Origin of the sequence: Clostridium sp. Marseille-P3244 (assembly GCF_900120155.1) — a bacterium.
In the GTDB taxonomy this organism is placed as follows: Bacteria; Bacillota; Clostridia; order Lachnospirales; family Lachnospiraceae; genus Mediterraneibacter.
Genome location: NZ_LT635549.1, coordinates 1,640,359 through 1,755,701 on the forward strand (window position 1 = coordinate 1,640,359; position 115,343 = coordinate 1,755,701).

Here is a 115,343-nt window from a genome sequence, read left to right on the forward strand (position 1 = left end):
AAAATGAAAATATGCTTTAAAGGAGACTGAGAATGAGAATTTTGCTAGTCGAAGACGATGCTCAGATGAATGAAGCACTAAAAATATTTTTCTGTAAAGCAGGATATACAGTACTGCAGGCGTATAACGCAATAGAGGCAGAGAGGTGTTTGAATAAAAATCCGGATGTCATAATTGCAGATATCGGACTGCCAGGAACCTCAGGAATTGATTTATGCAAGAAATTTTTGAAATATAAATCAATACCTGTAATCTTTCTGACAGCGAAAGATGACGAGGAAGATATATTGGAGGGATATGAAGCCGGATGCCAGGAATATGTAACCAAGCCTGTTTCACCGAAAGTTTTATTAAAGAAGGTTGAAGTGATCTTAAAACGCAACAGATCAGGTAATATCATGGATTATAAGGATTTGCGGATTGATTTTGACAAGCGAAAAGTATGGAACTGTGACAAGGAAATTAAACTTACGATAAAGGAATGGAAAGTTTTGGCTATTTTAGCAGCAAGTCGGGGAAATATTGTAACCAAAGAAATGTTGCTGGAGAAAATATGGGATGCTGACAATAATTTTGTAGATGACCATGCTCTGACGGTAGTTATCAATAGATTGAGAAAAAAAATAGAATCTGCTCCATCCAGTCCGGTTTACGTTAAAAATGTTTTTGGGGTTGGATATACATTCGGAGAATAAGAGGCAGGTAATGATGAAAAGAAGCATATTGGGAATTAATGCAGTTATAATTGTATGTTTTACGATAATTTTGGTCTGTCAAAAGAATTGGATACTATTATTTTTATTGGCATTACTATTGGCGGGATTATACTTTTTATGGATTGACCGGCAGAAAGAATATCAGAGTGAGTTGGGAGAAATATCGGGTTATCTGGATGATTTGCTGCAGAAAAAAGATATTTCTTATTATTCTGTTCAGAATGATACTCTTACATCCAAGATCTTTTCGCAGATACAGAGAGTGCAGAAAATGTATGGAGGGATCACTGCACTTGTGGAGAGTGAACGTGATGGCATTAAGAAATTATTGGCGGAAATTGCTCATCAATTACGAACGCCGTTATCCAATATGGAAACATATCTGACACTGCTTGAAGATAACAGAATTGAAGAGTCAGAAAAAGAGACATATATTAAAGCTGTGGAGAAATCAGAGAATAAGCTTCATTTTCTGATTGAAAAATTCATTGTAGCGGCACGATTGGAAAATCAGATCATCCAGATTCACAAATGTGACAGCAATCTGAAAGAAACGGTAGCACAGGCTGTATTTCAGGTGCGGAAAAAGGCAGAAGAGAAAAACATCAACATCATTGTACAAGGGGAAGATGTGGATAAAAAAGTAATACATGACAGAAATTGGCTCTGTGAAGCGATATACAATTTGCTGGACAACAGCATAAAATACTCCCCGGTATCCACCGATATTGTAGTGACGTTGATTTCCAATGAGATGTTTTCGGAAATTCGTATTGAAGACAGCGGAACAGGGATTGAAAAGGGAGAGGAAAATAAAATATTTCAGCTTTACTATCGGGGAAAGAATGTTTCTAATGAAGAAGGTTATGGCATAGGGCTGTTTATAACAAGAGAAATTGTGCAGAAACATGATGGATTTATGAAAGTAAAACGAAAGGACTCTGGTTTAATTATGTCGATTATATTGCCAAAAGCGGGAACTTGAAAATGGTTCCCGCTTTGTTACTAATTTGAGAGATTTATCTGTTATTCTGTGCGTAAAGGAGGAATTACGTGATGAATATTATTATAACGAAGAACGTACGGAAGATATACCGTATGGGGGAAAATAATGTTTATGCCTTGAATGGAGTGGATTTCACTGTAAAAGAAGGTGAGTTTGTTGCCATTGTAGGGGCGTCAGGCAGCGGAAAATCAACATTACTTAATTTACTTGGGGCGATGGATTCGCCCACAGAAGGAGAAATATTTGTGCGAGGAATACCACTGGCGCAGATGTCACAGAATGAGCAGACAATATTCAGACGTCGCAATATCGGATTTATTTTTCAGGATTTTAAATTACTTCCTGTTTTGAATGTCTATGACAACATGGTCCTGCCGCTGAAATTAGATGGACGTAAAATAGATCGGGAATTCGCTGAGATGCTCCTAAAGTCACTGGGGTTGCAGAATAAAAGAGAGCAGACCCCATATACTCTGTCCGGGGGCGAACAACAGCGGGTGGCTATAGCCAGAGCGCTGATTACCCGTCCTGCTGTCGTACTGGCTGATGAACCTACAGGAAATCTTGATTCCCGTACCGGCATGGAGGTAATTGGATTAATGAAAATACTTGCACAGAAATTCTACCAGACATTAGTAGTTGTCACACATGATGAAGAAGTCGCACAGACGGCAGACCGTATCGTACACATAGAAGACGGAAAAATCTGCCAAGAGGGAGAAAGCATATGAGTACACGTAACAATAATCAGTTGGTTATTAAAGAACTGGCACAGGCTTATTATAAAGATAATAAAAGGCAGAACAAAGTTTTAATTATTGCGATTGCTATGTCAGTGCTTCTACTCTATTCTGCTTTTTCCATTGCATATGGTAAAATTCGTTCTGATTATCTGATTGATATACGGGGAATGGGAACAGTTGCTACGGTATCATTGGAAAATGGGAGTGAGGCACAATATGAGCAAATGAAAAGTCTCCCATATATTATAGATACCGGGATTCAAAAGACTGTAGGATCAGCCACATTCCAAGATTATTGGGAAGGCCAACTTATTTATCTCGATGATAGCGCATATGAAAAAATGATGATGCCGGCATATACAGATATAATTGGAAGTTATCCTCAAAAAGCCGATGAGATCATGTTATCGGCTTCCAGCCTGCAGCAAATGGAGATCGATCATCCGGTAATTGGAATGGAGATTGAGCTTAGAACAATACTGTCTGAAGGAGCAGAAGAAACAGATTTATTTTCATTAAGCGGATATTACACAGATTATGTTGATTTCTCGGTAACGGAGCCAGAAGCATATGTTTCAAAAGCCTTTCTGGATCAACAGGAAATCTCCGCCTTTCCAGCAGATAAGATCATGGCAGTAACAGGTTCCTTACAGGATGAAAGAGGCATTGAAACAAAACTGTATTCAGATCTGACAATGGAATATGCCGCACAGCAGGTATTCGCTGAAAATCCAATGGTAAAACAAAGTGTGGAAGGTGTATTCGGGAGTGTCTCTATTGCAGTTGGATGCGGAATCGTGGTAATCCTCTGTGCTTTCATGCTGATCTTTAATGTAGTGTCTATTACAATGGGGAAAGAAATCCGTCAGTATGGAATGCTGAAAGTACTTGGCACGACAGAGCAGCAGTTAAAAAGAATCGTATATTATCAAAACATATGGAATATCCTCAAAGGGATCGGTATAGGAGCTGTGGCGGGTATTGTTATCGTAAAACTATTTCTTCCGACCGTTTTACAGAAATTGTTCATGCAGGGTCTGGGTGAGAGCGATGTTACAGGTTTCTATCCAGTATTTATGGCAGGAGCCGGAATCCTAATGTTTGTAACGTCATTTTTTGCAACAGGACTTGCACTTCGACAGGTTATAAAATGGAATGCAATTGATTCCATCCGTTATATCGAAACAGGGAATAGAACAAAAAAGAAACAAAATTTAGCAACCAGATTTCTGATATTAGAAATGGCCTGGCGGAATATTACAAGATCCAAAAAGAGATTGCTTATTAGTGTGGGATCACTGTTAATCGGATGTATTACTGCTTTAGGTGCAGAAGTTATTATGATAGGAACAGATATTACGAATCAGATCGAACAAAATCCTGATTTCAGGATTGGGATACTAACCGGGATATTCCGGTTCCCTGAAATGGTGCCTGATCAAATAAACGATGATACGCCGGTACTTTCATCGGAAATGCTGGATACGATTTACAAGATGGAAGGAATAAATGAGACTACGATAAAAACTGCTAAAGGCAGTTACGCAGTTATTGACTTCCTTGCTGATAAAGCCCTGCAGCCCCGCAGACAGTCGTTGGATGATCCGGAGAAGACACTGGCGTTTGCAACACTTCAGATCGTGGACAAGTCATATGTTACTGAATTGGAACGCTATGTTGCTGACAATAATTTGACTGTTGATATGAATCGGTTTGCATCAGGGGAAGGATGTATTTTACTGCATCATAATGAAATGTCGCAGGAGTTGGAATTGCGGGCGGAAAAGACATTGGGCGAACCTATAACATTCTACTCGCTTGACGCTTATAGGGCTCAGGAGAGCAATGCAGCAAATTATGGAAAAGGCAGTCTTGCTTGTGCAGGATACATGGATATGACCGAGAAATACTTTCCTGAACTGCAGACTACTTCCTTTGGAAATAGCATCAACTATTTCATTATGACGGAAAAAGCGTTTGAAGAACTGGGATTCCCGGAAAAGACATTTGACATCTCTTTCGATATTGAGGAGAGCGAAGATGATGCGGTGATCAATCAAAAATTAGTACAGCTTATACAAAAAGAAAATCAAAAAGTTGGGATAATGGACACATTTTATCTGGAGGCAAATTATACATTGCTGGAATCCGAACAGAACAGGATTGATACGGCAAACATTATTTTAGGCGGATTATCCCTGGTTATTTTAGTTATTGGAATCATGAATTATGGAAATATGCTGTCTGCAGTACTATCGGTCAGGAGAAAAGAGATTGCTGTAATGCAGAGCCTTGGGTTGACCAAAAGCCAACTGTGGAGAATGATTTTCTATGAGGGAATAGGATATTGGGTAATTCTTATATTGGCGACGCTAATAGCAGGCAGTCCGGTTATATGGCTTTTAGGGAAAGCAATAAAGAGTAAATTATTGTATTTTAAGTTTATATATCCATGGAAGTTACTTTTTATAATATCAGTGGTTATGTTTATAATATGTTTTATGTTTTCAAGTGCAACATATTTGAAAAATAGAAATCTTACAGACGAATTAAGAAGAACTGATGACTAAATATGAAAGTATAATAAGGAGATTTATGGGGAGACTGATCATTGCAGAATTCAAGGATAATGAAACACATCCTTTTGATGAAATCATGAAAGTGTTTCGTAAATATCCGGATTTTCAAAAATATGAAATATACTACGCACCCGCAATATCCCTTCACGATCTTGAAATACTTCCAGATCGAAGAAAGGTATATTGTGGGAAACAGGAAGTATCTTTAACTACAAAAGAATTTAACCTATTGTGTTATTTCGTTGCTAACGCAGGCCGGGTTCTTACATACGAACAAATATATCAAAACGTATGGGGCAATTATGTACAGGATATAGAGAACAACACGATTGGCTCTCATGTATGCAAATTGAGAGAAAAACTATACAAAGCCTGCCCGGATCGGCAATTTAAAATCCGGTGTGTGCGTGAAGTAGGATATTGTTTAGAGGGTAAGTAGAAAAAACAGTCTGATCTTGACGGTCAGGCTGCTTTTTGTTGTCGTTGGCTCTTTTCTAAAATATTTATTTCAATGGAAAGGAAACTGTAAATGTTGCTCCCCCGCCAGCAGTATCGCTCACTTGTATATCTCCATTCAACATTCCAGTTAATTCTTGTGCTATGCTAAGACCCAAACCAAAATTTGCTTTATTTGTATGCGATTTATCCCCGCTGAAAAAACGGTCAAAGATGTATTTCTTATCTTCATCAGCAATGCCCTGTCCGTGGTCGATAACAGAGAACGCTATTTGGTGTTTTGCATGGACTGCCTGTATTTCCAATAAAGAGTTATCCTTTGCGTGCTGAATGGCATTATCCATAAAGATACATAAAATCTGAAACAGTCTGTCCTTATCGGTATTCAGCACAGGGTAAGTATCTTCTGATAAGTTTACTTTTAACTGTATTCCGTTTTTGATACAGGTCTGTTCATACGTTTCATACAGTAAGATAAGCAGTGTATCAATATTAACTTGGCTCTGGTGTAATGTCCATGTTTTAGCGTCAGAGGAAGCAAGCAACAACATATCTTTTACCAGACGTGATAATCTCATACATTCTGTTTCTATCACGCTGACCGCCTGCTTTGCAGGTTCATCTAATGATTGGTTATCAGTGAGAATGTCTGTATTTGCTACCATGACCGCCAATGGTGATTTTAATTCATGGGAAGCCGTAGCTACAAAATCTTTTTGACTTTTTAGAACACGTTCTGTCGGCACAAACGCCTTTTTTAGCAGGAAGTGTGTTAAAACAAGGACATCTGCAAAAGCCAATATCCATATGAGTAAATAGTGCGGAAGCAACTGACTTAAAACAGTGCTAAAGTCTTTGACATGACAGATAAATACAGCATTGTACTCGCCGTTCTCTGTTGTGGCAATCGTAGCAGGAATGGCATAATATTCATCTTGTCCTTTTCCAGCCAGTGAATAAATGCCACCCTGCGAAGTAAAGGAATAACTGTTTCCCTCTGGGGTCATTTGTTGACCTTTTGTTTGTTCTAAAACCTCTTGGAGCAGAATATCCGTTTCTGTAGGGAAAGAAAGATTGCTCTGATATATTTCCTGCCCTTTGCTGTTTTCAAGTCTTACAAATAAATCATACTTATCCTCATAAGACCCGATGGTACTTTCCATATCAGACTGTGAATTTTCAAGCTGATAAATCAGCAGGGTTGTCATTCTCTGAAACATGGTACTTTCATTCTCTCTGTCTGAATGAACAGCAGTTGTCACAGCAAAAGCAATCACCAGACTGATAATCAACATGATAGATACGGAAAAAAGGATATAAAGTTTTCGATATAGGTTATTTAACATGGCTTTTCTCCAATTTGTACCCTGCTCCATAGACCGTTGTAATTTTGCAGGCACTTTGTAACTCTTTCAATCTTTTCCTTATGAATGAAATATAGTTGTCTACATTTCCTGCTTCGACCTCGGCTGATGAACCCCAGATTTTTGCCACAAGCTGTTCCCGATTAAACAAAATTTCGGGATTTTGAATGAGGATAGAAAGCAGTTCCGCTTCTTTGGCTGTTAGTTGCAGAGACTTCACAGGGGAAGATAAAATGCGATTTTCCTTATCAAAGGTCAAATCTTCATAACTCATTTTCTCAGATAATTGTAAATTCGCAGGTCGTCTTGTCAAAGCCCTTACTCTGGCTAGAAGCTCTTTGATATGAAATGGCTTGACTAAATAGTCATCTGCTCCGCCGTCCAGACCCTCAATTTTGTTGTCCAGCGTACTCATGCCGGTAATGATGATAACAGGAATACGAATTCCTTTTTCTCTCATGGCTTTAATGATTGTCAATCCGTCTATAATGGGAAGCATACGGTCAACAATCGCAATATCATAGGCGTACTCTGTGTTAAGTGCATAAAGCATAGCTGTTTCACCGTCGTTACAGCAATCGACAATGTGATTTTCTTGTTCCAGTGCCTTTTGTATGGAAGAACAAAGCTCCACATCATCTTCCAAAAGAAGTATTTTCATTTTTATCAAATCCTTTATTTCAAATTTGTTACCTATTATATCAGAAAAAGTCTGTAAAAATCCTCTAAAAAATCCTTGAAATATTCTTAGGATTTACAGGATTTTTAGAGGGGTTCTGTCCTAGAATGAGCGCATAACAAAACGAAAGGTGGAATACAGAAATGAAACGAAAAACAATCAGCAAATTTATGTTAGTAGGGTTATGTGTTTTTGCTTTGGCAGGGTGTGGAAAGCAGGCAACAGATGTCCCGCAGACACCAGCACAAACAACAAATGAAAATAGCAGTTCTGACACAGCAGGCAATACCGACGAAATGCTTGACTCGGCGACTTTAAGCGGAAGCGTGCTTGATTTCACGGACAACAGTTGTTCTGTCAGTCCCGATGAATTGATTGATAATGGAGCGGGTATGAAAAGCTCCGCTGACGGATATGAAAACGAAGATACCGCTGTTACCGTAAATTATAACTCTGACTGTACATTCGTTATCGCCACATTAAATGGCGAAACAAATTCGATTACAAATACGACTGACGGCTCTGCTTCTGATGTAAAGAAGCAGTCTCAGATTTTTGTGTACGGCGATTATGAGGACACCTATACATTAAATGCAGATAAAGTCATTATCGCTCGCTACGAATAGAGGTGGTTGCTATGAGATTTTATCAGCTTGCTTTGAAGTATCTGTCAAGAAAAAAAGCGAAAACATTTCTTTTGTTTTTCGTATTGGTACTGGTAAATACCATGATTTTGAGCACCAGCATGATACTAAGAGCTACCAATGAGTCTATGGACTCCATGCAGGCAAAAACAAATTCTAAAGTGGTTGCTGAGATAACAGATACAGAAAACATGATTACAGACGCAGAGGTCAGTCAGATAGAAAATATGAAAAATATAACTGCTGTCAACCGTGTTGGACAGTATGATATATTTCCGTCAAATTTCATGCCGATTACGGGAAATACTTCGTCTGGGGAAGATAATTCCAAGGTTGTGCTTTTATCCTATGATGATTTGGAAAATGACAGCCCTTTCTCTGATTTACAGTATAAATTGACTGCGGGAGACTATATTCAGCAGGATAAAAAAGGTGCGGTTATCCATACCAGTCTGGCTAATCAAAACGGATTGGAAATCGGAGATACTCTGGAGCTTGATACGGGAAGCGGTCAAACAGTGTCCGTACCCATTATAGGATTATTCAAATCATCTGGAAATATGGAAGATAAACAGCCTGCGGAAACAACGGCTGTCAATCGTATGGAAAACCAGATTTTTATTGATAACGGGTCTTGTTCTGATTTGTTCAAGGATACGGGTTTTTATAAACTTGTTGTCTATACCGATAAACCAGAAAATATGAGTGCTTTATCCTCTGATATTCAGAATGTATTAGGAAATCATGCGGAAGTGAGTACATCAGATACCCTTTACGAGCAAATGTCTGCTCCGTTAGAGCAGATCAGTCGAGTGGCTACGTTCATGCTGGTTTTTACCTTACTGGCAGGAACAATCGTAGTATCATTGCTTCTCTGTATGTGGACGAGAACAAGGCAAAAGGAAATGGCAATCTTTATGAGCTTAGGAAAAACAAAGGGTGAACTTGTGTTACAGGTTCTATGCGAGTCGGGGATTGTTTTGTTCCTGTCTGTACTTGTTTCCTCATTGATAGGTGGCAGTATTCATACCGTCTTACAGAGTATGATTTTCAGTTCTGGCATATCAAATACCGATTTGACAGTATTGCTTGGAATAAAAGATATAGGTGCTTTGGTTGGTTTGGGAAGCATACTGGTTTCGATTGCTTTATGCGTTTCCATTTTCCCGACCCTAAAGGCAAATCCAAAAGATATTTTGGCAAAAATGGAGGGATAATCAGATGAATTTTTTAGGATTGGCAAGACGCTCTGTACTAAGAAAACCTGTAAAAAGTATCCTGCTTTTGATTGTAGTATTTGTTATCAGTACTTTGCTTTTAGCGGGTATGTCCAGCAGGAACGCAAGTATTGAAGTGCAGGATAAGACCAGACAGGCAATAGGAGCTGGATTTCTGCTGGAAAAAAACGACGAATACCGAGCAAAACGTATCGAAGAATTATCAAAAGAGATTGGTGACAAGGACGGTGAGCTGGACGGGTACTATCAGAAAAAAATCGTTGTCAATGGCAGTGTAAATTGGAATACAGGGACGACAAATGTTTTTGAAACACTGGATTTAAAAGATATTGAAAAAATCTCTGAAACAAAAGGAATAAGCGATTATAATATCACAACGGCTGTTACTGCTGTAAATCCAGTCGGTTTTAGCAGAATTGAGGATAAAGATACCGACCAGAGTTCAGATATCGGTGGTGTGAGCCTGATTGGAAACCGAGATATGAAAATGGATAGTAATGTCCTGTCTGGTAATCTCACCATAAAAGAGGGACGAATGGTACAACAAGGCGATACAGATGTATGCGTGATTTCTGAAGAACTGGCACAGGAAAACCATTTATCCGTTGGAGATACCCTTTCTTTTAATGACTATCACGATAAAGAAAATTCAACGGTTGCAAAGGCAACGATTATTGGTATCTATCAAGTCGGACAAAAAATGTCGCCGTATATGCAGGGGGACACATATCGTTCAGAAAATGTGATTTTTACGGATTTATACTTTCCACAAAAAGCTGAGGGAGAGTCCAGCCCATTGTTTCAGCGTGCTTACTTCAAGGTTGGAGATGTAAATGATTACGATAAGGTAAAAGAAGAAATCAAGAACGTAGATATACAGTGGGAACAATACGATTTGATTGATAATAACGGCAATTCGGAAACCATGTCCTCAAATTTTAATGATTTAGGAAAAATCAGCAATGTAATGATTTTAGTGATTTCCATTGCCAGTCTCTTTATACTGGTACTTATCTTCCTGTTCTGGCTGAAAAACCGAGTACATGAAATCGGTGTGTTTCTTTCGTTAGGAATATCTAAGTTTTCAATTTTAGGTCAGATTTGGAGTGAAGCTGTGATAATAGCGATTTTATCTATCGGATTATCCTTTGTGGTTGCTCCTGCCGTATCACAAATGACAACAGAATACTTAGTCGAAGGGCAAGTACAACAGGCACAGGAAAAAGAGAAAAATGAAAGTGGAATGGTGGCTACCGATTATGTCGCACCAGAACAAAACGTACAGAATGTAAATGTAAGTATTACCCCTACTCTTTATCTGCTTGACGGGACAGGCGTATTATTCTTGATTACTGCTTCTGTCATGGTATCTGGAATTGTGATATTGAAAAGAAATCCAAAAGATATTTTATCTGAAATGAGTTAATACAGGAGGATATGACAATGCTTGAAATAAAAAACATATATTACGCTTATAAATCTAAAAAAGATAAAACGATTTTGAATGATATTTCTGCTACTTTTAAAGACGGCGTTTTCTACTCTATTGTCGGTTCAAGCGGAGCAGGAAAAACAACACTGTTATCTTTACTGGCTGGATTAGATATTCCCGTAAAAGGAGCGGTTCTCTGTAATGGAGAGGATATTCAGAAAAAAGGTCTGAATTACCATAGAAAGCACAATATCTCACTTGTCTTTCAGAATTACAATTTAATTGATTATCTTACTGCTGTGGAAAATGTGAAATTAGGCGGGAAGAAAAATCCAGAAACACTTCTGAAAGAAGTGGGGATTGAGCAAGAGGATTGGAAAAGAAATGTTCTTCAATTATCTGGCGGACAGCAACAAAGGGTTGCAATCGCCAGGGCTTTAGCCAGTGACGCAAATATACTGCTGGCTGATGAACCGACAGGAAATCTTGACGAAACCACCGCAGATGAAATCATAGCTCTTTTAAAAAAGACGGCACATGAACTTGGAAAATGTGTGATTGTCGTTACCCACAGTAAACATTTGGCAGAAGAAGCCGACGTGGTTCTGAAAATAGATAATGGAAGTATCTCTGTTATGAACAAAGCAGAATAAATATCACTGTAAAAATAATTAAAAGCGCAGGCAATATGATAGTTTGGTAATTGCATTTTAGAAAAAACTGAGAGTAAAAATGGAAAGAAGGAAGATAATATAGGACGTTTATTAGTTGCAGAATTCAAGGATAATGACACATGTCCGTTTGATGAAATTATGGAAGTGTTTCGTAAATATCCAGATTTTCAAAAATATGAAGTAGATTACACACCGACAATCTCTTTTCCCGATCTTGAAATACTTCCGGATCAAAGAAAGGTATATTGCGGGAAACGGGAAGTATCTTTAACTACAAAAGAATTTAACCTATTATATTATTTTGCTGCCAACGAAGGGAGGGTTCTTACATACGAGCAGATTTATCAAAAAATATGGGGCAATTATGTACAGGATATAGAGAACAACACGATTGGCTCCCATGTATGCAAATTAAGAGAAAAACTATACAAAGCCTGCCCGGATCGGAAATTTGAAATCCGGTGTGTGCGTGAGATAGGATACTGTTTCGAGACTAAGTAGGATGAAAAACAGTCTGATCATGTTGGTTAGACTGTTTTTATTGTCAAAACCAACTAAAAATCGGATTGTCCGCTAAAACACTGTATCTATCAGCAATTTCAAAGGTTGAAATACTTCAAATTACTACGATTTTACGGCTGACGGCAACAACGTGAAAGTGAGCGTTGCAGTGAAATTCATTGACAATCAGACAAAAGCGACACAGGTATCACAATATGAGCTGACGCTTCATAAGGATAGCAACTGGAAGATTATTCAGTAAAATCCTACTCTCATAATATGCTAAAACTCATATTATGAGGGATTTTCTTAAAAATGAACGGTATACAAGTTTTGATTTTTAATAATGAACATCTATTGCAAACAATCTTTATATCTTCTATGATAAGCCTAGGGAGGTGATATGGTGCAAGTGAAAAAAGCTGAAATGCGACAAACTATAATAGACGTGGCAACAGATGAATTTATGAAAAAAGGATATGAAAATGCTTCACTACGAGTAATTGCTCAAAAATCTCACACTACTCTTGGAAATATATATCACTATTTCAAAAACAAAGAAATTCTTCTGGAAACTATTGTACTCCCTGTTCTGGACAATATAGACGCTTTAATGGACGAGCACATTCAAAATTATAAAGCTAATGTGCTATCAAAAGAGGAACTTTTGTATTACACAGAACATTTGGAAGAATATGTTGAAAAATTTGAATTTAGATGTTTGTTTGATAAAAGAGTTGTTATTATCCTTGAGTTAAAAAGCTCACATTTACTAAAAAGAAAAGAAGAAATCATTGACAAAATACAAAAACACTTGCAGGAACATTATCACTTAAATGATGATGCTCATTATGCAAAAATTGTGCTTGATGTATTAACTGATTGTTTAAAACACGTCTTAATTGAACATGAAAATATGGACGACGCTAAAAGGGAATTTATTAAATTATTCCAATTATTCTGTACAGGTGTAATGGGACAAATGATATAAAATTCTTGCAAAAATTATGTTCTTTTAGGGACGTGTTTTTCTTATACCCATTTTTAAGAAAGGAATGAATTTTATGGGAATGATACTTGCAAAAAATGTTTCAAAAATTTATGAAACTGGCTCAAAAAAAACTTATGCTTTGAGTGATGTTTCCTTTGAAATTGACAAAGGAGAATTTGTGGTGATTTTAGGGCAGTCGGGAGCTGGAAAAAGCACCTTATTAAATATCTTAGGTGGAATTGACTCTTTAAGCACTGGAGAAGTAATCGTTAATGACAGTCCCCTTTCAAAAATGAAAGAAAATGAATTAGCTGAATATAGAGCAAAAGAAATTGGATTTATCTTTCAGTTCTATAATCTTATTCCTACTTTAACAGTATATGAAAATGTTGCATTGATGAAAGATATTAAAGATGACATTCTCAATCCAATAACTATATTAGAACGTGTTGGGCTGAAAAATCATGTAAAGAAATTTCCTAATCAGCTATCTGGCGGTGAACAGCAAAGAGTATCTATTGCTAGAGCTATTACAAAAAATCCAGAAATATTATTGTGTGATGAGCCAACAGGTGCTTTGGATAGCGAAACAGGTTGTAAGGTTTTACAGCTTATTCAAGATGTTTGCCGAGAATTTCAAAAAACAGTAATTATCGTAACTCATAATTCCAATATAGCAAAAGTGGCTGATAAGGTAATTCGATTAAAAAATGGAAAAATTTTGGAAATATCACTTAATGATAGTCCCGCAGATATAAAGGAAGTGGAATGGTAAAATGCTGATTAGAAAAATGCTCCGTGATGTTTGGAAAAATAAAGTTCCTTTTGTTGCTATATTTTTGATGATGTTCGCTGGAAATTTTATTTTCTCTGGAATTACTAGCGAATATAATGGAATGAATAAATCTTTTCATTCTTTTATTGAGGAAACTAATCTTGCTGACGTATGGGTAACTTCAAATGGATTTAATAGCACCGATATACAAACTTTGAAAGATGATAAGAATATCTCGAATGTTGAACAGCGTCTATTGCTCAATGCTACTCTGAGTAACAACTCTGAAAAATCTGTTGATTTGTATGTTTTAGACAATACAAATGATATTTCAAAAATGAAAGTTGTGGCTGGGAAAAACTATTCTGCTGATATAGATGGTTTGTGGCTAGATTACACCTTTGCTAATGAAAATGACTATAAACTTAACGATACTCTAACAGTAGATGTAAATGGACATGAAATAAAAAAAGTAATAGTAGGATTTTGTTATTCCCCAGAATATATCTATAATACAAAAAATGGAGAAATGCTTCCCGATCACAAAAACAACGGGTTTGCGTTTGTTAATGAACAATTTGTCAGTGGCTTACTTCCCGTATCATATAATCAATTATTGATAACAGGAAACGGAGACATAGAAAAATCCGTAAAAGATATTTTAGGCTCTAACAATATCACGATTGTAGAGAAGAATAATCACCCTAGTTATTCAATGATAAGTGATGAAATCACACAACATAAGGAAATTGGCTTGATTTTTGTAGCCGTATTTTTCTTTATTGCTATGCTCATTACTATTACAACGGTACATCGTTTGCTTAATTCACAACGTATGCAGATTGGGATTTTAAAATCGTTGGGATTTCGTAAACGAAAACTCTACATACACTATATTTCGCATAGTACATTTGTATGTGCGGTAGGGTCTTTTATCGGCTGGTGTATTGGTTATATTATTCTACCTAAGACACTTTATCCAGTTATGGAAGAAATATATACTTTGCCAAAATTATCTCCCTCCATGTTAAGTGGTAGTTGGTTAATGCCTATTATATGCACTCTGATATGTCTGTTAATTTCTATGCTGGTATGCAGAAAATATCTAAGAGGTAATGCGTCAATTATACTCTATTCTAATTCGACGGGAAAAAATTATAAAGATTTACCTCTTTATTCATTACGAAAACATTTATCATTTTATGGTCAATGGAATGTACGAGATATTTTTCGCAATAAGCTGAGAAGTTTTATGACAATATTTGGTGTAATTGGTTGTGTATCTTTATTATTTGCTTCATTGGGATTGTATACATCAATGAATAATATGTCGGATTGGACATTTGATAAGATACAGACCTATAACACAAAGGTAACAGGTGATTTCACTGATGAAGAATATAAAAGTCAGTTAATAAAAGATATGTTTGGTGAGGAACTAATGGAAACATCTGTTGAAATTGAGCATGAAGGTCAAGAACAGACCGTTGCCTTTACAGGATTGGAAAGTCAAGATTTTATTCGATTATACGATACTGACAATCATAATGTGAATTTAAAATCTGGTATTGCTGTTTCAAAAAATACGGCAAAAGAAATGAACATCAAAGTAGGTGACCGCATTAAATGGAGATTTTCTGGAAACTCTACATGGTATTTAAGTGTTGTAAAAGTAATTATCCGTACACCTATGACACAGGGAATTACTATGATGAAAACGGAAATGGAAAAAGAAAACATACCGTTTATTACAACATCTATTATTGGTGAGGAAATCGAAAATGCAAAAATAAATACTGATTATATCAGCAGTATACAAAACAGGGCTGATTTAGAAGAAAGTTTGAGTACCATGCTAAATGCGTCAATTATGTTAAGTACTTTATTCTTAATCATGGCGGTATTGCTTGGAAGTGTTATTCTATATAATTTAGGAACTTTATCTTATATGGAAAGATATAGGGATATGGCTACATTAAAAGTGTTAGGGTTTAATAACAAAAGAATTAGAAAACTTATGATACAGCAAAATATATGGCTTACAATAGTGGGAATTATTATCGGACTTCCTATCGGATATGGATTGTTGGGTATTATGGTAAGTACAGTACAGACATCAATAGATATGGAAACATACGCTCCTGTATATGTATATGGTGTCAGTATTTTAGGTACATTTATTCTTTCGTGGATAATCAATAAGGTGTTATCTCTGAAAGTGAAATCTATTGATATGGTATCAGCATTAAAGATAAATGAGTAGATATGAAAGAAGGCGTAGGTGATAATATGGGGAAAATTAGTTTGGTAATTGCATATTAGAAAACTGAGAGTAAAAATGGAAAGAAGGAAGATAATATAGGACGTTTATTAGTTGCAGAGTTTAAAGGAAATGAAACACGTCTTTTCGATGAAATCATAGAAGTGTTCCGTAAATATCCAGATTTTCAAAAATATGAAGTAGACTACACACAGACAATCTCTTTTCCCAATCTTGAAATATTTCCAGATCAAAGAAAGGTATATTGCGGGAAACGGGAAGTATCTTTGACTACAAAAGAATTTAACCTATTGTGTTATTTTGCAGCCAACGAAGGGAGGGTTCTTACATACGAACAGATTTATCAAAAAATATGGGGGAATTATGTGCAGGATATAGAGAATAATACGATTGGCTCCCATGTATGCAAACTGAGAGAAAAATTATACAAAGCCTGCCCGGATCGGCAATTTGAGATCCGGTGTGTGCGTGAAATTGGATACTGTTTCGAGGGTAAGTAGAAAAAACAGTCTGATCTTGACGGTTATTGATTTATAATTAAAACTGACCCAGGTTTTACGAGGAAAACTGACCCACCCTAATGGCGGGGCGTGAGTAAGTAACACCGAATTCTGATACACTGCATCTTGAAAATTTAACACTTAGAATTGACCCACCCAATCAGACAATGTAGAATCCTTTCCGTGTGCAATCAGTCACGGAAAGGAGGCGAAAGAAGGTGTACGGATTGCAAGATTGGGCAGCTGTCCAACGGGTCTATAAGCAGACCCATTCAAAACGTAAAACAGCAAAGATCCTGGGGATCTCCCGGAATACGGTCAGAAAGCTGCTGGAGTTGAAGGAAGAGCCGACGTACAGACGGACAGTCTATAAATCCTGTCTGGATGATTATAAAGAACTCATTATTGAGTGGAGATGCGAACCGTATGAATTTAACGGTACGCGGATCTTCAAAGAACTAAAGAAAAAAGGCTATTCCGGCAGCATCGGTCCTGTTTACAGGTTCCTGCAGAGAGTGGACGAAGATGTGGGGCTCATCAGTTCCAAGGCTACCGTGCGGATCGAAACACCACCCGGAGACCAGGCACAGTTCGACTGGTCAGAGTACTCCATGGTGATCGGAGGACGTGAACAGAAAGTGTATTGCTTCGCAATGATCCTTGCCGCATCCAGGAAGAAGGCGGTCTGTTTTTCCCTGAAAGCGGATGCTCCCGCGATTTATGAGGCCATACAGGAGCTGTTCGATGATCTGGGCGGTGTAACACTGGAATTGTTGATCGATAACCCCAAAGCACTGGTCATTGAAAACAATCCGAAGAGTCAGGACGAGATCCAATATAATCCCCAGGCTCTGATGATGGCGAAGCATCTGGGGACTGAACTGAATGCATGTCCCTGTTACTGGCCCCGTAAAAAAGGCAAGATCGAAGCTCCATTTCACTATATCGAAGAACAGTTCATAAAAGGGAACCAGTTCGCTACAATGGAAGAATTGAACCGGCGCGGCAAGGAGTTTGTGAACGGATGGTGCGATGAAGTCCACGGGACAACAAAGCGGATCCCTAACCAGCACTATCTGATTGAGGAGAAAGCTGCGCTTCTCCCACTCCCCAAAACACACTACCGGACCAAACGGCTCCAGAAGCGCATCATCAGTCCCGACAGCTACATCAATGTTGGCGGCAGTAAGTACAGCGTACCCGTGAAATATGTGGATAAAACACTGCAGTTTCGGATGATCTACGGATTCCGGATTGAGATCTATGACATGAAAGAGAACCGGATACTGACGGTGGAGGCTTCAGAAGAGAAGCATGCTGTGCGGACGGACCCTTCACACTATGACGCGATCGCAACACCGGTCAGCACTTCTATTCCACAGATCCGGCGGGACTTTGCCAGACGTTTCTCAAACGGCCAGCGTTACCTTGACGCTGCCGGCAGGAAATTTGACCAGCCTACGCATTACGCAAGAAAGATCATGCTTCTGGGAGAACTGTATGATGACTCCACGCTTGACCGCTTTATCGGTTACTGTATCACTTTAGACAAGATGGATATCACGTCATTTAAGGGACTACTGAAAGAATACAATGCGGGGAATCTGACGCTGCCGGAAGTATCTTTGGAAGACGTGGGGGCTGTTTGTAGTAAGGGCTATCGGGATGATGACCCTGCCCTGATGCGCGACTGCAGTTATTATGAGACCAATGCGATGTTATCGGAGGTACAAAGATGAAGCAGAAGGGATATCAGACGAATGCGGAATACATCGAATCCATGATGAAACAGTTTAAACTGGTGGATATGCGCGAGCAATACCGGGACCTGATCCTGGAGGCGGAATCTTCTGCTATGGATTATGAATCCTTTCTTGTCAGGCTTCTTTCTGTGGAGGAAGAAGGAAAACGTGACCGCCGAACGGAAAAGCTTCGCAGGGAAGCATGCTTTGAGGCCGAAAAACGGCTTGAGGACATTGACTACGGATTTAACCAGTCACTGGACCGGGATAAGATCACGGAACTTGGAGGGCTGGATTTCATTGATGCTGGTGAAAATGTTATCATTATCGGTCCGCCCGGTGTTGGAAAAAGCATGATCGCCACAGGGATCGGCATGAATGCGATCAGCGCAGGATATAGAGTGCTTTTTGCCAATGCCAAGGATCTGGTTGACCGACTCTATGAAAAAATGCAGGAAGGGACGCTGCGGGAAACATTGGAAGAATTGAATCGGATCCCGCTGCTTATCATTGATGAACTTTCGTATTTAAAAATGGACAGAGAAAGAGAGAGCCTTTTCTTTCAGGTGATCCGCCATCGGTATGAAAAGAACTCCCTCATTATCACGACCAACCTGCCCATGGGCAGATGGGACGAGCTGTTTACTGGCAAACTTGCGGCCACAGCGATCCTGGATCGCCTGGTGCATCACTGCCATATCCTTAGTATAACGGGTGACAGCTACCGTGTCAAAGGGTCAAAACAGAGTGCGAAATGAAAGGAATAAGTGAAATGAAGATAAACAAAGAAAAAAGGCAGTTGCTTAAGCAGGAACTCAGGGAATACGAAAAAGTCACACCCATGACGGAAGAAGAAAGGGAAGCCTTGCATGAATGGGTGGCTGCAGGCAACAGTGTACATGAAAATGCTTCTATGGCTTCCTATGAAAGCGGAAGTCCGGCAGATTTTCTGGATGTATACCGTGAGGAGGAAGAAATCCGGCGTGCGCTTGATTCCATGAGTTATGAGGAAGGGAGCAAATATCTTCTTGAAGAATACGGTATTGACCGTGATGGTATTACGACACCAGAGCCGCCTACATATGAGGAATTGAAGGAGAAGGCAAACCGGCTTTACAGGACATGTTTCCTGTATTGGGAGTTTCTGGCCGCCAACAATCTGTGCGAGGAAGCATACGAATACGTGCGTAAACATATCAATGAGGAATGGCCGTTTGATCCGTTCGACTGGGACATCGCACAATAGGAGGCGCAGCATGGGCAAGACAATCATTGGGGAAGAAACATTCCCTAAAATCATTGAACAATACAACAGCGGAGGTAAAACAGCAGCATATGACTATCTTAGGAGCGAGTACGGGATCAAGCATCCTTACTTTGTGATAAACCGGATCAAGGAATGCGGAAAGTATTTATACGATGCCGATACGGATCATTTCTCCGGAATTGACACAAGTGTGGCTGACGGTGTTTTTATGGATCTTGATGAGTTATGCGGAACAACCGCAGTTGCAGCGGTCCGTCAGCCCGATCCGGCTTCAGACTCCCGGCCTGTGGCGATGGAAAAACTGGTTCACGAGCTGATCAGTGACCGTCTTCTGACACTAAGCCGCTACATTACCCTGGATTCATCCACGAGAACGATCCTGATAGATCAGACGTCATTGTCAGCAGACGGATATCAGGTGGTAACCCATTAACAGGGTGGGTCAATTCACAGTGTAAAAATCAGGATTGACAGATAGAATTGACCCACCTTAGTACTCCGCTTTATCGGCTACTAAGGTGGGTCAAGATTCAACGAAAAAGTGGGTCAATTTTACTTGACAATCAACAACGGTCAGGCTGCTTTTTGTTGTCATTGGCTCTTTTCAAAAATATTTATTTCAACGGAAAAGAAACTGTAAATGTTGCTCCCCCGCCAGCAGTATCGCTCACTTGTATTACTCCATTTAACATTCCAGTTAATTCTTGTGCTATGCTAAGACCCAAACCAAAATTTGTTTTATTTGTATGAGATTTATCCCCGCTGAAAAAACGGTCAAAGATATATTTCTTATCTTCATCAGTAATGCCCTGTCCGTGGTCGATAACAGAGAACGCTATTTGGTGTTTGGTATGGACTGCTTGTACTTCCAATAAAGAGTTAGAAGATATTTCCCCGGCGCAATGGGACAAGCTCTGTACACTGGATGAATACCCCAGCGATAGTTTTATGTTCTCGGCCTTTGGCTATGACCTACATATCCGGGACGAACTGGTGGCCGGGGCCTTTGCCAGCCTGCCGGAGCAGGAGCAGCAGATTTTAATTCTGCATTGTGTCGCGGCTATGGCGGACGGCGAGATCGGCGGCCTTGTGGGGATGTCCCGCAGCGCCGTCCAGCGCCTCCGCACAAAGACTTTGAACGAACTGCGGCAGAGGTTAGAGGATAACGGAGGGAGGAACGCGAAATGAAGCAGCCCACATTCCACGGCAGGGTGCTTCTGCCCCTGTCAGTCTTTGCTGACGCCCGCACCGGTGATCCGCTGGCAATGGAGCGCATCTTGCGGTACTATGACGGCTACATAAACAAGTTGTGTACCCGGACGCTCTACGAGCTGGACGGTACGCCCCATGTGCGGGTGGACGAGTACATGAAACACCGATTGCAAAACAAGCTGATCCGTGCCATCCTAAAGGACAGCCTGTGAGAAAACGCCGGGCGCAGGGCCAGCAGGCCGCCGCGTCCGGCGCTTTCTCATGGGCTGTTTTCTACGCATTTAGAAGCCTGTTCTGGCGGGGATTGGATAATCTGTCCTACCTGCCCGCCGACCGTGCAAGGAGAGCCTTGCTATGATTGGTGTTTCAGTATTTTAAATGCGTATATTGTAGGGAGTATTTTTGCTTATGTGCATTTTTCTTCCAGAATGATTGCCGGGTTAAAATACTGTTCCACGGGCAGACCGCAATTTCTGATTAGCTGTATGATAACCGGAAAGCTGGGTATCGTTCCGTCGTTTTCGATATTCGCCATATAGCATCACCCATTTACATTGTATAATTCATATTTGCCCAATGGAATGTTGCTATATGCAGGTAAGTTAAACTTTATAATTCATATTCTGGTGTCTAAAGTTTCTATTTATCTTGCAAATTTTCATCGCCCCATGACTTCATAAAATTTAATACGGAAATAAAACTTTCTCCTAATTCTGTGAGAGTATATTCCACACGGGGAGGGACTTCATGATAGTCATGTCTTATTAAAAATCCATCAGCCTCTAATTCGCGGAGCTGCTTAGTTAATGAGGACTCTGTAATTTCACCAATGTGTCGTCGTAGTTCCCCAAATCTATGAATATCCCGAATAGCAATGTAATATAGAATTTCGATTTTCCACTTTCCGCCTAATATTTTTTGGAGCGTGGACATCGTTTTGCATCTTTCAATCGCAAGTTCCGTTTTTCTCATCTCTGCGCTACTCCTTTCTTATACAATTATATATCTTGTTCAATCGTAAAGCAAGGTACTACAAAAAAGTACAGTACTTTTCAAATTGGCGTACAATGATATAATGAGCGTAAAGGAGGAAAACAATATGCACTATACAGGAACAATTTGGAGGCCACCCTATGAGGCTTCTTCTTTATTACTGGAAGTTACCGCTGGATGTACACACCATAAATGCAAATTCTGTACGCTTTATAATGATTTGCCTTTCAAGTTCAGAATGTCCCCGATGGAGGATATTGAAGCTGATTTACAGGAAGCAGCAAGCGCGATTAAGCGATGGAAAGGGTTTGGATTTGACCGTACCTTTCTCACGGGGGCCAATCCCTTTGTTTTGAAGTTTGAGCGGCTAATGGAAATTGCCGATTTGGTTCACAAATATATTCCAAGCTGTAAAACAATCGGAAGTTTTGCCCGTATTACCGACGTTACATTAAAAACAGACGATGAACTGGCCTCACTTCATAAAGCGGGTTATGATGGCCTGACGATTGGAATTGAAACTGGAGACGATGTAGCTTTGCGCTTTATGAACAAAGGGTATCTTGCTGCCGATATTGTAACACAATGCAAACGTCTTGACCGTGCCGGTATTCATTATAGCTTTTTCTATCTTACAAGTATATCAGGTGCGGGGCGAGGCGAAATTGGTGCTAAAGCAACGGCGGAAGTATGCAACCAGCTTCACCCTACCGAAGTTGGCGCAAATATGCTTACAATTTATCCTGACTCGGAACTTTATCAGGAAATCCAAAAAGGAAATTGGACAGAAGAAAGCGAGTTAGAAAAGTATAAAGAAGTAAGAACCTTGATTGAACATTTGACAATTCCTACGATGTTTGGCGCTTTGGGGGCATCCAATGCTTTCCAGCTTATGGGTGAGTTGCCTCGTGACAAACAAAAGCTGCTGGATACTTTGGATAAAATCATTGCAAATGTTAGTGAAGAAGAACTGCGCCATTACCGCAAAAACTTAAAACATTTATGATAGGAGGATCGCTTTGCATTTTACAGGAAGAACATGGCGTCCACCTTATGAAGCTCACTCTGTTATCATACAGGCAACATCTGGCTGTACTTATCGGAAGTGTCGATTTTGCAATCTTTATAACCATGAGTGCTTTCGGATGTCTCCAATGGAGGAGTTTGAGGAGGATTTAGCCGAAATTAAAACATATCAGCCTAACGCCAGAAGAATTTTTTGGACAGGTGCAAACCCATTTGCTATGAGTTACGAAAATTTAAGGCTTAGAGCATGGACGGTTAGGGACTACTTGATTAAGTGCCAGACGATGGCCATGTTTTCGAGTATTCGGGATATAAAAAATAAAGAGGTCTGGCAGCTTAGGAAACTTCGTGCTGCGGGGATCAACGGTTTAAGTATTGGGACTGAAAGTGGCGATGATCAAACCCTGTTACTTGCCAATAAAGGATATAATTCTGATGATATTGTTGAACAGTGCCGGAAATTGGACGAGGCAGGCATTGAGTATTACTTTGTTTATATGACCGGTCTTGCAGGTAAAGGAAACGGGTATCGTAACGCTGTCAATAGTGCAAGGCTGTTTAGTCAGCTCAATCCCTATTTTATATCCGTGGACTCCTTGACACTATTCCCTGATACCGAGCTTTATGAAATGGCAAAGAGAGGCGAATTTGTACCCGCTGGGGAAAAAGAAAGAATTGAAGAATTGCAGGTATTCATCCAAAATCTTCAAATCAGAACACATCTACTTGCGAATACATCATCCAATTTTTATCCTGTAACAGCATTTCTGCCAAAGGAGCGTGAAAAAGTAATTAGTGAATTACAACATATCCTTGACACGGTAGACGAAGCAGAAATGCTTGAGTATAGAAACAACCTGAAATCTTTGGGATAAGCAAAATCTTCATAAACAATAACCTGCCGGACGACGGCAAAAGAAAAAAGCCGTCGTTCAGCAGTCATTTTTCCATGCCTGATTAAATTATGGCGGCTTTGAACAAATCAAGGCCGCCGTTCTTTTTGCCCTCATACCGACGACGCCCTGACGCTGGCGGGATCGGCGGCCCACGGAGGGAGCCGCCATGAAGCAAAGAGCGTTTCGACAGAATACGACAGGCTATGTACTGTCAAAAAAAGCCCGTTCCCGGCAACGGGGACAAGCGGCCATGAGTATGAACTATACTATGTAAAACATATTCATATTGCTTTCACTTTCGCCCGGTGGGTCTGCGACCTGCCGGGCGAAATTTGTTGTTTTCTGCGGTTTTTCGGTGCGGGCCGGGGCCGTTGTACTGCCACCGATGAAAGGAGCGGTGGAAACAGCTTAATCTTCTCATTCTCCCGCAGATCGGGGGTGAGAAGATGAACGAATACACCCCTGACTATGTGGAACGCTGCCAACTCGACCATTACTGCAAGCTGGTTCTATACCATGAAGCCATTGACTACCTGCGGGAAATGCAGCGATACCGTAACCGGCAAACATCCTTAGAGGATATTTCCCCGGCCCAATGGGACAAGCTCTCCACGCTGGACGAGTACCCCAGCGACAGCTTTGTGTTCTCGGCCTTTAGTTGTTAATATTATATAAATGTTTTTTGGGAGGTAATGGTAAATGATAAATGGAAATTGGATTCGTTGCCCTGTCTGTGGAAATAAAACTAGATTGCAGATTCGGCAAGATACAGAACTGAAAAATTTTCCTCTTTATTGCCCAAAGTGCAAACAGGTAACCTTAATTAAAGTAAAAAATTTACAAGTAAAAAGAGCGTTCGGATAAGGAGGCATTACATGGGCTGGGACATTGATGTACGCGAAAAAGTGTATCAGCGCCTTGCCAATGAGATTTTCTTTCGTATTTTGCATGGCGAGTATGCGTTGGGAGCCAAGCTGCCCTCATACATAGACCTTGCAAAAGAGGCCGGGAGCAGCCCGGAAACTGTCAGAAAGTCATTCCGTGAACTACAACAGCATGGCGTGATTGAAAAAACACGGCGAGGATATTTTGTGGCTTCGGATAATGCTGCGATAGCGGCGTTTCGGGAACGATACCTTGCTTCCGTTGAAGAAGAATATCACAACGCAATAGCAAAAGTAGAAATCTGAAAATCACATAAGAAACGATCTGCCCCACCCAATGGGTAAAAACCGTTGCAGGGCAGGTTATTTTCGCGCTTTCAATATACGTATCCCTACGATGGTTTTGAGTAATCAAGATCGCCGTTTCTTTGTGGATGTTACAAATAAAAGATGTCTTATTGAGATTATAACGGTAGTTTGGTAATTGCATACTAGAAAAATTGAGAGCAAAAATGGAAAGAAGGGAAACGATATAGGACGTTTATTAGTTGCAGAGTTTAAAGAAAATGAAACCCGTCTTTTTAATGAAATTATGGAAGTGTTTCGCAAATATCCAGATTTTCAAAAATATGAGGTAAACTACGCCCCGACAATATCTTTTCCAAATCTTAAAATACTTCCGGATCAAAGAAAGGTATATTGCGGGAAACGGGAAGTATCTTTAACTACAAAAGAATTTAACCTATTATATTATTTTGCTGCCAACGAAGGGAGGGTTCTTACATACGAACAGATTTATCAAAAGATATGGGGAAATTATGTACAGGATATAGAGAACAACACGATTGGCTCCCATGTATGCAAATTAAGAGAAAAACTATACAAAGCCTGCCCGGATCGGAAATTTGAGATCCGGTGTGTGCGTGAAATAGGATACTGCTTCGAGGCTAAGTAGGATGAAAAACAGTCTGATCTTGTCGGTTAGGCTGTTTTTTTGTTGTCATAATTTGCGATTCTTTTAACAGAAATGTAGGCATATCATAGTTAAACCATCGTTTTTCTACAGTATACTTCTCCTATTGTCAAAATAAGAGGAGAATAATGTATCGATATGTCGTATTCCTTCCTCTTTTGGAAAGGGGAAGTACTGCATAAGAGTAGGGCAGAATACATACCGATCAAAAAATAAATTATTTTCTTGTCAGTTCGTCGTAATTCCTATAAGAGTTGCGGCGTTTTTTTATTCGACAAAGTTCTGCTTAATCTCACCATTTTTTACAAATGATTACATAAATCTGCGAGAGGGTGTATCTGGAAGAAAACAGGTACGCCTTTTTTGTAATGATTTAAAGAGTCTTTTCCTTTCTTACAGGGAGCGGGGGCCACCGCTTCGATCTGAACTTTCAAAAAATTTCAGATCGGAGGAAAAGAAAATGAAGGGAAACCACCCCAAAAGAAGAAAGGACAAATATAATCCTTATAGTATATTTGAGTCAGATGGAAAATATTACATAGAGTTTGCAGATGGACAAAGAAAAGAGCATTGCATGGAAATCAGCAGAGAATTATATGAGGCGTTTGACAGTTTTGAACTGGATGATCTGAGACATCTCAATATCGTTGACCGGCATATCGAACAGTCAGAGATCTATGATATCACTTTACACAGGCGCTCCGGACAGACGGGAGAATCTGCAGAGAATGAGGCAATCCGGAAGATTGCGTTGGAAGAACTTTATACTGCCATATCCATGCTGCCTGCAATTCAGAAACGCCGGTTAGTCCTTTACTACTTTGTCGGACTGACCTATGAGCAGATCGCAGAGATGGAAAGTTGTTCTTTCCAGGCCATAGCAAAGTCTGTGACAGCAGCAGAGAAAAAACTGAAAAAACTTTTAGAATAGCGGGTAGAAAAATCGCTTGAGACTGAGGAAACAGGTGGAAGAGCTAATCTTTCGCCTGTTTTTTCGTAAGGGAAGAGCGGGCAAGGACCTTGAAAAGTTCATACCCATTCATCAAGTACGTTCCTGTTGCTATCGTGATGAGCGTAAGCCACGTTAGCGGGTACGCCATGATCCGGACGGATAAAGGCAGCGAAATCCCACCTAATATAGAAGAATCGGTTTGCGGCTGTTTTATCTGTCCGGGGAGCGGGAAATACCCGGCTATAATTGTCAGATTGCTACTGATAAGGCGATAACAGGCAACAGGTATCATGATACTCCTGTCCGGTCATAAAGTCGAGCGTTAAGAGCGTCGCAACAAGTGAGGGCAGCTTTGGGAGAACCTCAGAGGGGTACAGGCCCGTGGAGCTGATCAGCAGTCAGCCGCTTGATGATTTCCCTGCATGAAATATATGCGATAACAGCCGGGGCGTCGAGGACAAATAGGCTGAAACAGGCATTTATGGTAGCCGGATACAGAGAAATGCTTTGCGTCCGGCTGATACATATCCGTTCTAAGTGATTGTTTCCAATGAGCGGGAGAACGCCTTACGGACAGAGAAAGTTTTAAGGCGTATAGCGGAAGGAGATGCGATTGTGGAAGAACAAGTAATGAAGCGTGGAGAGATCTATCACGCAGATCTGAATCCTGTTTTCGGGAGTGAGCAGGGCGGATACCGCCCCGTGCTGATCATCCAGAACAACCGGGGAAATCAGCACAGTCCAACGGTTATTGTTGCGGCCATTACGAGCCAGCCAAAGACAAAGCTGCCGACACATGTGCCGATAAACGGAATCAGTGGTCTGGAGAAAGAGTCCTTTGTGCTGTTGGAGCAGATCAGGACAGTGGATAAAAGGCGGTTGGATGATTATGTTGGCAGATTAAACCGGGATCAGATGAACAGAGTAGAGAAAGCGCTGCGCACAAGCATGGAAATCAAAAAACTGGACAAGCCGGTTCTGATGTGTTTATGCCCGGTGTGTGCAAAACCATTTTACAATTCAAAGGAACATTTTATCATCCGGGCAGATCAGAACCAAACAATAAAGGAAACGTGTATGTTTTGTAATGTGCGGCAGGGATACGATTATTTAATAAGGAAGAAATATTATTGAGAACAGGAAAAATCAGTTTGTCAAGTATGCGATTGAAGAAAATCGCACATTGGACGGTAAGAGGACTATGCGTTATTTTATAGGCGTACAGTCCTTTTATTGCCTGATCAGCGAAGGGAGGTGCAGTCATGACAGATTCTACTGATATATCAAAGAAAGTATATGAGGCGGAGGACATCCAGAAACTGCTTGGACTGGGGAGATCAAAAACCTACGAATTTCTGGATGAGGTTTTTCAAAAGCAGGAACCGTTCCGTGTCATCAAGATTGGGAAATTATATAGAATTCCATGTGCCCTGTTTGACAGATGGCTATACGGGGAATAGGAAAAGCAAGGTGTGAAATCAATGAATCAAAACAATCAGTTGACAAAAGCTGAAAAGAAAGAAGTACAGGAAGAAAAAAGGGTTGTCTTTTTTGAAGGAAATTCCTGGTATCACAGGACGAAAGAACTGATGGATGATCTGACCACCAAATACAGCAAAAAGGGTGGTTTTAAGACTCCGGAAGAGGCAGAGAAAAGCTACTGGGAATATGAGGAGCGCTACCGGGAAAAACAGAGAGAATTTCAAGTTGCGTTTTTAAAGAGCAAAGAAGTTATGTTTGGAGAATATCTTCAGTATTGGTTTGAACATATTTATTCTCTGCGGATTGAGACAACGACAAGAATGTTGGGATCGTATACACTGTATGAATTGATCCTGCCCAGTATGGAGACAGACATAAAGTTGAAATTTGTTACGGTGGAATATCTGGATCAGCTACTGGAGCAGGTGTCAAAAATTTGTTCTTCGGCAGGTAATAAAGGAAGAGAACTGCTGAGTCTGGCATTCAAAGACGCTCTGTTTGACGGATTTATCAATTATAATCCGGTTCCGGAGACAAAGCTTTATCCGAGGACAAAGCCTAAGATCAGAATATTCAGTAAAGCGAAGCTGAAAGTGTTCCTGCAGGCGGCCAGTAAGAATCCATGGTATCTGGAAATTCTAATGGGATTGTTCTGCGGCCTGAGAAAAGGAGAAATCCTTGGATTGAAATTCAGTGATTTTGACTTTGAAAAACATACCGTCAGGATCAGCCGTCAGTTAGTGGCAAACCCTAAAGTAAAAGAAGGATTTGAAATTGAAGAATATACGGTTGTCGAGCGTGATCCTAAAACAGAGAACAGTTTCCGGATACTGAAAGTTCCAAAGGCGATCATGAAAGAAGTGGAGCGCAGGCTCCATTATGTAGAGATGAAGAAAGAATGGTACGCCGGAAATTATGAAGATCATGGGTATGTCAGCAGCCGGGAGGACGGAAAGCCGAGAGGGTTAAGCTCCATGAATCAGGCGCTGACAAAACTCTGCGAGAGAAACGGACTTCCCGTTATCACTGTCCACGGGCTGCGCCATATGTTTGCGACCATTTTGATCGAGAGGGGCGTTCCGTTGGTAAAGATCTCCGGATTGTTAGGTCATAATTCCATTCATACCACCTACGAATACTACTGTGAGGTCATGGATGAGAAAGATAAGATCATCGCATTTATGAATGATACGTTTGTTCCGGAGCGGACAGGGACGGAGGGATAACCGATGAAGAAATTCGACTTTAAAAAATATGTGGAATTTAAAGTGTATTCTGTTACGACCATAAAGAAAGGCTACGGGTTCCGTGTCCTGCTGAAATTTGCAGATGGTTCCGATACTACCCAGCAGCACGCCGGGTTCTGCAGCAAGCGGGAGGCAAATGCACAGAGAGATGAGATCATCGGGCAGCTTCATGCAGGAACTTACATTGTATATGGAAAGATTAAAGTTGCGGACTTCATGGAGTTCTGGCTGGAAGAGATTATGCGTCCCCGGATAGCGGATAACAGCTACAATGGCTATAAAAATGTGGTTTACAACTACGTGAATCCGCAACTGGGAAAAATGTATATGGCAACGCTGAACCAGGGATATATCAGAAAGCTGTATAATTCGATTGCGGAGAAATACGAGTCTATTGCACGGCTGGCGAAAACCGTTATGAATACTGCACTGGATTATGCGAAGTCGAAGAATGTAATAGCGGTAAATCCTGCGGAGGGTGTTCCGCTGCCAAAGAAGATAAAGAAAAAACCATACCGTGAATTAAAGATAGATGTAAGCAAGACTCTGACGCTCCCGCAGGTATTTCAGTTGGTAGAGGCGAGCAAAGCGACGCCGATCCATATGCAGATCTTATTTGCAGTTCTGATGGGCCTGCGGCGTGGAGAGATCAACGGACTGAAATACAGTGATGTGGACTATATCAACCGCACGTTGAAAATACAGCGGCAGTTAGGGAAAAAGCCAAATTCCAAAGCAGAGGATGTGCCGCCTAAAATGCTGACAAAACAGGAGATCAAGCCTAAAACTCCGTCCAGTATCAGAGAGATACCGATCCCGGATTATGTGTTTGAGGCAATTCTGGAACAGCGCCGGATTTACGAGAAGAACCGCAGACGGCGGAGCAAAGAGTTCCGTGACTGGGATTACATCTGTTGTTCCACTTATGGAAATCCGAGAAGTAAAAGCTATCACCACAAATATTTTAAAGAGCTGCTTGCTTCACTGGGCCTTCCGGATATTCATTTCCATCAGCTAAGAAATACATATACGACCATTCTTTTGAAGCATGACTTTAATATCAAAGGAATCTCGCATATGTTAGGACATTCAAAAGAGATTATATCGGCAGACGTTTATGGGGATACTGCAGAGATCATTGAAGATTGCTTATATGCGATTGAACCATTTATGGAAGAAGTCCTTCCGGAAAGCCGGGAAGAGAAATACTACGATTACTCCGATCTGAAGGAAATAGACGAGGCGGCCGAGGAATATTTAATAGCGGCATGACAACAATATAAAGAAGAAATGATAAAAAAGTACAGATGTACACTCGAACATTTGTGCTTTTTTTAATTTTCATCCTATATACTTTTATCGTTATCTTTGCTATAATGTGCGAAAAGGGCAGAAAAAGGCCGGAGGTTTTTCGAGGTGCTCTGTCCGTTAAGGTTATCTTGTGCTATTTAGTCCTCAAAAAAGCGTTTTGTGACTTTTGCCTTTCTGGATTCGTAATGGTGTCCTATAAGGCTATTATTTTGACATTTTCGTTACGAATGAATTTTTTGAGGATGGCTGATATTGAACATATCAAAAGTCACAAAGGAGAGATTTCGCTATGGATAAATTCGTTTTAAAGGCCCCGTATCAGCCTACCGGCGACCAGCCGCAGGCAATCGAGGCGCTTGTAAAAGGGTTCAAAGAAGGCAATCAATGCCAGACTTTACTGGGGGTTACGGGTTCTGGTAAGACTTTCACCATGGCCAATGTGATCCAGGCATTGAACAAGCCAACGCTGGTCATTGCCCACAATAAAACACTGGCTGCTCAGTTGTACGGAGAATTCAAGGAGATGTTCCCTGATAACGCGGTGGAATATTTTGTCTCCTACTACGATTACTACCAGCCCGAGGCCTATGTCCCGTCCTCAGACACATACATTGCCAAGGACTCTTCTATCAATGATGAGATCGATAAACTCCGGCTTTCTGCTACAATGGCGCTGACCGAGCGGCGGGACGTGATCATCGTTGCCAGTGTGTCCTGCATCTATGGACTGGGAAACCCTGTGGATTACCAGAACATGGTAATCTCCCTGCGTCCCGGCATGATCAAAGACAGGGACGAGGTGATGGCCAAACTGATCGAGATTCAGTATGACCGCAACGACATGGATTTTCACCGTGGAACTTTCCGGGTACGGGGGGACGTTCTGGAGATCATTCCGGCTTACGAGAGCGAGACAGCGGTGCGTGTCGAATTCTTCGGCGACGAGGTGGACCGGATTACAGAAATTGATATTCTGACAGGGGAGATTAAGGATGAGTTAAAACACGTGGCGATTTTCCCGGCCTCCCACTATGTGGTCGACAAAGAGAATATAAAGCGGGCAGTACATGACATAGAGGAAGAGCTGGAAGAACGGGTGGCAGAGTTCAAGCGCCAGGACAAGCTTCTGGAGGCGCAGCGCATTGCGGAGCGGACAAACTTTGACATCGAGATGCTCAAGGAGACCGGATTCTGTTCCGGGATCGAGAACTATTCCCGGCATCTGGCAGGGCTGGCTCCGGGACAGCCGCCCTATACATTAATCGACTACTTTCCGGATGATTTCATCATGATGATCGATGAATCCCACAAGACGATCCCTCAGATCGGCGGGATGTATCACGGCGACCAGTCCAGAAAGACAACGCTGGTGGACTACGGTTTTCGTCTGCCCTCAGCAAAGGACAACCGTCCCTTGAATTTTGGAGAATTTGAGAGTAAGATAAATCAGGTCATGTTTGTCTCGGCGACGCCGGGACCCTACGAGGAGGAGCATGAGCTTCTGAGAGCAGAACAGGTGATCCGTCCGACAGGGCTTCTTGATCCGGAAGTGTCCGTGCGTCCGGTAGAGGGACAGATCGATGACCTTCTCAGTGAGATCCGGAAAGAGACAGCGAAGAAAAACAAGGTGCTGGTGACGACTCTGACGAAGCGGATGGCAGAGGACCTTACAGACTATATGCGAGAAGTGGGGATCCGGGTGAAGTATCTTCATTCAGATGTGGATACACTGGAGCGCACCGAGATCATCCGGGACATGCGTCTGGATGTGTTTGACGTGCTTGTGGGGATCAATCTGCTCCGTGAAGGGCTGGATATCCCGGAGATTACTCTTGTGGCGATCCTGGACGCGGACAAGGAAGGGTTCCTTCGTTCTGAAACATCCCTGATCCAGACCATCGGAAGAGCGGCACGAAATGCCGAGGGACATGTTATCATGTACGCGGACACGGTGACCGAGTCCATGCAGATGGCCATCGATGAGACGCGGCGCCGCCGTGAGATCCAGATGAAATATAATGAAGAACATGGGATCACACCTCAGACGATCCAGAAGTCAGTCCGCGATCTGATCAGTATCTCCAGGAAAGTGGCGGCAGAAGAGCTGCGCATGGAGAAGGATCCGGAGTCCATGAGCGCGAAAGAACTGGAGAAGCTGATCGGGGATCTGACAAAACAGATGAAGAAGGCGGCGGCAGAACTGAATTTCGAGGCGGCGGCAGAGCTGCGGGATAAGCTGATCGATCTGAAGAAGATCCTGAACGATCTGGAATGACATGCTTTCGATGATGGAGATATTTTACAGGAGGAATAAAATAGATACATGGGAACAAAAATGGACGCCCGGCAGTATATCAGGATCCGGGGCGCGAATGAGAATAATCTGAAAAATATAGATGTGGACATTCCCCGCAATGAGCTGGTGGTCCTGACCGGCTTAAGCGGTTCCGGGAAGTCTTCCCTGGCCTTCGACACGATCTACGCCGAGGGGCAGCGGAGATATATGGAATCACTGTCTTCCTACGCAAGGCAGTTCCTGGGACAGATGGAGAAACCGGACGTGGAGAGCATCGAGGGACTTTCCCCGGCCATCTCCATCGATCAGAAGTCTACCAACCACAATCCCCGTTCTACGGTGGGGACGGTGACGGAGATCTATGATTATTTCCGTCTCCTCTACGCGAGAGTGGGTATTCCGCATTGCCCAAAATGTGGCCGGGAGATCGTGAAGCAGACAGTGGATCAGATGGTGGACCAGATCATGGCCCTGCCGGAAGGGACAAGGCTTCAGCTGTTAGCACCGGTAGTAAGAGGACGAAAAGGTACCCACGCAAAGCTTCTGGAACGGGCAAAACGCAGTGGCTATGTCAGAGTACGGATAGACGGGAATCTGTATGAGCTGTCCGAGGAGATTTCGCTGGACAAAAATATCAAACATAATATCGAAATTATCGTGGACCGCCTTATCGTCAGGCAGGGGATCGAAAAAAGGCTGACAGACTCTGTGGAAAATGTGCTCCATCTGGCAGAAGGACTGCTGATAGTGGATGTGATCGGCGGGGAACCGATGAATTTCAGCCAGAGTTTTTCCTGCCCGGACTGCGGGATCAGTATCGAGGAGATCGAGCCCAGGAGTTTTTCTTTCAATAATCCTTTCGGCGCCTGCCCGGAATGTTTCGGGCTGGGTTATAAGATGGAATTTGCGGAAGAACTGATGATCCCGGATCCGTCTCTCTCTATCAATGAAGGCGCCATTGCGGTTATGGGATGGCAGTCCTGTACGGACCGGTCCAGCTTTACTCACGCGATCCTGGAGGCCCTTTCCAGAGAGTACGGATTTGATCTGGATACACCTTTTGAAAAGTATCCCAAAAAGATCCACGATGTTCTTATCCACGGGACAAACGGGAAAAAGGTGAAAGTTTTTTATAAAGGCCAGCGGGGAGAAGGCGTCTATGACGTGGCTTTTGAAGGACTGATCAAAAATGTGGAGCGCAGATACCGGGAGACCGGTTCCGAGTCCGTCAAAGCGGAGTATGAGACCTTTATGAATATCACTCCCTGCCATGCCTGCGGCGGCCAGAGGCTGAAGCCGGGCGCATTGGCTGTGACAGTGGGGGAGAAAAATATAGCGGAAGTGACAGCGCTTTCTATTGAAAAACTCCAGAGATTCCTGGAAAACCTGGAACTGACAGAGACCCAGATGATGATCGGCGGGCAGATCTTAAAGGAAATACGGGCAAGGATCCAGTTTCTCATGGATGTGGGACTTGATTATCTGACGCTGGCCCGTGCCACCGGAACCCTTTCCGGCGGAGAGGCTCAGAGGATCCGTCTGGCAACTCAGATTGGATCCGGTCTGGTGGGCGTGGCATATATTCTGGATGAGCCCAGTATCGGTCTGCATCAGCGGGACAATGACAAGCTCCTGGCTACACTGAAACATCTCCGCGATCTGGGGAATACCCTGATCGTGGTAGAGCATGACGAAGACACCATGCTTGCCGCGGATTATATCGTAGATATCGGTCCCGGAGCCGGAGAGCACGGCGGAGAAGTGGTGGCAGTGGGGAACGCCCGGGAGATCATGAAAAATAAAAAATCCATCACAGGGGCATACTTGTCAGGAAAGATCAGGATTCCGGTCCCGGAGAAGAGAAAAGAGCCGGCCGGATGGCTGAAAGTGATCGGCGCGAAAGAGAACAATCTGAAAGATATCGATGTGGCGTTTCCTCTGGGTGTAATGACCTGTGTGACCGGGGTGTCCGGTTCCGGAAAAAGTTCGCTGGTGAATGAAATTTTATATAAAAGGCTGGCGCGGGATTTAAATCATGCCCGTACCATACCGGGAAAACATAAGAAAATAGAGGGACTTGATCAGGTGGATAAGGTAATTGCCATAGATCAGTCGCCTATCGGCCGGACTCCCCGGTCGAATCCGGCCACTTATACCGGTGTATTCGATCTGATCCGGGATCTGTTTGCGGCTACGCCGGATGCGAAGGCAAGAGGGTATAAAAAGGGACGGTTCAGCTTTAATGTAAAGGGCGGACGATGTGAAGCGTGCGCCGGAGACGGGATCCTGAAGATCGAAATGCATTTCCTGCCGGATGTATATGTGCCGTGTGAGGTCTGCGGAGGGAAACGGTATAACAGGGAAACGCTGGAAGTAAAATATAAAGGCAAAACGATCTATGATGTACTGAATATGACGGTAGAAGAAGCACTGGAATTTTTCGCACATGTCCCCAGCATCCGGAGAAAAATGGAGACTCTCAACGATGTGGGACTTTCCTATATCCGGCTTGGGCAGCCCTCCACAGAATTGTCCGGAGGGGAGGCTCAGAGGATCAAGCTGGCAGCAGAACTGAGCAAGCGGAGTACTGGGAAAACGGTTTATATTCTGGATGAGCCTACTACGGGTCTGCATTTCGCGGATGTCCATAAACTGACCGATATTCTGCGGAGGCTGTCCGGGGACGGGAATACCGTGATCGTGATCGAACATAATCTGGATGTGATCAAAACAGCGGATTATATAATTGATATCGGCCCCGAGGGAGGTGACCGGGGAGGAACCGTAGTGGCCTGTGGAACACCGGAAGAAGTGGCCGCGAATGAAAAGTCATATACCGGGAAATATATAGATATGATGCTGAAAAAGTAAGGAAAGGGGTTCCCATTTTTTGCAAAGTCGATTATACTAGTGATGCGGACTGGCAGAAGCGGGGAAATCTGGCGGTATCCGCCCTACAATGAACAGAGAAAGGCCTATAAAAGGGAAGAAATACAGAGTTTACGGGAAAGAGTATAAAGATTTAGAAGGGAGAATTGAATATGTCGGTAGATATCGGGATAGATCTGGGAACCGCCAGTGTATTAGTGTATGTCCGAGGAAAAGGTGTTGTCCTGAAAGAACCGTCTGTCGTGGCATTTGACAGGGATACAAATGTGATCAAGGCGATCGGGGAAGAGGCGCGTATGATGCTTGGAAGGACTCCGGGCAATATCGTAGCGGTCCGCCCGCTGCGTCAGGGCGTGATCTCAGATTATACAGTGACGGAGAAGATGATCAAGTATTTTGTTCAGAAGGCACTTGGAAAACGGACATTCAAGAAACCTCGGATCAGTATCTGTGTGCCAAGCGGAGTGACCGAGGTAGAGAAAAAAGCCGTAGAGGAAGCGACCTTTGCCGCGGGAGCAAGAGAGGTGCACCTGATCGAAGAGCCGGTGGCCGCTGCCATAGGGGCGGGGATCGATATCGCCAAGCCCTGCGGGAATATGATCGTAGATATTGGCGGAGGTACTGCGGACATCGCGGTGATCTCGCTGGGTGGTACAGTGGTGAACACTTCGATCAAAGTGGCGGGAGATGATTTTGACGAGGCCATCGTCCGGTATATGCGCAAGAAACATAATCTTCTCATCGGAGAAAGAACCGCGGAGGACATTAAGATCAAGATCGGGACAACATATCCTCTTGTGGAAGAAGAGACGATGGAGGTACGGGGGAGAAATCTTGTGACCGGTCTGCCGAAAACGGTCACAGTGACATCTTCTGAGACGGAGGAGGCCTTGAGGGAGGCCACAAGCCAGATCGTGGAAGCTGTCATTTCTGTACTCGAACAGACCCCCCCGGAACTGTCTGCGGATATCCTTGACCGGGGGATCGTCCTGACAGGCGGCGGAGCAATGCTCAGAGGACTGGAGGAGCTGATCGAAGAGAAGACCGGGATCAATACGATGACCGCGGAAGATCCCATGAAGGTAGTCGCCATCGGCACCGGGCAGTTTGTAGAGTTCATGAGCGGAAGACGGGATCTTTAAGTTAAGACGTTAAGCAGGGATGTGAGAACCGGGGCACATCCCTGTTCTGCGTTCATGCGGGAAAGGATAAAGAGTTGGAAACAGTTACAGGATATGTGGGGCACATTGTGTTCCGGAATGAGGACAACGGGTATACAGTATTTCATCTGGAAAATGATGATGGAGAGGTAACCTGTGTAGGGAATTTTAACTATATCAGCGACGGTGAGATGTTGGAACTGACCGGGGAATATGTTCATCATAATGTATACGGGACGCAGCTGAAGGTTACCTCATACACAGAGAAAGAGCCGGAAGACCTGGTGTCGATCGAGAGGTATCTTGGATCAGGAGCCATTAAAGGAGTGGGTGCTGCTCTGGCCGGCAGGATCGTGAAAAAGTTCCGGGAGTATACGTTCCGTATTATAGAGGAGGAGCCGGAGAGGCTGGCTGAAGTAAAGGGCATCAGCGAGCGGAAGGCGAGAGAGATCGCGGTGCAGGTTGAAAGCAAGAAGGATATGCGCAAAGCCATGATCTTTCTGCAGAAATACGGAATATCCACAAAGCTGGCGGCCAGGATATACCAGTATTATGGTATGCGCGTATATAGAGTCCTGGAAGAGAACCCCTATGAGCTGGCCGACAATATAGACGGTGTCGGTTTCAGGACAGCGGATGAGATCGCTTCCCGTATTGGTATACATACGGATTCAGATTACCGGATCAAAAGCGGGCTGTTCTATACGCTGCAGCAGGCTGTAAATGAAGGACATGTGTATCTGCCCCAGGATGTTCTGACGCAAAGAGCGGGGGCTTTGCTTGAAGTGGAGATATCGGACATCGGAAAGCATGTCATGGACCTCTGCATCGAGAAAAAGACAGTGATGAAGGAAGCTGACGGAGAGATACGGATCTATCCGGCTCACTATTATTATCTGGAACTGAATACTGCGAAGATGCTCCATGAGCTTAATATCGACTGTGAGATATCAGAAGCCGCGGTGGAAGGCCGTCTGAAAAAAGTGGAGGGGGAGGAACAGATCGAACCGGATATTATGCAGCACCGGGCAGTCATTGAAGCGATCAGACATGGCCTGCTTATCCTGACAGGAGGCCCGGGTACCGGAAAAACGACCACGATCAATACAATGATCCGTTTTTTTGAAAGTGAAGGTATGAGCATCCTGTTGGCCGCGCCTACAGGCCGGGCCGCCAAACGGATGACAGAAGCTACGGGGTATGAGGCCCAGACCATCCACCGGCTTCTGGAGGTGAATGTGAATCCGGAAGAGGAGAACAGTGTGGGAGGCTTCTTAAGAAACCGGCAGAATCCACTGGAAGCAGACGTGATCATTATCGATGAGATGTCTATGGTAGATCTGCCGCTGATGCATGCTCTGCTGTCAGCGGTCGTGCCGGGGACGAGGCTGATCCTTGTAGGTGACGTGGATCAGCTTCCGTCAGTGGGGCCCGGAAGCGTACTTCGGGATATGATCCGGTCCGCATGTTTTCCGGTGGTAACGCTGACCCGGATCTTCCGACAGGCAGGCGAGAGCGATATTGTGGTAAACGCTCATAAGATCAACGCGGGAGAGCCGGTGGTGCTGGATAACAAGAGCCGGGATTTTTTCTTCCTGAAGCGGCACGACGCAGACACCATTATCGGTGTAACAATTACGCTGATCCAGAAAAAGCTGCCCGGTTATGTGCATGCCCGTCCGAGTGAGATCCAGGTTATGACTCCGACGAGAAAAGGGATGCTGGGTGTGGAGCGGCTGAATGGAATCCTCCAGCGGTACCTGAATCCGGAAGATCCCCGGAAAGCAGAGTGCGAGATCGGCGGACGGCTGTTCCGGGAGGGGGATAAGGTCATGCAGATCAAGAACAACTACCAGCTGGAGTGGGAAGTGAAGACAAAGTTCGGACTCACAGTGGACAGTGGTACCGGAGTCTTTAATGGAGATATGGGCGTGATTACGGAGATCAGTCAATATACAGAGACTATAGAGGTAGAGTTTGATGAATGTCGGAAAGTGACATATGGTTTTGAAATGGCAGAAGAACTTGAGCTGGCGTACGCGATCACAGTACACAAATCCCAGGGGAGCGAGTATCCGGCGGTGATCCTTCCTCTTCTTCCGGGCCCGAGGCTTTTGTATAACCGGAACCTGTTATATACGGCAGTGACGAGGGCAAAGAAGTGCCTGACCATTGTAGGGAGTGATACAGTATTTCAGGAAATGATACAGAACAAAAACGAGCAGTCAAGATATACCAGTCTGGCAGAACACATCGTCGAATTTCAGGGAGATTTTTAGAGAAGGTTTCAGAGCGGACTTTAGACTTGCTTTATCCGCCGGTATGCCCTTTCTGCGGAGCAATTTCTCCGCCGGGGATCTGCGCAAAATGCAGGGAGAAAATCATATATGTGCAGGAACCCCGCTGCATGCGCTGCGGAAAGCCTTTACAGGATGAATCAGAGGAATACTGCCGGGACTGCGGCAAAGAAAAATCCTGGTTTGTTCAGGGACGGAGCCTGTGGCTGCACCGGGACCCTGTCCCGTCTGCAATTTACCGTTTTAAATATCAGAACAGAAGGCATTTTGGAAAAATTTTTGCCGGGGAACTGAAGGAAAATTATGGATGTCAGATCAGAAAATGGAAGATCCATGAGATCATCCCCATCCCACTGCATACTTCGAGGAGACGCAAACGGGGATTTAATCAATCGGAAATCATAGCAGGAGAGCTGGCTCGCCTTACGGGGATTCCGTGCCGTTCGGATGTGCTTTTCCGGATCAGGAAGACAGTGCCGCTGAAAGAGCTTGACAGAAGGGGAAGGGCCCGGGAGCTGTCGGGAGCTTTTGCTGTTGCAAAGAACTGGAATGCTCCCGAAAACGTACTTCTTATCGATGATATTTACACGACCGGGGCGACGCTCCAGACAGCTGCCAGAATGCTACGGGCGGCGGGAGTTCAAAATGTCTACTTTTTGACCGTAAGCATTGGACAAGGTATCTGAGTATATGATATACTAATTCATAATGACTAAAATAATAGATAAAAGTAATACACAGAAGGGACGTGCAGGACGTTATGCTGGACAAAAAGAAGATACGTCTGATGACCAGAGCCGCGATCTATGAGAAAGAATGTGGAGATGAAGATATAAAGATCAACAGTTATTACAGGAAAGATTACTCTACACTGAATACGTGGATCACACTGATCTGGGTGACAGTAGGGTTCGCGCTTTTGGCAGGGCTGTTGTTCATCGGCTATGGCGAGCCTCTGATGGAAGATCTTACTTTCGTGAAACTGTTCATTCTGCTGGCTGTGGCTGTGGGAGCGTATCTGGCCCTGCTGATCATATATGGTATCGGGGCAGGCAGTTTTTATAAGAAAAAACATATCCGCGCGAAACAGAGAGTGAAAAAGTACATAAGAGATCTCTCGCGGATCGAGAAGATGAATGATAAAAAGGAGATAAACAGGTCATGAGTACATTACTTGTCTGGAGAGAAAGGCTGCAGAAAATATATGCGGCATATTCCATTTATATTCTTAAGGGAACACAGTTCGTGATGGGGCTGATCCTTTTTGGACTGATCAATTCAAACATCGGTTTTATGGAAATGGCTTCCTCCATTTTCTGCACAGTCGGTCTTGCGGTGATCTGCACGTTTCTTCCTGTGATCGTGACGGTCTTCGCGGCGACAGCTCTGATTCTTGTGCATTTTTACGCACTTTCCCTGCCGATTGCCATAGTATCACTGGTGATCTTTCTGCTGATGTATATTTTTTATTTCCGCTTTACTCCGAAAAAGGCATGGCTGGTCCTTATATCCGCGATCGCTTTCGGACTGAAGATCCCTTTTGTCGTTCCGGTGGCGTTTGGCCTTCTCGGAACTCCTGTCTGGATCGTTCCGGCAGCCTGCGGAATCATTTCTTTCTATATGGTAGATATCGTAAAGGCCTCCGCGGCAGCGCTGAAAAGCGCGGACGCGGACGGGATGATATCGAGCCTGACAAGCTTTACGAGACAGATGCTGACAGGAAAAGAAATGTGGCTTATGATCGCGGCTGTCCTGATCGGGATTCTGACTGTCAATCTTGTACGAACACGCGCTATCGATCACGCGTGGAAGATAGCGTCCGCGTCCGGGGCAGCGGCCTGTGTGATCGTCGCGTCTGCAGGAAATATTGTTTTAAATGGAAGCATATCATATGTGGTGATAATCGTGAGCGCGGTGCTGGGCGTGGCTGTGGGACTGGTACTGGAATTTCTTTTCTTTTCTGTTGACTATTCCAGAACAGAAACCGTTCAGTTTGAAGATGATGAGTACTACTATTATGTAAAAGCAGTACCGAAAATCGGTGTTTCTGTCCCCAAAAAGAGAGTAAAGCGCATTACAGGCGGACAGTCTCAGATGACCACAGTCATTGACAGGGGGACGCCGGACTCGTTGAAAGAACACACGGGTGATACCGATGATATTCTGCTTACAAGAAGTCTCAGCAAGGAATTGGGGCTGGATGAGGATAAGACAGAACAATAAAAGGTCTGGATACATAACAGAAAGCTCCGGCAGCAGGGAGTGTACCGGGCAATAAGGTGGTGAGACACAGCATGATAGACTGGATCAAAAGTTTTTTAGACAATTATACAAACGGCATGTACTTTCCGAATCTACAGATCATGGATGCGATTGAAATCCTGATCCTGACAGTGATCGTATATGAGATCATGCTGTGGATCAAAAATACAAAAGCATGGATGCTCTTGAGAGGGATTATCATGCTGGGAGTCTTTATACTTCTGGCATGGATCTTCCAAATGCATACGATCCTGTATCTGGCGGCACAATCTATCAATGTACTTGCTGTAGCGGCTGTTGTCGTATTCCAGCCTGAACTTCGCCGGGCTCTGGAAAAACTGGGAGAGAAGAATCTTCTCAGTAATATTAATCCTTTTGACAGAAGCAGAGAGAATCAGAGATTTTCTGATCAGACCGCGGACAGTATCGTGGAAGCCTGCTATGAGATGGGAAGTGTCTGTACAGGCGCTCTTATTGTTGTAGAGCAGGCTATCCAGTTAAATGAGTATGAAATGACGGGTATCGAATTGGATTGTAAAGTGTCCTCTCAGATCCTGATCAATATTTTCGAGCATAATACTCCGCTTCATGACGGAGCTGTTATCATCCGAGGCAACAGGATCACATCTGCCACCTGTTATCTCCCTCTTTCGGACAATATGACTATCAGTAAAGATCTGGGAACAAGACACAGAGCGGCTCTTGGCATGAGTGAAGTGTGTGATGCTCTCGTGATCGCTGTGTCAGAGGAGACCGGACTGGTGTCGGTCGCGATGGGAGGAATCCTTACCCGGGGAGTGAAGCGGGAAGAACTGCGGGAAAGGCTGAGCCGGATTCAGTATAGGAGTTCTGAACCTAAGAAATTCACTATACGGAAAGGATGGCGCAGAAGATGAAGAAGTACAGAATCACAAACAATCTGGGCCTGAAGATTATAGCGCTAATCTTTTCCGCGTTTCTGTGGCTGATCGTAGTCAATTTTGACAATCCGGTTACAGGAGAGACATATAGTAATATTCCTGTGACAATCGTGAACGACGACATCATAACATCCGCGGGCGACGTATATCAGGTCGTAGGCGAGCAGACAGTAAGCGTAGTAGTCTACGCAAGCAGACAGGTACAGCAGGAGATACACAGAGAAGATATCGTGGCGACGGCGGATATCCGGGATATGGATACCAGTACAGGGCTTGTGCCCGTTAAGATACAGATCCCTGATTATGCCGGTGACTATGAATCGGCCGAGTCTATTCCGCCCAATATTCAGATACAGCGGGAAAAATCAGGAAAGAAAGTACTTTCTTTGATCGTGGATACGGATGATACTACACCGGCGGAAGGGTATATGCTGGGGAATATGACAGTCAGACCTGAGACTGTTACCATAACGGGAGCGGAATCAACGCTCGAACAGATAGACAGGGCAGTGGCTCAGATCGATATAGGGGATATAACAGAAGATACTCAGGTAACAGCCGATCTGATCCTCTATGACGTGTATGGAAATGTGGTGAGCCAGGGACAGCTTGAGAACAATCTGGGGGAGGACGGGATCACGGTTTCTGTGGAAGTTCTGGAGATGAAAACAGTGCCTGTCGAAGTAGAGGTCTCGGGAACGCCGGCGGAAGGATATGAATATACCGGAAGCAGGATTGAACCGGAGAGTGTCCAGATCTGCGGGAAAAGTGACGCGTTGAAAGAGGTGGAGTCGATCAGAATTCCGGCTTCTGTGATTGATATCAGTGATGCGTCAGAACCATTGGAAAGAACGATAGATATTACCCAGTATCTTCCGGATGGTGTCAGCCTGACGGATGACAACGCGAAAAATATTACGATCACTGCGATGATCGAAGAATCAGGAACCCGGACCATAGATTTCCTTGTAAGTTCCATAAAGATCAACAATCTGGCGGAAAATCTCCAGGTCAGCTACGAGCCGGACGCGGAGATCAGATTCCGTTTCAGCGGAGAACAGAATGTTTTAGAGACACTGGATATCAGCAATGCAGTGTCTGTGGATATGTCGGAATGTACTACGCCGGGCACCTATACGCTTCCTGTGAAGGTAGATGTGCCTGACGGAATCACTCTGACGGAAAATGTGACGGTCCGGCTGACAGTGGAGGAAAAGCAGGAAGAAGAACAGAACGGCGCGGAGAATACCGGCTAGTCTTGAACAAGAAAATACAAGGAGTGGATACAGAATGGTTAATGGCAAAGTGAAGATCAAGAATCCAACTGGCCTTCACCTGAGGCCGGCTGGTCTGTTCTGCAAAACAGCCATGCAGTTTGAGAGCAAGATCACGGTGTGTAAGAAAACACGTCATGAAGATGTGACAGCGAATGCGAAGAGCGTCCTGAGTATACTTGGAGCATGTATTAAAAGTGGAGATGAGATCGAGATCATCTGCGAAGGAAAAGACGAAGAAACGGCGCTGGAAGAGATGGTCCGTCTGGTGGAAGACGGACTGGGGGAATAGCAGGAAAGCAGAAAATACTCAATTGAATTTAGGAGGAAGTAATCCATGAGCAAAGCGGCACTTGTGATCATGGCGGCCGGGATCGGGAGCAGATTTGGCGGAGGACTTAAGCAGCTTGCACCTGTTGGGCCTAATGGTGAGATCATAATGGACTATTCTGTGTATGACGCAGTGGAGGCCGGATTTGACAAAGTCGTATTTGTTATCCGAAGAGAGATGGAGAAAGAATTCAGAGAAGTCATCGGCAGTCGGATCGAAAAACGGGTTGAAACCTGCTATGCATATCAGGAACTGGATGATATTCCGACAGAATATGCCGGAAAATTTGCAGGCAGGACAAAGCCCTGGGGGACCGGACAGGCCGTTCTTTGCTGCCGGGATATCGTAGATACTCCGTTTTTGGTGATCAATGCGGATGATTATTACGGGAAAAGTGCGTTTCATGAGGCGTATTCTTATTTGACAAGCATTCCTGATACTGGTAAAATACAGATCTGCATGATCAGCTTTGTGCTGAAAAATACTCTTAGTGCCAATGGCGGGGTGACCCGCGGAGTGTGTCAGGTAGACTCCGACGGTATGTTGACTAGTATCAGAGAGACACATAATATTGAAAAGGACGGATGCCGCGCGGTGATCCGGACAGAGGGTAATATGAAAGAACTGGATGCAGACGCTCCGGTCTCCATGAATATGTGGGGACTGACGCCGGAATTTTTCGGGATCCTAAAAGAAGGGTTTGATACCTTTTTGAAGGAAACACATCCTGAGGACGTAAAGGCTGAGTATCTGTTGCCGACGATCATCGGGAGCCTTTTGCAAAAAGGTGATCTGGAAGTAAAAGTCCTGAAATCAGAGGATCAATGGTTTGGTGTAACCTACAGAGAAGACCGTGAGGCCGTGGAGGAAGCGGTGGCACGGCTGATACAAAAAGGAGTTTATCCTTCTCCGCTGTATGTCTGATGTAGTGGATAACAGGAGTAAGATAAGTAAGAAAAGGGTTTTGGCATGGCAAAGAAGCACAAGCCGGCGGAATCAGCCGGACGAAAGAATAAAACTGCAGGAACGCATTCAAGGCGGTCCAGGCGTAACCGATTCGGAAATTTTTGTCTGATCCTTCAGGCTCTCATCAGTGTAGCGTTTATGGGAGTGGTGATACTGCTCAACATGCTTCCGATGAGATATCTTGTGCTGGTGGGACTTGTGCTGCTTTTTCTGTGGTGTATTACTCTTACATCACAGGCTCTCCGGCGAAGGAGAGGCGTAATAGGAAAGGCATACAGTCTGCTGGCGATCCTGATTCTTTCCATAGGAACTTATTATATTGCGAAAGCGAATGATGTGCTTGGAATCATCACAAGCGGAGGATTTAAGACAGACCGTATGGTAGTCGCTGTACTTGAAAATGATCCGGCAGAGACACTGGAGGATGCCGCGGATTATTCCTTCGGAGTCCAGTTTGAACAAGGTACAGAAAACATGCAGGCGGCCGTGACGGAAATCCAGAATCAGCTGGAGACGGACATAGCCATGACAGAGTACAATTCTGTACAGGAACAGGCTCAGGCACTGTTGTCCGGGGAGGTTCAGGCAATCCTATACAATCAATCCTATACGGAATTAATGGATCAGTCTGTGGAAGGCTACAGCAGTCAGATCAAGATCATATACCGGCACGAAATCCAGACGGAGCTGAATCTGGGGGGCTCTGCCGAGGATGACAGCCTGACGAAGGAACCGTTTACTGTATATATAAGTGGACTTGATGTATACGGTGACGAAAGAGATGGGGAGAACAGAGATTCTGAGCGCAGCGACGTGAATATTATCGCGGTTGTCAATCCTACAACCTATCAGATCCTGCTTGTTACGACCCCAAGGGATTATTTTGTGCCGATACCGGGCGTGTCAGGTGGAATGAATGATAAGCTGACTCACGCGGGAACCTATGGAATTGACGTTTCAATGGCAACTTTGGGCGAACTGTATCAGACAGACATTAATTATTATGTGAGACTGAATTTTTCTTCTCTGATAGAAATTGTGGATATCCTGGGCGGTGTAGATGTATATTCTGAATATGCATTTACTACAGGATGGGAATCCGGTTATGAGATGGAAGTAGCACAGGGATACAACCACTTCAACGGCGAACAGGCCCTGGCGTTCTGCCGTGAAAGGCACAATCTGGCAGACGGAGACAATCAGCGAGGCAAGAACCAGCAGGCGGTCATCACTGCAATGCTGAAAAAAGCGCTCTCACCGACGATGTTGCTGAAAGCGAACAGCATCATTAATGAAGTCAGTCGGGATATAGAGACCAATATAACGCAGGGACAGTTGACTTCTCTGGTGAAATATCAGCTTGATACAGGCGCCGAGTGGACGATCCAGTCTGTCGCGGCCACGGGATATGACGGGCAGGATTATTCATACTCCATGCCGGATACTCCGGTATATGTGATGTATCCGGATGAAGAGGTGGTAAATAATATTATCCATCTTGCAAATGTAGTGGAAGAGGGAAGGACGCTTACAGAAGGAGAATTGTTGAATTAAAAAAGGTGTTTATAACCTGATAAACATAGAAAATTTGTAGAAGAATAACTACGTGAAACCGGGACGCTCCCTTTTAAGCAGACAAGTGAAACAAGAAAACTTGTTACTTAGAAGGGAGTTTTTCATAAACAAATTTTTTATAAAACGGCTTGCAAAACGCAGCGAGGCGTGTTAGTATACATGTAAGTTCATAAAAAGGAGAAAATAGAAGTACATGAACATACAAGAATTGGATTTGATAAAAATCCTTTCAGACATACAGTATTCCACACAGAGAGAACTGGCAGAGAGTACGGGGTATTCGCTGGGTAAGATAAACAGTTCTCTCAGAAGGCTGGAAGAGCTCGGATATTTGAACAGGGATAAGCAGCTAACGCAGAAAGCGAAGGATGAGATCCGGGACAAAAAGCCTCAAAACGCGATCATTCTGGCTGCCGGATTCGGCATGCGTATGATCCCGGTAAATCTGGAGGTTCCCAAGGGACTGCTGGAGGTCCATAAAGAACGCCTGATCGAAAGAGTGATCAGGCAGCTTCATGAAGCAGGGATCCGGGAGATCTACATTGTTGTGGGATTTATGAAGGAGCAGTACGAATATCTGATAGATAAATATGGCGTCCGGTTAGTTTTCAATGAGGATTATAAGACAAAGAATAATCTGTTTTCCCTGAATAAAGTGGCAGATAAGATCGGAAATACTTATATCATTCCATGTGATATATGGTGTATGGAAAATCCGTTCTCAGAAAAAGAAATGTATTCCTGGTACATGGTCACAGACGCGGAAAGCGCGGAGAGCACCGTGAGAGTAAACAGAAAAAAAGAACTGGTGTGTATCAGAGGTGATGAGACAGGTAATCAGATGATCGGTATTTCATATATTCTCAAAAGTGACGCGGAATATCTCAGGGAGAAAATGAAGGATCTTATCCGACAGAGAAGGAGCAAGGAGATGTTCTGGGAAGAAGCTCTGCTGGATGAGACAAAAATGTTTATAAGGCCCAGGGAAGTGTCGAAAGACAAAGTGCGGGAGATCAATACTCTGGAGGAACTAAAAGATCTGGATCACGATTCCCTGCACCTGGAAGCCGGTATCCTGAAAATTATTCAGGAGGAACTGGACTGTGGGCTGGATGACATCCAGGAGATCACACTTTTAAAAAAGGGTATGACCAACCGGTCTTTCCTGTTTTCCTGCAAAGGGAAAAGATATATCATGAGGATCCCGGGCGAGGGAACAGATCAGATGATCAACCGGAAAAATGAGTATAAGACTTATCAGGAACTGAAAGGAAAGGGAATATGCGATCCGGTCATTTATATGGATCCGGCTGCCGGTTATAAAATGACCGCTTATCTGGAGAACGCCAGAGTCTGTGATCCTCAGAACGAAAAAGACGTAAAAAGAGCAATGGATTATCTGAGGGGCTTCCATGAACGGAAGCTGCAGGTGGAGCACACTTTTGATCTGTTCAGACAGATGGAATGGTATGAATCCCTGTGGAATGGAGCGAAATCCGTGTATGTGGATCATGAGGAGACAAAGAAGAATGTATATCTTCTAAAAGAATATGTGGATAGGCAGCCTAAGACCTGGGCGCTGACCCATATCGACGCAGTCCCGGACAATTTCCTGTATGCAGGGGAAGATACGTATCTGATCGACTGGGAATACGCCGGAATGCAGGATGTCCATGTGGATATCGCGATGTTCGCGGTTTATGCACTGTATGATAAAGAATGGGTGGATAAACTGATCGGATTCTATTTTGAGAACGGCTGCTGTAAGGCAGTAAAAGCAAAAATATACTGTTATATTGCCATCTGCGGGCTGCTGTGGAGCAACTGGTGCGAGTACAAAAGAATGCTGGGCGTTGAATTTGGAGAGTATTCTCTGAGACAGTACAGATACGCAAAAGAATACTTCCGGTACGCGCGGCAGGAGATAAAAGAGATGGGAGGAAGAGAGCAATGAAATATCAGGCAGACAACGCGATCATAATGGCGGCCGGTATGTCCAGCAGATTTGCTCCTCTTTCCTATGAAAAGCCAAAAGGACTGATGACCGTAAAAGGGGAGGTGCTGATCGAGCGGCAGATCAGGCAGCTGAGGGAGGCCGGTATCGATGAGATCGTTATTGTTGCAGGATATAAAAAGGAATGTTTTTACTATCTGAAAGAAAAATCCGGCGTGATCCTGATCGACAATGACGATTATCTGACAAGAAATAATAATGGCAGTCTGTATGTGGCCAGAGATTATCTCAAGAATTCATATATTTGTTCTTCGGATAATTATTTCATAATAAATCCATTTGAAAAAGAAGTGGATAACTGCTATTATGCTTCGGTCTATGTCCATGGCAGCACAGAGGAGTGGTGTATGGATACAGATGAGAAGGGGCGTATCACAGATGTCAGGATCGGAGGGAAAGACGCCTGGGTGATGCTGGGGCATACCTTCTGGACAGAAGAATTCAGCAGAAAATTTACGGAGATCCTGCTGGATGAATATGACAGGCCGGAGACAAAAGGCAAGCTCTGGGAAAAAATTTATATGGAACACATCAAAGAACTGGAAATGTATATAAAAAAATATGGCGATAACCAGATTTTTGAGTTTGACTCTCTGGACGAACTGAGAAATTTTGATGAAAGTTACCGGGAAGACACAAGATCACCCATATTGAAAGACGTGGCAGAACGGCTGAACTTAAAAGAACAGGATCTGACAGATCTGGCTCCTCTTTCCGGGGAGAGGGGAGAACCTGAAGGATTTACTTTCCGGACGCCGGATGGAGAGTATATCTATTTTTACAAAAACGGCAGGATAGAATATAAAAAATAAGGAGAGAACAGAGATGGAAAACAGGCCGGTTTTAAAAGAAGATCAGGCAACGATAAAAGAATTGACTGAAAAGTATTTCGCAGACCAGGAGATCCGGGAAATCAGACGTCTGGGGGGCCTGACCAATCATACGTACTGTGTTATGCTTACTTCCGGGAGATATGTTTTTCGTCTTCCCGGAGAGGGTACCGAAAAAATGATCGACAGACAGGATGAGAGAGTCAGTACGGAACTGGCCTGTCGGTTAAAGATTGACGCACCTCTTATTATGTTCGATGAAAAGACAGGAATTAAGATCGCAGAATATATTGAGGATTCAGAAACGATGTCTCCGAAGACACTCCGGAGCCGGGAAAATATAAAAAAAGCGGCGGAACTGTTAAGAGAGCTGCATTCCTGCGGAGGAGACACGAAAGTAGAGTTTGATGTATTCGGGATGGCAGAAGAGTATGAACAGCTTATCCGCTCTTATGAAGTTGCGCTATTTGAGGATTATGAGGATATCAAAGAGAAGGTGGCAGTTATAAGGAAAAAGATGCAGGGACAGTATCCACTTGTTCCGTGCCATAACGACCCTTTATGCGAAAACTGGATCAGGACAAAAGACAGGATGTATCTGATCGATTGGGAATATGCAGGAATGAATGAAGGAATGTGGGACGTGGCAGATGTAGCGATCGAGGCCCATATGGATGAAAAAGCAGCGGATTTTCTTTTGGATACATATCTGGGGCATAAAGCGGACAGAGATGAAAAAATGAATTTTATCGCAAATGAGATCTATCTCGATTTTCTCTGGTCACTGTGGGGAAAGACGCGTGTGCCGTTCGATAAAGAGATGATGGAGGAGTATGCCAAGGAACGTTACGTACGGTTGAAAGAGAATATAAAAAGGTTTGAAGCATATTGTAATTTGTAATAGGTTCATAGAAAGGTTTTGGAGGATTAATATGATTACAGGATTAACAGCAGGTATCTTATGGGCACTTGATACGGTTATTCTGGGGATTGCACTGGCGATGACACCTTTCGTATCAACAGAGCAGGCGGTTTTTCTGGCCCCTTTTGTGAGTACGTTTATTCATGACTTTTGTTCTTCCCTGTGGATGCTCCTTTATATGGGCATTAAAAAGCAATTAAAAAATGTAATACGTGCATTAAAGACCAGAAGCGGCAAGTTTATCGTTTTGGGAGCTCTTCTGGGAGGCCCCATCGGCATGTCCGGATATGTGGCGGCTATCAATTATATAGGCCCTGCATATACAGCAATCATTTCCTCCATGTTTCCGGCACTCGGCGCATTGCTCTCCTACATATTTTTGAAGGAAAAGATGACCCCGATCCAGCTTGTTGGTCTGGCATGCAGCATCGGAGGCGTGATCGTACTGGGCTATACTCCGGGGGAGAGTGTGGTGACGAATTTTACTCTGGGAATATTCTGCGCACTGCTCTGCTGCGTGGGATGGGCTTCTGAAGCGGTCATATGTGCCTACGGACTGAAGGATCCCAATATCAGTGATGAGCACGCACTGCAGATCAGGCAGATTACCTCAGCAGTGTTTTATGGAGTGGTCATCCTTACGGTGCTGGGAGGATGGGACTTTACCCTTGATATCGCATTTACGCCGACTTCCGCGATTATTTTACTGTCCGCGTTATTCGGTACAGCGTCTTATGTATGTTATTACCGGGCTATTTCCACAATCGGAGCAACCAAGGCGATGGCACTGAATATCACCTATTCCGCGTGGTCTATTATCTTTTCCATCATACTTCTGCATACTTTGCCGGATTTAAAGAGTATCATCTGTGGGATCGTGATCGTACTGGGATCTATTATCGCGGCAGGCGATGTGAAAGAGTTTTTCACCAGGACAGGACGGAAAGTATAAAACGGGTGATTTAGAAGGGGGTTCCCGACAGCCGAAATACAGGCTGTATGGGAACCCCCTCTGTTTGTACTGGCGACGAGCCAAAGTCCGGGCTTGCCCGAGACCTTGGCGACCGCTTACAATCCCGGAATGTGCCATTTGGCACTTCCGGTGATTGTTTGCGGCAGAATGATCGAAAGAGGTGGAAGTAACATGTCAAATTTTGTCATTGAAAAGATACGCATTAGTTGATATTATTAATATGTTGGAGTATGGATAGCGATCAATGATAAGGGAGAGTGGATCATATGAAAAAACGTCGTTGCTTGTTGATATGTATGGCCGTGATGGTATGTTTTTCGGTTATTTTTTTAGCAGGATGTGGCAAAGACACAGAGGAGCCGGACGAGATAAAGACAGAAGATCCCGAGAAAGAGGAGGAAGAGCCGTCGGATTCTGAATCAGATGAGTCGGATGAGTTCGATCAGTCAGCGGAAATCCTTGAAGAGGAAGAAGCATCCACGGAGGAGCCCTCCGAGACAAGGACGGTTACATTGTATTATGTTGATGACCAGACTGCGGAAGTGACAGGAAAAAGTGTGGAGATCCAGAATGAACGGGATATCTGGAATGCCCTGATTGAAAACGGGATCCTTACAGAAGACTGTGAGCTGCTCAGCCTGAGTATCAGTGAGGGAGAAAAAAAGATAGATTTGGACTTTAATGCCGCGACCGGTGACCGGATCCGGAGTATGGGAACTACGGGAGAAACCCAGATCATTGGATGTATCGTCAATACATATCTCGAGGCATATGGATGTGATGGGATCCGTCTGACAGAAGAAGGGCAGCCCCTTCAGACATCACATGGAGCCAATTATGACGGATACAGCGGAATGGTAGCATTTTAACATTTGGATTGAATAAACAGGAAGATTGACAAGAGGTGCAGACAGAATGAAAAAGAAATTTACGAGAATTATTGCCGGACTTTTATTTGCCGTCATGGTTGCAGGAAGTATTCCTGCCGGAGCAGTATCTGCAGCTGAAATAGAAGCAGGTGAAATACAGAAAACGGGACAGGGACAGGCCGAAGCGGAAACTTCAGAAAATTTGCCGGAAGAAGGGAATACCGGAGAAGTGACGGACAAAACGGAATCTTCGATGGGAGGACAGACAGATCCAGAGCAGAATGATGCTGATAAACAGGAGTCAGACACAGAAATACCGGCCTCTGGGTCAGAAGACACAGAGGAGAGAACAGAAGAAGACGAGACGCCAGAAATTTCAGATGGAGCTTTGACAGAAGAAGATTCCCGGGATAAAGGTAGTGAAGCCGAAGAGATTGAGGATATTGAAACTGGCGGGATTGATTTTGTTTATATCGAAAGCCCATATCTTGAGACACCCGGTACTCAGAGGATTGTTTTTTCCTTTAATCAGGAGATAACCGGAACAGATGAGATTACTCTTACTGTATCGGATGAAAGCGGAAATACGGAAGAATGGGCTTTATCCAGGCAGGAAGGAAATTTATACCTGTTTGAAAAAGAATATACAGGCGATGCATATACCGGTACATATCATGCAGTATCATTGAATTTATACGGTGATGAAGAAAAGTCTATCATCCTGGAAGAAACGGGAGTGACCGCAGAGTTCGGTGTGAACGAAGCGTATGAAGGAATTGAGGAACTCCAGCCTGTTGACGGAACATCACAGGAAACAGGTGAGTCCTTACTGGAGGCTTCTGTTGTTACAATTGATGAAAACGGAGTGACGGAAGCTCAGGACAGTATAGCAGACGCGCTGAGCACGGTAAGTGCTCAGACGGCTGAGGCAAACGGGATCAGTACATACAGCCTGAATGACAGTACAGAAGCGCGGTCGGCACGTTCCGGCGATATCGTGGTAGCTCTTGATCCGGGACATGACGCCAATGATGCCGGCGCTCAGGCAAACGGATTGAAGGAGGAAGTACTGACTCTTAAGATCGCCCAATACTGCAAGGAGGAACTGGAGCAGTATTCCGGTGTGTCTGTATATATGACAAGGACTACAGCGGAGTGTCCCTACAATTGTACCAGTGCGGGGAGCTGTATCCGGCAGAGAGTTCAAGCGGCAGCAGCGGCGGGAGCTCAGATTTATGTAAGCCTTCATCTGAACGCGGCAACAGCCGCCAGCGCAAACGGTGCAGAAGTGATTATTCCTAACACAAGCTGGCGGCCGGAACTTGCAACAGAGGGCGAAGAACTGGCAGAAGCTATCATGAGTGAACTTTCAGATCTGGGACTGAGCTGGAGAAGGATCTATGCCCAGAACACGACAGTGGGGGAAACTTATGAGGACGGTTCCATCTCCGATTATTTTTCTGTACAGATTTACTGTAAAGAAAACAATATACCGGGGATCATTGTGGAGCATGCGTTTCTTACAAATGCCAGTGATGTGAACAATTTTCTGAAGACAGATGAGGGCCTTAAGAAACTTGGCGTGGCGGACGCCACCGGAATCGCGAACTATCTGGGGCTGAGCAAAGGTTACTGGGAGACGGACAGTGCGGGAAATACATATTATTATGAGGGCGGACAGAAAGTCTATGGCGGTAAGAAAATAGGAAATGCCTGGTACTATTTTGATCTGACTACAGGAGCTATGTACCATGACCGGTGGAGGGAAAAACAGGACGAGTGGTATTACTATGATTCAGAAGGACATCTTGTAACGAATCTTGGCTTGAAAATAGGAGGATACTGGTATTATTTCAAGTCGAGTGGAGCTATGATGTGTGAGGAGTGGCGTCAGAAGCAGGGCGAATGGTATTACTATGATTCAGATGGCCACCTGGTGAAAAATACAGGATTAAAAATAGATGTTTTCTGGTATTATTTCAAGACAAGCGGAGCCATGATGCAGTCGGAGTGGCGGGACAAAGAAGGCCAGAAGTATTATTATGACGAGAACGGTCATCTGGTATCGAATATCGGCCTGAAGATAGGGGGATACTGGTATTACTTCAAGTCGAGCGGAGCCATGATGCAGTCGGAGTGGCGGGACAAAGAAGGCCAGAAGTATTATTATGACGAGAACGGTCATCTGGTATCGAATATCGGCCTGAAGATAGGGGGATACTGGTATTATTTCAAGACAAGCGGAGCCATGATGCAGTCGGAGTGGCGGGACAAAGAAAGCCAGAAATATTATTATGACGAGAACGGTCATCTGGTATCGAATATCGGCCTGAAGATAGACGGATACTGGTATTATTTCAAGACAAGCGGAGCCATGATGCAGTCGGAGTGGCGGGACAAAGAAGGTCAGAAGTATTATTATGACGAGAACGGCCATCTTGTGACAAACCTTGGTTTGAAAATAGGGGGATACTGGTATTACTTCAAGTCGAGCGGAGCCATGATGCAGTCGGAGTGGCGGGACAAAGAAGGTCAGAAATATTATTATGACGAGAACGGCCATCTTGTGACAAACCTTGGTTTGAAGATAGGGGGATACTGGTATTACTTCAAGTCGAGCGGAGCCATGATGCAGTCGGAGTGGCGGGACAAAGAAGGCCAGAGGTATTATTATGACGAGAACGGCCATCTTGTAGTTGATCAGGTTTTGACTATCGATGGTGTAACTTACTATTTTGGCACATCGGGAGCTGCAAGCGAGGATCTGTCAGAGGCCAAGTATGAAATAGCGGGAGAAAGTTCCGCAACAGTACAGGATCTGATTGATTATTATGAAAATAATTCCCCCATCGAATTCCCGGCAGAAGCACTGGAAAAAGGTGGTGTTTCTACCTTAAGAGATTTCTGTCAGATTTATTATGAGGAATGTGAGACAGAAGGAATAAAGGTTGAGGTTGCGTTTGCCCAGGCTATGCTGGAGACAGGGTTTTTGAAGTTTGGCGGGGACGTAAAGATTGAACAGTTTAATTTTGCCGGATTAGGAGCTGTGGGAGGCGGCGCGGCAGGTGCCTCCTTTCCGGATGTACGTACCGGAATCAGAGCTCATGTTCAGCATCTGAAGTGTTATGCGAACAGTGAGCCTCTCAATAATCCCTGTGTGGATCCTCGCTGGGGAGACTGGCTGAGGGGAAAAGCACCGTATGTGAGCTGGCTGAGTATACCGCACAATCCGAACGGTACAGGCTGGGCGACAGACGCAAATTATGGAATTAAATTAATGCAGGGTATTGAAAAGATACTGAATAATTAAAAGCTAAGAGGATTGGACACATGGAAGCAAAGCAAATGCAGTTACAGAACTTTTTTATATTTATCATGGATTGCGTCTGTGTGGTCCTCAGTTATGTCCTTGCCAGTTACCTGCGGTTTGGTGACTTGTGGGGAGGCTATTCAAAAGGGATTGTTATTTTTCGAATCGGTGTTTTGCTTATGGCAATCACATTGATTTATTTTGTACTCAACCCTAACAGAAATTTTTTTAAACGCGGAAGGAAGCAGGAGGCTCTTCTGTCCTTCCGCAATGTTCTTGTAATGGGGGGAACCGTGAGTATGGCGGCATTCCTTATGCAGGATGCTCAGGATTATTCCAGGCTTGTTTACGGTTATTTCTGCTGTATTGATCTTGTGGTCATGTATACCAGTCATCAGTTGTACAAAAGATATATGAACAAAGTATACAGTAAGGGGATAGGAACACGGAACATCCTGATTTTGACCACGGAAGATAAGGCTTTGGATATCTGTGAAAATATCAGAGAGAACAATTCCTGGAATATGAATATTCAGGGATTTGTGCTGGCCGGCGACCATCATGTCAATGAGGTCGCCGGTGTCCCTGTTGTATGTGACTATAAGGATATGATGGGATATGTCATGGAAAATCTGGTGGATGAAGTGTTTATCCATCTGTCTTCTCAGTGTGACCTTCCGATTAAAGAAATCATCCAGGAACTGGAAGTGATGGGAATCACGGTAGAATTAAATATCAATGTGTTTGAACTGGAACTTCCCGCGCAGAGGCAGATCGAGCGGATCGGCAAGTATTATGCTGTGGCTTTTAGTCCGAGAATTCATTCCTTTAAACAGATCTTTTTTAAACGTGTGATGGATATTATAGGGGCGATCGTAGGACTGATGATTACGGCAGTAGTGACTGTTTTTCTGGCGCCACCTCTGCTGATCGAGTCACCTGGCCCGCTGTTTTTTTCTCAGGTCCGGGTAGGAAAGAACGGACGGCGTTTTCGTATTTACAAATTCCGGTCCATGTATGTGGATGCAGAAGCCAGGAAAAAAGAACTGATGGCCCAGAATGAGATGAAGGGCCCTATGTTTAAGATGGAACATGACCCCAGAATTACAAAAGTCGGACGGTTTATCAGAAAGACGAGCATTGACGAACTTCCCCAGTTCTGGAACATATTAAAAGGGGAGATGAGTCTGGTGGGCACCCGGCCGCCGACGGAAGAGGAATTCCGGCAGTATAAAGGTTATCACAGGAGAAGACTCAGTGCCACTCCGGGGCTGACCGGGCTCTGGCAGGTGAGTGGACGGAGCAATACAAAGGATTTTGAAGAGATTGTGGCAATGGATGTAGAGTATATTGACAACTGGTCGCTGAAAGAGGATATTAAGATTCTTTTCAAAACCGTTGGTGTAGTCCTGAAAGGAAAGGGAGCAAGTTAAAAGTGAGTATGAGGCAGAAACGATTTCCTATATTTAACACATATGTAGACGCTTTGACCATGGATGAGACTATAGAAGAGGTAGAGAAAATTATCCGTGAAAAGAAGCCCGTGCAGCATGTGGTGATAAATGCGTCAAAGGTTAATCTGATGCAGAAGGATAAAAATCTTACAAAGATCGTAAATGCGTGTCCTATTATAAACGCAGATGGAGCGTCGATTTTGTGGGCGGCAAAAATGCTGAATATCCCGGTAAAAGAAAGGGTAACAGGGATCGATCTTTTTTTAAATCTTGTAAAACTCGCGGACGCAAAAGGGTATAAGATTTTTCTCTTCGGGGCGAAAGAAGATGTGGTAAAAAAAGTAAAGGATATCTTCTGCCGAAAATATAAAAACCTCAATATTGTCGGGATTAGAAATGGTTACTTTTCGCCGGAAGAAGAGACAGAGATAGCGGAGCAGATCAGAGATGCCAAACCGGATATACTGTTCGTGGCTTTCTCTTCTCCCAAAAAGGAATACTGGATAAAGAAATACCTGGATATTATGAATGTTCCGTTCGTTATGGGTGTGGGAGGCAGCTTTGATGTAGTCGCAGGTGTGACAAGCCGGGCTCCCAGGTGGATGCAGGAGCATGGTCTTGAATGGTTCTACCGGTTTATCCAGGAACCAGGCAGGATGTGGAAGAGATATATCGTAGGGAACCTTAAGTTTGTTTTATTAACATTCAAAACTAAAATGAGAAGAGGGAAATACAAATGGTAAACGTAATAGGATTAGGATACATCGGTCTGCCGACAGCACTTATTCTGGCGGCAAACGGCGTTGAGGTGGTAGGAACAGATTATAATCCTGCGATCGTTGCAGAGCTGAATCATGGAAGAGTTACTTTTAAAGAGGAAGGACTGGATGAACTTTTTAAAAAGGCCGTTGCCCTGGGCATCAAGTTTTCTGATAAATATCAGAAAACAGATATTTATATTATCTCGGTTCCCACGCCCTATGATGCCGACAGTAAGAAGGTGGATGCCGAGTATGTCGTAAAAGCAGTGGAAAGCGTGCTGGAAGTATGTGAAAAGGGCGCTGTTATCGTAATAGAGTCAACGGTCTCTCCGGGAACAATTGATCGGTATATCCGCCCGGTTATTACAAAGAGAGGGCTGAAAACCGGGGAAGATATCCATCTGGCTCATGCTCCTGAGAGGATCATACCGGGGAATATGTTATATGAACTGAAGAACAACGCAAGGACGATAGGCGCGGACGAACCGGCCGTTGCCCAGCGGGTGAAAGAGCTGTATTCTTCATTCTGCAAGGCTGAGCTGGTATTGACAGATATACGAACGGCAGAGATGACAAAGGTCGTAGAGAATACGTTTCGGGATATCAATATTGCCTATGCGAATGAGCTGGCGAAAATATGCCGGTCAGACAACATGGATGTATATGAGATCATCCGCATAGCCAATAAACATCCGCGGGTCAATATCTTAAGCCCGGGTCCCGGAGTCGGAGGACATTGTATATCTGTGGATCCATGGTTTTTGGTAGGGGATTATCCGGGTCTGGCAAATATCATACTTGCAGCGAGGAAGATCAATGATTCCATGCCGGAATTCGTTTTGGAAAGAGTTCATGATATCATGCGTGAGCGGGAAATGACCGATGTAAGCCGCGTGGGACTGTACGGGCTCACCTATAAAGAAAATGTGGATGATACAAGAGAATCGCCGACTCTGCAGATGCTGGAATCCATGGAAAAACATCTGTGCGGCAACCTTGTAAAAGTTTATGATCCTTTTGTTAAAAAGGATATTGTGCCGAATCAGATGCACAGCCTGAAAGAATTTCTTGATGAAGTTGATCTTGTAGTGATCATGGTGGGACATGATGAGATCCGGGAGAATATGGAGCTGCTCAGAGGCAAGGTAGTTCTGGACACCCGTATGGTATGTACTCTGGAAGGAACCTACAGATTATAGCAGGGCAGGCTTCGGCAAAGGACAGGATATGGCAGGAAAGAAAATGATCAGGGTACTGATGTGTGGGAATCATCCTTCAAATAAAGGCGGGATGACCAGTGTGATCTCGCAGATCAGATCTTATGACTGGGAAAAGAAAAATATAAAAATGAAGTTTATCCCGACATTTTATCCGGGAAATACGATTATAAAATCGCTTTATTTTATGCTGTCGTATATCAGGATTCTTGTGATTATGGTTTTCTGGAGACCCGATATTGTCCATATGCATATGTCTTATAAGGGCAGTTTTCACAGAAAATTTCTGATCCACAGGCTGTGCAGACTGTTTGGGATCAAGGATATTATCCATCTGCACGGATCTGAATTCGAGAAGTGGTACGGGGAAGTCAATGTACAGACAAAAGAGAAGATCCGGACGCTTCTGAGAGAGAGCGGGGCCTTCTTTGTTCTGGGTGAACACTGGAAAAAAGTTGTGGAAACAATAGAGCCGTCGGTAAATGCGGTAATCCTCCGTAATGCGGTTCCGATTCCCGAAGATATGGTAAAATGGGATAATGACAGATGCCAGGTGCTGTATATGGGAGTGTTGATTCCGCGGAAAGGGATCGATATTCTGCTGAGGGCCTTCTGCAGATTAAAACATAACGGAAAACTCGGGAAACTCTGCCTGGCGATAGCCGGGACAGGGCCGGAAGAAGCTGCGCTGAAGACATACTGCCGCGAGAATGGCTTGGAGGATATTGTAAGCTTCTGCGGCTGGAAGAGCGGGAAGGAAAAGGCGGAGCTGATTCGGGAAAGTCAGATCGCGGTGATGCCTTCCTACAATGAAGGTCTTCCGATAGCAGTATTGGAAGAAATCAGTTACGGAATGCCGGTGATTGCCACTGATGTGGGAGATATGGCCGCTGCCGTACGGGATGGCGAGAACGGCTATCTGATCCGTCCGGGACAGGAAGAACCGCTGGCGGAAAAGCTGGCAGAAACTGCGGAGGAAGAATGCTTTTCCAGGATGTCACGGGCATCCAGGGAACTGGCGGAGAGAGAATATTCACAGGATCTGTTTTTTGAAAAGATTGTTGATAATTATAAGCAACTGAGCGGAGTAAAAGATTAGAGGCGGCCAGAGCAATCAGGATTTGATAGCACAGATTGAAAGGACAAGCGTATATTGTATTATAGTTTTCAAAAAGAATCCGGCTTGAAAATATATCAGGCGGATTCTTTTCAGCGACAGTACAGATTGCCGTACCATCCGGAACAGATGATCGTGAATCAGGATATTATGTGAAGATGTGAGCAGATCCAAGAAAAGAGGGAAAGGATGTATCAGCGAATGCCAGCAGGAGAAAACAGAAAGACAGCGGAAGTGAGCGTTATCATTCCTGTCTATAATTTGGAAAATCGTATAGAAAGCAGTGCCCGGTCTGTTCTGGATCAAACGATTCAAAATATCCAGGTGATATTGATAGATGACTGCTCAGAGGATGATTCTTATAAATGTTGTATTAAGTTAGCTTCAGAGGATAACAGGGTGGAGGTTTACCGCCATTCAGAAAACAGAGGTGTTTCTGCAGCGAGAAATACAGGGCTGCTTCATGCATCAGGAAAGTATATTCTTTTTGTGGACGGCGACGATATACTGGACAGAGATATGGTTTCTGTTCTGATCGGGTTAATGGAAGAAGAAGAGAATATTGATATGGCTGTTTGTGGCTATTATCTTAATGATGTGCCGCAGTATGGGCCAGAGAAAGAAAAGATCAGGATGGGACGTCTGCAGTGCGCAAAAGATATAGCCGGAGTCGGCGGGAGTCTTGTCAAAGGATATGCAGCTAATAAACTTTTTAAGCTGGATACAATTTTAGAAAATCAGCTGAAATTTGATGAGAATACGTATGTATGTGAAGATTCCCTCTTTTGCCTGCAGTATGTATGGCACTGCCGTTCAGTGAATTATGATCCTGTCTGTAAATATCATTATATCATCCATTCAGCGAGCGCAACTCACGGAAAAGTGACTCAGCGACGAATGAGCGTCATTGATACGTATCATAAAATTATTGAGACCGGAAAAATGTATGGAGATCAGGAACTGGACAGACAGCTAGAGGCAAATTATATGAACCACTATTTGTCCCTGCTGAAAGATATTGTAAAACAGTCTTCGGGAAAACAATGCGATTATGGCGAAAAATTGTATCCATATATCAGGGAAAATCGGAGAAAATACAGGAAAAATCCATATATTACATTAAAAAGAAAAGTATTGTTTGCTATTTTGTATGTGACATTCCCTTTGTGGAAGGCAATGCCTGATAGAGACAGATGATAAGCAGGGAATGAAGACATCGATAATCCGAGCATGAGCCGAAAAGTATAAGCAGGCATAAATTGCAAGGAAAAGTATTCTGTGTTATTATATCAGCGTTTAGATATGATAAGGAGAAACGAATGGAAGAGCTGATCAGTATTATTATTCCTGTCTATAAAGTCGAAAAGTATCTTCCGAGATGTATAGAGTCGGTTGCTGCTCAGACGTATAAAAACATCGAGATTATTCTTGTTGATGATGGCTCTCCGGACAGGTGCCCTGAAATCTGTGATGAGTATGCGCAAAAGGACAGCAGGATCACAGTCATACACAAGGAAAACGGCGGACTTTCGGATGCCAGAAACACAGGGATTGAAGCTGCCCATGGAAGGTATCTTGGGTTTGTAGATTCAGATGATTACATTCATCCGGATATGTATCAAAAACTTTATGAGGCACTCCTGGCAGAAAAAACGGATGCTGCTGTCTGCGGCATAGAGAGAGTCGACTGTACAGATTACCAGATCAAACGTATTGAGGACAAAGAAGTTCATGTATATACGGGGCTTCAGGCGGTAAGAAATATACTGGATAAAGATCTGCATGTTGTGAGCGTGATTGCCTGTGGAAAATTGTATAAAAGAAGTCTGTTTGAGCAGGTGCGTTTTCCGGTGAGAAAACTTCATGAAGATGAATTTACCACCTACCGGGTGTTTTATCAATGCAGAAAGGTAGTTTATCTGAGCGGCAGATATTATTATTATTTTCAGAGACAAAACAGCATTATGGGAACCAGGAAATATGTCTTTTCCTATGATGGTCTTGAAGCATATGAACAGATGGCTGACTTTTTTGCCGGCACCGGCGACATGGACCTCTTCTATCTTATAAAGTATAAATATCTGTATATGCTCAAAGAGGCTGCTGTCAGACTAAAGAAAAGCAGCGATAAAAGTGCGACGGGTCTGGCAGAGAAGCTGGATGAGAAATACCGGATTGAATATAAGAAATATATATCTAAAATACAGGGCTGTAAAAGAAAACTGAGATTATGGTTATACAGACGGCTGAGAATCAGTGTATAGATTCATCTGGGAAGGCGGATGTAATGATGAAAGAGAAACCGCTTGTTTCTGTGATCGTACCGATCTATAAAGTAGAACAATATATAGTGAAAAGTGTTGAGAGTATCATCAATCAGACGTACCGCAATCTTGAGATTATTCTGGTGGATGACGGGTCTCCTGACGCCTGTGGGGATATCGCAGATGAGTTTGCGGGAAAAGATGCCAGAATCAGAGTGATCCACAAAAAAAACGGCGGACTTTCGGATGCCAGAAATGCAGGTCTGAAAGTGGCGTCCGGTGAGTATATCTATTTTTTTGACAGTGATGATTTAGTGGATATAAAACTTTTGGAGACAGCTCTGCAGCCATATTTAACGACACAGACTGATCTTGTCTGCTTTAATTATGTGACTGTCGACGAGATCAGCGGTGATGAGAAAAAAACTACGTTCAGGCCCGAAGAATACCGATGGAGAGGAAAACGGACGAATCTGTCCATCAGAGAATACCTGGGATACAGAATGGGGTACTGTGTCTGGAATAAGTTATACAGGGCAGACATTATCCGGGAACATGAAATAAGTTTTGAAGATAATTCGAAGATATTTTCGGAGGATATCTGCTTTAATTTATATTATCTTTTCTATTGTCACAGTGTCCAGGTTATTCCGGATTATTTATACTATTATTTATATAGACAGACGTCTATTATGGGAAAAAGTAAAAAAGAGCCAAGGCTGGACCAGTTTATTGAACTGAGCAAATGCTACAATGCCTATCTGCTCCGAAGTCATGAAAGATCGGAAATGCTGTATTTTCAGGAAATCGTATTCAGTGAACTGATGAAACTGCAGCTGAGGAAGGTCAACAGCGAGGAAAGGCCATTTTGGGTAGAGAAGATCAAGGATAAGAAGTTTTTTTATGAAAACAGTGAACGGGCAGTCCGCCGGATTGACAAATGGATAAAAGTATACGGACTTTTTACTGGAATAAAGCGATGGATGGGAGCGGCCGAATGTTATTACAGTGATAACGAAAGCCGTGGCCTCCGGACTTTGAGACATATTGCCTCCAGGTTAAAGAAAAATTAGAGGAACACATATGGGAAACAAAAAAAGATTTGTGACGAATATGGCTGCCCAGCTCCTGAGTTTTATAGTCAATCTGGGCATAAATTTTTTCCTGTCCCGATACATTGTCAATGTGATCGGGAAGGAAGTATACGGGTTTGTAGGCCTCGCAAATAACTTTACAAGCTATGCCCAGATTTTTACGGTTGCTTTCAATGCCATGCTGAGCCGTTATGTGACGGTAAAGCTGGTAAGAGGCGAACCGGAAGAGGCAAACAGGTATCTGTCCTCTGTTACGATCTGCAATGTTGTAATTTCAGCAGTACTGCTTATTCCATCTGCTCTGCTCTGCTGTTTTATGCAGTATCTGATAGAAGTGCCGGTACAGCATATGTTTGACATAAAGATCCTCTGGTTTTTACTGTTTCTTGGGTTTCTGATACAGCTGGGCACAAATACATTCCAGACATGCTTTTTTGCGTCAAACCGTCTGGACCTGTCTGCAAGGCGTTCGCTGGAAAATTATATTCTGCGGGCAGTAATTTTGGTTATAGCTTTTTCTTTTTTTCAGCCGCATATATGGTATGTCGGCCTGGCTTCTATCATTTGTGCCGTCTGTCTGGCAATCTTCAACTGGTACTATATGAAGAAGCTGACACCTTCCCTTCGGATCAGGAAAAGTCTTTTTTCAGCCAGATATGTAAAAGAACTGGTCAAAGTCGGAATCTGGAACTCAATTAATCAGTTGAGCCAGCTGCTGCTGAATGGATTTGATCTCCTGATCACCAATATTTTCATTGGCTCTTCAGAAATGGGAATGTTGTCCATTGCAAAATCTATCCCCACACAGCTTCTGTCATTTATAGGGACTGTATCGAACGTTTTTTCACCGCGGATGACGATTATATATGCCTCAGGAGATAAAAAAGCCTTTCTGCAGGAGACTTCTTTTGCAATGAGAGTGTGTGGAGCGCTGTGTTCTGTGCCTCTTATCGGATTTGTCATATTTGGCAGGCCTTTTTATACTCTCTGGATGAGCAGTCTGTCAGAAGCCGAAGTAATGCAGGTACAGATCCTGTCGATACTGACCCTGCTTCCGACAATTTTCAGTGTATACATCTATCCTCTGTATAATGTAAATACGATTACATGTAAACTGAAGATCCCTGTTCTGGTTTCCTGCGGGATCGGGGTGCTGAACCTTATCATCGTATATATATTGCTGAATACCACGGATCTGGGAATATATGCCGTAGCAGGAGTGAGTTCCGTGCTGCTGCTATTCAGGGTGTTGATTTTTGTTCCAATATATGCAGCGCATAATGTAGAAGAACATATGCTGACATTTTATCCTCCCCTGCTTAGAGGCATTGTTTCCAGCGTGCTTATGATTGTGGTATTCCGATTTGTTTTAAGTATTTATACGATATCAAACTGGATCAGTCTGATCTGTATGGCGGCATTTTGTGGAATTATCGGTTATGCAGTAAATTATTATATTGTATTCAGCAGAGAGGAACGAAAAAAACTTCTGGTATTGTTAAGAGAAAAGATAGGGAGAAAAAGATGAAAATAGGGATAGTGACCGTCCACGATTCGAATAATTACGGGTCTTTCCTTCAGGCATATGCGCTTCAGAGAGTTTTTCAGGACATGGGACATGAGGTATATTTCGCAGTGACCCGGAGGAAAGAATTTGTCAAAGGCACTTATATTCCGGCAATCTCTTTAAAAAAGCTGATCAGGCACCCGGTTCAGACGTTAAAAAACAGACAAAGTGGCATATTAAAGTGGAAGGCATTTCTGGAAGACCAGAAAGTTTTCAGGGAGATCAGCGGCGAAGAACTGGATCAGATGGATTGCGTTGTCCTTGGAAGCGATGAGATATGGAATGTTCAGGTACGCTCATTCCAGAATCCGATTTTTTACGGGAGAGGACAGACAAAGGCTGTTGCTTACGGGGTCAGTGTTGGGAGAGCGACATATGAGGATATCACCAAATACCCGGAACTTGTTCAGGACATCCGGCAGATCCGCAGTATTATGGTAAGAGATACCAGGACCCAGAGTATTATAGAAAAAATTTGCAGTTTTATACCGGAGACAGTCTGTGATCCTACTTTTCTCGTTCCCAGAACAATATTTAAGAGCACGGAGAAGAGATCAAGATATATTTCTGAATCCTATCTGCTGATCTATTCTTATTCCATCAGCCGGGAACTTCAGGATAAGATCCAGGAATTTGCACGTGCCAATGGCCTGAAGACGGTATCAGCCTGCTTTTATTACAGCTGGGCTGACTATAATATCATGTGCGGTCCGTTGGAATTCTGCAGGATAATCGAAGAGGCCGATTATGTGATTACGACTACCTTCCATGGAACGATTTTTTCAGTTTTGAATGAGAAGCAGTTTGTCAGCCTTCCGGCCAGCATTAAGACGAACGATCTGCTGGTTCGGCTGGGTATGGAAGAAAGGCTTATAGAAAACAGTACAGATTTGAGTACAATTCAGGAACTTCTGCAGAAGCGGATGATCGACTATGGAAAAGTGAACTGCAGGATCTCTGAAATGAGAGAAAACTCTCTTGCTTTGCTGAAAAAAAGTATGGAAAGCACGGTGAATGAGTATGGCAAAACTTTGTGATCCAGATAAATGTACAGGCTGCGGAGCCTGCGCCAATATATGCCCGGTGCAGTGTATCGCGATGAAGACCGGACGGGGAGGGTACCTTCTTCCGAAAATACAGAAGGAACGCTGCATTGAGTGTGGAAGATGTGCTCGGACGTGTCCAGAATTGAATCCGGTCGATCTGCACAGTCCTGTGCAGGTACTTGCGGCGTGCGGGAAACAGGACGAGGAGAGGGCAAAAGGAGCGTCAGGAGGCATCGCGGGAGTGTTCTATGAGCAGTTCCTGAAGGCAGGCGGCATTGTTTACGGCGTGGCATTTAACGGGGAACAGCTGGCTGTCTTTGAGAGGAAAGAGCCAGGAGACGATATAGAAGGCTTCAGGGGATCCAAGTATGTGGGAAGCCTGATGGGGGATATCTATCTGAAAGTACAGGATGATCTTAAGAGCGGAAGAAACGTGCTGTTTATCGGCATGGGATGCCAGATCGCGGGACTGCTGAATTTCCTTGCTGCAAAATATGATAATCTCATCACCGTGGATATTTTGTGTCATGGGATGCCGTCTCATCTTTACTTTAAAGAATATATAGCGGAAATGGAAAAAAACAGAAAATCAGCAGTTCAGGATATTTCTTTCCGAGAGAATAATATCTTCCGGCTGAGATGCGTTTTCCCCGAGTCTGCCTATGAATGCAGGGCAAAATATGACAGATATTATGCGGGTTACACCTCCATGCTTTTCTACAGGGACAGCTGCTATACATGCAGATATGCAGGGACAGAGAGATGCGCGGACATTACGATCGGAGATTTCTGGGGATATAGAAATGACAAAAGACTGGCGCCGGGGGAGCTGGGAATTTCCATGATATTATTGAATACAAAGAAGGGAACGGAATTTTTTAAGTCGGTAAAAGGTCAGATAAATGCTGTCGGATCCACACTTGAGAGAGCTGTATCGGTGAATTCTCAGTTGAGAGAGCCCTCACCTCTGCATCCGCTGAGAAAAGAGTTTATAGACACATATGAAGCCTTTGGGTTTGAGACTGCATCCAGAAAAGTGATCGGAAAGATCATATGGAAAAACAGAGCAGACACCGTCAGTGCCCGGATCAGGAGGTTCCTTACACTGCCATACCGCGTCCTCAGGAAAATAAAAATAAAAGCAGTTCGGATGTTCGGGAAAAAGAATGTCGGGAAATTAGTGAGAGAAAAATGGAGAAACCGGCACGAGAGACAAAAACTGCGCAATACAGACTTTACAATACTTTCCAATACATGTATTGGCGGCGTGATCAGCCATGATATGGGGTTGCAATTTTTGTCCCCAACAGTTAATCTGTATATGCGGCCGGAAGATTTTGTGAAGTTCATGAGCAATCTGGAACATTATCTGTCTGCCGAACTGGTGGAAACAGTAAATCCTGCCCCATATCCGGTGGGAAAACTGGATGACCTGGTCTTATATCTGAAACATTACAGCTCATTCGAAGAGGCAAAGGAAAAATGGGATGAGCGGAAAAAGAGGATAAATTATAAAAATATATATGTCATGATGACAGACCGGGATTTCATACCGCCGGACAGGGAGAGATGGGCCTGTGGGCGCGAGGTGCTGGAAGAATTCTCCCGGCTTCCTTATCGAAAAGTTTGTTTTACAGGAGAGAGATATCCTGACTTAAAGTGCTGCAGGCAGGTAGCAAAAAACAAAGACGGGAATTGCGTCAATATTATTACGGACATTGTTTCCTATTCAGGAAAAAGACTGTATCAGTATGCAGATCAGTTTGATTATATCGAGTGGCTTAATACTCAGGAGGGAAATCATTAATGGAAATAGCAGATTTGAGTATGTGCAGCGGCTGCGGAGCATGCGTGGCTTGTTGCCCGGCAGGGGCAGTAGATTTTATGACGGATAAACTCAGTCGTCGGATTCCGGAGATCGACGCTTCCAGATGTATTAATTGTGGTCTCTGTGTAAAGACCTGCCCGATCAATCAGGAATATTTTATTCCGGAACAGGCGAAAGGGAAATGCTATGCCATGCAGGCGAAGGATAGAGAGAAGATCACAGGATGTGCCTCCGGCGGAGTAGCGACACTGATTTCCAGGCATATCATTGAACAGGGAGGACATGTTTTCGGATGCAGGTTCAATGAAGCTGTGGAACTGGAGTTTACGGAATGCAGCACACTGGAAGATCTGGAGACGATAAAAGGGTCAAAATATGTTCAGAGTGATCTTACCTGTTGCTATCAACAGATTCGAAAGAGGCTGGAAGATGGAAAAAAAGTGCTGGTGATCGGTGTGCCCTGTCAGATTGCAGGAGTAAAAGGATATTTGAAAAAGGAATATGACAATCTCCTGCTGATCGACTTGATCTGCCATGGGACACCGCCGATTGAATACCTGCAGGATCATTTGAAGAAATATAAAAAAGAGAAGCTGCAGGAGATCCGTTTCCGTGACAAAGGCGGCTTTATCCTTACCCTTTCGGACCGTTCAGGAAGACAAATTTATACTGCAAGGGCAAAAAGAGATGAATATTATTATGGATTTTTACAGGGACTGACTTACAGAGAGAATTGTTATAAATGTCCATATGCGTCAACAAAGAGGGTATCCGATATCACAATCGGAGATTTCTGGGGCCTGAACAAAGAAACATTGGTTCGGGAATATGAAGGTCCGATATCTGTGGGAATCATAAATACGGAAAAAGGCGAGGCTTTATTTGAACGGGTCAAGGATTCTTTTATCTGGGAGGAACGAGAATTGGCTGAGGCAGTCTCGGGAAATGATCAGCTGAATCGGCCAATGCAGACCGATCTGCATGACAGGAAGGTTTTCTGCGACTATTATCCAGAGGTGGGTTATGACCGTGCATTCAGGAAAACGAAGGCTTATAAGCAGACGGTCCGAAAGGAAAAGATCAAATATTGTCTGAAGCGGACGGCATTAGGGCAAGGTCTTTGTCGACTGTGGAAAAAGTAAAGGAATATCAGAGGTGGAACCATTGAAGATAGGGATCATGACAATGCAGAGAATACGGAACTACGGTTCCTATCTGCAGGCTTACGGGCTGAAGAAACTAATTGAGGGACTGGGGCATAAAGTTGTATTTGTAGATTATAAAACAGAACCTCCGGCAGAAGTAATCGGTACTTTAAAGGCAAACAAGTATTACAGAGTCCTGAAAAGTATATGGCGAAAGATCAGAATAGGGAAAAATAAACTGATACGTATGTTCAGGAGTGAGAAAAGTTCGGAGTTTTCCCGTTTTATAGAAACGTTTGAAAAACAATATCTGAGAGAGCTTGGCGTACCCAAAGAAAGGCAGTACAGAACGGAAGTGGATGTTCTGGTGATCGGAAGCGATGAGGTTTTTAACTGTACTCAGGGTGATGGGGTTGGATTTTCCAGACAATTGTTTGGTGCCGAGAACCGTGCGGGAAAGGTTATCAGCTACGCGGCATCTTTTGGGAATACTACTCTGGAGAAACTGGAGAAAAACAAGATCAGGGAAGAAGTACAGCGTCTACTGAAAGGGTTTTCAGCATTGTCAGTGAGAGACCGGAATTCTTTTGAGATCGTAAAAACTCTGACTGGTAAAGAACCTGAATTGAATCTGGATCCGGTTCTGATCTATGATTTTCAGGAAGATATCCAGGATATGGTAACGGAGGAAGGGTATATCATTGTATATGCCTACAACAACCGTATTTCGGAGGAAGAAGGAAGGGCCATATGCGATTTTGCCCGGGCCCGCGGCAAGAAATTAATAGCCATAAGCGGAGAGCAGTCTTTCTGTGATGAATATGTTTACTGTAAACCTCTGCAAATGCTTTCCTATTTTAAACATGCGGATTATGTGATCACGGATACGTTCCACGGAACAATTTTTTCTGTCATAAACCATAGGAAATTTGCAACTCTGGTCAGAAGAGATGAAGATGCAAAAGGATATGGAAATCAGGAAAAGCTGGGATATCTGCTGGAAAAACTGGGTTTGAAGAGCCGCCGAGTCGATAATATCAAGGAGCTGCCGGAGATCCTGGATCAGGAAATTGATTACAGGGAAGTGGATATGCTTCTGGAAAAAGAGCGTAGGCGTACACTCGAATACTTGAAGAGTCATCTGACGGGTTACTGTATAGAAAAAGCGTAGGATGGGCATTAAATATAATTTGACAAAAGGAGAAAAAGAAAATGAAAAAGTGGAGAAAAAAATGTTTTATTTCAGCCCTTCTGTTGAGCATGGTACTGTGCTTTGACAGTATTGACAGCTATGCGGACGGCGATGGAACGCAGGTGCCAGAGGTAGAGAAAAGCCAGGATTCTACAGGTTCAGAAGAAAGCAAAGATACTCTTATTTCGGGACAGCAGCCTGAGGAGGAAATTGAGACGGCAGAATCTGATGGCCTTCTGGAGATACCATCTGCCAATTCGGATCAGGAGAGTGTATACGGAACTGTTGAGGCATATGCGGTACAGACCGGATGGGTCACTTCAGGCGGCAGTACATATTATTATGATGAAACCGGGAATCCGGTCTGTGACACAGGTCTTAAAATAGATGGATATTGGTATTATTTTGGCAGTGACGGTGCAATGTATCAGGCGGAGTGGAGAGAAAAAGAAGGGGGCTACTATTATTATGACGGGAATGGCCATCTTTTGACCGGCCAGGGGATTCAGATCGGAGATAAGTGGTATTATCTTACTACAAGCGGGAGAAGGCTTCAGAATGAATTCAGACAGAAAGGCGAGGATACATTTTATTATGATGAGAATGGTTGCCTGGTCAAAAATGTCGAACTCATGATTCAGGGAGAATATTATGTTTTCAAAAGCAATGGAGCGGCACTGGAGGGATGGTATGAGACGACAGAGGGCAGGTTCTATCATACACAGGATGGGAGCCGTGCGGTGAATGAGGGTATAAAAGAGGGCAGTTACTGGTATTATTTTGGCAGTGACGGTCTGATGTATCGGTCAGAGTGGAGGGAAAAAGAAGGAGGTTATTATTATTACGACGAGAATGGTCATCTTTTGAGCGGTCAGGGAATCAAACTGGAGGACAAATGGTATTACCTCACATCGAGCGGAAGACGTCTGCAGAGTGAATTCAGACAGAAAGGGGAAGATCTGTTCTATTATGACGAGAATGGCTGGCTTGTGAAGAATGTAGAATTGATCATCAATGGAGAACATTATAAATTTCTGAGCAGCGGAGCAGCACATAATGGATGGTATGATACGGAAAACGGAAAATACTATTATACGGACGATGGGAGCAGGGCAGCTAATGAAGGGATAAAGATAGACAATTACTGGTACTATTTTGGCGAGTCGGGCATACTGCAGACAAACTGGTGGCGTCAGAAAGGCGGAGACTGGTTTTATTATGATGATGAGGGAAGGCTGCTTGTCAATCAGAGTCTGAATGAAAACGGAAACTGGTACTATTTTGGAAGTTCAGGAGCCATGTTTTGCAATGAATTCCGGCAGAAAGAAGGCAAGTGGTATTATTATAATGAATCCGGGCATCTGGTCTCTGATACAGAGATGGATATAGATGGATATCATTATATATTCCAGTCATCCGGCGCTGCGTTTGCCGGACTGCTGGACAGAGACGGGAAAGTATATTTATATGATGAATATGGCCGCTTAGCTCAGGACAGGGGCGCAAAAGTCGGAGCATACTGGTATTATGGAAACAGCTCCGGTGAGATATACAGAAACTGGTGGAGAGACAAAGCTGGCGGATGGTACTATTATGATTCCGACGGACGCCTGGCAGTAAATAAGGGACTTAAAATTGACGGCTACTGGTACTATTTTACGAATACCGGAGCCATGCTCAGAGGTTGGAGAGAAAAAGGCGGCAAGTGGTTCTATTATGATGAACAGGGGCACTTGGTTGTCGGTACGACTATTATTATCGATGGAAAGGAGTATCAGTTTGCAAGTGACGGAAGCTGGATCGTTCCCATTGACGAAAAGATAGCTGAGATTATGGCATACACCTATGTTCCTTATGTGAGCGGCGGAGCGAGTCCAATGGGATGGGACTGCAGCGGATTTACTCAATGGGCTTTGGGCTATCTGGGAGTAAGCATTCCCAGGGTCTCATATGATCAGGCGGCCGGTGGAACCTGGGTGGATCCGTCGAATATGGCATCATGGAAACCGGGAGATATCCTTGTATATTCGTCAGATATATATGCAAGCCATGTGGCACTTTACCTTGGGGACGGCATGCTGATGCATTCACTGAATGAAAACTTCGGGACGATCATACAAAGTGTAGAGTACTATGAGTGGTGGGATACAGGCACATATCTGTCGGGTGTCCGAAGATATTTATAATGCGTACTGTATCAGAGCGGTATATTAATAGAGCAGTGCGAGAAAAAGCAGTTTGAAACTGGAAATCCATTATATTATAAATATACCTTAAAAATACATAAAATAAGGAGGGAAAAGAAATGAGGAAAAAAATAGCAGGTATATTATTGTGCTGTGCGTTAATGTCAGCAGGAAGTTTTACGGTCAATGCCATGGAGGGAGAACAGACGGATACCGTTTTAAATGGATGGGTAGAAGAAAGTGACGGAAGGCATTATTATATTGAAGGGACGGAAGTCACCAGTCAGGGAATCAAGATTGAGGAAGAGTGGTACTATTTTAATGAAAATGGTGTTTCTATGTGCAACTGGTTCCGCCAGAAAGGGGAGGACTGGTTTTATTATGATGAAAATGGATGTCTTGTGACAAACGAGGAGTTGGATATCAACGGGGAGCATTATAAGTTCCAGAGCAGCGGGGCAGCATACCGGGGCTGGGATGAGACAGAAGCCGGAAGGTATTATTATACGGAGGACGGAAGTCGTGCCGCCGGAGAGGGCCTGAAGATTGGCGGTTACTGGTATTATTTTAAAGAAGACGGCCAGATACTGACAGGCTGGAGAGAAAAGGGAGATGGATATTATTATTATGACGAAAACGGCCATCTGCTGACAGGCCAGGGGATAGAGATTGAAGGGAAATGGTATTATCTTTCATCCAGCGGCCGCCGCCTGCAGAGCGAGTTCCGTCAGAAGGGTGAGGACAGGTTCTATTATGATGAAAATGGCTGGCTGGTAAAAAATGTAGAGCTGGACATTAACGGGGAGCATTATAAGTTCCAGAGCAGCGGGGCAGCATACCGGGGCTGGGATGAGACAGAAACCGGAAGGTATTATTATACAGAGGACGGGAGCCGCGCCGCCGGAGAGGGCCTGAAGATTGGCGGTTACTGGTATTATTTTAAAGAAGACGGCCAGATACTGACAGGCTGGAGAGAAAAGGGAGACGGATATTATTATTATGACGAAAACGGCCATCTACTGACAGGCCAGGGGATAGAGATTGAAGGGAAATGGTATTATCTTTCATCCAGCGGCCGCCGCCTGCAGAGCGAGTTCCGTCAGAAGGGTGAAGACTGGTTCTATTATGACGAAAACGGGTGGCTTGTGAAAAATCTGGACACCGTGATAGATGGGTATCGGTATATTTTCCAGAGCAGCGGAGCGGCATATCGCGGCTTGATGACAGAGAATGGAAAGGTTATCGGATTTGATCCGTATGGTCGGCAGGCATTTGATGCAGGAGTAAAAGATCATGGTTACTGGTATTATTTTGACAGTACCGGAACAATGATGAAAAACTGGTGGAGGACAAAAGACGGGGGAAAATATTATTATCAGTCAGACGGGAAACTGGCAGTAAACGTTGGTCTTGAAATTGACGGCTACTGGTACTATTTTACCAGCAGCGGGAAGATGCATACCGGCTGGAGAGACAAGGGAAATGACCGGTACTACTATGACAGCAACGGACATCTGGTGACAAACTGTACCATGGTAATCGATGGAGTGGAGTATGAGTTCGACAGCGCGGGAAGAGTGAAGAACTATCCGAGACGAATAGCTGTCTTTTCCACGGTTTCGACGAATACATACAACGGTACTTATAACATGACCAAAGCTCTTTTAAGTTTTAATCAGGTTGTGATACAGCCGGGACAGACTCTTTCATTCTTTGGGGTGGCAGGGCCGTGCGGAGCTGCTCAGGGCTATCTTCCGGCAGGAGTAGTCGGCGGCATCGGATATGGAGGCGGGATATGTCAGGCAAGTACAACACTGTATGGTGCTGCGATCAGAGCCGGGCTGACGATCGTGGAGCGGTCGAATCACTCTGTGCCGTCAACTTATGTCCCGATCGGGCAGGACGCAATGGTAAATTATGGGACAAATGACCTCAAGATCAGAAATGATTATAATTATCCAGTAAAATTTGTAACCTATGTGTCAGGAAATACATTGTATGCTGAAGTCTGGGGGATTCAGCCATCCTGGTTTGATTATATCCAGATCAATTCCTGGTGGACAGGAAGCAGGAGTGCGGCTGCAAACCGCCAGTATATTAAGAACGGCGTTGTAGTGCGGACAGAGGCGCTTCCGAGTTCATACTATTAATATGTGGTGATAAAAAGAGTCTAAGATATTCATTTAAAGAGAACATAAAGATAGATTGGACAGCAAAGAAATTTCTTTGCTGTCCACTATCTTATCAAAATGCTATTATTAAATGCAACTATAGAAACTCAACCGGGGAAGGCTTCGGTATATTTCCGGAACAAGGCGATTCGGGGCGGGGCGAAAACGTATAGGCGAACTGAGGAGATGAAAAGATAATTGAATGTGGAAATCATAAGGAAAATCCGGAAGATGGCCGCTCCATTCTATTTGGTATTTTGTTTTTTGAGCTATTTTTTACTGGATTTTATTTTAAGAAGGACAAACATTTCGTACAGCCTTCTGAATCTGTATGACAAGATACCGCTCTTTTTTGTCCTGGGCTGGTGTTTCCTTTTATGTGGGATCATCTGTATACTGCCCGGGATGATCAAGAAGATATTTATGGGGATTACTGCAGGGATATACAGTATTCTGACAATCGTCCATGGAGCATACATAAATGTTTTTGACAAATTTTTTTCTTTTTCAGATCTGTCGCTTGCAGGAGAGGGAATAGAATTTCTGGATATTTCTTATATTCATATCAGAAAGATTATCGTTGCGTGCGTCATAATATCGTTGTTATTAATGGCTCTTGGAATCTGGCTGGTACCCGGGCGTGAAAAAAATACGGAAAAGAAGAGGAGAATACCGAAAATACTGGCGGGTCTTCTGATAATGGCGACAGGCCTGGCAGGGATTTTTTATTCAGAGCATCAGTTTTCTGATGATAATGACGCGATGGCCTGGGATGCGGCGACAAACGTATCGCTCATCTATGAGGAATTTATTGATACGCCGAAATGCCTGTTGATGTCAGGCCTGTATCAGTATACATTTCGGGATTTCTGCAAAAGCTTTAATCTGACCGAACATATAGAGCAGGAAGAGGTGTGGAAAGAACTTGATGAATATTTTGCAAATCTGGAATATGAACATAACAGTAACGAAAAAACGGGGATCTTCCAGGAAAAATATCTGATTTTGATCCAGCTGGAAAATATAGATCAGTGGATGCTTACAGAAGAGAATATGCCCAATCTATATGCGCTGAGGGAAGAAAGCATTGATTTTGTAAATCATTATTCTCCGGCCTTTGCAACAGGAAAAACATTTAATACAGAATTTATCGTTAATACCGGATGGATACCCAGGTCAACGGGGGACAGCACATATATTTACACAAAGAATTCTTATCCCTATTCGCTTGCAAATCTGTTCCGGAACGCAGGCTACAGCGCCAATTCGTTTCACGGAGCGTCCGGAACGATATATAACCGGGAAACGGCACATGCGATATTTGGTTATGAGGCGTATTACAGTTATATAGAAATGGATATGGACGATTATACAATGGATTCTCAGATGACCAACGGGTTTGATTTAATGATAGAGGAAGAGCCATTTTTCGATTTCATAATCACGTATTCCGGTCACGGGCCTTTTTCTGAGGAGACAAGCGCTGCTCAGGCACATTTGGATGAAGTCCGGGAATATGCGGAGATAACGGATGCTACCTATCTTGCGGGGCTTGCACAGGCAAAGGAAACAGATGTATTTGTGGGAAATCGGATCCAGAAGCTGGAAGACAGCGGTCTGCTTGCGGACACAGTGTTGATTTTCTATTCTGACCATTATTCGTATTCCACAATTGACGAGGAACTTTTATATGAATTAAAAGGGACTTCGGATTCGAATTTACTCCAGAATACTCCCTTCTTTATATGGAGTCAGGATGCCGAAGCAGAAAAAATTACAAAAGTAACGAATACAGCAGATATCCTTCCGACCCTGGCAAATCTGTTCGGATTGGATTTGGATTATAAATACTGTTTCGGATATGACGCGTTTGATCCGGAGTATACGGGCTGGGTGGTGTTTTCTGATCTTTCGTGGTATGATGGAACAATTTACTGGAAACCTGCAGAAAATGAAGAGGAAAGTGACTATGTGAAAGAGATGTCCGCAATGATAAATCAAAAGATTAATATCAGCTGGGACGTTCTGGACACAGATTATTTTTCATATTTATACGATTAAAATGAGTAAGATCAATATATTTTTAAGGAAAAGAATCAATACAAAGAATAGAGAAAGGCTGGATAACAAAGATTTTTCTCTGCTGTCCAGCAACTGTCTCGGAGGTTTTATCCTGCATGACCTGGGACTGCGGTTTAATTCTCCGTTTATCAATCTCTGGCTGAAACCGGGAGATTTTATAAAATAGCTCTCAGATATTGAATATTACAGAAAATTAAATATTGAGTTTGTCAGGGATGATACCCGGCCTTATCCTGTCGGACAGCTGGAGGACATCAGGATTTACTTTCAGCATTATAAAACTGAGGAAGAAGCCGCGCATAAGTGGCGGGAAAGATCAGAAAGGCTTAATATGGACAATCTGTTCGTGATCATGACAGAGCGGGACGGATGTACTTATGAAGATCTGAAAGCTTTTAATTCTCTGAAAATAAAAAATAAAGTTGTATTTACTTACAAGCCGTACCCGGAGCTTGAATCAGCATATTATATTCCGGGATTTGAGGAGGAAGGATCTGTCGGATATTGCTGGAAATTCAAAAACAGGGTGACGGGAAGGAAAATTTATGATATATTTCCATATGTTGACTGGTTTAACGGGAAGCGAATAAAATGATATCTTTAAACGAGGCTGCATTTATGAAACGTAAAATAAGCAAGGACAGAAATGAGGATAGACTGTTCTCATTAAAAAAACTTAATGAAAATCAAGTGTTTTTTTGGCTTGTTTTGCTCTTTATCGCCGCGGTTATGTTTATATTCAACAGATGCACATCTTTTACGGCTGACGATTATTCGTACATGAACAGTTTTGCCGGAACCGGAAGGATAGAAAGTATACTGGATATATTTCCATCTATGTATGCGCATGCGTTTTCAATGAACGGACGGCTGGTTCCGCATTTCTTTGTCCAGCTGTTTCTGCTTTTTCCGCCATATGTATTTGACATCATCAATACATTCATTTTTTTGTTCCTGAATCTGATACTATACAAATATATCTTCGGAAACAATAAAATAAATGTTCTGGGGATGACAGGCATATTTGCAGCCGTGTGGTATTTTGTCCCCGCATTTGGTCAGACGATGCTGTGGCTGGACGGTTCCTGCAATTATTTATGGGGGATCACGTTCGCTTTCTGGTATTTGTATCCATATATCAGATTAATGCGCGATGGGGAGGATGTTTTGAAAAAACCGGCCCCCAAATATCTGTTTGCGGCGGCAGGGCTGCTTTTGGGGAACTGGCTTGAGACGGTTTCGTTTGGCACGATTATCATTTCAGCCACGGCGCTTATAATTTATAAAGCAGTACAAAAGGGAAAGATACCCTTATATATGATAAGCGGCATAGGGTTTATGTGCGCAGGATTTCTGGCCATGATGCTGGCGCCGGGGACGTTAAAAAACAAGGTGGCTTCTGAGGGATTAAGCGGATATGCTGAAAATTTTCTTGAGGCAATGGACATGTATATGGCCCATCTGTCGTGGCTTGTCATAGCGTTTATCGTATTGCTGACATGTACAGTTATTTTTGGGTATAAGAAAAACATTGAAGTTTCCTGCCTGTTTTTCTTCGCAAGTCTGATTACTAATTTTATGCATATCGTGGCTGCATATTATCCGGAAAGAAATATGCTGGCGCCAACGTTATTTTTATTGATAGCCTCCGGGGTCCTGTTGGAGAATTTTCAAACAGACCGGTTTGCTGCGGCCGTTGTCAGTACATGCTGGATCCTGATTCTGTTTTCAGGCGTACAGTTTTTTCATGGCGGATATGATATTTATTCTACTTATGTACAGCACAGGCAGAGGGATGCGCTGGCGGCTGAACAGAAAAAGAACGGGATTGAAGAATTGAAACTTCCGTGTATTACAGCTGCCACAAAATATTCCGCTCAGTATGGGCTGGCTGATTTGGATATAGAAGAAGATTCCGTATATTGGTTTAATATAGCTGTGGCAAAGTATTATGAAGTGGATTCCGTTACAGGGATTGAACAGGAGTAAAAAGGAGGAGACCAATGCAGGATTTATTATCAGTCATTATACCCTGCTACAATGAAGGGAAGGTGATCGGCAGGACAGCAGAAGCTTTAAAGAATGCTGTCTCTGGCCAGGCGTTTGATTATGAGTTGATTTTTGTAAATGACGGGAGCAGGGATGATACTCTGGAGACTGTCAAAAGGCTTGCGGCCGGCGATCCGAAGATCAAATATGTCTCCTTTAGCCGTAATTTCGGAAAGGAAGCTGCCATGCTGGCCGGACTGCAGTACTGCATGGGTGAATGCGCGGTCATCATCGACGCGGATCTCCAGCATCCTCCGGAACTGATCCCGGAAATGTATAAAAAATATAAAGAAGGATATGATCAGGTAATAGCGAAGCGGAACCGGAACGGGGATTCCAAAATTGGAATCCTGTTTGCAAAACTTTATTATAAGCTGGCAAATAAACTGGTTGATGTGCAGATGGTGGACGGAGCAGGAGATTTCCGGCTTTTATCGAGAAGGGCGGTCAATGCGCTGCTGGGCCTCAAGGAAAACAACCGGTTTTCAAAAGGTCTTTTTTCCTGGATCGGTTTTAATCAGACCTATATTGAATATGAAAACCAGGAGCGTGCCGGAGGAGAGTCGAAATGGTCTTTTAAGAGCCTGCTGTCATATGGCGTGGACGGAATTCTTTCCTTCAATAATCAACCCCTGAGGATATGTATTTATGTGGGTGGGATCTTTATAGGGATCAGCATAATCTATCTTGTTTATCTGTTTATCCAGATCTTACTTCATGGAATAGACGCTCCCGGATATTTTACGACGATTCTGCTGGTCACAAGCCTGGGAGGGATACAGCTGCTGTCTATCGGCATCATAGGAGAATATATCGGGCGCATTTACTTTGAAGTGAAAAAAAGGCCATGCTTTATTGTCCAGGAAAGTAATATTGACAAAGCGGAGGAATACAAATGAATTCATACTTCCAAAGAAGCGGGGCAATATCCGAGCTTATACTGAAGCTGGTGATCGTCGTGTCATTGATCTGCCCGATCTTCACATCCAGTACTGGCAGCCAGTACTATCCGGATTTTATGCTGACAAACGTTTTTGTGCTGTTGTTTATTATTGTGACTGCCATACAGAAAAATTTTTCATTTGCACAGAATAAAATATATCTGTGTCTGATTCTGTGTGGAATTCTTTTATATAATATTGCGTCACTATACATTAACAGCCGGTATCTGGGCATGTATGGCAGCCAGATTAATGTTACCATCGCGCTTCTGTTTTTCTGCGCTCTGATCGGTTCAAAGAAACAGGATTATTTTAATGATGGAAAACTGATTGATTTTTTTATCTGGGTGATTGTGATCACGAATATCATCGGGATCATAGTTTATTTTCTGGGATATGGAGGAGTCTCCTTCCTGAACGGGCAGATCAGCCTTCAGGAGATAAACCCGGACTATTATGAAAGAAGATTTAACTGGATCTTTCTGCATAAGAGCCAGTATGCGTTTATCCTGGTGCTTTTTCTTGGCCTGGTGGTCACATACAGAGACAGGTTCCGCAGCAGGGTCAGATTGTTTCTGAGTATAGCTGTATTGATGGTCGGTCTTGTGATCTCTCATACATATACTTCGTTGATTGCGTCTCTGCTGATCTTTGCCGGACTTCTGCTGGATTTCCTGCGCTCAAAGATCTCTGCGTTCAAATGGAAATATCTGCTGTTTTTACTTCCGATCATAGTGGCCGGGGGAGTGCTTTTGCTTTTTATGTTAAAAGAGCGTAATCTTTCTACGCTGGGAGGCAGGATCCCCATCTGGCTGAACAGTGTAAATATGTTGAAAGAGTATCCAAACGGACTTGGTTCCGCGCTTGGACTTGTGGGATTTGATGTACCGGGAATTTCATTCCAGGCATTTAACTGCCACAATTATTTTTTGAACCAGATGCTTTGTTTTTCCATTCCTGTAGGCTTATGTTTTCTTTTTACTTTTATCGTGGTCTTACTGTTTTTGTTTAAACAGAAGATATCCTTTTTTACTCTGGGCATATGGGCAGCGCTGCTTATCCCGCTGAATATGGATTATGCGCTGACCATCGTGGAGCTGCCCATTGTACTTTTTACAATGTTCTGTATATTTATGAAGCCTTATCTCAGAAAAGCTCACTATATAAGCGCACCGGAAGATAAGCAGAGCCAGGAGAGGTCTAATAATGGATAAGTGGAAAAAACGAAGCCGGGAACAGAGCGCTGTATTCGTCATGCTGCTCCTGTTTCTTGGAGCGCTGTTCATGATAGCCTATTATTTCCCGCTTGTGGGAGATGATTTTTACGGAATCGATGACTATATAACATCTGTTCGCTCTTTTATTGAATGGGCGGTATGGCACTGGGAAAATACAAATGGACGCATCCTGGGAAATACAACGGTGCTGCTGGTTATGCATTCCAGAATCGGGAGAGCCTTTGTCCGCGCGTTTATTATATGGCTTATAATGATCCTCGTGTATCAGAACAGCAGGATCAGATCAAAGGCCGGATATTTGCTGTCATATCTGTATGTACTTGCGGTTCCGACTGCTATATTCAGTGAAACTTACTCCTGGACTTTCGGATTTTTCAACTATGTGCCTCCGGTCATGCTTGTCCTATTTTACCTGGTCATGGTACAGAAAGAGTTCAGTGAAAGGACAGCGAAATGGAAAGGCTTGAAGATTGTAGGCGCATTTTTGCTGGGAGTGTGCAGTCAGCTGTTTATGGAAAATGTTACGATCTATGTGCTGATTATGTCCATAGCAATAAATATTTTTTATATCCGGAAGGAGAAGAGAGTATCTGCCGTTGCTTTGTTTCATACTCTGGGAGCCGCGGCGGGAACTTTGCTGATGTTTTCTTCGCCTGTATACCGGACGGTAACAGCAGGCACGGATACTTACAGAGAAGCACCGGACGGGATTGCGGGGCTTTTCCAGGCGGCACGGGAAAACTGGTGTGAGATTTCGAAATATACGGTCCGGGGAAATATTCTGCTCCTGATCATGGTACTCCTTGTATGTTTCTGGCTTCTTTACAGAAATGCCAGAGAGAAAGATCTCAGAACCCGTATTTTGAGGATCATCAACAGTTGTATCCTGACGGGCACATCGGCATATTTCTTTTTCGCGAATATTCTGGAATGGGATGAGAAGATCGAGGCGTACACGGCGTTTTTCTTATTAGATGTATTGATGTTTGTTCTGTTTATTATAAGTGTAATGATGACAGTCATACTGTGTGTAAAGGAAAGAGAACAAAGGAGCAGGAGCCTGTTTTTTCTGATTTCCGCGTTTGTTTTAGTAGGTCCGCTGTTGTTCGTAACTCCGGTGGGACCGAGATGTTTTTATGCGTCCTATATTTTTACAGGACTTGCTTTTTTGAACATAGTGGCATATATTATTGAGCAAGAGCACTGGAACCTCAGAAGGATTGCCGCGCCGGCCTGTGTCCTGACGGCCTGCGTAACGGCCTATTATCTGTATATCTTTTTTAACATCGGAGAAGTGGAGCAGGAAAGAGATTCTTATATTATTGAGCGGATGCAGGAAGGAGACACGGTTATCATGGTGCCGGAGTTCCCCTACAGCGATTATCTGCACGATCCCCATGGATGGAAAATAGGTCTGAAGTTTTATTATGAGAAACAGGAAGATATCGAGTTTTGTTTTATTCCATACAGTGAATGGACAGGCATAAAAAAGGAGCAATTAGCAGAATGGATAGACTGATAAACGATAAAAATTTTTCACTGCAGCTGCTGGGATTTGTGATCCTGCAGCCGTTTGTAGATATTTACCGAGTTTTTTTTGAGAACACGATAGAAATAGCAGGTATTTCACTGGCTGAACTGATCAATCTGCTGGCAATAGCGTATCTGATCTTTTTGTTTGTGGTCAAATATATAAAACAGCCCAAATATTTTCTGCCGGTTGTGATATACGGAGTACTTCTGGGCGGATATTGCATCCTGCATATCTGGAATATTTCAAAGTTTGATGAAAGTATTCTGAACGGAGCTGATATCAGCGCTTTCAAAGAACTTTATTATATGCTGAGAGTGTATTTACTGCCTCTTGTTGTATTTTATATGTTCCTGTGTGTAAAAATAAAGACCGGTTTTTTTGAAAAAGGAATCAATATATTATCAGGCCTGATCAGTGGAATCATCGTTGTCACAAATCTTTTCAAAGTATCCTTCATATCCTATGCCAGTTCCCTTGAGACCAATCAGTTTATCACCAGGAACATTATTGAGTGGTTTATCAATCCTGATATGGAAAATCCGGCCTATATGACGAGTAAAGGCTGGTTTTACATGGGAAATCAGATCGGCGTGATCCTGTTCATGTTATACCCTTTTGTGATCATGCAGGCTTTGAAGTATCGGAAAAAAAGAAACTATCTTCTCGTAATCATACAGGGGATCGCGATGATCATGGTGGGTACTCGGGTGGCCGCTCTGGGCGGAATGCTGATTTTGATTGTTTCTCCGGTTATAGCGATACTATTTGGCGGGATTCTGAAACAGTTCCCTTTTGAACGAAAAGATTTTCTCAAGCTGGCGGGCGTGGCAGTATGTTTTGTGCTGCTTTTTGTGCATTCTCCGGTTATCGACGTTCAGGGGGCGAAAGGCGACGCCTATGAAGAAACCGATGAGCAGAAGGCCCGCAGGAAAGAGATGGAGAAATTTAAAGCGGATCTGGATAAGGGGATTTTTGATGAAAAAGTAGTAAAAATGTATGCGGAAGATATCGAAGAATATCCGTACAGCTATGGTATATCCGAAGAATTTGTGAAATTGTTTGATGTGGAAGACAATTTTGAATTCTGGTTTGACACTGTGATCAGCAAAGACAGAGATCAGGTAAACTATCGTCAATTTAAAGAGAGAATCTATGAAGCGGTTCTGGAAAAAAATAATAACCCATACGACAGATGGCTTGGGATAGGTTATACTTCAGGATTCCCTTATGTGGAGAGAGACTTTACAGGACAAAATATTTGGTTTGGGTATGCGGGCACGTTTCTGTTACTGGGCCCTTATTATATCTGTGCTCTTTACGCAGTCATCCAGATTCTGAGACGAATAAAAACGCATTTCAGATATGAGAATGCCTTTTTTGCAGTTTCCCTGGGAGGGGTCAGTGTGCTGGCGTATATGGCAGGACATCTGTTTAACGGGATTTTTTCGGCAGTGATCTTTGCATGGCTTGTAAGTGCTTTTGTCCATTATCAAAAAAAGTTGGAGGTCTCTGAGTGAAAAAGATATTGTTCGTGATCTATTCATATTCGCTGGGCGGGGGAGCAGAGAAAGTACTGAGTAATGTGGTAATGAATCTGGATTCTGGTAAATATGACATTACCATACAGCCATATGCCGATTACGGTGTGAAGGAAGAGGAGACTCCGTCCCATGTCAGGGTCTGTAAGGGGATCGTTGACATGAATCAGGCAGGCAGACTGGAGAAAGGCCTGAAATATTTCCTGGTCCACTTTCTGCCGGGTATTCTGAGAAAGCGGTATATCCGCGATCAATATGATCTGGAAATCTCCTTTAATTATCAGATTCCGTCTTTTCTGGTAAAGAAAACACCAGAGACAGGGGTGATAGAATGGAATCATGGGGATGTCTATGATCTGAAAAATAAAAAAATCAAGCGGATGCTGCAGAAAAGAAGTTATCGAAAAGCAGACAGGATTGTGACCATATCCGAGAATACGAAGCAGTCGATATGTGAGTTGTTCCCGGAATTTAAAGACAGGATAGAACTTATTTACAACGGAATAGATGTAGGACGGATTGAGCGGCTGGCGCAGCAGGAGGCTCCGGCTGCGCTTAGGGAACATTCGATTGTTTTTATCGGGAGGCTTGAGGAAGCGAAGCGTCCTCTGCTTTTGCTGGAAGTTATCAGGCGGATGCATCAGAATGGCAGAAAGATAAGTCTGTATTATCTGGGGCAGGGGGAACAAAAAGAAGAACTGCTTGAGAAGATCAAGGAGTGGGGGCTGGAGGAGTATGTTTTTTTGTTAGGATATCAGAAAAATCCATATTCTCTCATCAGGCAGAGCAAAGCGATCTGTATGATGTCCCGTTCGGAAGGGTTCCCAACCGTATTTATGGAAGGTTTGGCACTGGGCATCCCATTTGTCAGCAGCCCGGTAGGAGGGGTGAAAGAACTAAGTAACGGCGGCAGATGCGGTGTGATCGTAAATGATGTGGAAGAATGCCAGGAGGCCATAACAAATATCGTTTTTGATGAAGATACCAACAGAAGAATGAGAGAAGCATGCCGCCAGCATATTAAAAACTATACGATGGAAAAACAGAAGGAAAAGATCGAAGATCTGTTTGACAGATTATAAGGTGGAGTATAGATGAAGAAGAGAACGGTTGCAGAAAATTTGTTTTATAATATGCTTTATCAGGTGATTGTCACGATACTGCCTGTCATCACCACCCCATATACCGCAAGAGTGCTGGGGCTGCATGCAAACGGGATCCATTCTTTTACTGAGAGTATCGTAACCTATTTTATTATTTTCGGATCACTGGGAACGTCACTGTACGGGATCAGGAAGGTGGCATATGTCAGAGAAAATGAAGAACAGCTGGCACAGACCACCATTGAGATTATTTTGTTAAAACTAATCCTGATGGCAGGAACGCTGCTGGTCTATGTTCCTGTGCTGTGTATTGGTTCCGAGTATGCATATATCTATCGGATTCAGATCATAAATATTGTGGCAAACGGGATAGATATATCCTGGTTTTACCAGGGCGTGGAAGATTTTAAAAAGGTTACCATCAGAAATCTGGTCGTAAAAGCTGTTTTTGTAGTTGCTTTATTCACAATGATCAGAAGCCCGGAAGACCTGTCAAAGTATGTATTTCTGATCGTGGCCAGCAGCCTGCTGGGCAACATTCTGATGCTGTATTATCTTCCGCAGTATGTCAGACTGAAAATCCACGGCAGACTGCATCCGCTTTCTCATGTGAAAGGAAGTATACTTCTGTTCATTCCTCAGGTAATGAACTATGTGTATGCCCTGCTGGACCGAAGCATGCTTGGCTGGATGACCCATACAGACAACGTAGGAATCTACGATCAGGCGCAGAGGCTGATCCGGATGATAACAGCCATTCTGCAGTCTCTGGGGTATGTAATGATGGCCAGAGTGGCGAACCTGACCATGGCCAATGATGAAGAAGGGATCCGGCAGTACATACAGAAATCCATCAATTTTACGATGTTTCTGGCCTGGCCGGCAATGTTTGGGGTGATCGGGGTAGCAGATGATTTTATTCCCCTGTTTTTAGGAGAAGAATATCTGGATGTGGTTCCGATTTTAAAAATTTTAAGCGTTTTGATCCTGACAATGTCCCTGAACAGTATATTGGGAGTACAGATGCTGATCCCAATGGGAAAAGAGAAAGTATATGCGGCTGCGACAAGCACCGGAGCTGTGGTAAATGTGATCGTGAATATTGTTACGATCCCGCTTTTCGGTACTGTAGGAGCATGTATTTCATCCCTGGCGGCAGAGACGGCAGTATTCCTGATCTCATATTTTAATCTGAGAAAAATGATCGATCCCATCCGGGTGATTAAGACCAATTTCCCGGTGATTGTTTCATCTCTTGTCATGTATGGGGCGGTAAGGCTGATATCAATGGCCCAGATCAATATCATTGTGAAACTGGGGCTGGAGGTCATTGTTGGAGGAGGCCTCTATATGTTGTTAATGCTGATCACCAGAAATGAGATCCTGTTGATCATTATGGATAAAGTCGGAAATTATCTGAAAAGGCTGACAGGAAGAAAAATGTAATGGCAGACAGTAAGTGCCGGGGAGGAAAAATGAAGGTCAGTTTAATCATTCCAGTGTATAACGTCGAAAAATTTTTAGTAAAATGTCTTGATTCGGTGGAAAAGCAGACATATAAAGATCTGGAGGTCATTATTGTAAATGACGGCAGTACAGACGGGTGTTTAAAGATCATTGAGGATTATGTTGGAAGGAATCCCCATTTTTGCTGCTATTCCATAGAAAACCGCGGTCTTGGAGGCGCGCGGAATTATGGCATCAGCAAGGCAGAGGGAGACTATATTTTTTTCCTGGACAGTGATGATTATATATCGCCGGACTGCATAGAGAAATTGACCGACAGGGCAAAAAAGGACGGAAGTGATATTGTAATCTGTAATAATTATGATGTCAGGGAAGACGGCAGGATTATTCTGGCATACAAAAATATTTACAGGAAGAATCCTACTACGATATATGATGAGCATGAGCTTTTGTTCAATCGTGTCAGCGCGTGGGGAAAGCTGTATAAAAAAGAGCTTTTTGACGGTCTGGAGTTTATAAGCCGGGAATGGTACGAGGACATGCGTCTTATCCCCAAAATCTATCTGAGAGCGCGGAAGATCTCCTATGTTGACGAGTCCCTGGTTTATTATGTCCAGAGAAAGGGATCGATCATGAATAATCCAAATCTGGAAAAAAATCTTGCCATCGCGGATACATTTGATGATCTGATCAGTTATTATAAGGCGGAGGGAGTTTATCCGATATTCAAAAACGAGCTGGAATTTCTTGTGATCGAACATATCGCGATCGCGGGACTTGGCCGTGTGGCCCGGGGAGGAAAAAGAGGAAGGCCGGTTCTTAGCAGGATGGAGGAGTATCTGGATACTTTCACGGATTTGTATGATAATCCTTATATGAATTCTCTGGCCAGAAACAGAAGAATCGTTCTATACTGCAACCGCAGAAAATGGTACGGGCTGACCCGCATTTTCCTGAATATAAAAAGTTTGATGAAATAACATACATGGGGACAAAATAGATGACAGGACAATAGGAAATACCCGGGCAGTTGTATTATTTTACAAAATTTGATATAATACACCTATTGTTTAAAAAGTGATGAAAATCATGAGGTACCATTTATGGATAGAAATAAGAATCTGGAACAATACAAGAGGATTATAAGGGCTGTTGCGGCTCTTATCGTGATTATCTGTACGGTATTGATCTTTCTGGCTATATGGAGAGGTTATTACAATATAAGAGTGGTGTTCCCGTTTTACTACAAAGGTCACTGGATGATAGCGGCTGTATATATGATTTTTGTGATTCTGTTCATGTATATTTACGGAGGTCTGAAATTCGGATATCTGAAATGTTCCAGTATTATACTGTCCCAGGTGCTTGCGGTAATCTGTGCCAATGTGATGGCTTATCTGGAAATTGTGCTTCTGGCGGCAAAATTTGTCTCTATCGTACCCATTTTTTACATGACGCTTATCGATATAATGGTAATCGTCATTCTGACCAATGCGATTTCATTTATTTTTAAAAAACTGTTTCCTCCTAGAGAGATGCTTCTTCTGTACGAAGATTATGAACCGGACAGTTTTTTGCGGAAAATGAATGTACGTGATGACCGGTACCGGTTAAAAGATACCTTGTGTATTCACGGGCTTTCAGAAGAGGAGTTAAAGAAGATTATTACATCCTATGATGCGATCCTGATCTACGACGTACATTCCGAGAAGCGGAACAGGCTTCTGAAACTATGTTATGCAGAATCTGTCAGAGTATATACAACTCCAAAGATTTCAGATATATTGATCAAGAGCGCGGATGATATTCATCTGTTTGATTCGCCTCTTTTCCTGATGAGGAACACCGGGCTGTCTTTCGAGCAGAAGGTAGTAAAAAGGGTTATGGATATTGTAGTTTCTTCCATTGTTCTTATAGTTACATCTCCGATCATGCTTATCGTTGCCCTTGCCATAAAGCTTTATGACGGGGGGCCGGTTATGTTCCGGCAGGACAGATGCACGATTGGCGGAAAGGTATTCAGGATCCATAAATTCCGCAGTATGATCGTAGACGCTGAAAAAGGCGGACAGGTTATTCCGGCAACGGATAATGATCCGCGGATCACGCCGGTCGGAAAGATCATCCGGCAGACACGTATTGATGAGCTCCCGCAGATGATCGATATCCTGCAGGGAAATATGAGCATCGTAGGGCCGAGACCGGAGCGGGTGGAGCATGTACAGGCATATACGGAGGATATTCCGGAATTTAAATACAGGCTGAAAGTTAAAGGCGGCCTGACAGGTTACGCCCAGATCTATGGCAAATATAACACGACCGCTTATGATAAACTGAAGCTGGATCTGATGTATATACAGAATTATTCGCTGCGTCTTGATATCAGACTGATTTTTATGACGGTAAAAATCATGTTTATGAAAGAAAGTACGGAAGGATTTGAAAAAGAAAAATAGAAGGCCGGAAATGAAATAGTAGATGTTTATATGAAGGACATATAGATTTCTACTATTTTTTCTGAGCAGGATGAAGGGGAAGATCATGATCGCATATTTCAACAAAATATACACAAAAGGCAGTGAGTGTTTCGACAGAGATCTGGATGGGTATGTACAGAATGCAAGTAAGAAATTTATCATAACAGCAAATCCGGAAACTCTGATGATCGGCAGGTCAGATCCGGAGTTTGACAACATTCTGAAAAGAAAGGATGTTACGATCGTGCCGGACGGTATTGGAGTGGTAAAAGCGGGACATCTTCTGGGGAAAAAGATAGCGGGCCGTGTCACAGGTGTGGAGATCGCCAGAACACTTTTTTCGCTGGCAGATCAATATGAAAAGAGCATCTATCTTTTTGGAGCAAAGAAGGAAGTCCTGCATAAGCTGGTGAAGAAGATCAGAGAAGAATATCCCCGGGCGGTCATTGCAGGCGCGCAGGACGGATATGTCAGGGACAGGGACAAGGTCTTCGAAGATATCCTGGAGAAGCAGCCGGATATCGTTCTGGTCGCTCTGGGTATTCCTTATCAGGAACTGCTGATCGGGAAATATTTTGACAGATTCAAGAAAGGAATATTTGTGGGGGTGGGAGGCTCTTTTGATGTGCTCAGCGGTACGAAGAAACGGGCGCCCAAGATCTTTATAAAACTGAATCTGGAATGGCTTTACAGGATCACTACAGAACCGAAGCGGATCGGGAGATTCTGCAGGAGCAATATAAAATTTCTATTCGAGATTATTACGATCAGAATAAAGCGGAGGTAGAAAGACAAATGATCAAAGTAATGACAGTATTCGGCACCCGTCCGGAGGCGATTAAAATGGCGCCCCTTGTAAAAGAACTAAAAGGGAGAAAAGAAATCGAGACGATCGTGTGTGTGACGGCCCAGCACAGACAGATGCTGGATCAGGTGCTGAACGCATTTGAAATCCGGCCGGATTATGATCTGGATATCATGCAGCAGGGCCAGACCCTCTCAGAGATTACAACAAGAGCTCTGTGTGGCCTGGAAGAAGTGATCCGGAAAGAAAAGCCGGATATCGTCCTTGTCCATGGGGATACCTCCACAACATTCGCCGGAGCGCTTGCAGCCTTTTATGCGCAGACGGCGGTAGGGCATGTGGAGGCAGGCCTGAGGACATATAATAAGTATTCCCCGTACCCGGAGGAGATGAACCGGCAGATGGTGGGAGTGCTGGCGGACATGCATTTTGCGCCGACAGAAAAAAGTGCCGAAAATCTTCGCAGGGAAGGAAAAGATGAGAAAAATATTTATATTACAGGAAACACGGCCATTGATGCCATGAAGCATACGGTCTGTGACGAGTATGACCACGAGGTCTTAAAGTGGGCAGAGGGGAGCAGGCTGATCCTGCTCACCGCACACAGGAGAGAAAACCTTGGGGAGCCCATGTATCACATCTTTCGGGCCATCAAGAGGATTGTGGATGAATTTGAAGATGTCAAGGTAGTTTATCCGATCCATCTGAATCCGGTGGTGAGGAAGATCGCGGGGGAAGTATTAGGTGACTGTGACAGGATCCGTCTGATCGAACCGCTGGAGGTGGTGGATTTCCATAATTTCCAGAACAGATCTTATCTGATCCTGACGGACAGTGGAGGAATCCAGGAAGAAGCTCCGTCTCTGGGAAAGCCGGTTCTTGTGCTGAGAGATACCACGGAGCGCCCGGAAGGTATCGAGGCAGGTACATTAAAACTGGCAGGAACAGAGGAAGAGACGATCTACCGTATGACAAAAGAACTGCTTGTAAATGAGCATATGTACAGAGAAATGAGCCATGCCTCAAATCCTTATGGAGACGGGGAGGCCAGCCGGCGTATTGCGGATGCTATCATAGAAAGGTTTTCAGCAAACGGGGAAGTTTGATGGATAATAAAAATAAGAAAATATATATCACGTGTCTGCACCTGCGGCACGGAGGCGTGGAGATGGCGATCACTCTGCTGGCAAATGCGCTGGTGGAACGGGAATATGATGTGGAGATCCTCTGTCTGTATGATCTGGGACAGCCGGCATATGACCTGGATCCCCGGGTACGGGTTATCTATCTGACGGATGTAAAGCCCAACAGGGAAGCATTTCTTCAGGCATTAAAAAGAAAGAATATTGTCCGAATCCTGAGAGAAGGCTTCAGGGCCTGCCGGGTGCTTTATCTGAAAAAGAGCAAAATGAAAAAGGCAATCCGGTCGATCCGCACCGGGACGATCATCTCCACCAGGAATGAACATTCTGTTCTGCTGTCGAAATATGGACAGAAAGGCGTCAAAAAGATTGCGCAGCTGCACCATGACCATGAATTTTCAGAAAAGCTGCTGAAAGATTTCAGATCTCATTTTACCAATATTGATTTTTTTGTTTTACTGACTGAGGAGATGAAAGAAGAGCTGGAGAAGATCATGGCAGACAATCACCATACGAAGCTTCTGGCTATTCCGCATTTTCTGCCGGAGATGAAAGAATATGCAAAGAAGGACAGAGAAGATCAGGTGGTCGCTGTGGGGAGGCTGCATGAGGAAAAGGGCTTTCTAAGGCTTATAGATCTGTGGGCACAGATTCCGGAGAAACAGGACTGGATTTTGAAGATTATAGGCGACGGAGAACAGAGAGACAGTCTTAAAGAACGGATCCGGGAACTGGGAGTAGAAGAAAGCGTGGTCCTGGCCGGTCCGATGGACCATGATAACGTGATGACAGAGATGGGAAAGTCAAGAATCTATGCCATGACTTCCAGGACAGAAGCATTTGGTTTTGTGCTGCTGGAGGCAATGCATGCCGGACTTCCCATCATTGCGTATGATGTGAGGATGGGACCCCGGGCGGTGATCAGAAATGATGAGAACGGTTATCTCATACCTGATGGCGACGAGAAAAAATTTATAGAAAGCATGACAGCGCTGATGCATGACAAAGAGAAGAATGAAAGAATGTCCGAACAGTCAAAATATATGTCAAAGCAGTTTACTGAAGAGGCTGTCATACAAAAATGGATCAATATACTTTAAAACAGATCAGAGGGAAAAATATGGAAAATAAGAAAAAAATTATCATTCCGACAGGATATATGGGATCAGGTTCTTCCGCCATCACGGATCTGTTCAGTGAGATTGACGGAGTCAATGCGAGCAGAGGTACTTTTGAATACGTTTTTATGCATTGTCCCAATGGGATTTTTGATCTGGAAGATAAACTTCTGACGGGGAATAATGCAGTAAGGAGTGATGAGGCGCTCCATTCTTTTGCAGCTACGATGAAACAGCTGTATGACAAGAAATACTGGTGGGTGGGCCATTATAATGTCAACGTTGGTCCCGATTTCTGGAAGGTTACCCAGGAGTATATCAATGAACTGATTGAATTTGTGCCTGATTTTTACTGGTATTATCAGGAAAATGTCACTTGGAAGATGGTTCCCAGGCTGATCGTAAAACGGATCGTGAGGATCCTGACAGGCGGCAAGGTCAATCTTTCTAAGGTCCTGTCGTATTCGCCGATGTGGCTGTCATTTATCACGGCAGACAGATTTTATGAGGTGACACAGCAGTACATCTATCGGCTGATGGATATGCTGGGGCTGGGAAAAGAATCGATTGTCCTGGATCAGCTCCTGCTTCCGTTTAATCTTTACCGCATGGAGAACTATTTCAAAGATGACGCGGAAGTTTTTGTTGTCGAGCGGGACCCCAGAGATGTATTTATCAGCAATAAATATTTCTGGGCAAAACAGGATGCCACAGTTCCGTATCCGACGGATGTCAGAAAATTCTGTGATTATTACGGAAGGATCCGGCGGATGGAAAAACCTACGGATAATCCACATGTACACAGGGTCAGATTTGAGGATCTGATCTATAACTACGAGGAAACTGTGGGCCGGATTTTCGACTCTCTGGGATGGGACCAGAAGACTCATACGAGGAAAAAGGAGATGTTTGTACCAGAACGGTCCATCAACAATACGCAGCTGTTCCTGCAGAATGACGCTTATCGGGAGGAAAGCGAAGTCATCGCTTCAGAACTGAGCGATTATATCTATTCCTTCCCATATGAGATCCGTCATAACGCAAAGGAAGTTTTCTGAGTATAACAATATAAGGATTCAGAACAATGGGAAGACGCAGATTAAAAGACTTTATTGATAAAACAATGATCCGTTTTCTGGTCGTAGGGGTGATCAATACGATCGTCGGAACAGGGACAATGTTTCTTTTGTATAATGTCGTTGGATGTAATTACTGGGTATCCAGCGCAGGTAATTATGTTGTCGGAAGCATTGTAAGCTATTTTTTAAATAAATATTTTACATTCCAGAACAGGACCAGATCGTTTGCCATGATCGTAAAGTTTATAGCGAATATTTCCCTGTGTTATCTGATCGCGTATGGGGCGGCAAAACCTTTCATCAGGTGGGTGTTCTCAGGAGCAGCTGTAAGGATCCAGGAAAATGTGGCGATGCTGTTGGGAATGTGTATATTTGTGGGGTTGAATTACCTGGGACAAAGATTTTTTGTGTTTGCCCGGACTGGTGACGGAGAAAAATAAATTTTTTCATTTTGTATATTCTTGATCTCTGTATGGACAAAAGAGTGATATTGGAGACATTGTGAGGTGGAAAAAATAGTGTGAAACAAAGAAATATTAATTTAGATCTGATCAGATGTATTGCTGTCCTTTTTGTAATATCAGTGCATTTTTGTCTCAATATAGGTTTTTATGAACTTCCTTGTGAAAGCATTATCCTTGTTGGTCTGATCGTTCTGTTTGGGATTTTTAACTATTACAGAAGTTACGATGGCACATTTGACTGGATCGCAGTCAATAATTATCAGGGGATTCAGACAGTAATAATTTCTGTGCTGCTTTTCAGAATATTATCTGCGGTTCCTTTAAAAAATTGTCCTAATATAATAACAGAAGGAATTCAGATCATATCGGAATTATCCCTGGGGATATATCTTGCTTCAAATATTTCTGACAGACTTATATACCCGATACTGATAGAACATGTTACTGAAGCGGTACGGAGGATTGATTATTTACCCATTATGGTCATGTGTTCTTTTGGGATAGCATTGATTATTTCATTTTTTGTATATAAAATTTATCAGATCTTGGAAATAATAGTCAATTATATAAGACAAAAATACGTAAAAATCTCTTGAATCCTGTCGTACTTTATTGTACCATAAATAAGATACAGAGTAGAAAAGAAATCTTTATTTTAATTATAGGTGGAAAAAATGTCAAAAAACAAAAGAAGGCGAGGACGCAGGAGGGCACGGGCCAAAAGAGGCAACTGGTTTACACGGATGAAGATGTGGAAGAGAGTGCTGCTTATTCTTGGTTGTGTCCTGCTCTGTGTAATATTCGGCGCAGTGGCCTATGTATATGCCAAGTGGAGCAAGATCGATACCCAGGAGATTAAGGCAGAAGATCTTATCATCAACGAAGAAGTAAAGAAAAATAAAGAAGTGGATCTTGGAGAGGGATATACAAATGTGGCGCTGTTCGGCGTAGATTCCCGTGACGGAAATCTGGGAGAAGGAAACCGGACAGACTGTATCATTGTCGCGAGCCTGAATAACGAGACAAAGGAGATCAAGATGGTCTCGGTATACCGGGACACTCTTCTGGATCTGTCCGAGGGAACTTATCAGAAGTGTAATGCCGCATATAGTTACGGCGGACCGGTGATGGCTATCAATATGCTGAATATGAATCTGGATCTTGATATTGAAGATTACGTTACCGTTGATTTCGGCGCGATAGCGGATACTATTGATCTGCTCGGCGGTGTAGAGATCGAGGTGACAGAAGAAGAGCTCCCATATATCAATAATTATATTCCGGAGACGGCCAAGTCGGCGGTAAAAACGCCGAAACTTCTTGAAAGTGCGGGACTGCAGCTGCTTGACGGAACACAGGCGACCACCTATGCGCGTATCCGCTCGACAGCCGGTGGAGATTTTACGCGGACAGAACGGCAGAGGCTTGTGATTGAAAAGATGTTTGAAAAGGCAAAACAGGCTGACCTGAAAACGCTTAATGCTATTATCGACAGAGTATTTCCACAAGTATCCACAAGCTTTACACTAACGGAGATTTTGAACTATGCCTCCGCTTACAGTGAATACACTCTGGTAGGTAATATGGGATTCCCTCAGGATAATTATACAGACATGCTTTCTGAGATCGGAAGTGTTGTGGTTCCTGATGATCTTGTATCTAATGTGACAAAGCTTCATGAGTTCCTGTTCGGTACAACAGGATACACACCTTCTTCAACGGTACAGACTGTGAGCAGTAATATTACTTATACCGCAAATACGACACAGTCTTCCTCAGAAGAGACCTATGATGACGGAAGCGTGGATGACGGAAGCTATGATGATTCCGGCGCAGGCACCACTTATGATGAAATCTATGTAGATCCGGGAACGGATACTGGTGAGACTCCGGAATCGACGCCACCAGCGGAACCGACGGTTCCCCCTGAAACTACACCCGATCCGGGCGGGGATCCGGGAAGCGGAACGGATCCCGGTACAGATCCAGGAACAGGAGAACAGACCGGGACATAAAAGTCCACATTCAGAGTATCAATGGATAAAGCTAGTTAATAGGCCGGCTTTTTAGAAGCGGCTGAGGCAAGTAATAAAAACAGGCGAGGTATTTAGATGAAAAGATTATTAAAGAAACTGGCCGGAATGATCCTGGCGGTATGTCTTATGGTCCCGATGCTGGGAACAGTCGTGTTTGCGGCGGACGGTGTACTCATGTTTTCGGATCCTTCTACAAAGGTAGGAGAAAATGTAAGTATTGACCTGGTGGTGCAGAGCAGTGACGGGAGCACAGTAGGAAATGTAAGTGTGACGATGGCGTATGACACTTCAGCCCTGGAATTTGTCAGTGGAGACGGATTTACTGCTGACGGCAGCGGGACACTGACATATTCAGGTACAGGCAGCAGTTCAGAACTGCGTGCCACTATGACTTTCCGGGCCTTGACGGCGACGGATACATCACTGTCAGTAAGCAGCAGTTCGGCCGCGCTTTCATCCGGCGAAACGCTGAACCTGGAGCAGGGATCTTCAGCAATTTCTATCGCCGCGGCGGATGATGGGACCACGAGTGTGGAGCCGACTGCAACTTCCGGAACAACATCTTCAGCTACAGATATTGTGGTCTCGGTAGATGGCACAGATTATAATTTTTCTGAAGCATTTACAACGGCTGATATTCCGGAAGGTTATACTGAGACAACAATGACGTTTCATGGCGAGGAGAGGAAATTTGTTGTAAATGAAGCGGAAGTCTATCTTGGATATCTGGTAGATGATTCAGGCGCGGGAAGTTTCTTCCTCTTTGATACGGAGAACGCCACATTTCTTCCCTATATGGAACTCAATATTTCTGATACGACCTCTATTATACCGTTGGACGGTACAGAAATTACTACAATGCCGGACAATTATCAGGAAGTGGATATTGATATCAGCCTCAATGGCGAAGGCAGGGCCTATAAAGGCTGGAGCGATCCGGAAAACAGCCGGTATTATTTCATTTATGCGTTGAATACGAGGACCGGTTCCGAAGGACTCTATCAGTATGATACGGAAGACGGGACGTATCAATATTTCGAAGCACCGGAACAGACAGAAGAAGATACAGCAGAGCCCACATTTCTGGACAGACTGGGCAGCTATATCAGCAGTCACATGATGCTTGTCCTGGTCGCGACAGTGGCAGTATTTCTTCTCCTGCTGATCTTTATGATTGTGTTCGCGGTTAAGCTTGTACACCGGAATCAGGAACTGGATGACCTGTATGATGAATATGATATTCCGTTTGACGACGAAGAAGACTCAAAGGAATCCGGCGGAAGATCATCACAGTCAGATGAGAAAGACTTATATGAAGATGACGAATACAGTGATGACGATTATGAAGACACCGGTTATGATGACGACGAATACGATGATGACGATTATGATGATTATGATGACGACGATTATGATGAGGATATCGACGACGAGGATGATTACGATGATGAGCCGGCAGACAGGAAAATGAGTTCCCGAAAGGAAAAGAAGAAAGACTCTTCCGGAGATGATGATTTTGATATTAATTTTGTAGATCTGTAAAACGGTAAGGCAGAGGCAGGAATGCCGGAGGATATGAAAGGATATCACCGGGGACCTGCCTCTTTTTCAATGATTGTTAATGGATTAAACACAATTTTATCACAAAGGAAAGCTATGATAAGATCGTAAAAAGAAATAAATAGAAAGCGGGTAATCATATGGATAATCAATATAATTATTATAATCCTGACGGGAATTATTATAGTGGCGGACAGCCAGGGCCCCGGCCTGAGCAAAATCCGCCGAAAAAAGAAAAAAAGGGACATAAAGGCATCCCCAAAGCAGTGGCGGTGACAGGGCTCGCGATCTTGTTCGGTATTGTTTCAAGCGGGGTTTTCCTGACATCCAACATTATAGGAAGCAGGATACTGGGATTGAACAGCTCAAATGAAAGTACTTCCGCTTCTTCCGACAAAGTGAGCAACGGAACCGCGTTGTCCAAATCTTCCAGCGTTGTTACTTCGGATGTGTCTGAGGTAGTAGACAAGGTAATGCCCTCTATTGTTTCAATTACAAACATGTCTGTCGAGGAAGTTCAGAGCTTCTTTGGCGGCACATACCAGAGACAGAGCGAAGGAGCAGGTACGGGCATTATTATCGGGAAAAATGATTCGGAGCTTCTGATCGTGACAAATAATCATGTCGTGGAAGGAAGCGAGACGCTTACAGTTACCTTTACGGATGAGACCAGCGTGGACGCGAATATAAAAGGAACAGATTCTGCCTATGATATTGCTGTTATCGCGGTGCCGCTGGATTCAATATCAGATGACACATTGAATGCTGTATCAGTAGCGACTCTGGGAGATTCCACTCAGCTGAAAGTGGGAGAGCCTGCCATTGCTATTGGAAATGCCCTCGGTTATGGACAGTCTGTGACAGTCGGTGTAATCAGCGCTCTGGACCGTTCCGTTGCGACGACCGACAGTCAGACAGGAGAGATGACAGAGAACAGTGTTAAACTGATCCAGACAGACGCGGCGATCAACGGAGGCAACAGTGGCGGACCTCTGGTCAATGTCAATGGCGAAGTGATTGGGATCAACTCTGCGAAACTGATCGGCGAAAGCGTGGAAGGTATCGGATATGCTATTCCCATCAGTGATGTGGCTGATCTGATCCAGAATCTGATGAATCAGGAAACAAAGACCAAAGTTGATGAGGCTGACCGCGGCATGATCGGGATCACAGGAATCAGTGTTTCAGACGCGTTTTCACAGCAGATCGATATGCCGGCAGGTGTTTATGTGACAGAGGTTACATCAGGCGGCGGAGCGGACAGAGCGGGAATGACAAAAGGATGCATTATTACGGCAATCAATGGAAGCTCTGTGGACAGCATGGAAGCTCTGCAGGGACAGTTGGAGTATTACGCGAAGGGAGATACGGTGTCGCTTACCATACAGATCCCGCAGACTAACGGGGAATATGAAGAAAACACAGTAGATGTGACTCTGGGATAAAAGGAGAACAGGCCGAAGATAAAGAGCCGGAAAGTCAGGCAGAATGAGGCAGACTGTTCACGTAAGTGGGCAGCCTGCCTTTTTGTGATCTATAAAATGGCTCACATCATTATTTGTCAAATTCCGGATTGAACGCGTAGAAGTTCCTGCTGTCCAGTTTGTCCTGCACGATGCGCAGACTCTCACCAAACCGCTGGTAGTGTACGATCTCACGCTGTCTTAAGAAACGGATGGGATCGGCTACTTCCGGATCTTTCACAAGACGCAGGATATTGTCATATGTGGTCCTTGCCTTTTGTTCGGCGGCCAGATCTTCGTTCAGATCTGTGATGGGATCGCCTTTCGACTGGAACACTGTGGCTGTCCAGGGCATGCCGCTGGCGGCCTGAGGCCAGAGAGCGAGAGTGTGGTCCACATAATATTTGTCAAAGCCGGAACGCTCGATCTCCTCGGGTGTCAGGTCTTTCGTGAGCTGATAAACGATGGCGCAGATCATCTCCATGTGGGCAAGTTCTTCTGTACCTATGTCCGTGAGTGTCCCTGTTACTTCTTTGTACGGCATTGTATATCTCTGTGAAAGATACCGCATGGAAGCGGCAAGCTCTCCGTCCGGCCCCCCAAACTGAGTGATAATGATCTGGGCGATCTTCGGATTTGTCTGTGTGATTTTTACCGGATACTGCAGTCTTTTTTCATAATTCCACATAGATCAGCACCCTCCTTCCTGCCATGGCCATGGCTCATTGATCCAGTTCCAGCGCTCGGTGCAGGACTGATCCGCTGTATCGATGGTAAGCGGACCGTAGGCCGCCGCGTATTCTTTCAGAGCATGGTTGCGTTTGCGGCTCATTTCCTGGAAATATACCAGTGCCTCCTGGTCACAGGGATGGGTATCGAGATACAATTTGACTTCATCTACCGCGAAGCTGACCTGATTGATATGATTCATCAGCTGCCGCCGGTTCATTGTGTGATTGTTCATCTGTGCCTTCCCCCTCTCCCCAGGAACGGTTTGTCGAGTTCCTGAAAAATAGTTCCACATTCCAGAGCTTTACATGGTTCATAAATATCCTGCCATTTTTGCCACGGGACATAGGCCATGGCGATGGCAGTTCCTTCCGGGAAAAAATCATGGGTGTCAGGGCAGCCGTCCATTCTGCGGGGACGGGCAGCAGCAGAAGGCATGCCCTGCACAGGACGGCGCATATAGCGCATATTGTTCTGACAGTTTGCCATTTTCGGCGTCTCCTTTCATAGGTCATAACTCAATATTATATTATGGTTTTCATTATGAGATGTGCGAAAAAAATTTCCTTTACAATTCACAGTAAATTATATATAATGTATTAGTCGGCGGGGTGTGGCTCAGTTTGGTTAGAGCGCACGGCTGGGGGCCGTGAGGTCGCAGGTTCGAATCCTGTCACCCCGATCAACAGATAATAATATGGATTATGGGCATGATATTAAGTATAAGGGATCAGATCGGGTAAAGAGGGTTTTGCCGGGAACTGGTTCCTTATCTATTATGAGCAAGGAGATTGTACTATGTGCGGATTCGCAGGATTCATCGGTGAAGTAGAAGACAGAGAACAGGTGCTGGTCAATATGATGAACACGATTATACACAGAGGACCGGACAGTGAGGGAAAGTATGTGGATGATGACGCGGCCCTTGGATTCAGAAGGCTGAGCATTATTGATCTTTCTTCTGTCGGAGACCAGCCTCTTTATAATGAGGATCGGAGCATGGTCCTTGTATTTAACGGGGAGATCTACAATTATCAGGAACTCCGCGGGGAACTGGCGGAAGCGGGGCATACGTTTGTATCAAACACAGATTCGGAAACGCTGATCCATGGATATGAAGAGTGGGGAGAAAATCTGGTGGACAGGCTCCGGGGAATGTATGCGTTCGTTATCTGGGATATCAAAAAGAAACGGCTTTTTGGCGCAAGGGACATATTTGGGATCAAACCGCTCTACTATGCGCATATGAACGGAACACTACTGTTTGCGTCGGAGATCAAGGCTTTTATGGAACATCCGAAATTTGACAAGATCTTTAATGAGGACGCGCTCGGGAACTATCTGTCTTTCCAGTTCGTGCCCACAAATGAAACATTTTTTAAAGGGGTGTTCTGCCTTCAGCCCGGGCATTATTTTGTCTATGACAACGGGGAGATGAAGATCACCCGGTACTTTGAGCCTGATTTTAGAGGAGACAGCGAGAAGTCTTTCGAGGAAGTTGTGGATGAAGTAGAAGCCGTCATGAAAGAGTCTGTGGAAAAGCACAAGATCAGTGATGTGGAAGTGGCATCCTATCTGTCCAGCGGCGTGGACTCCAGCTACCTGACTTATCTCGGTCAGGTGGACCGTACGTTTACGGTAGGTTTTCATGAGGGGCAGTACAGTGAGATCCAGGACGCAAAGGAGTTTGCGGCCAGTATCAACATGAAGAATGACGCGAAGGTGATCACTCCGGACGAATACTGGGATAAGCTGTCAGATATTCAGTACTATATGGATGAGCCGGTGGCAGATCCTGCGGCAATCGCGTTGTATTTCTTGAGTGAGGAGGCCGCTAAAAAGGTGAAAGTGGTCCTGTCCGGCGAGGGATCGGACGAGCTGTTCGGCGGCTATAATATCTACTGTGAACCATTGGAACACACGGCTTTTAACAAGATCCCGTTTGGGATCCGGCGTATGCTGGGGAAATTCGCTGAATACTGCATGCCCCATGGAATGAAGGGGAGAGGGTTCCTGATGCGTCATGGGAAAACACTGGAAGAGCGGTATTTTGCCAATGCCACTAATATTTTTACAGAACGGGAGGCAAACAAGATCCTGAAGAACGGATGCAGGCCCGGCATACAGAAAGTGACACGACCTTTGTACGATCGAGTCCGGGATAAGGATCCGGTCACAAAAATGCAGTATGTGGATCTTCATCTGTGGCTGGTCCATGATATTCTGATGAAGGGTGACAAAATGGGGATGGCTAATTCTCTCGAGGTCCGTGTTCCCTTCCTGGACAAAAAGGTCCTGGAGCTGGCAGAGAGCCTTCCCCTTGACTATAAGGTGCGGCCGCCGAAGACCAAAGTGGCGCTCCGTGCCGCGGCGGAGAGAAGTATCCGGAGCAAGACAGCAGAGAAGAAGAAACTGGGCTTCCCGATCCCGATCAGGGTGTGGCTCAGAGAGGAAAAATATTACAACAGAGTTCGTGCGATGTTTGCTTCTTCAGCTGCCAAGAAATTTTTTAATACGGATATCCTTTTGAAAATGCTGGAAGATCACAGGGATGGAAAAAATACCAACGAAAAGACAGATGACAGCCGGAAGATCTGGACCGTCTATATCTTCCTCGTCTGGTATGACAGATTCTTTGAGCACGGGAAACCGATACATCCGTCTATGAATGCAAGATAGGTGATGATATGAGAAGCAGGACTGTCCGGCCGATCAGACGGCGGGAATCAGAAGAGAGACAGAGCAGAAAAAAGAGCATACACAGTATGGATGATACGCAGCCTTTGCGCCCGGCGGGACAGAGAAGATCAGGTGTTTCCACAGATACTGTGCCAATGAGGCCTGTGCGTGTGCGTCCGGCGTATGCCGGATATCAGAAGGTGATCGACCGGAGACGTCAGGTGCTTAGAACTCCGAGACCCACATCAGAGAAGGGAGCAGGAAAACGGCAACATCATGCAAAGGCAGGAAAAAGGAGCGGACTTACGGCTCTATTGGCCGGGAGAGGCCGCGCTGCGGCGAGAGAACAGTATTTCGACTTTGATCTGCTGTTGGTGATCATTTTTCTGATGTGCTTCGGGCTCGTTATGCTTTACAGCACCAGCGCATACGAAGCGCAGGTGGATTTTGGAAATGATATGTACTATTTCTCCAAGCAGGCGCTCATCGGTGTGCTGGGCTTTATAGCCATGTTTATCGTCTCAAAGATCGATTATCATCTGTACGGGGCTTTCGCGCTGGAGATCTATATTTTTTCCATGATCATGATGGCGCTGGTAAAGACGCCTCTGGGACTTACTTTGAATGGTGCCAGGAGATGGATCCAGCTCCCGGGGAACCTGACCCTCCAGCCTGCGGAGATCACGAAGATCGCGGTCATTCTCTTTATTTCTTATGAGCTGTGCCGCCTGGGGAGAAAAGCTTATACGATGGAAGGAATCATCCGGGTGCTGGTATTTGGGGCGGTTGCGTCCGGAGGGGTGCTTTTTCTGACAGACAATCTCAGCACCGCGATCATCGTTATGGCAATTACCTGTATCCTGATTTTTGTTATCCATCCCAAGACGAAACCTTTCTTAATGATCATCGGGATCGGAGCGGCGGTGGCCGCAGTGGGGATTGCCATTCTTTCTGTCACGGCGGCCAACAGTGATAACTTCAGACTGCAGAGGATCCTGTCATGGCTGAACCCGGAGGCTACTGCGGATACAGGGAGTTTTCAGGTTATGCAGGGCCTCTATGCGATCGGAAGCGGCGGCTTTTTCGGTAAGGGCCTGGGAAACAGCACACAGAAACTGGGAGTGATCCCGGAGGCACAAAACGATATGATCCTTGTAGTGATCTGTGAGGAACTGGGAGTATTCGGCGCGATCATCATTCTTGTGCTTTTTGGCATCCTTCTGTATCGGCTTATGTTTATCGCAAAAAATGCTCCGGATCTTTATGGCTCTCTGATCGCTTCCGGAATTTTTGCCCATATTGCTCTTCAGGTTATTCTGAATATCGGAGTGGTTACAGGTCTTCTGCCGACGACAGGGATTACGCTTCCTTTTATCAGCTATGGAGGTACTGCCATCGTGTTCCTTCTGGCGGAGATGGGGATCGCTCTGGGCATCTCAAGAAGGATCCGTCTGGAAGGCGAGTAGTCGGAGAGCAGGGAAGATATTTAAGAAATTATTGTGAAAAGTCTTTCCTTCTTTGGAAATGTGTGGTATATTTTAATCTGGTATTTAAAACTACATATAATAGAATTGTGAAATATACTTTGCAGTCCGGGAGGAATCATCATGGATTATAAAATTATCGTGGACAGCTGTGGTGAACTGACACGCAGGATGAAGGAGAGCGGTGTGTATAAAAGTGCCGCGCTCAGTATGCAGGTGGATGGAGATACGATTCTGGATGACGAGACATTCGATCAGGCGGAATTCCTCCGCCGTGTGGCGGCCAGCCCTGAATGTCCGAAGTCATCCTGCCCGTCTCCGGAAGAATACATGAAGCTTTATGAGGGCAGTGAGCAGAGGGTCTATGTGGTGACTCTTTCTTCTGAGCTGAGCGGTTCTTATAACAGCGCGCATCTGGGGAGCAGGCTCTGGAGTGAAGAGAAAAAAAACAAAGCGGTGGACAGTGCCGGAGACAAGAGGATTTATGTATTTAACTCCCGGTCGGCATCGGTAGGCGAGACTCTGATCGCCATGAAGATTAAAGAGTGTGAAGATCAGGGGATGGATTTTGATAAGGTGGTCCGGACTGTGGAGGACTATATCAGTGGTCAGAACACATATTTTGTTCTGGAGAATCTGGATACGCTCCGGAAGAACGGGCGTCTGACGGGGATCAAATCTTTTGTGGCAAGTGCCCTTAATATCAAACCTGTTATGGGATCCACGCCGGAGGGGACCATCTGTCAGCTGGGGCAGGCCAGGGGGATCCGCCGGGCCACGGCAAAAATGGCAGACTACATCGTGCGGGATGGGAAGAAAACGGAGAAGAAAGTACTTGCCATTGCCCACTGTAACTGTCCCGAACGGGCAAAAGAAGTAGAAAGAATGCTCTTGGACAGGATCTCTGTTCAGGACAGCTTTATCGTGGATACAGCCGGAATCAGTACAATGTACGCCAATGACGGAGGAATTATTGTTGTGCTCTGACCGGGATTGTGGTAAACTGTCAGTATCGTAGATACGCCATAGAGGAAAGGGGCATAGAGATATGAGCCAGGAAAAGGTAGACCGTTATAAAAAGGAAAAAGCCAACAGAAAGCAGATCATGCGGAAGCAGAGGATGATGAATCTTGTGCGAAAAGGTGTTCTCACACTTGTGGCGCTGGCGCTTGTGGGATGGCTGGGATATTCTGCCTATGACATGTATGAGTCGGGAAAAGAAAGAGTAGTCGCTGAGGTGAATTATGACGCGGTGACGGATTATCTGAACGGTCTTACAGCGCAGGCGGACACAGAGGAGTAAATTCTGGAAGAAATCCGATAATATTGATAATTTAGTAAAAGAGCCTGAAAGGTCATAAATAAGGCTGAAAACACAACATGTAGAGTGATGGGTCAGATCCATCCTCTACATGTTCTTTTTTTGCCCTGAAATACAGGACTATCCGGCAGTTTCAGGCACAGGAAGGGACAGAAAAAAATCAAAAAAAGGGGTTGAAAAAGGGGTTCTGGTGGTTTAGAATGGTGTCAAGTGGTAAAGAGTGGTGGATAGTGGTGCTAAGTGGGGAGCCATGTGGGATCCCACATTAAGAGGAAGGATTCCGGATGTTATTAGGAGAGTTTAACCATAGCATTGATGAAAAGGGAAGACTCATCATCCCGGCGAAGCTCAGGGAAGACCTGGGCGACAGCTTCGTGATATGTAACGGGCTGGAGGGATGCCTCTTTGTGTACTCTCAGGATGAATGGAATAAATTCGTCGCCGAGCTTGAAACCTTACCACGTATGAACAAGGATGCCAGAATCTTTAAACGTTATTTCTTTGGCAGCGCTTCTGAGGGCAGTTTTGACAGGCAGGGACGAGTACTCGTACCTCCGTCTCTCAGGAAAGCGGCCGGGCTGGAGAAAGATGTTGTCCTGGTGGGAGTCCAGGACCGTGTCGAGATCTGGGACAAGGCTCTCTGGGAGGAGCGCAGTCAGGTGAGCGAAGAAGACCTGGATGCGATCGCAGAGCGTATGGAATCCATAGGAATCAGGATCTGACAAGGAGGAGACCATGGCATTCGAGCATACATCCGTCCTTCTGGGGGAGACAGTGGACGGGCTTCATGTCAGGCCGGACGGCATTTATGTGGACGCCACGCTGGGAGGCGGCGGACATGCGTATGAAGTGTGCAGACGGCTCAGTGACAAGGGGAGATTAATAGGAATAGACCAGGACGCAGACGCTGTTGAGGCAGCAGGTAAGCGCCTAGAAGGCTTCGGGGAGAAGGTCACGATAATACGGAGCAATTATCGTGATATGAAGCCGCAGCTCCAAAGGATAGGCGTTGACAGTGTGGACGGCATCATTCTTGATCTGGGAGTATCTTCTTATCAGCTGGATACAGCAGAGAGAGGATTCTCATACCGGGTGGATGCTCCTCTGGACATGAGGATGGACCAGAGGCAGAAGATGACAGCAAGAGATATCGTCAACGGTTACAGCGAGGCGGAACTTTACCGCGTGATCCGCGACTACGGGGAAGACAGGTTCGCGAAAAACATCGCGAAACATATCGTGGCGGAGCGGGAGAAAGCGCCGATTGAGACGACGGGACAATTAAGCGAGATCATACGGCACGCGATTCCGATGAAGATCCAGAAGACGTCCGGACATCCGTCAAAACGGACCTTTCAGGCGATTCGGATCGAGTTGAACCATGAGCTGGAAGTGCTGAGGGACTCTCTGGACGGCATGATCGATATGCTCAGACCGGGGGGACGGATCTGTATCATTACATTCCATTCTCTGGAAGACAGGATCGTAAAGAGCGCTTTCCGAAAAAATGAAGACCCGTGTATTTGTCCCAGTGATTTCCCGGTCTGTGTCTGTGGAAAGACATCAAAAGGGAAAGTAGTCACAAGAAAACCCATTCTTCCGTCTGAGGAAGAGATGGAAAAGAACAGCCGTTCAAAAAGCGCGAAGCTGCGGATATTTGAACGGGCGTAGGAAGAAAACAGGGAGTATATCAAATAGAAAACCGGCGGGAAGGGGAGAGCCCGCGGGAACAAATCAGGAAAGGGGTATATGTTATGGCGGCAAAGTATAGTACATATGGTTACAGACAGACGGGCCTTAGGGGTACAGGCCCGAGACAGTTCTATGTATATGGAAATGCGGTGCGTCAGACGGAACCCGTTCCTGAGAGAATGCCGAGACCACAGCAGGAAGAACCGAAGCGGGCAAGCAGGCAGGTCGTGAAGAACAGAAACCGTGCCATGAGCATCAGCCCGGCCTATGCTGTATTTCTTGCTGTGGCGGCAGTCTGCGCGGTGCTGATCTGCGTACTGTACCTGAATCTTCAGGCGGATGTGAGGAGCCGCTCTGAACATGTGACAGCAATGCAGGAGCAGCTGGCAGATCTGACAGAAGCAAACGATACCGCCTATAACGCGGCCGCGGATTCTGTCAATCTTGAAACCGTGAGACAGAAGGCGATGAATGAAATGGGAATGGTATACGCATCGGAGGGGACAGTGGTGGAGTATGACAGTCCGGCCGGTGAATATGTCAAACAGTATAATGACATTCCTGAGAGCGGAGTTCTTGCAAAATCGAGCAGTATATCAGAATAAGGATAGTTTGGAATATGGCAGGAAGAAAAAGGAACAGATTTGAATTTCTGACAAGGAAATTTCCCATCAGGATGCAACGAAAGCTGGTAATGCTATTTATGGCAGTCATACTGGCTTTTGTTGTTCTTATAGGAAGGATTACATATATTAATGTAACAAAGGGAAGCAGATATACAAAAGTAGTGCTGGATCAGCAGAATTATGACAGCCGTGTTATTGCGTTTAAGAGAGGCGATATCGTTGACCGGAACGGGACCAGGATAGCGACCAGCGAACGGGTGTACAATGTGATCCTGGATGTGGCTGTAATGACAGATAAGGATGAGTATATCGAGCCTACAAAAGAAGTGCTCAAAGATTGTTTTGGGATTGAGGAGAGTGTGGTGGATGAGCTGGTAGAGACCGAGCCGGACAGCCAGTACCAGATCCTGGCCCAGGGGATCGATTATGAGACAGCGCAGAAGTTCAATGAGATTGATGAAGATGATGAGAACTATCCCAATGTCCGCGGGATCTGGCTAGAAGAAGACTATACAAGAACTTACCCCTACGGGAGCATGGCCAGTGATGTGATCGGTTTTACCTACGAGGGAAATCAGGGCGCCATCGGGATCGAGAATGCCTATAATGATGTGCTGAACGGTACCGACGGAAGAGAGTACGGCTATTTTGACTCAGAGTCTTCGGTGGAACGAACGGTGAAACCGGCGAAGAACGGAAATACAGTGGTCTCTACTATTGACGTGACCCTTCAGAATATCGTCGAGAGATGTATCCTGGAATTTAATCAGGAAAACGCGGGGGATGGCAGCCTGGGGAGCAAGAACACGGCGGTCATCATTATGAACCCAAATACCGGAGAAATCCTTGCGGAGGCGTCCTACCCGAATTTTGACCTGAATGATCCCCGTAACCTTTCCCTGCTGTATACAGAGGAACAGTGGAATGCCATGACAGAAGACGAGCAGGTGGAGGCCATGAACGATCTGTGGCGAAACTTCTGTGTCAGCGACGCCTTTGAACCGGGATCGGTAGCAAAGCCGTTTACTGTGGCAGCCGGCCTTGAGACAGGGACGCTCACAGGAAATGAGACATATTACTGCGGCGGTTCCAAGACGGTTATGGACTGGGAGATCGGCTGTCATTACAGAGCAGGACACGGGACAGAGACCGTGCAGGACGCGGTGGCCAATTCCTGCAACGTGGCGTTGATGGATATGGCGTCTGTAATAGGAGTAGAAAATTTTACCCGGTATCAGCACATTTTCGGATTTGGGGAATATACAGGCATTGATCTTCCCGGAGAGGCATCAACGGCAGGACTCCTCTACACTGCGGATAATATGACGGAAGTGGATCTTGCCAGTAACTCCTTCGGTCAGAACTTCAATGTCACCATGACTCAGATGGCGGCAGCGTTCTGTTCTCTGATCAATGGAGGCTATTATTATGAACCTCATGTGGTGAAACAGATCCAGGACGAAAACGGCAGCGTGATCGAGACAAAAGACCCGGTGCTCCTGAGAAAGACTATCTCGACAGAGACATCTGATATGATAAAACAGTATCTGAAGGCTGTAATGGATTATGGCACCGGTCAGGGCGCCCAGGTAGAGGGGTATGACATTGGCGCGAAGACCGGAACGGCCGAGAAACTTCCACGGGGCAACAACAAATATCTTCTTTCTTATATCGGATACGCTCCCCAGGAAAACCCGGAAGTGCTGATCTATGTGGTGATCGATGAGGCGAATAATGATTCTGTGGGAAACAGCTCTCTTGTACTGAACCTGAGCAAAAAGATCATGGAAGAGGCATTCCCTTATCTGGGCATCACTACCATCGCCGAGAGCGGGGAGAGCGTGACAACCGAGGGACAGAATTTCGGAGATACCCCATATACCGACTATGATACCGAATATGAGGATACTTACGACAATCCGGACGGCTCCTACATTGATGAAAGCTATGATCCTGATCTGGATGACTGGGCATCCACCGGGGATACTCCAGAATAGTACGAATATGAATAACTCTGCAGAAGATGAATAAGCTGTAATAACATCCTTCTGCGGGGTTATTTTTCTGTGAAAAACAAAACATATAATAAGAAGAAGATACTGGTTGTATTTTTTTGTGCTGCCGCCATTCTTATGGGGCTGATCGGACGGCTGATCTATCTGATGGTATTTGACGCAGATTATTATCAGGAACTGGCGGAGGATCTCCACGAGAGGGAACGGGAAATCAAGGCGGCCAGAGGAGAGATTGTGGACCGGAACGGAGTCGTTCTGGCAACAAACCGGACAGTCTGTACGATCTCGGTCATCCACAGCCAGGTGGAAGAACCGGAGAGAGTGATACAGGTGCTCTGCAAAGAGCTGGAACTTGAAGAAACTGAAGTGAGAAAAAAGGTAGAAAAGGTCTCATCCATGGAGAAGATCAAGACGAATGTGGACAAGGAAACCGGTGACAGGATCCGGGAATATGATCTTGCAGGGGTTAAGGTGGATGAAGATTTCAAAAGATATTATCCCTATGATGAACTGGCCTCTCGAGTGCTGGGGTTTACCGGCGGCGACAATCAGGGGATCATTGGACTGGAAGTGAAATATGAAGAATATTTAAAAGGGATCAACGGAACCATTCTGACAGTGACGGATGCCCGGGGAGTGGAACTGGAAGGCGTGGCGGAGGACCGGATCGAACCTGTGGCGGGAGAGACACTCCGCGTCAGCCTGGATTATAACATACAGGCTTACTGCCAGCAGGCAGCGCAGAAGGTCCTGGAAGAAAAGCAGGCGGAAGGGGTGGGGATCCTGCTGATGAATCCTCAGAACGGGGAGATTTATGCTATGGTCAATGTCCCGGAATTTAATCTGAATGAGCCTTATGAATTGAACACAGGAGTGGATTCGTCCACGCTTTCCGATGAAGAACTGCAGGATCAGTTAAACCAGATGTGGAGGAACCGCTGTATCAATGACACTTATGAGCCCGGGTCCATCTTTAAGATCATTACCTCTTCCGCCTGTCTGGAGGAGGGAGTAGTGTCACTGGACGATACTTTTTACTGCCCGGGCTACAGAATTGTGGAGGACAGAAGGATCCGGTGCCATAAAGTGGGCGGTCACGGGCAGGAGACCTTTGTGGAGGGCATCCAGAATTCCTGTAACCCGGTATTCATGGATATCGGACTAAGACTGGGAGCGGAACGGTTTTATGACTATTTTGAGAAATTCGGGCTGTTCAGTCTGACCAATATCGATCTGCCTGGTGAGGCAGGGACGATCATGCACAAGAAAGAAGATATCGGGACAGTGGAACTGGCCACCATGACATTCGGCCAGTCTTTCCAGGTAACGCCGATTCAGATGGCAGTGACGGTAAGCTCTATCATAAACGGCGGAAATCGAGTGACACCCCATCTGGGAATGGCGGTTCTGGACAAAGAAGGAAACGTGATCGAAGAATTTGAATACAGGACAAAAGGAGACATAGTCTCCGAAAAGACATCTGAGACTATGAGGGCGCTGCTGGAAAGCGTTGTATCGGAGGGATCCGGATCCAATGCCTATCTGGAAGGCTATTCCATTGGAGGCAAGACCGCCACATCTCAGACCCTTCCCAGAAGCGCCAACAAATATATTTCTTCTTTCCTTGGATTTGCTCCGGCGGATGATCCTCAGGTCGTGGGCATGGTCATTATCTATGATCCCCAGGGAGTATACTATGGAGGTACCATAGCGGCACCGGTGCTCAGAGATATTTATGACAATGTGCTGCCCTATCTTGGGATTGAAAAAAGCTAGGGGATGGTTTATACTTAATAAGATGTTCAGAAAGAAGAGTCAGGAAAAGGGGTTCTCCAGTCGGGGCTCTGCCTTATGTGACGAAAGAGATGAAGAGGTGGATTTATGAGTAATAATGTAGTGATTCCGGTGTTGATAGCGTTTGCTGTAAGCCTTGTACTGGGACCGGTGGTCATTCCTTTTTTGCGGAAACTGAAAATGAGGCAGACGGAGCGTACAGATGGGGTGCAGTCCCATTTAAAGAAAGCGGGAACACCGACAATGGGCGGGATCATTATTCTCATAGCAGTCATTGTTACCTCTTTGTTTTACGTGGCGGATTATCCCAGGATTATTCCGATTCTGTTCCTGACGACTGCCTTTGGCCTGATCGGTTTTCTGGATGACTATCTGAAGGTCGTGCTGAAGCGCTCCGACGGCCTGATGCCCATGCAGAAGATGGCACTTCAGATTGTAGTTACTGCTATTTTTGCCTTTTATCTGGTAAAGGTGGCTGATATACCGCTGACCATGCTGGTACCTTTTTCCGGCGGGTATTATCTGGATCTGGGATGGGTGGCCGTGCCGGTCCTGTTCGTGGCGGTAATCGGGACAGTTAACGGGACAAATTTTACGGACGGCCTGGACGGACTTGCCTCCAGTGTGACGGTTCTGGTGGCGACCTTTTTTACAGTCGTAGCTATCGGTACAAAGAGCGGGATTGAACCGATTACATGCGCGGTGGTCGGAGCTCTTCTGGGCTTTCTTCTTTTTAATGTGTATCCGGCCAGTGTGTTTATGGGAGACACCGGATCTCTGGCACTTGGAGGTTTTGTGGCAGGTACGGCGTATATGATGCAGATGCCGCTGTTTATTATTATTGTTGGTTTTATCTATCTGGTGGAAGTGGCTTCGGTGATTATCCAGGTTGCTTATTTTAAGAAGACAGGCGGAAAACGTATTTTCAAGATGGCGCCTATCCATCATCATTTTGAGCTGTGCGGATGGTCAGAAACGAGAGTTGTGGCGGTGTTTTCAATCATAACGGCACTCCTCTGCCTGATCGCGCTGATGGGGGTATAGTACAATGGATGAAATGAAAGGGAAAAAAATTCTTGTGTTTGGTTCAGGGATCAGCGGCGAGTCAGCGGCACGTCTGCTCCTGCAGTCAGGAGCAGAGGTCATTCTTTATGACGGCAATGAAAAATTGGATCCCCGGGAGATAGAAAAGAAAATCGCAGGCACAGCTGACCATTTGGAAAGCAATATGGCAGATTGGAGCCGGCGGCTTCAGATCGTGCTCGGGGAATTTCCGGAACAGCTTCCGGACCATCTGGATCTGACCGTGATGAGCCCGGGTGTTCCTACAGATCTCCCGGTTGTGGAAGAGATGAAGAAACGACACATCCCGGTTTGGGGAGAGATCGAACTTGCCTATGTCTGCGGAAAGGGAGATGTCCTTGCCATTACAGGCACAAACGGGAAAACGACTACAACGGCTCTGTTAGGCCAGATCATGGAAAGATACAGAGACAGTGTTTTTGTCGTCGGCAATATTGGGAACCCATATACCAGCGTGTCTCTCGAAACCCGGGAGGATTCTGTGATTGTCGCGGAGATGAGCAGTTTTCAGCTGGAGACGGTACACACATTCCGGCCAAAGGTCAGCGCGATCCTGAATATCACCCCTGACCATCTGAACAGACATCACACGATGGAGGCATATATCGCTGCAAAAGAGCGGATCGCCGAGAATCAGACGCCGGAGGATGTATGTGTACTCAATTATGAAGATGATGTACTCCGGGAATTCGGACAAAAGACAAATGCCCGGGTTCTATATTTCAGCAGCAGGCGTAAACTTAAAAGAGGTGTGTATCTGGATGAGGGGCGGATCGTCTGTGACCTGGGCGAGCGAACCGAGATCTGCAGTGTCGGAGAACTCCAGATACTGGGGACACACAACTATGAAAATGCGATGGCAGCCGTGGCAATGGCACGCGCGTACGGCGTTCCCGTGGATATGATCCGGCAGACGCTTCTGGAGTTCTCAGGGGTAGAGCACAGGATCGAATTTGTGGCCGAGAAAAACGGTGTCGCTTACTACAATGACTCTAAAGGGACAAATCCCGACGCGGCGATCCGGGGAATCCAGGCGATGAACCGTCCGACTGTTCTGATCGGCGGAGGTTATGATAAGGATTCTTCCTATGAGGAATGGATCCGGTCCTTTGACGGAAAAGTGAAAAAACTGGTGCTCCTGGGCGCTACGAAAGAAAAGATCGCAGCGACTGCAAGGCGTTTGGGATTTACGGAGATCGACATGGCAGACTCTTTTGAGGAGGCCTTTGAGAAATGTGTGAAATACGCTCAGCCCGGAGATGCGGTACTTCTTTCACCTGCATGTGCCAGCTGGGGAATGTTTAAAAATTATGAAGAACGCGGAGATAAATTCAAAGAGCTGGTAGACCGACTGTAGGGAGTGGATTTGATTGGAGCGTTCTGAAAAGAAGAGACGGTATGACGAGACATTGGCAGCAGTGGTGCTGGTCCTTGTGGGGATCGGTCTGGTACTGCTCTACAGCACCAGCGCCTACAATGGAAGCGTGAAATTCCATGATCCTTTCTATTATCTGAAAAAGCAGGGATTTGCCACATTGCTGGGACTGCTGGGCATGGTGATCATCGCGCGTATTGATTACCACAGATGGGTTCCTTTCGCGATCCCGGGATATCTGGCCGCGATCGCGCTTTCGGTGGCTGTCCTTCTCTTCGGCGATGAGTATAACGGGTCCAAAAGATGGCTTTCTTTGGGCCCGCTTTCTTTTCAGCCCTCAGAGTTCGCGAAAGTAGCTGTTATCCTGTTCCTTGCCTGCCTTGTGAGCAGGTACTCCCGCAGGATGGGGAAGTTTAAGACAATGGTACTTATGATGCTTCCGGTGCTTCCTATCGTGGGACTCGTGGGAGCCAGTAACTTAAGTACCGCGATCATCATCCTGGGTATCGCGGTGGTGCTCATTTTTGTGGCCAGTCCCAAATATTCTCAGTTTATCTGGATGGGGGCGGCAGGAGTCGGATTTATGGCCATATTCCTGGCAATGGAAAGTTACCGTCTGGAACGCATTGCTATCTGGCAGCATCCGGAGAAATATGAGAAGGGATATCAGACTCTTCAGGGACTGTATGCCATCGGGAGTGGAGGGCTTTTTGGCCGGGGCCTGGGAAACAGTGTTCAGAAGCTGGGGTTTCTGCCGGAAGCTCAGAATGATATGATCTTTTCCATCATCTGTGAAGAGCTTGGGCTGATAGGGGCAGGGATCATTATCTTATTATTCCTTATCCTTATCTGGAGATTTTTTGTTATTGCCACAAAGGCAGTGGATCTTCTGGGAGCGCTGATTGCCTCAGGGGCCATGGCTCATATGATGATCCAGGTGATCCTGAACATCGCGGTGGTCACAAATACCATCCCCAATACAGGCATCACACTGCCTTTTATCAGTTACGGGGGAACCTCGGTGATGTTTCTTCTGATGGAGATGGGACTTGTGCTCAGCGTGTCAAGTCTGATAGAATAGGGATGCACAGGAAGTCGGTCATGATCTAAGAATAAGAAAATGGAGATTCCAATGAAGAAAAAACACAGAAAGAGAAAGATATGGCCGGTGGTCGTTTCGGTCATCGCATCCGTGATTGTGCTGGCAGCGGCAGTTATCCTGGTGTTCCGGACCCGGACGATAGAGGTGGAGGGAAACTCTTATTATGGAGAAAATACGATCACCTCATGGATCCAGAATGACAGGCTGTCCGTCAATACATTATATATCCTGGTCAAGTATAATCTGACAGACGCTGATCTGCCGTCAGGGGTGGAACGTATGGACATATCGCTGAAAAATCCCTGGACTGTCCATGTGCAGGTAGAAGAAAAAGATATGGCGGGATATGTGGATTACAATGGAGCATATCTCTATTTTGACAGAGAAGGAACAGCGGTGCTGAGGACAAAAAAAGTAATCGAGGGGGTTCCCTATATTGAGGGTCTTGCCTTTGATCCTGCGAAGGTTGAAATGGGGAGTGCCATGCCCGTTGAGGATGACAGTATTTTCGGAAAAATAGTTGAAGTGTCTAAAAATTTAAAAAAATACAGTCTTTCACCGGATAGAATCTCCTGTACAGACGGAGAGATCCAGATTTATTTCGGGATTGTGGAAGTTCTTCTTGGAAGCGGAAATTACGAACAAAAACTTGAGCAGGTAGAGCCGATCCTGGAAAAACTTGCAGAGCTGTATCCAGAGACGGCAGGGACTCTCCATCTGGAAAATTATGACTCGGATTCCGGATCTGTCAGGTTTGTGCCATCCGTGTAAACTGTATAAAAAATCAGAAAAATAAGAAAAAATCTATTGATTATTTGCTAAAAAGACTATATTATATACTTATTGGATTATA

103 protein-coding genes, 1 tRNA gene and 2 pseudogenes are annotated in these 115,343 nt (G+C 44.4%); 98 read left to right on the forward strand and 8 right to left on the reverse strand.

The window, feature by feature from the left end; translation table 11 throughout:
• The first annotated feature begins 32 nt into the window (after window positions 1–32).
• From BQ7367_RS09665 to BQ7367_RS09685, 5 genes are all read left to right on the forward strand, one after another.
• Entirely contained in the window at window positions 33–695 is a 663-nt protein-coding gene (locus tag BQ7367_RS09665) for a response regulator transcription factor (RefSeq protein WP_072525249.1), read from the forward strand.
• 10 nt (window positions 696–705) lie between these two features.
• Window positions 706–1,701, forward strand: coding sequence for a sensor histidine kinase (locus BQ7367_RS09670; protein WP_159431648.1), 996 nt, complete (start codon window positions 706–708; stop codon window positions 1,699–1,701).
• 71 nt (window positions 1,702–1,772) lie between these two features.
• Window positions 1,773–2,453, forward strand: a complete 681-nt coding sequence (locus BQ7367_RS09675; protein ID WP_072525250.1) for an ABC transporter ATP-binding protein — start codon at window positions 1,773–1,775, stop codon at window positions 2,451–2,453.
• Complete coding sequence (locus BQ7367_RS09680; protein ID WP_072525251.1) at window positions 2,450–5,035, forward strand: ABC transporter permease; 2,586 nt, start codon at window positions 2,450–2,452, stop codon at window positions 5,033–5,035. Before BQ7367_RS09675 ends, BQ7367_RS09680 begins: the two co-directional genes overlap by 4 nt.
• Complete coding sequence (locus BQ7367_RS09685; RefSeq protein ID WP_235837587.1) at window positions 5,028–5,483, forward strand: winged helix-turn-helix domain-containing protein; 456 nt, start codon at window positions 5,028–5,030, stop codon at window positions 5,481–5,483. Before BQ7367_RS09680 ends, BQ7367_RS09685 begins: the two co-directional genes overlap by 8 nt.
• 64 nt (window positions 5,484–5,547) lie before the next feature.
• Here the strand turns inward: BQ7367_RS09685 and BQ7367_RS09690 are convergent, their stop codons facing one another.
• On the reverse strand, window positions 5,548–6,795 hold the full coding sequence (locus BQ7367_RS09690) for a sensor histidine kinase (protein WP_235837588.1): 1,248 nt from the start codon (window positions 6,793–6,795) through the stop codon (window positions 5,548–5,550).
• A 40-nt stretch (window positions 6,796–6,835) separates the two neighbouring features.
• Complete coding sequence (locus BQ7367_RS09695; RefSeq protein WP_072525254.1) at window positions 6,836–7,525, reverse strand: response regulator transcription factor; 690 nt, start codon at window positions 7,523–7,525, stop codon at window positions 6,836–6,838.
• Window positions 7,526–7,686: 161 nt separating this feature from the next.
• Between BQ7367_RS09695 and BQ7367_RS09700 the strand changes: the two genes are divergently transcribed.
• From BQ7367_RS09700 to BQ7367_RS09765, 14 genes and pseudogenes are all read left to right on the forward strand, one after another.
• A complete protein-coding gene (locus BQ7367_RS09700; RefSeq protein WP_072525255.1) occupies window positions 7,687–8,169 on the forward strand; it encodes a hypothetical protein in 483 nt (160 codons plus the stop codon).
• An 11-nt stretch (window positions 8,170–8,180) separates the two neighbouring features.
• Window positions 8,181–9,404, forward strand: coding sequence for an ABC transporter permease (locus tag BQ7367_RS09705; RefSeq protein ID WP_072525256.1), 1,224 nt, complete (start codon window positions 8,181–8,183; stop codon window positions 9,402–9,404).
• Window positions 9,405–9,408: 4 nt separating this feature from the next.
• Complete coding sequence (locus BQ7367_RS09710; RefSeq protein ID WP_083582485.1) at window positions 9,409–10,851, forward strand: ABC transporter permease; 1,443 nt, start codon at window positions 9,409–9,411, stop codon at window positions 10,849–10,851.
• 11 nt (window positions 10,852–10,862) lie between these two features.
• Window positions 10,863–11,510, forward strand: a complete 648-nt coding sequence (locus BQ7367_RS09715) for an ABC transporter ATP-binding protein (protein ID WP_200786731.1) — start codon at window positions 10,863–10,865, stop codon at window positions 11,508–11,510.
• Between the two features lie 159 nt (window positions 11,511–11,669).
• A complete protein-coding gene (locus tag BQ7367_RS09720) occupies window positions 11,670–12,032 on the forward strand; it encodes a winged helix-turn-helix domain-containing protein (RefSeq protein WP_083582486.1) in 363 nt (120 codons plus the stop codon).
• Window positions 12,033–12,162: 130 nt separating this feature from the next.
• Window positions 12,163–12,294, forward strand: a pseudogene (locus BQ7367_RS09725) (conjugal transfer protein); the annotation flags it as partial.
• Window positions 12,295–12,435: 141 nt separating this feature from the next.
• Window positions 12,436–13,023 (forward strand): TetR/AcrR family transcriptional regulator, encoded by a 588-nt coding sequence (locus BQ7367_RS09730; protein WP_072525259.1) that lies wholly within the window; start codon window positions 12,436–12,438, stop codon window positions 13,021–13,023.
• A gap of 73 nt (window positions 13,024–13,096) precedes the next feature.
• Window positions 13,097–13,798: an ABC transporter ATP-binding protein gene (locus tag BQ7367_RS09735; RefSeq protein ID WP_015535456.1), complete on the forward strand. Its 702-nt coding sequence runs from the start codon at window positions 13,097–13,099 to the stop codon at window positions 13,796–13,798.
• A gap of 1 nt (window position 13,799) precedes the next feature.
• A complete protein-coding gene (locus BQ7367_RS09740; RefSeq protein ID WP_072525260.1) occupies window positions 13,800–16,061 on the forward strand; it encodes an ABC transporter permease in 2,262 nt (753 codons plus the stop codon).
• A 161-nt stretch (window positions 16,062–16,222) separates the two neighbouring features.
• Complete coding sequence (locus BQ7367_RS09745; RefSeq protein WP_235837589.1) at window positions 16,223–16,579, forward strand: winged helix-turn-helix domain-containing protein; 357 nt, start codon at window positions 16,223–16,225, stop codon at window positions 16,577–16,579.
• Between the two features lie 218 nt (window positions 16,580–16,797).
• Window positions 16,798–18,318 (forward strand): IS21 family transposase, encoded by a 1,521-nt coding sequence (gene istA / locus BQ7367_RS09750; RefSeq protein ID WP_072524993.1) that lies wholly within the window; start codon window positions 16,798–16,800, stop codon window positions 18,316–18,318.
• On the forward strand, window positions 18,315–19,079 hold the full coding sequence (istB, locus tag BQ7367_RS09755; protein WP_072524992.1) for an IS21-like element helper ATPase IstB: 765 nt from the start codon (window positions 18,315–18,317) through the stop codon (window positions 19,077–19,079). Before istA ends, istB begins: the two co-directional genes overlap by 4 nt.
• A gap of 14 nt (window positions 19,080–19,093) precedes the next feature.
• Window positions 19,094–19,567 (forward strand): hypothetical protein, encoded by a 474-nt coding sequence (locus BQ7367_RS09760; protein ID WP_143142973.1) that lies wholly within the window; start codon window positions 19,094–19,096, stop codon window positions 19,565–19,567.
• Between the two features lie 10 nt (window positions 19,568–19,577).
• Complete coding sequence (locus BQ7367_RS09765) at window positions 19,578–20,021, forward strand: hypothetical protein (protein ID WP_072524990.1); 444 nt, start codon at window positions 19,578–19,580, stop codon at window positions 20,019–20,021.
• 181 nt (window positions 20,022–20,202) lie between these two features.
• Here the strand turns inward: BQ7367_RS09765 and BQ7367_RS09770 are convergent, their stop codons facing one another.
• Window positions 20,203–20,460 carry a sensor histidine kinase gene (locus tag BQ7367_RS09770; RefSeq protein WP_278320695.1) on the reverse strand — a complete coding sequence of 86 codons (258 nt, stop codon included), beginning with the start codon at window positions 20,458–20,460 and terminating at the stop codon, window positions 20,203–20,205.
• On the opposite strand from BQ7367_RS09770, the gene BQ7367_RS09775 reads away from it, so the two are divergent.
• Together BQ7367_RS09775 and BQ7367_RS09780 are read left to right on the forward strand one after the other, a co-directional pair.
• Window positions 20,435–20,776 (forward strand): sigma factor-like helix-turn-helix DNA-binding protein, encoded by a 342-nt coding sequence (locus tag BQ7367_RS09775; RefSeq protein WP_235837590.1) that lies wholly within the window; start codon window positions 20,435–20,437, stop codon window positions 20,774–20,776. The genes BQ7367_RS09770 and BQ7367_RS09775 overlap by 26 nt on opposite strands.
• The gene (locus BQ7367_RS09780) at window positions 20,773–21,012 is read left to right on the forward strand and encodes a helix-turn-helix domain-containing protein (protein ID WP_072525264.1); all 240 of its coding nucleotides are present in this window, start codon (window positions 20,773–20,775) and stop codon (window positions 21,010–21,012) included. The genes BQ7367_RS09775 and BQ7367_RS09780 overlap by 4 nt, the downstream gene beginning before the upstream one ends.
• Before the next feature lie 194 nt (window positions 21,013–21,206).
• On the opposite strand, the gene BQ7367_RS14340 is transcribed toward BQ7367_RS09780, so the two are convergent.
• Window positions 21,207–21,335, reverse strand: a complete 129-nt coding sequence (locus BQ7367_RS14340; protein ID WP_328586536.1) for a hypothetical protein — start codon at window positions 21,333–21,335, stop codon at window positions 21,207–21,209.
• Window positions 21,336–21,439: 104 nt separating this feature from the next.
• Window positions 21,440–21,772: a winged helix-turn-helix transcriptional regulator gene (locus BQ7367_RS09790; RefSeq protein ID WP_072525265.1), complete on the reverse strand. Its 333-nt coding sequence runs from the start codon at window positions 21,770–21,772 to the stop codon at window positions 21,440–21,442.
• Between the two features lie 127 nt (window positions 21,773–21,899).
• On the opposite strand from BQ7367_RS09790, the gene BQ7367_RS09795 reads away from it, so the two are divergent.
• The 63 genes and pseudogenes from BQ7367_RS09795 (at window position 21,900) to BQ7367_RS10110 (ending at window position 98,572) form a co-directional block, all read left to right on the forward strand.
• Entirely contained in the window at window positions 21,900–22,799 is a 900-nt protein-coding gene (locus BQ7367_RS09795) for a radical SAM protein (RefSeq protein WP_072525266.1), read from the forward strand.
• A 13-nt stretch (window positions 22,800–22,812) separates the two neighbouring features.
• The gene (locus BQ7367_RS09800; protein ID WP_072525267.1) at window positions 22,813–23,694 is read left to right on the forward strand and encodes a radical SAM protein; all 882 of its coding nucleotides are present in this window, start codon (window positions 22,813–22,815) and stop codon (window positions 23,692–23,694) included.
• 467 nt (window positions 23,695–24,161) lie between these two features.
• Window positions 24,162–24,380 (forward strand): hypothetical protein, encoded by a 219-nt coding sequence (locus tag BQ7367_RS14345; RefSeq protein ID WP_143142981.1) that lies wholly within the window; start codon window positions 24,162–24,164, stop codon window positions 24,378–24,380.
• Window positions 24,381–24,414: 34 nt separating this feature from the next.
• Window positions 24,415–24,579 (forward strand): cysteine-rich KTR domain-containing protein, encoded by a 165-nt coding sequence (locus tag BQ7367_RS09805; RefSeq protein ID WP_072525268.1) that lies wholly within the window; start codon window positions 24,415–24,417, stop codon window positions 24,577–24,579.
• An 11-nt stretch (window positions 24,580–24,590) separates the two neighbouring features.
• Complete coding sequence (locus BQ7367_RS09810) at window positions 24,591–24,905, forward strand: GntR family transcriptional regulator (RefSeq protein ID WP_072525269.1); 315 nt, start codon at window positions 24,591–24,593, stop codon at window positions 24,903–24,905.
• Between the two features lie 178 nt (window positions 24,906–25,083).
• On the forward strand, window positions 25,084–25,554 hold the full coding sequence (locus BQ7367_RS09815) for a winged helix-turn-helix domain-containing protein (RefSeq protein ID WP_083582487.1): 471 nt from the start codon (window positions 25,084–25,086) through the stop codon (window positions 25,552–25,554).
• 478 nt (window positions 25,555–26,032) lie between these two features.
• Window positions 26,033–26,503, forward strand: coding sequence for an RNA polymerase sigma factor (locus BQ7367_RS09820; protein WP_072525270.1), 471 nt, complete (start codon window positions 26,033–26,035; stop codon window positions 26,501–26,503).
• Window positions 26,504–27,139: 636 nt separating this feature from the next.
• Window positions 27,140–27,658 (forward strand): type II toxin-antitoxin system PemK/MazF family toxin, encoded by a 519-nt coding sequence (locus BQ7367_RS09830; RefSeq protein ID WP_072525272.1) that lies wholly within the window; start codon window positions 27,140–27,142, stop codon window positions 27,656–27,658.
• 128 nt (window positions 27,659–27,786) lie between these two features.
• Complete coding sequence (locus tag BQ7367_RS09835) at window positions 27,787–27,984, forward strand: helix-turn-helix domain-containing protein (RefSeq protein ID WP_072525273.1); 198 nt, start codon at window positions 27,787–27,789, stop codon at window positions 27,982–27,984.
• A gap of 21 nt (window positions 27,985–28,005) precedes the next feature.
• Window positions 28,006–29,232, forward strand: a complete 1,227-nt coding sequence (locus BQ7367_RS09840) for a site-specific integrase (protein ID WP_072525274.1) — start codon at window positions 28,006–28,008, stop codon at window positions 29,230–29,232.
• Between the two features lie 3 nt (window positions 29,233–29,235).
• Window positions 29,236–30,525, forward strand: coding sequence for a site-specific integrase (locus tag BQ7367_RS09845; RefSeq protein WP_072525275.1), 1,290 nt, complete (start codon window positions 29,236–29,238; stop codon window positions 30,523–30,525).
• 328 nt (window positions 30,526–30,853) lie between these two features.
• The gene (gene uvrB / locus BQ7367_RS09855; RefSeq protein WP_072525277.1) at window positions 30,854–32,839 is read left to right on the forward strand and encodes an excinuclease ABC subunit UvrB; all 1,986 of its coding nucleotides are present in this window, start codon (window positions 30,854–30,856) and stop codon (window positions 32,837–32,839) included.
• Window positions 32,840–32,887: 48 nt separating this feature from the next.
• A complete protein-coding gene (gene uvrA, locus BQ7367_RS09860) occupies window positions 32,888–35,731 on the forward strand; it encodes an excinuclease ABC subunit UvrA (RefSeq protein WP_072525278.1) in 2,844 nt (947 codons plus the stop codon).
• A 170-nt stretch (window positions 35,732–35,901) separates the two neighbouring features.
• Window positions 35,902–36,891: a rod shape-determining protein gene (locus BQ7367_RS09865; protein ID WP_072525279.1), complete on the forward strand. Its 990-nt coding sequence runs from the start codon at window positions 35,902–35,904 to the stop codon at window positions 36,889–36,891.
• Between the two features lie 74 nt (window positions 36,892–36,965).
• Complete coding sequence (recD2, locus tag BQ7367_RS09870; RefSeq protein WP_072525280.1) at window positions 36,966–39,188, forward strand: SF1B family DNA helicase RecD2; 2,223 nt, start codon at window positions 36,966–36,968, stop codon at window positions 39,186–39,188.
• Window positions 39,189–39,214: 26 nt separating this feature from the next.
• Window positions 39,215–39,892 (forward strand): ComF family protein, encoded by a 678-nt coding sequence (locus BQ7367_RS09875; protein WP_328586525.1) that lies wholly within the window; start codon window positions 39,215–39,217, stop codon window positions 39,890–39,892.
• A 74-nt stretch (window positions 39,893–39,966) separates the two neighbouring features.
• Window positions 39,967–40,371 carry a hypothetical protein gene (locus BQ7367_RS09880; RefSeq protein WP_072525281.1) on the forward strand — a complete coding sequence of 135 codons (405 nt, stop codon included), beginning with the start codon at window positions 39,967–39,969 and terminating at the stop codon, window positions 40,369–40,371.
• Window positions 40,368–41,429: a hypothetical protein gene (locus BQ7367_RS09885; protein ID WP_072525282.1), complete on the forward strand. Its 1,062-nt coding sequence runs from the start codon at window positions 40,368–40,370 to the stop codon at window positions 41,427–41,429. The genes BQ7367_RS09880 and BQ7367_RS09885 overlap by 4 nt, the downstream gene beginning before the upstream one ends.
• A gap of 71 nt (window positions 41,430–41,500) precedes the next feature.
• The gene (gene cdaA / locus BQ7367_RS09890) at window positions 41,501–42,364 is read left to right on the forward strand and encodes a diadenylate cyclase CdaA (RefSeq protein ID WP_072525283.1); all 864 of its coding nucleotides are present in this window, start codon (window positions 41,501–41,503) and stop codon (window positions 42,362–42,364) included.
• Window positions 42,361–43,644, forward strand: a complete 1,284-nt coding sequence (locus tag BQ7367_RS09895) for a CdaR family protein (RefSeq protein WP_072526168.1) — start codon at window positions 42,361–42,363, stop codon at window positions 43,642–43,644. The genes cdaA and BQ7367_RS09895 overlap by 4 nt, the downstream gene beginning before the upstream one ends.
• Before the next feature lie 34 nt (window positions 43,645–43,678).
• Window positions 43,679–43,954: an HPr family phosphocarrier protein gene (locus tag BQ7367_RS09900; RefSeq protein WP_072525284.1), complete on the forward strand. Its 276-nt coding sequence runs from the start codon at window positions 43,679–43,681 to the stop codon at window positions 43,952–43,954.
• A gap of 45 nt (window positions 43,955–43,999) precedes the next feature.
• Entirely contained in the window at window positions 44,000–44,917 is a 918-nt protein-coding gene (locus BQ7367_RS09905) for a sugar phosphate nucleotidyltransferase (RefSeq protein WP_072525285.1), read from the forward strand.
• Between the two features lie 45 nt (window positions 44,918–44,962).
• Window positions 44,963–46,513 carry an LCP family protein gene (locus BQ7367_RS09910; protein ID WP_072525286.1) on the forward strand — a complete coding sequence of 517 codons (1,551 nt, stop codon included), beginning with the start codon at window positions 44,963–44,965 and terminating at the stop codon, window positions 46,511–46,513.
• Window positions 46,514–46,727: 214 nt separating this feature from the next.
• Window positions 46,728–48,488, forward strand: coding sequence for an NTP transferase domain-containing protein (locus BQ7367_RS09915; RefSeq protein WP_072525287.1), 1,761 nt, complete (start codon window positions 46,728–46,730; stop codon window positions 48,486–48,488).
• The gene (locus BQ7367_RS09920; protein WP_072525288.1) at window positions 48,485–49,360 is read left to right on the forward strand and encodes an NTP transferase domain-containing protein; all 876 of its coding nucleotides are present in this window, start codon (window positions 48,485–48,487) and stop codon (window positions 49,358–49,360) included. The genes BQ7367_RS09915 and BQ7367_RS09920 overlap by 4 nt, the downstream gene beginning before the upstream one ends.
• A gap of 13 nt (window positions 49,361–49,373) precedes the next feature.
• Window positions 49,374–50,279 (forward strand): choline/ethanolamine kinase family protein, encoded by a 906-nt coding sequence (locus BQ7367_RS09925; protein WP_072525289.1) that lies wholly within the window; start codon window positions 49,374–49,376, stop codon window positions 50,277–50,279.
• A 31-nt stretch (window positions 50,280–50,310) separates the two neighbouring features.
• Window positions 50,311–51,252: a DMT family transporter gene (locus tag BQ7367_RS09930; RefSeq protein WP_072525290.1), complete on the forward strand. Its 942-nt coding sequence runs from the start codon at window positions 50,311–50,313 to the stop codon at window positions 51,250–51,252.
• Between the two features lie 287 nt (window positions 51,253–51,539).
• Entirely contained in the window at window positions 51,540–52,142 is a 603-nt protein-coding gene (locus BQ7367_RS09935) for a GerMN domain-containing protein (protein WP_072525291.1), read from the forward strand.
• A gap of 46 nt (window positions 52,143–52,188) precedes the next feature.
• On the forward strand, window positions 52,189–55,452 hold the full coding sequence (locus BQ7367_RS14840) for an N-acetylmuramoyl-L-alanine amidase (protein WP_072525292.1): 3,264 nt from the start codon (window positions 52,189–52,191) through the stop codon (window positions 55,450–55,452).
• 20 nt (window positions 55,453–55,472) lie between these two features.
• On the forward strand, window positions 55,473–56,885 hold the full coding sequence (locus tag BQ7367_RS09945; protein ID WP_072525293.1) for a sugar transferase: 1,413 nt from the start codon (window positions 55,473–55,475) through the stop codon (window positions 56,883–56,885).
• An 8-nt stretch (window positions 56,886–56,893) separates the two neighbouring features.
• On the forward strand, window positions 56,894–57,649 hold the full coding sequence (locus BQ7367_RS09950) for a WecB/TagA/CpsF family glycosyltransferase (RefSeq protein WP_072525294.1): 756 nt from the start codon (window positions 56,894–56,896) through the stop codon (window positions 57,647–57,649).
• Window positions 57,643–58,866, forward strand: coding sequence for a nucleotide sugar dehydrogenase (locus tag BQ7367_RS09955; RefSeq protein ID WP_072525295.1), 1,224 nt, complete (start codon window positions 57,643–57,645; stop codon window positions 58,864–58,866). Before BQ7367_RS09950 ends, BQ7367_RS09955 begins: the two co-directional genes overlap by 7 nt.
• A gap of 28 nt (window positions 58,867–58,894) precedes the next feature.
• The gene (locus BQ7367_RS09960) at window positions 58,895–59,983 is read left to right on the forward strand and encodes a glycosyltransferase family 4 protein (RefSeq protein ID WP_083588919.1); all 1,089 of its coding nucleotides are present in this window, start codon (window positions 58,895–58,897) and stop codon (window positions 59,981–59,983) included.
• A gap of 219 nt (window positions 59,984–60,202) precedes the next feature.
• The gene (locus BQ7367_RS09965; protein ID WP_159431649.1) at window positions 60,203–61,198 is read left to right on the forward strand and encodes a glycosyltransferase family 2 protein; all 996 of its coding nucleotides are present in this window, start codon (window positions 60,203–60,205) and stop codon (window positions 61,196–61,198) included.
• 122 nt (window positions 61,199–61,320) lie between these two features.
• Window positions 61,321–62,265, forward strand: a complete 945-nt coding sequence (locus BQ7367_RS09970; RefSeq protein ID WP_072525297.1) for a glycosyltransferase family 2 protein — start codon at window positions 61,321–61,323, stop codon at window positions 62,263–62,265.
• 23 nt (window positions 62,266–62,288) lie between these two features.
• Window positions 62,289–63,338 carry a glycosyltransferase family 2 protein gene (locus BQ7367_RS09975; protein ID WP_207647043.1) on the forward strand — a complete coding sequence of 350 codons (1,050 nt, stop codon included), beginning with the start codon at window positions 62,289–62,291 and terminating at the stop codon, window positions 63,336–63,338.
• A 10-nt stretch (window positions 63,339–63,348) separates the two neighbouring features.
• Window positions 63,349–64,887, forward strand: coding sequence for a lipopolysaccharide biosynthesis protein (locus tag BQ7367_RS09980; protein WP_072525299.1), 1,539 nt, complete (start codon window positions 63,349–63,351; stop codon window positions 64,885–64,887).
• Window positions 64,884–65,963 (forward strand): polysaccharide pyruvyl transferase family protein, encoded by a 1,080-nt coding sequence (locus tag BQ7367_RS09985; protein WP_072525300.1) that lies wholly within the window; start codon window positions 64,884–64,886, stop codon window positions 65,961–65,963. Before BQ7367_RS09980 ends, BQ7367_RS09985 begins: the two co-directional genes overlap by 4 nt.
• Window positions 65,947–67,779, forward strand: coding sequence for a DUF1919 domain-containing protein (locus tag BQ7367_RS09990; RefSeq protein WP_159431650.1), 1,833 nt, complete (start codon window positions 65,947–65,949; stop codon window positions 67,777–67,779). Before BQ7367_RS09985 ends, BQ7367_RS09990 begins: the two co-directional genes overlap by 17 nt.
• A complete protein-coding gene (locus tag BQ7367_RS09995; RefSeq protein WP_072525302.1) occupies window positions 67,779–68,942 on the forward strand; it encodes a Coenzyme F420 hydrogenase/dehydrogenase, beta subunit C-terminal domain in 1,164 nt (387 codons plus the stop codon). The genes BQ7367_RS09990 and BQ7367_RS09995 overlap by 1 nt, the downstream gene beginning before the upstream one ends.
• Before the next feature lie 13 nt (window positions 68,943–68,955).
• Window positions 68,956–70,116: a polysaccharide pyruvyl transferase family protein gene (locus tag BQ7367_RS10000; RefSeq protein ID WP_143142982.1), complete on the forward strand. Its 1,161-nt coding sequence runs from the start codon at window positions 68,956–68,958 to the stop codon at window positions 70,114–70,116.
• A 41-nt stretch (window positions 70,117–70,157) separates the two neighbouring features.
• Window positions 70,158–72,323, forward strand: a complete 2,166-nt coding sequence (locus BQ7367_RS10005) for a C40 family peptidase (RefSeq protein WP_072525304.1) — start codon at window positions 70,158–70,160, stop codon at window positions 72,321–72,323.
• Between the two features lie 119 nt (window positions 72,324–72,442).
• Window positions 72,443–74,473 carry a VanW family protein gene (locus tag BQ7367_RS10010; RefSeq protein WP_072525305.1) on the forward strand — a complete coding sequence of 677 codons (2,031 nt, stop codon included), beginning with the start codon at window positions 72,443–72,445 and terminating at the stop codon, window positions 74,471–74,473.
• 285 nt (window positions 74,474–74,758) lie between these two features.
• Complete coding sequence (locus tag BQ7367_RS10015) at window positions 74,759–76,555, forward strand: LTA synthase family protein (RefSeq protein WP_159431651.1); 1,797 nt, start codon at window positions 74,759–74,761, stop codon at window positions 76,553–76,555.
• A 1-nt stretch (window position 76,556) separates the two neighbouring features.
• Window positions 76,557–77,171, forward strand: a pseudogene (locus tag BQ7367_RS10020) (DUF1919 domain-containing protein).
• A 134-nt stretch (window positions 77,172–77,305) separates the two neighbouring features.
• Window positions 77,306–78,565, forward strand: coding sequence for a DUF3329 domain-containing protein (locus BQ7367_RS14350; RefSeq protein WP_235837619.1), 1,260 nt, complete (start codon window positions 77,306–77,308; stop codon window positions 78,563–78,565).
• Window positions 78,566–78,579: 14 nt separating this feature from the next.
• The gene (locus BQ7367_RS10030; RefSeq protein ID WP_072525308.1) at window positions 78,580–79,524 is read left to right on the forward strand and encodes a glycosyltransferase family 2 protein; all 945 of its coding nucleotides are present in this window, start codon (window positions 78,580–78,582) and stop codon (window positions 79,522–79,524) included.
• Window positions 79,521–80,780, forward strand: coding sequence for an O-antigen ligase family protein (locus BQ7367_RS10035; RefSeq protein WP_072525309.1), 1,260 nt, complete (start codon window positions 79,521–79,523; stop codon window positions 80,778–80,780). The genes BQ7367_RS10030 and BQ7367_RS10035 overlap by 4 nt, the downstream gene beginning before the upstream one ends.
• Entirely contained in the window at window positions 80,773–82,323 is a 1,551-nt protein-coding gene (locus tag BQ7367_RS10040) for a DUF6056 family protein (protein WP_072525310.1), read from the forward strand. Before BQ7367_RS10035 ends, BQ7367_RS10040 begins: the two co-directional genes overlap by 8 nt.
• Entirely contained in the window at window positions 82,311–83,855 is a 1,545-nt protein-coding gene (locus BQ7367_RS10045; protein ID WP_072525311.1) for an O-antigen ligase family protein, read from the forward strand. The genes BQ7367_RS10040 and BQ7367_RS10045 overlap by 13 nt, the downstream gene beginning before the upstream one ends.
• Window positions 83,852–84,958 (forward strand): glycosyltransferase, encoded by a 1,107-nt coding sequence (locus BQ7367_RS10050; protein WP_083588921.1) that lies wholly within the window; start codon window positions 83,852–83,854, stop codon window positions 84,956–84,958. The genes BQ7367_RS10045 and BQ7367_RS10050 overlap by 4 nt, the downstream gene beginning before the upstream one ends.
• Before the next feature lie 12 nt (window positions 84,959–84,970).
• The gene (locus BQ7367_RS10055; RefSeq protein WP_072525312.1) at window positions 84,971–86,425 is read left to right on the forward strand and encodes a flippase; all 1,455 of its coding nucleotides are present in this window, start codon (window positions 84,971–84,973) and stop codon (window positions 86,423–86,425) included.
• Window positions 86,425–87,426 (forward strand): glycosyltransferase family 2 protein, encoded by a 1,002-nt coding sequence (locus BQ7367_RS10060; protein ID WP_072525313.1) that lies wholly within the window; start codon window positions 86,425–86,427, stop codon window positions 87,424–87,426. The genes BQ7367_RS10055 and BQ7367_RS10060 overlap by 1 nt, the downstream gene beginning before the upstream one ends.
• 123 nt (window positions 87,427–87,549) lie before the next feature.
• A complete protein-coding gene (locus tag BQ7367_RS10065; RefSeq protein WP_072525314.1) occupies window positions 87,550–88,902 on the forward strand; it encodes a sugar transferase in 1,353 nt (450 codons plus the stop codon).
• 70 nt (window positions 88,903–88,972) lie between these two features.
• The gene (locus BQ7367_RS10070) at window positions 88,973–89,710 is read left to right on the forward strand and encodes a WecB/TagA/CpsF family glycosyltransferase (RefSeq protein ID WP_143142984.1); all 738 of its coding nucleotides are present in this window, start codon (window positions 88,973–88,975) and stop codon (window positions 89,708–89,710) included.
• Window positions 89,711–89,718: 8 nt separating this feature from the next.
• Entirely contained in the window at window positions 89,719–90,834 is a 1,116-nt protein-coding gene (wecB, locus tag BQ7367_RS10075) for a non-hydrolyzing UDP-N-acetylglucosamine 2-epimerase (protein ID WP_072525315.1), read from the forward strand.
• Window positions 90,834–91,970 (forward strand): glycosyltransferase family 4 protein, encoded by a 1,137-nt coding sequence (locus tag BQ7367_RS10080; protein WP_072525316.1) that lies wholly within the window; start codon window positions 90,834–90,836, stop codon window positions 91,968–91,970. Before wecB ends, BQ7367_RS10080 begins: the two co-directional genes overlap by 1 nt.
• A gap of 20 nt (window positions 91,971–91,990) precedes the next feature.
• Window positions 91,991–93,046 (forward strand): sulfotransferase, encoded by a 1,056-nt coding sequence (locus BQ7367_RS10085; protein WP_072526171.1) that lies wholly within the window; start codon window positions 91,991–91,993, stop codon window positions 93,044–93,046.
• 26 nt (window positions 93,047–93,072) lie between these two features.
• A complete protein-coding gene (locus BQ7367_RS10090) occupies window positions 93,073–93,507 on the forward strand; it encodes a GtrA family protein (protein ID WP_072525317.1) in 435 nt (144 codons plus the stop codon).
• Between the two features lie 80 nt (window positions 93,508–93,587).
• On the forward strand, window positions 93,588–94,127 hold the full coding sequence (locus BQ7367_RS10095) for a hypothetical protein (RefSeq protein ID WP_072525318.1): 540 nt from the start codon (window positions 93,588–93,590) through the stop codon (window positions 94,125–94,127).
• Between the two features lie 78 nt (window positions 94,128–94,205).
• On the forward strand, window positions 94,206–95,546 hold the full coding sequence (locus tag BQ7367_RS10100; protein WP_072525319.1) for an LCP family protein: 1,341 nt from the start codon (window positions 94,206–94,208) through the stop codon (window positions 95,544–95,546).
• Window positions 95,547–95,642: 96 nt separating this feature from the next.
• On the forward strand, window positions 95,643–97,109 hold the full coding sequence (locus BQ7367_RS10105) for a hypothetical protein (protein WP_072525320.1): 1,467 nt from the start codon (window positions 95,643–95,645) through the stop codon (window positions 97,107–97,109).
• A 158-nt stretch (window positions 97,110–97,267) separates the two neighbouring features.
• Window positions 97,268–98,572 (forward strand): S1C family serine protease, encoded by a 1,305-nt coding sequence (locus BQ7367_RS10110; RefSeq protein ID WP_072525321.1) that lies wholly within the window; start codon window positions 97,268–97,270, stop codon window positions 98,570–98,572.
• A gap of 109 nt (window positions 98,573–98,681) precedes the next feature.
• Here the strand turns inward: BQ7367_RS10110 and BQ7367_RS10115 are convergent, their stop codons facing one another.
• Genes BQ7367_RS10115 through BQ7367_RS10125 form a run of 3 tightly spaced genes read right to left on the reverse strand, consistent with a single transcriptional unit; the run spans window position 98,682 to window position 99,808 of the window.
• Window positions 98,682–99,278, reverse strand: a complete 597-nt coding sequence (locus BQ7367_RS10115; RefSeq protein ID WP_072525322.1) for a manganese catalase family protein — start codon at window positions 99,276–99,278, stop codon at window positions 98,682–98,684.
• A 3-nt stretch (window positions 99,279–99,281) separates the two neighbouring features.
• Window positions 99,282–99,554: a spore coat protein CotJB gene (locus BQ7367_RS10120; RefSeq protein WP_072525323.1), complete on the reverse strand. Its 273-nt coding sequence runs from the start codon at window positions 99,552–99,554 to the stop codon at window positions 99,282–99,284.
• On the reverse strand, window positions 99,551–99,808 hold the full coding sequence (locus tag BQ7367_RS10125; protein ID WP_072525324.1) for a spore coat associated protein CotJA: 258 nt from the start codon (window positions 99,806–99,808) through the stop codon (window positions 99,551–99,553). Before BQ7367_RS10125 ends, BQ7367_RS10120 begins: the two co-directional genes overlap by 4 nt.
• A gap of 118 nt (window positions 99,809–99,926) precedes the next feature.
• On the opposite strand from BQ7367_RS10125, the gene BQ7367_RS10130 reads away from it, so the two are divergent.
• The 14 genes from BQ7367_RS10130 (at window position 99,927) to BQ7367_RS10195 (ending at window position 115,261) form a co-directional block, all read left to right on the forward strand.
• Window positions 99,927–100,001: transfer RNA gene (locus BQ7367_RS10130), tRNA-Pro, on the forward strand.
• A gap of 116 nt (window positions 100,002–100,117) precedes the next feature.
• Window positions 100,118–101,998, forward strand: coding sequence for an asparagine synthase (glutamine-hydrolyzing) (gene asnB / locus BQ7367_RS10135; RefSeq protein WP_072525325.1), 1,881 nt, complete (start codon window positions 100,118–100,120; stop codon window positions 101,996–101,998).
• Between the two features lie 8 nt (window positions 101,999–102,006).
• Window positions 102,007–103,464: an FtsW/RodA/SpoVE family cell cycle protein gene (locus BQ7367_RS10140; protein ID WP_083588923.1), complete on the forward strand. Its 1,458-nt coding sequence runs from the start codon at window positions 102,007–102,009 to the stop codon at window positions 103,462–103,464.
• Between the two features lie 141 nt (window positions 103,465–103,605).
• Window positions 103,606–104,469 (forward strand): DegV family protein, encoded by an 864-nt coding sequence (locus tag BQ7367_RS10145; RefSeq protein ID WP_072525326.1) that lies wholly within the window; start codon window positions 103,606–103,608, stop codon window positions 104,467–104,469.
• Between the two features lie 61 nt (window positions 104,470–104,530).
• Window positions 104,531–104,785: a hypothetical protein gene (locus tag BQ7367_RS10150; protein ID WP_072525327.1), complete on the forward strand. Its 255-nt coding sequence runs from the start codon at window positions 104,531–104,533 to the stop codon at window positions 104,783–104,785.
• Between the two features lie 302 nt (window positions 104,786–105,087).
• Complete coding sequence (gene mraZ, locus BQ7367_RS10155) at window positions 105,088–105,525, forward strand: division/cell wall cluster transcriptional repressor MraZ (RefSeq protein ID WP_072525328.1); 438 nt, start codon at window positions 105,088–105,090, stop codon at window positions 105,523–105,525.
• 13 nt (window positions 105,526–105,538) lie between these two features.
• The gene (rsmH, locus tag BQ7367_RS10160; RefSeq protein ID WP_072525329.1) at window positions 105,539–106,474 is read left to right on the forward strand and encodes a 16S rRNA (cytosine(1402)-N(4))-methyltransferase RsmH; all 936 of its coding nucleotides are present in this window, start codon (window positions 105,539–105,541) and stop codon (window positions 106,472–106,474) included.
• Between the two features lie 83 nt (window positions 106,475–106,557).
• Entirely contained in the window at window positions 106,558–107,100 is a 543-nt protein-coding gene (locus tag BQ7367_RS10165) for a hypothetical protein (protein ID WP_072525330.1), read from the forward strand.
• 14 nt (window positions 107,101–107,114) lie between these two features.
• Entirely contained in the window at window positions 107,115–109,118 is a 2,004-nt protein-coding gene (locus BQ7367_RS10170) for a peptidoglycan D,D-transpeptidase FtsI family protein (protein ID WP_072525331.1), read from the forward strand.
• A gap of 165 nt (window positions 109,119–109,283) precedes the next feature.
• Window positions 109,284–110,912 (forward strand): peptidoglycan D,D-transpeptidase FtsI family protein, encoded by a 1,629-nt coding sequence (locus BQ7367_RS10175; RefSeq protein ID WP_442855402.1) that lies wholly within the window; start codon window positions 109,284–109,286, stop codon window positions 110,910–110,912.
• Between the two features lie 105 nt (window positions 110,913–111,017).
• On the forward strand, window positions 111,018–111,974 hold the full coding sequence (mraY, locus tag BQ7367_RS10180; RefSeq protein WP_072525333.1) for a phospho-N-acetylmuramoyl-pentapeptide-transferase: 957 nt from the start codon (window positions 111,018–111,020) through the stop codon (window positions 111,972–111,974).
• A 4-nt stretch (window positions 111,975–111,978) separates the two neighbouring features.
• Complete coding sequence (murD, locus tag BQ7367_RS10185; protein WP_072525334.1) at window positions 111,979–113,370, forward strand: UDP-N-acetylmuramoyl-L-alanine--D-glutamate ligase; 1,392 nt, start codon at window positions 111,979–111,981, stop codon at window positions 113,368–113,370.
• Between the two features lie 13 nt (window positions 113,371–113,383).
• A complete protein-coding gene (locus BQ7367_RS10190) occupies window positions 113,384–114,469 on the forward strand; it encodes an FtsW/RodA/SpoVE family cell cycle protein (RefSeq protein WP_072525335.1) in 1,086 nt (361 codons plus the stop codon).
• A gap of 51 nt (window positions 114,470–114,520) precedes the next feature.
• Window positions 114,521–115,261, forward strand: a complete 741-nt coding sequence (locus BQ7367_RS10195; RefSeq protein WP_072525336.1) for a cell division protein FtsQ/DivIB — start codon at window positions 114,521–114,523, stop codon at window positions 115,259–115,261.
• Window positions 115,262–115,343: the final 82 nt, after the last annotated feature.

Coding starts and splice junctions, on each gene's coding strand:
- BQ7367_RS09820 (WP_072525270.1), top strand. CDS start 26,033: ATGAAGGGAAACCACCCCAAAAGAAGAAAGGACAAATATAATCCTTAT.
- BQ7367_RS14340 (WP_328586536.1), bottom strand. CDS start 21,335: ATGGCGAATATCGAAAACGACGGAACGATACCCAGCTTTCCGGTTATC.
- BQ7367_RS09925 (WP_072525289.1), top strand. CDS start 49,374: ATGGAAAACAGGCCGGTTTTAAAAGAAGATCAGGCAACGATAAAAGAA.
- BQ7367_RS10060 (WP_072525313.1), top strand. CDS start 86,425: ATGGCAGACAGTAAGTGCCGGGGAGGAAAAATGAAGGTCAGTTTAATC.
- BQ7367_RS09795 (WP_072525266.1), top strand. CDS start 21,900: ATGCACTATACAGGAACAATTTGGAGGCCACCCTATGAGGCTTCTTCT.
- mraY (WP_072525333.1), top strand. CDS start 111,018: ATGAGTAATAATGTAGTGATTCCGGTGTTGATAGCGTTTGCTGTAAGC.
- BQ7367_RS09740 (WP_072525260.1), top strand. CDS start 13,800: ATGCTGATTAGAAAAATGCTCCGTGATGTTTGGAAAAATAAAGTTCCT.
- BQ7367_RS09945 (WP_072525293.1), top strand. CDS start 55,473: ATGGAAGCAAAGCAAATGCAGTTACAGAACTTTTTTATATTTATCATG.
- BQ7367_RS09865 (WP_072525279.1), top strand. CDS start 35,902: ATGTCGGTAGATATCGGGATAGATCTGGGAACCGCCAGTGTATTAGTG.
- BQ7367_RS10115 (WP_072525322.1), bottom strand. CDS start 99,278: ATGTGGAATTATGAAAAAAGACTGCAGTATCCGGTAAAAATCACACAG.
- BQ7367_RS09735 (WP_015535456.1), top strand. CDS start 13,097: ATGGGAATGATACTTGCAAAAAATGTTTCAAAAATTTATGAAACTGGC.
- BQ7367_RS09680 (WP_072525251.1), top strand. CDS start 2,450: ATGAGTACACGTAACAATAATCAGTTGGTTATTAAAGAACTGGCACAG.
- BQ7367_RS14350 (WP_235837619.1), top strand. CDS start 77,306: ATGTTTATATTCAACAGATGCACATCTTTTACGGCTGACGATTATTCG.
- rsmH (WP_072525329.1), top strand. CDS start 105,539: ATGGCATTCGAGCATACATCCGTCCTTCTGGGGGAGACAGTGGACGGG.
- BQ7367_RS10065 (WP_072525314.1), top strand. CDS start 87,550: ATGGATAGAAATAAGAATCTGGAACAATACAAGAGGATTATAAGGGCT.
- murD (WP_072525334.1), top strand. CDS start 111,979: ATGGATGAAATGAAAGGGAAAAAAATTCTTGTGTTTGGTTCAGGGATC.
- BQ7367_RS09935 (WP_072525291.1), top strand. CDS start 51,540: ATGAAAAAACGTCGTTGCTTGTTGATATGTATGGCCGTGATGGTATGT.
- BQ7367_RS10195 (WP_072525336.1), top strand. CDS start 114,521: ATGAAGAAAAAACACAGAAAGAGAAAGATATGGCCGGTGGTCGTTTCG.
- BQ7367_RS10165 (WP_072525330.1), top strand. CDS start 106,558: ATGGCGGCAAAGTATAGTACATATGGTTACAGACAGACGGGCCTTAGG.
- BQ7367_RS09930 (WP_072525290.1), top strand. CDS start 50,311: ATGATTACAGGATTAACAGCAGGTATCTTATGGGCACTTGATACGGTT.
- BQ7367_RS09900 (WP_072525284.1), top strand. CDS start 43,679: ATGGTTAATGGCAAAGTGAAGATCAAGAATCCAACTGGCCTTCACCTG.
- istB (WP_072524992.1), top strand. CDS start 18,315: ATGAAGCAGAAGGGATATCAGACGAATGCGGAATACATCGAATCCATG.
- BQ7367_RS10005 (WP_072525304.1), top strand. CDS start 70,158: ATGAAAAAGTGGAGAAAAAAATGTTTTATTTCAGCCCTTCTGTTGAGC.
- BQ7367_RS10150 (WP_072525327.1), top strand. CDS start 104,531: ATGAGCCAGGAAAAGGTAGACCGTTATAAAAAGGAAAAAGCCAACAGA.
- wecB (WP_072525315.1), top strand. CDS start 89,719: ATGATCAAAGTAATGACAGTATTCGGCACCCGTCCGGAGGCGATTAAA.
- BQ7367_RS10040 (WP_072525310.1), top strand. CDS start 80,773: ATGGATAAGTGGAAAAAACGAAGCCGGGAACAGAGCGCTGTATTCGTC.
- BQ7367_RS10175 (WP_442855402.1), top strand. CDS start 109,284: ATGGTATTTGACGCAGATTATTATCAGGAACTGGCGGAGGATCTCCAC.
- BQ7367_RS10055 (WP_072525312.1), top strand. CDS start 84,971: ATGAAGAAGAGAACGGTTGCAGAAAATTTGTTTTATAATATGCTTTAT.
- BQ7367_RS10170 (WP_072525331.1), top strand. CDS start 107,115: ATGGCAGGAAGAAAAAGGAACAGATTTGAATTTCTGACAAGGAAATTT.
- uvrB (WP_072525277.1), top strand. CDS start 30,854: ATGGATAAATTCGTTTTAAAGGCCCCGTATCAGCCTACCGGCGACCAG.
- BQ7367_RS09985 (WP_072525300.1), top strand. CDS start 64,884: ATGAAAATAGGGATAGTGACCGTCCACGATTCGAATAATTACGGGTCT.
- BQ7367_RS09675 (WP_072525250.1), top strand. CDS start 1,773: ATGAATATTATTATAACGAAGAACGTACGGAAGATATACCGTATGGGG.
- asnB (WP_072525325.1), top strand. CDS start 100,118: ATGTGCGGATTCGCAGGATTCATCGGTGAAGTAGAAGACAGAGAACAG.
- BQ7367_RS10010 (WP_072525305.1), top strand. CDS start 72,443: ATGAGGAAAAAAATAGCAGGTATATTATTGTGCTGTGCGTTAATGTCA.
- BQ7367_RS10105 (WP_072525320.1), top strand. CDS start 95,643: ATGAAAAGATTATTAAAGAAACTGGCCGGAATGATCCTGGCGGTATGT.
- BQ7367_RS09990 (WP_159431650.1), top strand. CDS start 65,947: ATGGCAAAACTTTGTGATCCAGATAAATGTACAGGCTGCGGAGCCTGC.
- BQ7367_RS10045 (WP_072525311.1), top strand. CDS start 82,311: ATGGATAGACTGATAAACGATAAAAATTTTTCACTGCAGCTGCTGGGA.
- BQ7367_RS09950 (WP_072525294.1), top strand. CDS start 56,894: ATGAGGCAGAAACGATTTCCTATATTTAACACATATGTAGACGCTTTG.
- BQ7367_RS09805 (WP_072525268.1), top strand. CDS start 24,415: ATGATAAATGGAAATTGGATTCGTTGCCCTGTCTGTGGAAATAAAACT.
- BQ7367_RS09905 (WP_072525285.1), top strand. CDS start 44,000: ATGAGCAAAGCGGCACTTGTGATCATGGCGGCCGGGATCGGGAGCAGA.
- BQ7367_RS09730 (WP_072525259.1), top strand. CDS start 12,436: ATGGTGCAAGTGAAAAAAGCTGAAATGCGACAAACTATAATAGACGTG.
- BQ7367_RS09845 (WP_072525275.1), top strand. CDS start 29,236: ATGAAGAAATTCGACTTTAAAAAATATGTGGAATTTAAAGTGTATTCT.
- BQ7367_RS10140 (WP_083588923.1), top strand. CDS start 102,007: ATGAGAAGCAGGACTGTCCGGCCGATCAGACGGCGGGAATCAGAAGAG.
- BQ7367_RS09715 (WP_200786731.1), top strand. CDS start 10,863: ATGACAATGCTTGAAATAAAAAACATATATTACGCTTATAAATCTAAA.
- BQ7367_RS09910 (WP_072525286.1), top strand. CDS start 44,963: ATGGCAAAGAAGCACAAGCCGGCGGAATCAGCCGGACGAAAGAATAAA.
- BQ7367_RS10035 (WP_072525309.1), top strand. CDS start 79,521: ATGAATTCATACTTCCAAAGAAGCGGGGCAATATCCGAGCTTATACTG.
- BQ7367_RS09760 (WP_143142973.1), top strand. CDS start 19,094: ATGAAGATAAACAAAGAAAAAAGGCAGTTGCTTAAGCAGGAACTCAGG.
- BQ7367_RS09960 (WP_083588919.1), top strand. CDS start 58,895: ATGGCAGGAAAGAAAATGATCAGGGTACTGATGTGTGGGAATCATCCT.
- BQ7367_RS09695 (WP_072525254.1), bottom strand. CDS start 7,525: ATGAAAATACTTCTTTTGGAAGATGATGTGGAGCTTTGTTCTTCCATA.
- BQ7367_RS10070 (WP_143142984.1), top strand. CDS start 88,973: ATGAAGGGGAAGATCATGATCGCATATTTCAACAAAATATACACAAAA.
- BQ7367_RS10080 (WP_072525316.1), top strand. CDS start 90,834: ATGGATAATAAAAATAAGAAAATATATATCACGTGTCTGCACCTGCGG.
- BQ7367_RS09705 (WP_072525256.1), top strand. CDS start 8,181: ATGAGATTTTATCAGCTTGCTTTGAAGTATCTGTCAAGAAAAAAAGCG.
- cdaA (WP_072525283.1), top strand. CDS start 41,501: ATGATAGACTGGATCAAAAGTTTTTTAGACAATTATACAAACGGCATG.
- BQ7367_RS14345 (WP_143142981.1), top strand. CDS start 24,162: ATGAACGAATACACCCCTGACTATGTGGAACGCTGCCAACTCGACCAT.
- BQ7367_RS10120 (WP_072525323.1), bottom strand. CDS start 99,554: ATGAACAATCACACAATGAACCGGCGGCAGCTGATGAATCATATCAAT.
- BQ7367_RS09685 (WP_235837587.1), top strand. CDS start 5,028: ATGACTAAATATGAAAGTATAATAAGGAGATTTATGGGGAGACTGATC.
- BQ7367_RS09955 (WP_072525295.1), top strand. CDS start 57,643: ATGGTAAACGTAATAGGATTAGGATACATCGGTCTGCCGACAGCACTT.
- BQ7367_RS09840 (WP_072525274.1), top strand. CDS start 28,006: ATGAATCAAAACAATCAGTTGACAAAAGCTGAAAAGAAAGAAGTACAG.
- uvrA (WP_072525278.1), top strand. CDS start 32,888: ATGGGAACAAAAATGGACGCCCGGCAGTATATCAGGATCCGGGGCGCG.
- BQ7367_RS09895 (WP_072526168.1), top strand. CDS start 42,361: ATGAAGAAGTACAGAATCACAAACAATCTGGGCCTGAAGATTATAGCG.
- BQ7367_RS09710 (WP_083582485.1), top strand. CDS start 9,409: ATGAATTTTTTAGGATTGGCAAGACGCTCTGTACTAAGAAAACCTGTA.
- mraZ (WP_072525328.1), top strand. CDS start 105,088: ATGTTATTAGGAGAGTTTAACCATAGCATTGATGAAAAGGGAAGACTC.
- BQ7367_RS09915 (WP_072525287.1), top strand. CDS start 46,728: ATGAACATACAAGAATTGGATTTGATAAAAATCCTTTCAGACATACAG.
- BQ7367_RS10110 (WP_072525321.1), top strand. CDS start 97,268: ATGGATAATCAATATAATTATTATAATCCTGACGGGAATTATTATAGT.
- BQ7367_RS09810 (WP_072525269.1), top strand. CDS start 24,591: ATGGGCTGGGACATTGATGTACGCGAAAAAGTGTATCAGCGCCTTGCC.
- BQ7367_RS10125 (WP_072525324.1), bottom strand. CDS start 99,808: ATGGCAAACTGTCAGAACAATATGCGCTATATGCGCCGTCCTGTGCAG.
- BQ7367_RS09920 (WP_072525288.1), top strand. CDS start 48,485: ATGAAATATCAGGCAGACAACGCGATCATAATGGCGGCCGGTATGTCC.
- BQ7367_RS09965 (WP_159431649.1), top strand. CDS start 60,203: ATGCCAGCAGGAGAAAACAGAAAGACAGCGGAAGTGAGCGTTATCATT.
- BQ7367_RS09885 (WP_072525282.1), top strand. CDS start 40,368: ATGAGTACATTACTTGTCTGGAGAGAAAGGCTGCAGAAAATATATGCG.
- BQ7367_RS09970 (WP_072525297.1), top strand. CDS start 61,321: ATGGAAGAGCTGATCAGTATTATTATTCCTGTCTATAAAGTCGAAAAG.
- BQ7367_RS09835 (WP_072525273.1), top strand. CDS start 27,787: ATGACAGATTCTACTGATATATCAAAGAAAGTATATGAGGCGGAGGAC.
- BQ7367_RS10085 (WP_072526171.1), top strand. CDS start 91,991: ATGGAAAATAAGAAAAAAATTATCATTCCGACAGGATATATGGGATCA.
- BQ7367_RS14840 (WP_072525292.1), top strand. CDS start 52,189: ATGAAAAAGAAATTTACGAGAATTATTGCCGGACTTTTATTTGCCGTC.
- BQ7367_RS10100 (WP_072525319.1), top strand. CDS start 94,206: ATGTCAAAAAACAAAAGAAGGCGAGGACGCAGGAGGGCACGGGCCAAA.
- BQ7367_RS10145 (WP_072525326.1), top strand. CDS start 103,606: ATGGATTATAAAATTATCGTGGACAGCTGTGGTGAACTGACACGCAGG.
- BQ7367_RS09700 (WP_072525255.1), top strand. CDS start 7,687: ATGAAACGAAAAACAATCAGCAAATTTATGTTAGTAGGGTTATGTGTT.
- BQ7367_RS09980 (WP_072525299.1), top strand. CDS start 63,349: ATGGGAAACAAAAAAAGATTTGTGACGAATATGGCTGCCCAGCTCCTG.
- BQ7367_RS09780 (WP_072525264.1), top strand. CDS start 20,773: ATGAAGCAGCCCACATTCCACGGCAGGGTGCTTCTGCCCCTGTCAGTC.
- BQ7367_RS09765 (WP_072524990.1), top strand. CDS start 19,578: ATGGGCAAGACAATCATTGGGGAAGAAACATTCCCTAAAATCATTGAA.
- BQ7367_RS10090 (WP_072525317.1), top strand. CDS start 93,073: ATGGGAAGACGCAGATTAAAAGACTTTATTGATAAAACAATGATCCGT.
- BQ7367_RS09790 (WP_072525265.1), bottom strand. CDS start 21,772: ATGAGAAAAACGGAACTTGCGATTGAAAGATGCAAAACGATGTCCACG.
- BQ7367_RS09995 (WP_072525302.1), top strand. CDS start 67,779: ATGGAAATAGCAGATTTGAGTATGTGCAGCGGCTGCGGAGCATGCGTG.
- BQ7367_RS09720 (WP_083582486.1), top strand. CDS start 11,670: ATGGAAGTGTTTCGTAAATATCCAGATTTTCAAAAATATGAAGTAGAT.
- BQ7367_RS09670 (WP_159431648.1), top strand. CDS start 706: ATGATGAAAAGAAGCATATTGGGAATTAATGCAGTTATAATTGTATGT.
- BQ7367_RS09975 (WP_207647043.1), top strand. CDS start 62,289: ATGATGAAAGAGAAACCGCTTGTTTCTGTGATCGTACCGATCTATAAA.
- BQ7367_RS09690 (WP_235837588.1), bottom strand. CDS start 6,795: ATGTTGATTATCAGTCTGGTGATTGCTTTTGCTGTGACAACTGCTGTT.
- BQ7367_RS09665 (WP_072525249.1), top strand. CDS start 33: ATGAGAATTTTGCTAGTCGAAGACGATGCTCAGATGAATGAAGCACTA.
- BQ7367_RS09880 (WP_072525281.1), top strand. CDS start 39,967: ATGCTGGACAAAAAGAAGATACGTCTGATGACCAGAGCCGCGATCTAT.
- BQ7367_RS10030 (WP_072525308.1), top strand. CDS start 78,580: ATGCAGGATTTATTATCAGTCATTATACCCTGCTACAATGAAGGGAAG.